This window comes from Tatumella terrea, from assembly GCF_039523755.1.
Lineage (GTDB): Bacteria > Pseudomonadota > Gammaproteobacteria > Enterobacterales > Enterobacteriaceae > Tatumella > Tatumella terrea.
Window position 1 is genome coordinate 57,672 of sequence record NZ_BAAAFX010000011.1, and the last position, 115,343, is coordinate 173,014.

The following is a 115,343-nucleotide window of genomic DNA, read 5'->3' on the forward strand; positions in this document are numbered from 1 at the left end:
CTGTCGCATTCAGGCAGGGGGGATTTCTCCGTTTATCTCCTCCCCCCTGTTACCACATGATGCATCTGCTGACTCTGCTGACATGATGATGCCATTGACCAGGTGAAGGCTTCACGAACGAAAAATAGCTATCCTGCGGCTCATCCTTTTAACGGGCTACCCGGGCGCTGCCTGAGGTTCGGACCTTTTGCTGCCTCAGAGCGTCGTCCTTGCGTCAGCTGTTCAGAAAGATGGCAGTGTTTTTCACAGGGACCGGGCGGGCGAACAGGGTTCAGAATAACGCCGGTGAGTTGTCATGGGGCGCACAAGGTAACTGAGTTTTTATCGCGTACCGGAGACTGATTTTTTGAATGCAAAAGTGCCTGATGCCCCGTGGCGGGGAAGCTAAAGCCACGGGGCGCAGTCTTACTGAGAAACCCAGAAGGTGCCGGAGGTCTTCAGGCCCATATAGTTCTGATGAATATTTTCCAGGTCTGCCTGCGGATCAATATCTTTAAATAACTGCGGATGCAGGAATTTCGCGATGGCTTCTACCGCGACCACATTGGAAGGCAGATCATAAAACTGATGGTAAATGGCCAGCACATGATGATTCTGTGTGGCCTGCAGGACGTTAAAGCCGGTCCGGTTCATCAGCGCAGCCAGCTTCTCTTTAGCTGTACTGGCCGGGAGTCCGTAGCCCAGAGGGATTGATGCCGATGCCTTACGATTTCCCTGCCAGTCAGCCCCGGTCAGCAGATAAAAGTCCGGATTAAGCGTGATAATCTTTTCCAGGGTGACATCGCCGCCCATTCCGTCAAACAGTTTACCGCCCAGGTTAATGCCACCGGCCGCCTGGACGAATTCGCCCATGCTGCCCTGACCAAAGGTGCTGCAACAGAAATCACCGAGAATGCCGGCACTACGCTCGATAAACACTGTCGGGCGCTGCTGCGGACTGAGGGTTGCGACCCGTTGCTCAATCAGCGACATTCTTTGACGATAGAAGTCCAGATAGCGCGTTGCATTTTTCTGCTGATGGAAAACGTCACCCAATAACTCAATACTTTTTGCGCTGTTCTGTAACGGTTTCTGCCGGAAATCGATAAAAATATACGGGATATGCAGGCTGTTAAGCTTATCCATTACCCCTTCATCTTTCAGTTTACTGACCAGACCGATATCAAAAATGACCAGATCCGTTTTCCGGGCAACAGCATTCTCGACGTCAAAGGTGGTGGTGTAAGGGTTACCAAATGTAGGGATGGTCTTCAGAGCAGGAAAGTTGGCCGCAAATGCCGCCATAATGTCCGGAGATTTCTTCTTTAAGGAGTCATCCCAGGCAGCGATACCGGAGGAAGGATCGCCGTTAAAGATGATGCTCATCGCCTCAATCGCGCGGGCATCTGCCAGCATAATATGATGAGGGACGGCCGGAATATCAACTTGCCGGTTAAGCAGGTCGGTCACTGTCTCCGCCAGGGTCGGCGCGACCGGCATCACCATCATGGCTAAGGTAAAAATGATTTTTTTTGCAAATTTCATTTCAATTGTTTGCCTGTCTGTTAGCTAAGGGATCCCGTCATCCCGGGAGGGGGGATAATTTAACAGAGGTAATGGCAGAAAGGGACCCGCAATTCGTCAGACGGAGCGTCAGTAAGCGGGCTCCGGAGACACTGTTCACCCCCTTTACGGGAGTGAACAGTGTGGGAGGGAGACCGAACTGATTATTTACCGTTCAGGGTGTTATGCATCTTTTGTTCGTCCAGTTCACCCACGCGCTTAGCCACAAAAATAGTCGCTACGCCGTTACCAATCAGGTTGGTCAGAGCACGGGCTTCAGACATAAAGCGGTCAATACCCAGAATCAGAGCCAGACCGGCGACCGGGAGTGTGCCTACGGCAGATAAGGTGGCCGCCAGAACGATGAAGCCACTGCCGGTCACGCCTGCCGCCCCTTTTGATGATAACAACAGGATCACCAGCAAGGTTATCTGATGGAAAATATCCATATGTGTATTGGTGGCCTGGGCAATAAAGACCGCCGCCATCGTCAGATAAATCGAGGTACCGTCCAGATTAAACGAGTATCCGGTCGGGATCACCAGACCCACCACCGACTTCTTACATCCCAGAGCCTCCATCTTATCCAGCATACGCGGCAGGACGGATTCTGAGGACGATGTTCCCAGAACGATCAGCAGTTCATCTTTGATGTAGCCGATGAATTTAAAAATATTGAAACCTGTGTAGCGTGCGATCGCCCCTAGGACGATAACGACAAACAGAATACAGGTAATGTAGAAGCAGATAATCAACTGGCCCAGTTGTAACAGGGAACCGATGCCGTATTTCCCGATAGTGAATGCCATTGCCCCGAAAGCACCGATCGGTGCCAGACGCATGATCATATTGATGATGCCAAATATCACCTTAGAAAAGTGTTCAATAACATTGAAGACTAACTGACCGGTATTGCCCAGGCGATGCAGGGAAAATCCGAACAAAATGGCGAACATCAGGATCTGCAGAATATTACCACTGGCAAAGGCCCCGATGACACTGTTTGGAATGATATCAAGCAGGAAAGGAACGACCCCCTGACTCTTTGCCTGTTCGGCATAAGTGGCAATGGCCGAGACATCCAGGCTGGCGGGATTAATATTCATGCCGCCGCCAGGATTCGCAATATTGACAATAATCAGCCCGATAATCAGCGCCAGGGTACTGACAATTTCGAAATAGAGCAGTGCAATCGCCCCTGTCCGGCCGACGGCTTTCATACTCTCCATGCCGGCAATGCCTGTCACGACAGTACAGAAAATCACCGGCGCTATCACCATTTTAATCAGTTTGATAAAGCCATCCCCGAAAGGCTTCATCTGTGTTCCGATTTCCGGATAAAAATGACCCAATGAAATACCCAATGCAATGGCGATGATCACCTGGATATAGAGGCTGCTGAACAGCGTTTTTTTCATAATGATTCCAGTCTTATAAGTATGACGTTTATTTTTATAGTCGCTATCAACTACGCGCTAAAAAGTAACAGCATGTTAATTAAAAGCAAATAAGATCACTATGTTAAAGTAAAAATTGGTAGTTTTATGAACTGACTCGCTTCAGTGTGTTCATTCGGGAATTATACCGTTTACCGGTATCTATAATCCGCAATGGGGATGAAACGGGAATTTTCTGTCTGTGGCATATTATTAAAACAGCACAGATGCTTATAACGGGAATTTTTGCACCGGAAGCGATTATCAGTCATGGTGTGTGCACGGCAGAGCGCCTGTACCGCGTGACAGAACCATTTTTACGTTTATTCACCTGATCAGGAAAACATATGAGCCATATTCAATCGAAAAAAATCGTTTATCGCGACAACAGCACTGACTTAGAAGGGATCCTGGTATTTGATGCCAGCAGCAAAGTTGCGGCACCAGGCTTAGTCATGGCCCCTAACTGGATGGGTGTCACCGATGCTTCCGTGTCACTGGCAGAGAAAGCGGTTGCTCAGGGGTATGTTGTGCTGATTGCCGACCTGTACGGGCAGGGCAGGCGTCCGTCTTCCGCAGAAGAAGCCGGTGAAATTATGATGACGGTTAAAAACACCCCGCAGGAAGTCGGGCGTATGGCGCTGGCCATTGATGCCCTGAAAGCACAGACCGATGCGCCTGTGATTGCAGAGAAAATTGCGGCCTATGGTTTCTGTTTAGGTGGACATAATGTCCTGGAACTGGCCCGTAGCGGAGCCGATATCAAAGCAGCCGTCTCTTTCCACGGCGGACTGGATACCTGCGGTCAGTATGATGCGAAGAAGATCCAGGGGTCGGTCCTGGTGCTGGACGGGTCCGGCGATCCGCTGGTACCACGCGAACAACTTCCTGCCTTTGCGCAGGAAATGCTGTCGGCTAACGTCGACTGGAAACTGAACAGCTATAAAGGTGCCGTTCACTCCTTCACGGATGTGAACGCGAATGTTGAAGGCGTTGCCGAATACAATGCTGATGTCAGTGACCGTGCTTTTAAAGCGATGTTTGCGTTATTAGCCGAAGTCTTCTGATACACCTCCCCCGCAGGCATCATCGCCTGCGGGGGAGAGTCAAAGACCTCTTGCTGCCTGAGGCTTACAGTTTCACTGAAGCCTGCAGGTAGAATGTACGCGGTTCCCCGGCATACAGCCCTTTATTGTTATCGTCATAAGAACGGACAAAATACGGTTGATCGAACATATTTTTAACCCCGAAGCCCACCTTCAGATTGGAATAACGCGGTCCAAAATCATATCCGACACGCGCGCCCCACAGCATATATCCGGCAATACGCCCGGTACTCCCATCGGCACTTTCTGCCACGGTATTGGCGTTATCGGCGAATTGTGACGACTGATACTCACCGTTCAGAGTAAAGTGCCATTGTCCCGGTGTGTAATCGAGTCCCACCACACCTTTATGCTTCGGAGAGAAGGGCACCTGATTACCGTAAGTCTCTCCATGTTCACGGATCACAGCGTTTACATAGGCGTAGCTGGCGTAGACCGACAGATCCTCCAGTGCCGGAGACAGCGCTGACATATCATAACGGACCTGAGATTCCAGCCCGCTGTGTCGGGTTTTGCCGCGGGCCGTGACAGAGTCAGTGATCTGGTCTGAGTCATACTGATTATTGAAATTAATCAGGAAGATCCCGGCTTCGGCACTCAGATAACCATCATCGTATCGGGTTCCGGTTTCCCAGGTCCGTGCTTTTTCCGGCCCGATATTCCCGCTGCTGACCGCTTTACCAATCTGACTGTATTGCACAGTCCCGAACGAGCCTTCGGTATTGGCATACAGGTTCCAGCTATCGGTCAGATGATAGAGTACGCTCAGGGCCGGTAACGGTGCGTTATAGCTGATTTGCTGATGTGTATGAGTCAGAGCATTATTCTGGAACGACTCGATATGCTCAAAGCGCATCCCCGGGGTTACCGTCCAGTTTCCAATATCGATACGGTCATCGGCATAGAACGCATGGGCTTCCGTGCCTGAACGCGTATCCCGGTCATACGGGCTATAGGCGGTCGGCAGAATACCGCCGGCCGTCGATGTGTAGTAACGCATTTCATGACTGGATTCGCTGATATAGCGGTAACCGACACTGACTTCCTGGGCGACACCATCAGAAAGGAAACTCTGGCTGTAGCGTGGCTCTATCCCTCTGACCCAGTACTCCCGCGGGGAGAGGGTGAGCTTCTTGCCCTGTTCAAGATAGCCGCTTCGCAGTGTATGGGTGAGGAACCCCTGCACATTAAATTTATGCTGTGTATCCGGCTGGTACTGATAGCCGAGGCTGGCAAGTTCTCTGCGTCCCCAGAACTGGTCGTAAGGGCGGGTAGACTGCCAGCGATTAGCCTGGTAGTCAGCCCGGCTGAGGCCTCCCGGCATGTCGGCCCGGCCATCGTAATATTGCAGCAGGCTGTTAAACGTATTCACACCGTCAGGCGCGTAGCGGCTCTTGAGCATAATATCATCGATACGGGTAGCACTATGCTGGCGCCAGTCGCTGCCCCGGGTCCCGGAATAGAGCAATGCACTGCCGAAACCGTTATCAGCGGTTCCGCCGACCATCAGGTTATGGGTCTCTTTCGGGCTGTTCTGTGATGAGGTCGGGCTGAGCATACCCTCGACCCCGGCTTCGATGCCGAAGGTTTTCGGGATAGCCCGGGTCACGTAGTTGACGACCCCGCCGACGCTCTGTGGGCCGTACCGCACGGCACCGCCATCCCGTACCACATCGACTGCATCCATGTTTCCCAGAGATACCGGTGCCAGAGACAGTTGCGGTTGCCCGTATGGGGCGTAGGGCACAGGGATGCCATCCATCAATATGGTTGAACGTGTTGCGAGACGCGGATTTAACCCGCGAATACCGAAATTCATTGCCAGATCATCGCTACCGGTCCCGTTATTATCAGGCGCATTGACACCCGGGATACGGTTCATAATATCGCGTATCGTGGTTGCCCCGGTTTTAGCAAAATCCTGGCGGCGGATGACATCGCGGGCTCCGGGATGTTCAAAAACATCACTTTCCCGGGCTTCCCCGAGCCAGTCACCCACCACGGTCATTGAGTTACCCTGCACGGTGGGGACCGGCTCCAGTGTCCAGCTGTCGGGACCCAGAGCTTTAGCCTGTAACTGGCTTCCGGTCAGCAGTGCCTGCAGGCCGTCTGCTACCGTGTAGTCACCCTTCAGACCACGGCTTTGCTTGCCGCGGGTGAGTCCTGCATCCATCGATAACGTAATTCCGCTCTGTGCGGCATACTGGTTCAGCGTGTTATCCAGAGAACCCGCCGCAAGCTGATAGTGATGCGTTTGCGGCAGAGAAGCGGCGAAGCTCCCGGTAGTGAAAAGGCCCATCCCGGCCAACAGGCTCATACGTAGCCAAAGGGCCAGAGAAGGCGATTGCCGCGATCTTCTTACGGATACGTTGTCTGAAGTGGTCATACTTTCTCCATCATAATTTTTTTAGTATTCACTGATGAAGTCGTATGAGAATGGGAAAAGTACAAAAAGGAATGATAATTTTTATTATTATCGTTCACCTTTTGTTGCTGATGACGATAACGTACTGTGTCAGGGTATGGATTGTCACCGGCAGTGTTGCGGAAATAGCCGTCAGGGTGGCTTTAAGGTTAAATATCGGAAAGGTGCCGCTCAGACGGAATTCCCCTGCGGTCCCTGTACAGCGAATCAGTCCACGGTGATAACGGGATAGCGTTGCCACTACCTCACTCAGCGGCTGGTCACTGAAACTGAGGATCCCCCGTTGCCATCCGGTTTCCTGAGGGTCTGCCGGTTGAATCGCCGAAAAAGCGTGACGGGTAAAGCGCAGACTTTCCCCTGCACGCACCAGCCTGAACTGACCGGGGGCATCCGGTACCCCGACCTTTACCGCATGTTCACTGACCGTGAGTAATGTACTCTCCTCGTCCTGTCTGACAGAAAAAACAGTCCCGAGCGCCGTCATCACTCCCTGGCGGGTCTGCACCCGAAATGGACGGTGCAGGCTGTCTTTGCCGGTAGTGATTGCAATATCACCGTAAAGCAGCCGGACCAGACGTTGCTGCGGGTCAAAACGGATATTGACGGCAGTTCCGGTATTCAGCGCCAGGGAGGAGCCGTCAGCCAGTTGCTGCTGCATCATCTGCCCTTTCGCCGTATGGTAATCGGCCCGCAGACCTTCAGCTATGTCGGAGTGCCATACCGGCCAGCCGGTAGCGGCGCCACCGAATAGCAGTAGCAGTCCTTTCAGTACCGAACGGCGTGTTGCCGCAGAGTCCTTCAGTAAACACCGGCCGGAGCCGGCAGGCAGGTCTGTGATCTGCTGACGCAGGGCTTCAACCTGTTGCCATGCCCACTGATTATCGGTATTTCCGCTCATCCATTGCTGCCACTGCCTGGTCTGTAGCGGTGTCACCTGCGGATCATTGAGCTGTGCATACCACCAGGATGCCGAGCGTAGTGCGCGCCGTCTGGCGTCTGTCAGCGAACCCTGCATCACAGTCCGTTCTCCAGCCGGAAGAGCAGACAATGCTCCGTGGCTTTAGCGATATATTTTTTCACCGAGCTGACTGATACGCCCAGGGCTTCTGCAATATCGCGATATTGCATTCCGTCCAGCTGAGAAAACAGAAAAGCCTTGCGGGTTTTTTCACTGAGAGTGTCCAGCATGCGATCGACCTGTTGCAGGGTTTCCAGCTGGATCTGTCGGGTTTCTTCTGACGGGCGCTGTGCTTCCGGCAGAGATGCCAGCATCTGCAAATAACTTTTTTCCAGTGCCTGACGGCGGAACAGATCGACCATGACCCGGTTCGCTACCGTACACAGAAAAGATTTCGGGTCGCGGATGGTCTGTGTCGTGTCTTTCCCGAGGAGCCTTAAAAAAGTGTCCTGGGCCACGTCTTCGGCATCAAAAGAGGAGTGTAATTTCCGCGTAAGCCATACCGTTAACCAGCCATGATGTGAATGATAAAGCTTATCAAGCGTCAGGCCGGAGGAGGGAAGGACGGAATCAGTCATGGCAGCAGGCGTCACATGTTAAGGTCAGACTGCATATTAATATGAGAATAGTTATCATTTCAATGCCGGGCGTATTTATCGCATCGGATAACGGGTCAGGTGATTTGCGTTGATCATTAAATTGTCATACTGTCGGGATACTATGCCCGGAAATTTTCTGAGAGAGCCAACGTGATGAAAAGTCAGTTAAAAATCCTGCCCCTCATTCTGCTCCCGCTGGTCAGCTTTGCATCGCGAAGTGCTGATGTCCCTGCAGTCTGTGCCCCGAAAACCTATGAAATGGCTCTGCGTTATCAGCAGAAATCTGCAGAGATTATGGCCCTGCAGCTGCAGACCTACAAATTTGCACAGCAGACCTTTCAGGCAAAAGTTGCCCGACTGGCGGAGCCGGAAAAAGCGGCAGTGGTGTTGGACCTGGATGAAACTGTACTGGACAACACGCCGTTAATGGTCAGGGATATCGAAAATTGCCACGATTTCACCCGTTGGGATACGTGGGATGAATGGGAGAAATCGGGACATCCCGGGCTTATCCCTGGTGCGAAAGCGTTTCTGCAGGCCGTGAATGCGAAGAAGGTGCATATTTTTTATGTCTCCGACCGCAGTCAGGCGAATAAAGCACAGACTCTGGCATTACTCCGTTCGCTGGGGTTACCTCAGGTATCAGAAGACAATGTTTTGCTGGATACCGCCTCTAAGCAGGCCAGACGCGCCACCATCCGTCAGCACTACTCCATCATCATGTTATTCGGAGACAGTCTGCCGGATCTCTCGGCGCAGTTTAAGAATAAAAAAACCACCGATCAGCAGCGCCAGTTAGTCGCAGAGAACGAAGCGCATTTTGCTGATGACTGGATTGTGTTACCGAACGCCGCCTATGGTTCCTGGACGGATGCCACCCTGACGCCATGGAAGCACTGAGGAGTTAAGGTCGGGAAGTGACTTCTCACCGACTGACCGGCCTGGTCCTCTGAACAGTGAAACGTCCGGGGGACGACCGGCAGTCGATATATTTTCCTGCCGGCTTTTGGTAACGTCTGCCCGCTTATCCTGCCCCTTTGGCCTGCTTTCCGTGAGAGGGGGCAGGCTGGCATGATCACCGGTCAACGGGGAGTTACATTAACTGATTCAGGGCCGCGTACTGCAGCAGCATAATGGTTTTCCCGTCATTGATGGTGCCGTTGTTCATGGCCTGCATGGCTTCGGTAAAGGGCATTTCAAGCACTTCCAAATCTTCGCCTTCTTCTGACAGTCCGCCTCCGCGGGAAACCCGATCTTCAGGATGATATTCCGCGACAAACAGATGTAACTTTTCGGTGACCGATCCTGGACTCATCCAGGCCTCAAAGACTTTTCTGACGTGGCTTATCCGGTAGCCGGTTTCCTCTTCGGCCTCCTGACGCACCCGGGTCTCAGGGTCTTCTGCTTCCAGTAACCCGGCCGCGACTTCAATCAGCATACCTTCGCCACCATTAACAAAGGCGGGCAGCCTGAATTGCCGGGTCAGGATCACCGTCCTTTTCTCCCGGTTAAAAAGTAATACCGCCGCACCGTCACCGTGATCATAGGCCTCACGGTTTAACCGCTGCCACGAGCCGTCATGGCGCTGAAAATCAAAGGTATATTTCTCCAGCAGATACCAGTCATCAGAAAGTGTTCTGACATCGACTATCCGGATTCTGTCATTCGGTGATTTCACGGTATGGTCTCCATCGGGTGGGCCGTCGGGAAGATAATCCCGTCATTCTTCTGTACCTTAACAGGCAATCAGTGTCGGGGGGAGGGGGCTATACCATAAAAAAAGACAATCCAGGCTACCTTTTCACCGGGCGCGTAGCTCAGAAGCTAACGTTCGCGCTCAGGTCCTGACAGAGGCGCTCATATTGTCACTGGGCGATGACGAGTCGGTATCCGGCCCGGCTCTGGCGGTACCCTGTTAGCGGTCATCGGGGGAAAAACCTCCCCCTCTTTTTCCGTCGGGTTTGTGTTCCTCCACGATCACCGGACATCCGGAAGGGCTACCCTCCGGGGCATCGGCCGCTGAACCGATTGACGTTTATGCTGATGTGCCGGCAATACCAGACTGAATATCGCTGTATTGTGAAAGCGTCTGCGCATTGTGCTGCTTTCATGACAATAATTCGTAAAAAGAAGGGTATTTACTTTATGAGAGTGATTATTTTTTGGGATATTGTGCCCAGGAAAAAGTCCTCACTTAAAATCCAGAGAGGATGGATAAATATAAATAAAAAGCTGATTCGTTTATCTATATCTGCGGGTGACGGAGGCGGTATCCATATTATGTTTTACAGGCGACGGCGAGTGAAAGCCTGCTATCGGTTGCGATGTCTGCCGCTGAAGGCGGAGTTGCTATGCCGTAAAAATGCGTGCGTTAATTAATTGTTTATATATTTGGTGCTGAATGTTTTGTAAATGATGTGTGATGTTGTATTTCCTGAAAGGAAAAGAGCTCATATTTTCATAAAAAGCAGATACGCACTATTTCCGGGTGTTTTCATAAAGCCCTTAATTTTCAGGCTGTTGTTGTTTATGGTCGCCCGCCATTTACCAGGAAGAGGCATGGAGAAACGCGATAAATCACGAATAAGAAATGAAAATATACGGTAAAAAGAAGAAATATTCTCTTTTTCCACGGAATAAGTTTTTATTATGCCGGATGGCCCGGGTCATTTTTTTATTTTATATTTACTGATGAATAAAGCGCCGAAACTATTAAAAAAAGAGCAAGAAAGTGCTTTATCGGGTCCGGAAAATCAGGTACATTTTCAGACGTAGGGTACAGAGGTAAGATGTTCTATCTTTCAGACCTTTTACTTCACGTAATCGGATTTGGCTGAATATTAGCCGCCCCGGTCATTTCGGTGACCGGGGCGTTTTTTATGGGAAACAGGGCGAGGGTACCGGCAGGAAACCCGGTGCAGGAATTAAACGTCGGCGTTATCTCCGGCACTGACGGAATAAGTACTGAACCACTCGTCCAGTTTATTTTTTAATTTATCAACGCCAATTTTCTTCAGTGAAGAAAACATTTCTACCTGAACGTCGCCTTCAAACGATTGGCTGTGCTCACGTACCAGGTTCAGTTGTTTTTTCCGGGCACCGGAGGCCAGTTTATCGGCTTTGGTCAGTAACACCAGTACAGGAATATGGCTGTTAACGGCCCATTGCACCATCTGCTGATCGAGGTCTTTCATCGGATGGCGGATGTCCATCAGAATGACCAGTCCTTTTAATGAATCCCGCTTTTGCAGATATTCCGCCAGCGCGCGTTGCCACTTCAGTTTCATCTCTTCCGGGACTTCTGCGTAACCATAACCCGGTAAATCCACCAGACGATAGCCGTCAGCGACTTCAAACAGGTTAATCAGCTGGGTCCTGCCGGGGGTTTTACTGGTACGGGCCAGCGACTTCTGATTGGTTAACGTATTTAACGCACTGGATTTACCTGCATTAGAACGTCCGGCAAAAGCCACTTCCACACCACTATCGACAGGCAGATGGCGAATGTCCGGGGCACTGGTAACAAAGTGGGTAACGTGATAATTCCATCCAGACAAGGTCAAACTCCGCATAATAAGGTCAGGGTAATAACGGCAGTATACCTGTTATGGCGGCAAAGTGCCTGTATACAATGTGATCCGCGACCGATTTGATTGCCGGTGATACCCGGCGGGAACGTTCGTCGGTGACCGGTGATGCGCGCTGTTCAGCCTCCGTCATATCACCGGTCTGAGATCAGACGCACACTGGTGTGTTATCCCCTGACCCGCGGGTTTTCCTGCTATTGTTACACAGACAGGTTAACCGCCCGGCGGTTGACTCAGGGCTGATCTGCGGGGGGAGAAATACCGGTTGCCGGGCCACATAACGGGCTTCGCGGAGCTGCAACAGGCCTCCGGGTTCTGATAAATGCGCGATACCCGCAGCTGTCGCTTTTTTATTGTGCTGGTTTCTGCTAGATTCCGCCGCAATTCTATACTAAAGAAAAACCATTGAGACTGAACACCATGAAACAACCTGCCAAAGCACCGCGCGGTAAATCCGCACCTCAGCGTAAAACGCGCGCCGAACTGAATATGGAAGGCCGTGACCGTCAGCGGCAGAAAAGACATAAAGGCCTGACGGCCGGTAGCCGAGCAAACCCGGCCAATGCTCAGGGCAATGGTAAAGGTAAAGACAAAGCGCTGAACGACCCGCGTCTGGGCAGTAAAAAACCTGTGCCTCTGGTTGCCGAAGGCGCAGTGGCCGCAAAACCCGTGGTTAAGCCCCGCGAAGTGGCTCCTGCGCTCAGCGCCCGTGAAGAACTGGCCGCGCTGGAAAGCAATGAGCGTCTGGATACTTTGCTGGATCAACTGGAAAATGGCGTGAAGTTGTCTGCAGAAGAGCAGACCTGGCTGGATACGACGCTGGACCGTATCGAAGTCCTGATGGAAAAACTGGGTATTGATCTGGATGAAGACAGCGAAACGCAGGATGCTGAAGCAGAAGAAGATATGTACCGGTTACTTAAGGGTAACTAATCAGTTTTCCGGGGTGCAGAGTAAATTTTGTACCCTTCACTGAGAATAGTTAACCATGCTTTGGCCAGGATCAATATTAGCGCTGTTGTATGCGTGTTTTCTCCTGTTCTTCTTAGGTAAACTACGGCGTCTGTCACGATTGAAATCGCGGTTGCGTCGCCGATACCGGCCCCCTTCTTCCGGAGTTGCGCGATCTGCTTTCAGAGCCCGCCACCGGAAGGAGTGAGTATGTCTGTACCTCAGATTGAATGGGACCAGCCGTTAATCGAAAAATATAATTATTCCGGGCCGCGCTATACCTCGTATCCCACCGCCCTTGAGTTCGATCAACGCTACACCGAACAGGACTTTTTGCAGGCGACCGGTCGCTATCCGCAACGTCCGCTTTCCCTCTATCTCCATATCCCGTTTTGTCATCGCTTATGTTATTTCTGTGGGTGCAATAAACAAATCACCCGGCAGGGGCATAAAGCGGACCAGTATCTGGATACGCTGGAAGCGGAGATCCTGAAGCGTGCCCCTCTTTTTCGTGACCGGACAGTGACGCAGATGCACTGGGGCGGGGGAACGCCGACATTTCTTAGTGCCGCTCAGGTCTCACGTCTGACGGCCTGCCTGAAGGCAAACTTCCGTTTTGCTCCGGACGCCGAAATTTCTCTCGAACTGGACCCGCGCGAAATTGAGCTGGAGATGCTCGATCACCTGAAACAGGAGGGTTTTAACCGGCTGAGCATGGGCGTTCAGGACTTCAATAAGCAGGTCCAGAAACTGGTTAACCGCGAGCAGGATGAAGACTTTATTTTTGCCCTGATGGCACGGGCGAAAGCATTGGGTTTTGTGTCCGGAAACATTGACTTAATTTATGGATTGCCGAAACAAACCCCGGAAAGTTTTGCCTATACGCTACAAAAGGTTCTGGAATTACGCCCGGATCGCCTGAGTGTGTTTAATTATGCCCACATGCCGGAGCTGTTTGCCGCTCAGCGCAAGATAAAAACGGCTGATCTCCCTGATGCCGCCCGGAAACTGGCTATTCTGCAGCAGAGCATTACTACCCTGACGGAAGGCGGCTATCAGTTTATCGGTATGGATCACTTTGCCTTACCGGAGGATGAGCTGGCGATAGCGCAGCGGGAGGGGGTATTACACCGGAACTTCCAGGGATACACGACACAGGGAAATACCGATTTACTGGGGCTGGGGGTATCGGCCATCAGTATGATTGGGGATACCTATGCGCAGAATCATAAGGTCCTTAATCAGTGGCACCAGAGTGTGTCTGAAAAGGGGACCGGGCTCTGGCGCGGAGTCAGCCTGGATAGCGATGATTGTCTGCGTCGGGAAGTGATTAAAGCCCTTATTTGCCAGTTCTCACTGGATATTCGCCGGACGGAGCAGCAGTGGGGTATCGATTTCAGTGACTATTTCTCAGAGGATTTGCAGTTATTAAGCCCGTTTATCCGTGATGGTATGGTCATCCGGGAAGGGGACTGCCTGCGGGTGACGGCCCGGGGACGGCTGTTGATCCGCAATATCTGCATGTGTTTTGACCGGTATCTGCGTACTACCGTACGTCAGCAACACTTCTCACGCGTTATCTGAAATAACCGGCAGTCTGGCTGCCGGTTCTCAGGAGTGGAGGTTATTCCATTCCCAGTTCTTTCAGTTTCCGGGTCAGAGTGTTCCTTCCCCAGCCCAACAGGCGGGCCGCTTCCTGCTTGTGCCCTTGGGTAAAGCGCAGAGCGGTCGTCAGCAATGTTCTTTCCATTTCCGGTTGTGCATCGGATAACAGGTTTTGATGACCGGAACGTAACGCCCGGTCAGCCCATTGTGCCAGCAGGGTCGCCCAGCTGTCCGGTGACGACTGTGTCGGGGTTTCTGCCGGCGTCGTTTCAAACAGTTCCGGAGGCAGATCCTGAATCAGTACTTCCTGTCCGGCAGCCATGACGGTCAGCCAGCGGCAGGTATTCTCCAGTTGCCTGACGTTCCCCGACCAGTGCAGGCGGGTCAGGGCTGCTTCGGTTTCCGGATGGAGGATTTTGGTTTCCACGCCCAGTTCCCGGGCTGCGACCTGCAGGAAGTAGTGGGCCAGGCGGGGAATATCCTCTCTGCGTTCACGCAGCGGCGGCAGATGAATGCGGATCACGTTCAGACGGTGGAACAAATCTTCACGGAACCTGCCTTCCTGAACCCGTAACTCCAGGTTCTGGTGAGTTGCGGCAATGATCCGGACATCCACTTTAACCGGGGCATATCCTCCGACCCGGTAAAACTGACCATCGGCGAGCACGCGTAATAACCGGGTCTGTACATCCAGTGGCATATCGCCAATTTCATCCAGAAACAGCGTTCCGCCGTCCGCCTGCTCGAAGCGCCCCTGGCGGACCTGATTCGCTCCGGTAAATGCGCCTTTCTCGTGGCCAAACAGCTCTGATTCAATCAGATCTTTCGGGATGGCGGCCATATTCAGTGCGATGAACGGTGATTTTGCCCGCGGACTATGGCGATGTAAGGCATGCGCCACCAGTTCTTTCCCCGTACCGGATTCCCCGTTGATCAGCACACTGATCGATGACCGTGACAGACGACCGATAATACGGAAAACGTCCTGCATGGCGGGGGCTTCACCGATAATATCGGTGGTGGGGCCGCTGTCAGGATGGTTTCTGGGTTGTTGTTGTTCCTGATAATGGCTAATCGCCCGTTCGACGAGCGCGACGGCCTCGTCGATATCAAAAGGCTTTGGCAGGTAATCAAAAGCCCCTTGCTGATAGGCACTGACTGCAGCATCAAGATCAGAATGTGCCGTCATAATGATGACCGGCAGCATAGGATGACGTTTCTTAATTTGCTTGAGTAATTCAAGGCCATCCATACCCGGCATGCGGATATCTGACAATAATACGTCAGGTGTCTTACTGGCGAGTGCATTCAGTACGTCGTTTCCGTTCTCGAAAGCCGTACAGCTGACACCGGCTCCAGTGAGCGCACGTTCAAGCACCCAGCGGATGGAGCTATCGTCATCGACGATCCAGACTATCCCTCGTTGCATGGTAACCTCACTGGCGAATAGGCAGGAAAACCGAGAATTCGGTATGTCCTGGCCAACTGTTAAATTCTATTTTTCCTGAGTGCTGGTCAATCAGGCTTCGGGCAATGGATAATCCAAGACCGGTCCCCCCCTCTCGTCCACTCACCATGGGATAAAACAATGTATCCTGCAGTTGCTGGGGGATGCCCGGGCCATCATCTTCTATATCGATACGGGCAACCAGACGATAACGTACCCCGTGCAAGGTGAGCTGAAATGCGGTACGGGTACGCAGGGTGATGGTTCCTCCCGCCTCTCCCAATGCCTGCAGGGCATTTCGTACCACGTTCAGTAACACCTGTTCTATCTGATCCGGATCGTGGGCCAGTTCCGGCAGACTGGGGTCATAATCCCTCACCAGAGAGACATTTTCCGGCAACTCCATCGAGACCAGATTGACAATACGCTCGGCCACCTGGTGAATACTCTGAGTGACGTGCATCCCTGGCTGCTGCGGGCCCAGTAACCGGTCGACCAGATTACGTAAACGGTCGGCCTGCTCAATAATGACTTTGGTATATTCATTGAGCGACGGGTCCGGAAGTGCTCTTGAAAGCAGCTGAGCCGCTCCGCGTAATCCCCCCAGCGGGTTTTTGATTTCATGGGCCAGTCCACGGACTAAGTCTCTGGCGGCCACCTGTTGTGCATGCTGAATCTGTTCCTGGCTCAGACGGCGCTGGTTATCCATCGGGGCCATTTCCAGCAGGATTTTCTGGTCAGGGAACGTCTGTGCGGTCAGGGACATAATATGTGCCCTGCCATCCACCACTATCGTCACTTCGCTGTCAGTAAATCCCAGGCCTGATTTCAGGCTTTCCTGCATCACCTCGATATTCAGAGAAAAATATCCGGTAAGTTCCGGTAACGGTGTACCAAAAATTTTACGTGAACTTTGTGCCAGTAATTGCAATGCCGCCGGGTTCGCATAATGGATGACCAGTTGATCATCGACTACTAACACACTGTTGATGAGAGAGTTGAGTATCTGCACTGCATCGGATTGTGTGTTGGTTATCATTTTTTCCATCTCCGCGTTACCAGATAAAGCCCGTCAAAGGTGTCTTCCGGAGTTAAACATCAGTGTGATACGGACTGTTGTCTGCCTGACCATCAATGAAAGGCGGTTAACTGGCAGTATAACCAGCATAAAAAATTATTACACATTGAAATTACTGAGAAAAAAGCCCATCCGGAGATGGGCTGAATTTTTCCACGCCAACAACTCTGCAACAGAGATTAAACGCTGTAGTAAAGCTCGAACTCTACCGGATGCGGAGTCATGCGCACACGGTCGTTATCTTCTTTACGCAGGGCGATATAGGCATCGATAGTATCATCGGTGAATACGCCACCACGGGTCAGGAAGCTACGGTCTTCGTTCAGTGCGTCCAGTGCTTCTTCCAGAGAACCTGCAACTTTTGGAATCTCTGCTTCTTCTTCAGGAGGCAGGTCATACAGGTTCTTATCCATCGCATCGCCAGGATGGATTTTGTTGATAATACCGTCCAGACCCGCCATCAGCAGTGCTGAGAACGCCAGGTATGGGTTAGCCGCCGGGTCCGGGAAACGCGCTTCGATACGGCGAGCTTTCGGGCTGGCGACAACCGGGATACGGATTGAGGCTGAGCGGTTACGGGCTGAGTAAGCCAGCATGACCGGCGCTTCATAACCCGGAACCAGACGCTTGTAAGAGTTAGTGGTCGGGTTAGTCAGGGCATTGATCGCTTTTGCGTGTTTGATAATACCGCCGATGTAGAACAGTGCCGTTTCAGACAGGCCGCCGTATTTGTCACCGGAGAACAGGTTATTACCGTCTTTAGCCAGTGACATATGGCAGTGCATACCTGAACCGTTATCGCCAAACATAGGTTTTGGCATAAAGGTCGCTGTTTTACCGTAAGCATGTGCCACGTTGTGTACCACATACTTATAAATCTGGATTTCGTCGGCTTTTTTCACCATGGTGTTAAAGCGGGTCGCGACTTCGTTCTGACCTGCAGTAGCCACTTCGTGGTGATGAGCTTCAACAACCAGGCCCATCTGCTCCATCGTCAGACACATGGCAGAACGCAGGTCCTGTGATGAATCGACCGGAGGTACCGGGAAGTAACCGCCTTTCACACCAGGACGGTGGCCTTTGTTACCGCCTTCATAGGCTTTACCGGTGTTCCATGCCGCTTCGATATCATCGATAGCCACGTGAGAACCCGACATGGTTGAACCGAAACGTACATCGTCAAACAGGAAGAACTCGGGTTCCGGTCCGAACAGTACGGTATCAGCGATACCGGAAGTGCGCAGGAAGTCTTCAGCACGTTTCGCGATAGAACGCGGGTCACGGTCATAGCCTTGCAGCGTGCCTGGCTCCAGGATATCACAACGGATGATCAGGGTCGGGTCTTCGAAAAACGGGTCCAGTACCGCGGTGGTCGCATCCGGCATCAGCACCATGTCTGATTCGTTAATACCTTTCCAGCCGCCGATGGATGAGCCATCGAACATCTTTCCTTCTTCAAAGAAGTCTTCGTTGACCTGGTGAGCAGGGATGGTGACGTGCTGCTCTTTACCTTTACTGTCGGTAAAACGGAGATCAACAAACTTAACTTCGTGTTCGTTCATCAATGAGAGAACGTGTTCAACGGACATACTAACTCTCCTGAAATAATCATTGTTGTCGTGGATAGAGAACTGAACCGATGATGACTCACGAGGCGCTGTGAATTCCCGGTTTAAAGTTCCCGACAAGCGTTTCAAACGTTGTGAAACTGGCGTTTTTGCTTATCACTGGTTAAGCGAAAACTGTGCCAACTTTTTATTTCGCCGGAAAACAGGGGCCGGACGGCAATCGGGGTCAAACAGCGAAGGCACTATACTGGCGCAATGCACCAAAATGGGGAATTATAGTGAACCGTGATGCACCAGTATAGTGCAATGCTGTTTTGGTCGCCATGCATTGCACTAAAAATGTACGTAATCTGCTGCGGATACAGGCCAGTAAAAAAAGTCGTGAGAAAGTTACACGGAATACTGTGATCATGTTCAGTCTTTCGCCTAATCCGTGTACAATAGCGCGCTATTTCTAATGCCTGAGGCAAAGCTGTGATCGAAAATTTGCGTAATATCGCCATCATCGCGCACGTTGACCATGGAAAAACGACCCTGGTTGATAAGCTGTTACAACAGTCCGGTACTTTTGATGCCCGTACCGAAGCAACTGAACGTGTGATGGACTCCAACGATTTGGAGAAAGAGCGTGGGATTACTATCCTCGCGAAAAACACCGCGATTAAGTGGAACGATTATCGAATCAATATCGTCGATACTCCGGGACACGCCGACTTCGGTGGTGAAGTGGAACGTGTGATGTCGATGGTAGACTCTGTGCTGCTGGTTGTTGATGCTATCGACGGCCCGATGCCACAGACGCGCTTCGTAACCAAGAAAGCATTTGCTCATGGTCTGAAGCCAATCGTCGTTATCAACAAAATTGACCGTCCGGGCGCACGTCCTGACTGGGTTGTCGATCAGGTCTTTGACCTGTTTGTTAACCTGGACGCGACCGACGAACAGCTGGATTTCCCGATCATCTATGCATCGGCTATCCAGGGGATTGCCGGTGATGATCATGCGGCAATGGCGGAAGACATGACGCCACTGTACGAAGCTATCGTTAAGCACGTCCCTGCGCCTAACGTTGATCTGGATGGTTCTCTGCAGATGCAGATTTCCCAGCTGGATTACAACAACTACCTGGGTGTTATCGGGATCGGTCGTATCAAGCGTGGTAAGGTAAAACCTAACCAGCAAGTGACTGTTATCGATAGCGAAGGTAAAACCCGTAACGGTAAAGTCGGTAAAGTCCTGGGCCACCTGGGTCTGGAACGTATCGACAGCGACCTGGCGGAAGCCGGAGACATCATCGCAATTACCGGTCTGGGCGAGCTGAACATTTCTGACACTATCTGTGACCCACAGAATGTTGAAGCACTGCCGGCACTGACCGTTGATGAACCGACCGTCAGCATGTACTTCTGCGTAAACACCTCACCATTCTGTGGTAAAGAAGGTAAATACGTCACTTCACGTCAGATCCTGGATCGTCTGAAGAAAGAACTGGTACATAACGTTGCTCTGCGCGTTGAAGAAACCGAAGACGCTGATGCATTCCGTGTATCTGGTCGTGGTGAACTTCACCTGTCGGTACTGATCGAAAACATGCGTCGTGAAGGTTTCGAACTGGCGGTATCCCGTCCGAAAGTTATCTTCCGCGAAGTTGACGGCCGTAAGCAGGAACCTTACGAGAACGTCACCCTGGACATCGAAGAACAGCACCAGGGTGCTGTGATGCAGGCGATGGGTGAGCGTAAAGGTGACATGAAGAACATGGATCCGGATGGAAAAGGCCGTGTGCGTCTTGACTATGAAATCCCGAGCCGTGGTCTGATTGGCTTCCGTAACGAATTCATGACCATGACTTCAGGTACCGGTCTGCTGTATTCGACCTTCAGCCATTATGGTGATCTGCGTCCGGGTGAAGTCGGTCAGCGTCAGAACGGCGTACTGATTTCTAATGGCCAGGGTAAAGCGGTTGCGTTCGCACTGTACAGCCTGCAGGACCGCGGTAAGCTGTTCCTGGGTCACGGTGCTGAAGTTTACGAAGGCCAGATTATCGGTATTCACTCACGTTCAAACGACCTGACCGTGAACTGCCTGACCGGTAAAAAACTGACCAACATGCGTGCTTCCGGTACGGATGAAGCAACCACTCTGGTTCCTGCTATCAAGATGTCTCTGGAACAGGCGCTGGAATTCATCGATGACGATGAACTGGTTGAAGTGACTCCGACCTCTGTACGTATCCGTAAACGCCATCTGACTGAGAATGAGCGTAAACGTGCTTCACGTGGCGGCAAAGACTCTTAACTGAGCGTGCTGTAACGCAAAACCCCGGCTCGCCGGGGTTTTTTTATGTCTGCAGAAAGGCTCGTTAAAGCGCGGGCCTGTCTCCGCACCCCACGGTTGTCGCTTTTCAGCCTCTGCTGCCGGAGGGCGCTTTACCTTTCTCCGGATTTTTCTCTACCGGCCTCTCTGTTAACCGGGGCTATTTGCCGCTAAAGTGAAAAGACCGGTAACCAGCAGGGAGACGACTATGCTCTATATCTTTGATTTAGGAAATGTCATCGTTGATATCGATTTCAAACGGGCGCTGGGTGTCTGGAGCCATCTCAGTGGCGTACCGCTCGCATTATTACAGCACCGTTTTACATTCGACGAAGCCTTTGAACAGCATGAACGCGGGGAACTGACCGATCAGCAGTTTGCTGCCTCTCTTTGTAAGATGCTGGAAATTAACCTCAGCTATGCGCAGTTTGCGGCTGGCTGGGAGGCCGTTTTTGTGGATGTCCGGAACGAGGTGGTCGCACAAATGAATGCACTACGGGCACAAGGTCACCGGGTGGTCATCCTGTCTAATACCAATAACCTGCACTGCGAGTTCTGGCCAAAACACTATCCGCAGGTCACTGACGCGGCCGATGCTATTTATCTCTCACAGCAAATGCAGATGCGTAAACCTGAAGCGCAGATCTATGAGGCCGTACTGAGGAAAGAAGGGGTGACGGCACAGGAGGCGGTCTTCTTTGATGATAATCCGCAGAATATCGAGGCTGCTCAGCGCCTCGGCATCAACAGTGTGTTGGTCACCGGTCCTGAAACCCTCAGAGAGTGGTTTTCTGACCGTGCCGCGGCTCACTAGCCGGCAGGTCTCCGGTACTTTCATTTCACTGGCAGGGAGCTCAACGACATGATGGCGCGGATAAAATTTTTGCTGAGCTGGGGGGCGCTGCTCTGGCGGCGTATTGACGAAGATAATATGACCGTCCATGCCGGGAACCTGACATTTGTCTCGTTACTGGCACTGGTTCCCCTGGCAACGGTGGTCTTCGCCTTGTTTGCTGCCTTCCCGGTGTTTTCGGACATCAGTATCCAGTTGCGGCATTTTATTTTTGATAACTTTGTCCCGGCCGCGGGCACGGTGGTGGAAGATTACCTCGAACGTTTCGTTTCCAATGTCAACCGGATGACGGCGGTCGGTGCCATCGGGCTTATCGTCACAGCGTTGCTGCTGATACATTCGATTGACAGTGCGCTGAACACCATCTGGCGAAGTACGAAAAAGCGGCCGCTGGTTTTTTCTTTTGCCGTCTACTGGATGGTGCTTACCCTCGGGCCATTGCTGGCCGGGGCAAGCCTTGCCATGAGCTCATACCTTCTTTCTGTGCAATGGCTCAATGATACCGGGGTCACTCATCTGCTGGATCCTGTCCTGCGCTTATTACCCTTGCTGCTTTCTGTGCTGGCCTTCTGGTTGTTGTATAGTATTGTGCCTACACGTGAGGTGCCTTCACGGGATGCGTTTATCGGTGCATTGTTTGCCGGCATTCTGTTCGAACTGGGGAAAAAGGCATTTTCGCTGTATGTCACCATGTTCCCGTCATATCAGTTGATCTACGGGGTTCTGGCGGTGATACCGATCCTGATCCTCTGGATGTACTGGACCTGGTGTATCGTGTTACTGGGGGCGGAGATCACGGTCTCGATCGGGCATTACCGGCAGCTGAAACAATCCAAAAAAGAAGAGCCGGAAACAGCATGATTGCATTAATACAACGCGTTACTCAGGCCAGTGTCACCGTCGGGGAGAAAACCGTCGGCCGGATAGGCGCAGGCCTGCTGGTATTACTGGCGGTAGAAAAAGAGGACGATGAGAAAAAAGCTCAGCGACTGGCTGAACGTGTACTGGGTTATCGTGTGTTCAGCGACGAGCAGGGAAAAATGAATCTGAATTTACAGCAGGCTGAAGGCAGTCTGTTGGTGGTCTCACAATTTACCCTGGCGGCAGATACCGGTAAAGGGATGAGACCGTCATTTTCCGGGGGCGCAGCGCCGGAGAAAGCACAGGCACTTTATCAGTATTTCAGTGAATGTTGCCGTCAGCAGGGGGTCACCACCGAAAACGGCCAGTTCGCCGCAGATATGCAGGTCAGTCTGGTGAATGATGGCCCGGTCACCTTCTGGCTACAGGTGTCATAAGACAAATACCGGCCCCCTTGCCGGTGTATGGATCGGTCAGCAGGGAGAATTCTTCTATGTATCACCTTCGTGTTCCCGGGACGCCGGAAGAGCTGGAGGCATATTTTCAGTTCCGCTGGGAAATGTTACGCAAACCCTTAAATCAGCCGGCCGGTTCCGAACGCGAAGCGTGGGATGCCACCGCGCATCACCAGATGGTCGTCGATGAAGATAACCATCCGGTAGCCGTCGGACGCCTGTATATTAATGCCGATAATGAGGCTTCGATCCGCTTTATCGCGGTAGACCCTGCTCTGCGTGGAAAAGGGCTGGGCACACTGCTGATTATGACGCTGGAATCCGTCGCCCGTCAGGAAGGCGTAAAGCGAATCACCTGTAGTGCCCGTGAAGATGCTATCGAATTTTTCGTCAAACTGGGCTACATCAACCAGGGAGAAATTCTTGCGGCACAGACCTCACCGGTTCGCCATTTTCTGATGATAAAACCCAGTGTCAGCATGGATGATATTCTGCACCGGGCGGACTGGTGTGAGCAACTGCAACAGGCCTGGTATCAGCATATTCCCCTGAGTGAAAAAATGGGGGTCCGTATTCAGCAATACACCGGGCATCAGTTCAGTACCACGATGCCGGAAACCGGAAATCAGAACCCCCATCATACGCTGTTTGCGGGGAGTCTCTTTTCGCTGGCGACCTTAACCGGCTGGGGGTTGATCTGGTTATTGCTGCGGGAGCGTCATCTTGGGGGAACCATCGTACTGGCCGATGCCCATATCCGTTACCACAGCGCCATTACCGGCCGGCCGGGAGCGGTGGCTGAATTAGGGTCGCTGCGCGGAGACCTGGACAGGCTGGCCCGGGGGCGGAAAGCCCGGGTCCGGCTGGATGTACAACTGCAGGGTGATGAAAAAACCGGTGCGGTATTTGAGGGGGTCTATATTGTACTGCCCGCCGATCCGCTGCGGTCACTGGAGGAAGGTGGCTCAGGGATAAACTGAGTCACTCCAGGCCAGACGGGCGCCCGCCGCGGCGCCCGTGGAGAGTTAACGAATCACACCCGCCTGCATGGACTGCTGATGTACCCCTGCCGGGGTGCTCTGGTCTAACGTACCATTCACGGTCGGACGAAGCGGCTGATCCGCCTGCAGCTTACCGGTCAGATTGAGCGTAACATTGCCTTTGCCACCTGCAGAAGTCGCCGGCCAGCCCCAGTGCGTAAAGAGGTCGGTCGGCACCGACTGCCCTTGTAAGCTGAGGCTGAACTCGCGGGAAGGTTGCTGCGAGATGGTAGCACTGCCAATCAGCGGGCCATTATCGACCAGCATCTTCAGATCACTGATATTGATTTGCCGATCATCGGCATGTAATTTCAGCCACGGTGCGTTAATGTCCCGGCGGTTAAACGTGGCTTCGGTCGCTTTCCATTCACTGTCCCCGGACCAGATCCCCCACTGATGATTTCTGGCCAGTAACAGTTCCTGACCGGTGCCATGCAAGGCGGTCATCTGGAACGGAAACGCGGGATTAATATCGATAACCAGTGAGTTACTCACCGCCAGCTGATGAACGATCACCGAGTCCAGCCAGTCCGGCAGCGGCGCCATCCACCACTGACGCCAGTCCTGCGGCAGGGTATATTCCAGCCCGGTGAAGGTCAGGTTATTCAGTGCCAGTTGCCGGTTAGCACGCTGCCACTCACCACTGGCGCTCACGGTACCGTTTTTCCAGTGTGTACTGATGCTGTCTATCCGCAGTCCCTCCGGGGTGGCTTCGGCTTCGGCTTGCGGCGACACAAAATCATTATTGCCATAGACCAGTTCACTGGCCTGGAATTTCAGCGTGCCCCCCTGAGTCAGCAGATCCGTGGCCGGTAATTGCGGATTGGCCAGCTGCATATTGAGATCGGTGACTGCCCAGTCCGGCCCGACGATAGTGGCATGACTGACATTGATTTGCCCTGGGCGAATATTATGGCGGACCAGTGGCGCCAGAAAATCAGGTAAGTTTTTGTCGGTCTGGAAGCGGATATCCTGCAGGGAGAGTTGTTGTACCTGCCAGTGACCCCGGGCATCCCGCGTCAGGGACCCGGAGAAACTTCCGCGTTCAGCCTGCCCGTCCAGACTCTCCAGGGTCAGTTGTTGTGAATTCACCTGGCCCTCGGCGTGAATATTTGACAGCGATTGTGCGTTCAGCTGTAGCTGTCCGATACCCATCCGGAAGTGGTACTGTTCGCCCTGCAGACTGTTGGTATCCGGCTTCCAGGGAGCAATATCTGCCATTATCTGACGGGCGGTAAACCCGGAACCGGTGCCCGGTTCAACGATGCTGATATTGTTCAGACGGAGATGGTTAGCCTGTAGCGGGATAGCGGTCCCGGGGCGAATGTTCGCCAGATTAATTTCACCGTTAGTCAGGGTAATCGCATCGAAGTGAGAAGGGGAGCTGAACTGAAGCAGAGACAGATCCAGTGTCACATCCTCGGCGACGACCAGTGCCGGCTGACCATCATGGCCAAAGCTGAAGTCGTCTAAGGTGACTTCCAGCGGTGCACTGAATGAATGGTGTAACCTGCCGATAGAGAGATGGTAGGCCGTATCATCGCTGATCCAGCGACTAAGTGTGGCTGCTCCCCAGGCGCTTTTCAGCAAAAAATAGCCAGTAATAAGCACAAGTAAAAGGATTAGCAGCAGTATCAGGAAAAATTTTCCAATAAATTTCATGGTGTCGGTCCTGAGTCCTGAGGGTAAGCGAAGGTCAGTTATGCCTGAATTTGTGTCAGACCTCAACGGTGATCACGGGGGAGTACACCGTAAGGCGAAAAAAATTCCGTTCCGGTCGGTGGAAAGGCAGGGCTGCCCTGTCTGAGCAGCCCTGGGGCGCGGTCTTAAGGTTTCTGCAGATCCGCAGGAAAAATCAGATTCAGGATAATCGCAGTGATCCCCCCGGCGGCAATACCGGAAGATAACAGTGTTTTTACCCCGTCTGGAGCAAACTGCAGGATCTGCGGTTGCTGGGAGACACCCAGGCCGACCGCCAGTGAAATGGCAATAATCAGGATAGCCCGTCGATCAATTGCCTCTCTGGAAACAATACGCACTCCGGAGGCCGCAATCGTGCCGAACATCACCAGCGTGGCACCGCCCAGCACCGGTTCAGGGATATGCTGTACGGCGTCACTGACCGCCGGGAAAAGCCCCAGCACTATCAGCATTAATGCCACCAGAAACCCGACATAACGGCTGGCGACTCCGGTCAGTTGGATAACACCGTTGTTCTGCCCGAAGCAGGAGTTAGGGAAGGTATTAAATAGCGCGGAAACACAGGAGTTAACGCCGTTTGCCAGCACGCCACCCTTCAGGCGTTTCATATACACAGGGCCACTGACCGGTTGTTCAGAGACATCTGAGGTCGCGGTAATATCGCCGATGGTTTCCAGTGAGGTCACCATAAAGACCAGCATCAGGGGCAGTAATAAATCCCAGTCAATACCGAGGCCGTAGTAAAAAGGGCGGGGCACAGCGATCAGTGGGGCGTCCGGGTCCGCGGCGGTTACCGGCAGCATATTCAGGCACCACGCCAGCAGATAGCCTACAGCCATAGCGATCACCAGCGAGGCAATACGCAGATACGGGTTTTTCTGACGGTTAAGCAGGATGATCGTCAGTAAAACGACCCCGGCCAGCAGCAGATTATCAGGCGCCCCGAAGGTGTGGTTACTCATGGCGCTGAAGCCACCCCCGATAGAGGTCAATCCGACCTGAATCAATGACAGACCGATGATCATCACGACAATCCCGGAGACAAGGGGAGTAATCACCTTACGGGCATACGGCAGGATGCGGGATAACAGCATTTCTGTGCAGGAGGCCAGCATAAGGGTACCGAACAGGGCGGCCATCATGGTGGGGACATCGGCACCGCCATGTTTCAGCGCCAGGCCGCCCATGATCAGCGGGGAGACAAAGTTAAAGCTGGTGCCCTGAATGGAGAGCAGCCCCGAACCTACCGGACCCCAGGTGCGGATTTGCAGCACCGAGGCGATACCGGACGCGAATAACGACATACTGATAATATGCCGGGTGTCCTGTGCCGGTAAGCCGAGCGCATGACAGATAAGTAATGCCGGTGTGATCACAGCCACAAACATCGCCAGCAAATGCTGTAATGCCGCGAACAGGGCCTGGGGTAAAGGCGGTTTGTCTTCCAGACGGTAAACCAGATCACTGTGTGAAGAACCGGAAGGTTGTCGGTCAAACGGGGCATGGGCAGACATCAAGGCATCCTGAACGAGATAAAAGAAAGCGATTTTAATTATCCGCCGGATAAAAGCAAACGTTTGCCAACGGGGCGAAGAAAATCAGGCGTGGGAAAAACGTTCTGTGGCGGGCAGCCAGCGTTCAATCAGCGCTGCGGACTGTGCCGGATACTGTTCATGAAGATGACGGGCGATGCGCTGTATGGCCGGGATCATCGCCTGATCGCGGAGCAGATCGGCGACCCTGAATTCTGCATTACCGGTCTGGCGGGTACCCAGTAATTCTCCCGGGCCACGGATTTCCAGATCATGCTGGGCGATGACAAACCCGTCGTTACTGTCGCGTAACACCTGTAAACGCTTCCGGGCTGTTTTACTGAGCGGCGATTTATACAATAAAACACAGTGAGAGGCGACGGCCCCGCGCCCGACGCGCCCGCGTAACTGGTGCAGCTGGGCCAGCCCGAGTCGTTCAGGGTTTTCGATGATCATCAGACTGGCATTCGGCACATCGACACCGACTTCAATGACCGTGGTGGCCACCAGCAGGTCTAACTGATTATCTTTAAACTGCTGCATGATGGCCTGCTTGTCGGCAGGTTTCATCCGCCCGTGCACCAGACCGATCTTCATATCGGTGAGCGCAAGTTGCAGTTCCTGACAGGTAGCTTCGGCGGCCTGGGCCTCCAGCTGGTCAGACTCTTCGATCAGGGTGCAGACCCAGTAGGCCTGACGCCCTTGCCGGCAGGCCTGCTCGACCCGCTGAATGATTTCTTCACGCCGGGTATCCGGAATAGCCACCGTCGCGACCGGCGTACGGCCCGGAGGCAGTTCATCAATCGTGGAGGTTTCCAGATCGGCGTACGCTGTCATGGCAAGCGTACGCGGGATCGGGGTGGCGGTCATAATTAACTGGTGAGGATGGAACCCCTGCTGCTCTCCCTTTTCCCACAGCGACAGGCGCTGGTGGACCCCGAACCGGTGCTGTTCATCAATAATGACCAGTGCCAGCCCGTTAAATTTTACCTGTTCCTGAAATAACGCATGGGTGCCGACAACCATCGGGACCTGACCGCTGGCAATGGCTTCCTGCTGAGCCTGACGGGCTTTGCCTTTTTGCTTACCGGCCAGCCAGCCCACCTCAATACCCAAGGGTGCCAGCCACTGGCGGAAATTAGTGGCATGTTGTTCCGCCAACAGTTCCGTCGGGGCCATTAGCGCAACCTGGTAGCCCCGGGCAATGACATTTAATGCCGCTAACGCGGCGACCAGGGTTTTTCCGGACCCCACATCGCCCTGAACCAGGCGCAGCATCGGGTAGTCATGAGCCATATCCTGCTCTATCTCTTTGACCACCCGCACCTGTGCTGCGGTCGGGGAAAATGGCAGCGAGGCCAGGAATTGCCGGCTCAGGCGGTGGTCTGCCGGCATGGGCCGGGCATGATGGCGTTGCGCGCCCGCCCGTACCGCCAGCATACTCAGGTTATGGGCCAGTAATTCTTCGGTGATCAGACGCTGCTGTGCCGGATGTTTTCCTTGCTCCAGATCACTGAGCAGTAATCCCGGCGGGGGCCGGTGCAGTGTTTTCAGGGCATCGGCAAGTGACATCATTCCGCCCCGCAGTTCAGCGGGCAGCAATTCATCGATCGGACAGCTGTCCAGTAATTGCAGGGCCTGGTCGGTCAGTTTACGCAGCGTCGCCTGACGGATCCCTTCGGTCGCAGGGTACACCGGGGTCAGGGTTTCCTGTAATTCGGTCACCTGCTGTTGCCCGGTAATACGGTATTCGGGATGAATAATTTCTGCTCCCCGTTGTCCGCGCTTGATCTCACCGTAAGCAACCACATGGCTGCCTTTTGCCAGCGCATTTTTCATGCCGGCATTGAAGTTGAAGAAACGGAGAGTGACGATGCCACTGCCATCGCTGATCTGGCAGACCATCATTCTGCGGCGCCCGAAAGAGACTTCGGTCGACAGGACCTCACCTTCTACGGTGGCCCAGAGGCCGGGCAGTAAATCATTGATCCGGTACAGGCGGGTACGGTCTTCGTAGCGAACGGGAAGGTGCAGTAAGAGATCCTGCAAAGTATGCAGCCCAAGCTTTGCCAGTTTTTCCGCCTGGCTGGCGCCTACGCCGGTCAGGGTCGTCAGCGAAATAGCGTCGAGCAGGCGGCCTTTCATTTTTTACGTTTTCGGCTGTGGCCGGTCGCCTGCATGGCAGACCACCAGTGCTCATCGGCTTCTACCTCACCCTGGTCGTTGATCCGGGGATAAGGTAGCCCTTTTTGTCGCGCGACCCGCGCCAGCACCGGATAGCCGCCTTCGAATAACAGGCGTTGCTGTTCAGCGTCGTCGAGCAGACAGTGGTCACGCTGGTACATTCCGGCGATTTGTCGCTGACGTTGGGCTTCATACAGGATCAGTGCACAGGCGACCGAAACATTCAGTGACTGCACCATCCCGAGCATCGGAATAATAATATCCTGATCAGCGAGGTCCAGGGCTTCCCGGGTGATGCCCGTTTTCTCCTGACCCATCAGAATACAGGTGGGCCGGGTATAATCGATATCACGGAAATCCACAGCCTTCCCGGAAAGATGGGTGGCCAGAACCTGCATACCTGCCGATTTGACCGTACTGACCGCTTCCCCGATGGTCCGGTGCGTAATGACATTGACCCAACTGTTGCTGCCGGCGGAAGAGGACACTGCGGTACGCATACGATCCCCGGGCCAGACGGCGTGCACATTATGGATACCGACAGCATCAGCCGTGCGGATCACCGCGGAAACGTTATGGGGCTTATGCACCTGTTCCATGCATACCGTCAGGTCATGCTGGCGGCGGGCCAGCATTTCCGATATCCGGGAAAAACGTTGGTCATTCATGTGATCAGTTACGGTTCCGGTGTACTTTAATCACATCCGGCATCACACGGATTTTGCGCATGATATCCGCCAGATGAATACGGTCATGGACCGTGAGACGCATAAAGGCAGTATATACACGGCCATCACGCTCCTCGGTATTCAGGCTCTGAATATTGGAATGACAGGTATTGATCGCGGCGGTCAGGTTCGCCAGGGCGCCCTGATGATTGAGCATATCCACTTTAATTTCTGTCACAAAGTCCTGCCCGGTCTCTTTATCCCATTCGACCGGCATAAACTTCTCTGCTTCTTTCTGGTAACCCCGGATATTACGGCAGGATTCATGATGCACCACCAGCCCCTTTCCGGGACTGACATGCGCCACAATCGGGTCACCAGGGATCGGCCGGCAACATTTTGCGAAGGTGATCAGCACACCGTCAGCCCCTTTAATCGGCAGCTTATGTTTCTTGCTGGTCGCCTGAGGCAGATGTTCTGTCGGCTCACCCGGCAGTAAATTCTTCGCCACTACCACGCTCATCGCATTACCCAGGCCAATTTCTGCCAGCAGATCATCCAGAGACGCCAGTTTCATCCGTTCCAGTTCATGGCGGATATTTTCCTGCGGAACTTCGGCCAGCTTTTTACTGCCGCCCAGCGCATGGCTAAGCAGACGGCGGCCGAGACTGACGGACTCTTCGCGTTTCAGGTTTTTCAGTAACTGGCGGATTTTAGCCCTGGCTTTCGAGCTGACCACAAAGTTGAGCCAGGCGGCATTCGGCCGGGCACCGGGGGCGGTAATGATTTCGATGGTCTGTCCGCTGGACAGGGACTGCGATAACGGATAAGGCTGTCGGTCCACCCTGGCACCCACACAGGCATGGCCGATATCCGTATGGACGGCATAGGCGAAATCGACCGGTGTCGCGCCAGCCGGCAGTTCGACAATACGGCCTTCCGGCGTAAATACGTAGATTTCGTCAGGAAACAGATCGGATTTCACGCTTTCGATGAATTCGAAGGAGTTCCCTGCACTTTGCTGCAGTTCAAGCAGACTTTGTAACCAACGCTGGGCACGAACCTGGGCGGTGGTGGACCCACTCTCGCCATGTTCCTTATAGGCCCAGTGTGCGGCAACCCCCATCTCTGCCATCTGATCCATATCTTCGGTACGGATCTGTACTTCCACAGGGACACCGTGTGGCCCAATCATGGACGTATGGAGAGACTGATAGCCGTTGGCTTTGGGGATCGCAATATAATCTTTTACCCTGCCCGGGCGAGGCTTATACAGGCTGTGCATTTGCCCGAGAACACGGTAGCAGGTATCGACATCCTTCACGATCACGCGGAAGGCATAGATATCCATAATTGAGTGAAAACGCTGCTCTTTGAGATGCATTTTCTGATAGATAGAGTAGAGATGTTTCTCACGGCCGCTGACACGGCAGGGGATCCCGGACTCCTGCAACCGGCCATCGATTTCGGCCAGTATTTTCTGGATCATCTCTTTACGGTTACCGCGGGCCGCTTTCACCACCTCTTTGATCACCCGGTAACGGTTAGGATAGAGCGCTTCAAACCCCAGCTCTTCCAGTTCCGTTTTCAGATGATGGATACCCAGCCGGTGGGCCAGGGGGCTATAGATTTCCAGCGTTTCCAGCGCGATACGCCGCCGCTTGTCCGGACGAAGCGAACCGAGGGTTCGCATATTGTGTGTCCGGTCTGCCAGCTTGATTAATATGACCCTGATATCCTGTACCATGGCCATAATCATCTTACGGAAGTTTTCTGCCTGAGCCTCTTTCTTATCGCGGAATTTCAGCTTATCCAGCTTGGATACGCCTTCGACAAGTTCTGCGACACTCTGACCAAACAGTTGCTCCATATCCTGGTAAGTTGCCGGGGTATCCTCAATCACATCGTGCAATAACGCGGCCATGAGTGTTTCATGGTCGAGTCGCATTTCAGCCAGAATACAGGCAACAGCGACCGGATGTGTAATGTAAGGTTCACCGCTGGAACGCGTCTGACCCTCATGAGCATCACGGGCAACAAGATAGGCTTGCCTGAGGCGTTTAATCTGATCCTCAGGCAAATATTTTTCAATCAGTTGATTAAGACTTTCAAACAGATACAAGGGCGGCCTGCAACAGTCAGATTAACGACGACCTTCAGCAATCGCGGTCACAGCCTGAAGTTCGGCCGTTTCCTGCTCATGCTGTTCCTGACGATCACGGACATCCAGAATCTGGTTGGTGATCAGCCCTTCTTCGATTTCGCGCAGAGCGATAACCGTGGTTTTATCGTTTTCTTCCGGAACCAGGGCGTCTTTGCCCCCTACCTGCATCTGACGTGCACGACGTGCAGCGACCAATACCAGGTCAAAACGGTTTCCAACTTTTTCTACTGCGTCCTGAACGGTTACGCGTGCCATAAGTGTGCTACTCCACAGATGAAGAAATGACTGGGCATCATACTGAAACCCGGTTCAGTGTGCCAATAATTTGCTGATTAATGCATCATGTCGTGCCGTCTGACGGCGAATACGCAGTCGTTCTGCACGGATAATGGTCTTCAGGTCAGAAAGAGCCAGATCAAAGTCATCATTAACGATCAGATAATCGTACTCTGCGTAATGACTCATTTCATCGACAGCCTTTGCCATGCGCTTTTCGATAATCTCTTCACTGTCCTGACCACGGCCTCTCAGACGCCTGTCCAGCTCGTCTTTTGACGGTGGCAGAACAAAGATGCTGCGGGACTCCGGCATCTGACGGCGGATCTGCTGAGCGCCTTGCCAGTCGATATCGAGAAAGACATCCACGCCGGTCGACAGCACCTGCTCAATCGCTTTACGGGACGTTCCGTAATAGTTACCAAAGACCTCGGCATACTCCAGAAATGCGTTTTCTGCAATCATGGCGCGGAATTCGTCTTTAGAGACGAAATAATAGTGCTCGCCTGCGACTTCGCCCGGTCGGATATCCCGGGTGGTGTGCGAAACGGAGACCTGAGTATCATACAGTGGCTGCGTTTTCAGCAACGCCTGTATCAGGCTGGATTTTCCTGCACCGCTAGGGGCGGAGACAATATAAAGCGTACCTTGGGCCATGGTTATCTTGAATTGAGTAAAGAGCGGGGACAATATTTTCATGATTATACACGCCCCGGCGCTCTGGCGCAGCGTTTGCTTGCATTTAGCCACAGATTTATTTGCGGGGCCGCCGGGTACTCCGTTGTCTGCAGACGGATAACCGGTGGCTTCTTTGTGATAAATCTCCGGTAATACAAGATGTTCTGTGGCACCTCCGTACCAAAAGCGGCATACCAGAAGCCGGAGGTGGGCTTGTGCTCAGGATCATACTTATTATTTGCGGGTTAACGGGGTTATCAGTGATGGCGGCGGACTGCCCGTCATGGACCGCCGCACGGGCGTTAACTGAAGTGACCCGTCTTCAGCAACAGCTCAGACAGTGGGATGATGCTTATTACCGGCAGGGACTGTCACCGGTCAGTGACAGCGACTATGACCGGCTGTCGGAAAAATTGCTGGCCTGGCAGACATGTGCCGGATTACCGCCCTCGCGCGTTATCCCTCGTTGGGCAGCCGGTGGGCGCCAGCCGCATCCCATCGCGCATACCGGCGTTCGTAAGCTGAAAGATAAGCAGGCAGTTTCCCGCTGGATGCAGGGTAAACAATCACTCATAGTACAACCTAAAATAGACGGCGTGGCGGTCACGCTGGTGTACCGGTACGGTAAGTTATCTGCCGTGACCAGTCGCGGGGATGGTATGCAGGGCGAACCCTGGCTTTCCAGAGCGTTAGCGGTTACCTCGGTTCCGCCGGCGATCCCGGCAGAGGCGGAAATCATCGTCCTGCAGGGGGAGATTTTCTTACCCCGCCACCGGCACCGGCGGGCGGTGGAAGGCGGGCTGGGAGACAGAGCCCGGGTTGCGGGACTGATGCGCAGTCAGGAAACCCTTCCTGAGGGACAGCGGCTGGGGATCTTTATCTGGGCCTGGCCGGACGGGCCGCCTTCATTACCGGCCCGCCTTGCACAGCTGTCGCGCTGGGGATTTCCCCTGACGGCGATATGGAGCCGGGAAGTGGCAACGGCAGAGGAGGTCGAACTGTGGCGTGATCGCTGGTTTCGCGGCGAATTACCCTTTACCACGGACGGTATTGTGATCCATTCCCTTCCTGCGGTGTCGCCGCAATGGCGGCCCGGTCATAACCTCTGGTCAGCGGCCTGGAAATATCCGCCCCCTGAAATCAGTACCGCGGTCAGGGAGATCCGTTTTACGGTCGGACGGACAGGCAAGGTGTCCGTCATTGCGGCTCTGCAGCCGGTAATGCTGGACGATAAACTCATCAGCCGCGTCAGCGCGGGGAGTGTCGCGACCTGGCGACGCAGGGATATTCTTGCCGGGGATGAAGTGATTATCGGGCTGGCCGGGCAGGGGGTTCCTGCAATCCGCCGGGTCGTGTGGCGGGTGGCTGAGCGCCATTATCCATCCCCGCCATCAGAGACCACTTTTCATGAGTTTAGCTGTTTCCGGCTGACGGCCGTGTGTCGTGAGCAATTTCTTTCCAGACTGAGCGGGCTGAGTGGTCGTCAGGGGCTGGACCTTCAGGGGATCAGCCGTGGCAGCTGGAAACAGATGCTGTCAGTACCGGCATTCAGTCACCTTTTATCATGGATGTCGTTCACCCCGGCGCAGCTCAGGCAGGCCGGGTTCAGCCCTGAGCGGGCGGCAGCTATTGTCCGCCAATTCCGTCAGACCCGCCAACGGCCGGCGATCCGCTGGCTGCAGGCGCTGGGGGTTCCGGTTCCCCGTCAGGCCGCCGTGCGTTTACATAATGAAGCGCTGTCCGTCCTGTCAGATCGTTCTTTGACCGACTGGCAGTCTCTGCCCGGTATCGGCAGACAGCGGGCCAGGAGGATCACCACACAGCTGCAGGATACCCGGTTCCGCGCGTTACTCACCTTCTTACAGCAGCAGACGGTACCGGTAACGCAGGTAACGTCCGCCGGACCCCCGATGGGCGATGGCTGACGGGCATCCGCCATTTTTTTGTATTCAGGTGTGACAACCCCGGATTTACCGCCGTTTGACGTTTGCGGTCAGGGGGGCCTTCTTTCGGTGGCGCGAAGGGCGTTACAGGACACCTGCCGGGCGTATCGTCCGGGAGCCGGGGCCGCCAACCCCCTGATATCAGCGGTGCGTTACCGTAAAAAAGGGACCGTTGCTGCCTGAAGACGTGTCCGTTTTATTCGTTTCGCCGCCGGCGCTGTGCCGTCCGGTAGCCCTGCGCCGGTCAAAGAGGGGAGGGTTGTCATAAAACTGTCATAATTCGGACATTTTAATGTCATTAAACTGTCCTATTTTGCCTCCTGCAGCATGATTAACCCGTTTAAACTGGCATTGAGCCTGAAAATACACTCCCCCGGAGGGAATATGACACTGATGCATAAGACTGTTGCCCGGGTACTGGCAGCGACATTGTCTCTGAGCGCTGTTTCTGCATTTGCAGCTACCGACTTAACCGGCGCGGGCGGGACATTTCCGGCCCCGGTATATGCCCGCTGGGCTGCAGATTACCAGAAAGCGAATGGTAGTCAGGTGAACTATCAGGGGATTGGTTCTTCCGGTGGTGTGAATCAAATCATTGCCAGAACCGTTGATTTCGGTGCTTCTGACGCACCACTTTCAGATACTGATCTGCAAAAACACGGTCTGTTCCAGTTCCCGACAGTGATCGGGGGTGTGGTTCTGGCGGTCAATCTGCCGGGCGTTAAATCCGGTGAGCTGACGCTGAACGGTGAAACTGTCGGTGATATCTATCTCGGAAAAATCAAAAAATGGAATGACCCGGCTATCGCGAAACTGAACCCGGGCATTCAGTTACCTTCTTCGAATATTAACGTCGTTCGCCGTGCAGACGGGTCAGGGACATCGTTTGTCTTCACAAGCTTCCTGTCCAAAGTAAACAGCGAGTGGAAAGATAAAATCGGTAAAGGGAACACCGTCAACTGGCCGGTCGGACTGGGCGGTAAAGGGAATGATGGCGTTGCCGCTTTCGTCCAGCGTCTGCCGGGGTCCATTGGTTATGTTGAGTATGCGTATGCAAAACAGAATAACCTGACCTATACCAAACTGGTGGATGCAGACGGCAAGGCTATTCTGCCTTCAGAGAAGAGTTTCAGCAACGCGGCGAAAGGCGCTGACTGGAAACAGACGTTTGCTCAGGACCTGACGTATCAGAAAGGCGATGATGCCTGGCCGATTTCATCGACCACCTTTATCCTGGTCTATAAAAAGCAGTCTGACGCCACTAAAGGGTCAGAAGTGTTAAAATTCTTTGACTGGGCCTATAACCACGGGAATAAAACCGCAGAAAGCCTGGATTACGCTACGTTACCGGCCTCTGTTATCGCAGAAATCCGTAGTGCGTGGAAAACCAATATCACTGATGCTAACGGAAAAGCGCTGTACCAGTAAGGCTTAATCCCGTTAACTCATGTGACCCCATGGGCGGCTGATGCCGCCCTGTTAATAGTGAAGCAGAGACTCTTATGGCGGAAAGAAAGCCGACATTTAAAGCCCCCGGGAAACAAGGTGACATTCTCTTCAGCGCACTGGTCAGGCTGGCCGCGCTGGTCGTGTTATTACTCCTGGGCGGTATTATCGTTTCCCTGATCATCTCCTCCTGGCCCAGCATCCACAAATTCGGATTTGCCTTCCTCTGGAATAAAACCTGGGATGCCCCGAACGAGCAGTTCGGTGCGCTGGTACCTATTTACGGGACGGTGGTCACGTCAATAATTGCTCTGCTGATTGCAGTACCGGTCAGTTTCGGTATTGCCCTGTTTCTGACGGAACTGTCCCCGGGCTGGTTGCGCCGTCCTCTGGGCACCGCTATCGAGCTACTGGCGGCGATCCCGAGTATTGTTTACGGCATGTGGGGATTATTTGTTTTTGCCCCTCTGTTTGCCGAATATTTTCAGACGCCGGTCGGTGACCTGTTGTCTTCTGTCCCCTTTATCGGCCAGCTCTTCTCAGGGCCTGCGTTCGGCATCGGCATCCTGGCGGCGGGGGTGATTCTGGCGATTATGATCATCCCTTACATCGCCTCGGTGATGCGTGATGTCTTCGAACAAACCCCGGTGATGATGAAAGAGTCAGCGTATGGACTCGGCTGTACAACCTGGGAAGTGATCTGGAATATCGTACTGCCGTTTACCCGCAACGGGGTGATCGGGGGAGTGATGCTCGGACTCGGACGCGCATTGGGTGAAACCATGGCCGTTACCTTTATTATCGGCAATACCTACCAGCTGGACAGTGCCTCGCTCTATATGCCGGGTAACAGCATTACTTCTGCGCTGGCGAATGAGTTCGCGGAAGCCTCCTCCGGCTTGCATGTGGCCGCATTGATGGAGCTTGGATTGATTCTGTTCTTCATTACTTTTGTGGTGCTGGCGATTTCCAAACTGATGATACTTCGCCTGGCGAAAAGTGAAGGAGGCCGTTCATGACGACGTTGGATTCCGGCGCCCGGGCCGCGCTGGCGGTATCCCGCCGTAAAATGCAGTCACGCCGCAGCCTGAAAAATAAGGTAGCGATCTTTTTTTCACTGCTCACCATGGTTTTTGGTCTGTTCTGGCTGGTATGGATCCTCTGGACGACGGTGTCTCGCGGCGTGGGCGGGCTGTCGCTGGATCTGTTTACCCAGTCGACGCCTCCGCCGAATACTGATGGCGGCGGGCTGGCGAATGCGCTGGCTGGCAGTGGCCTGCTTATCCTGTGGGCGACGGTGATCGGTACCCCGCTGGGGATTCTGGCAGGGATCTATCTGGCCGAATATGGGCGCAAATCACTGCTGGCAGAGGTTATCCGTTTTATCAACGATATCCTGCTGTCAGCGCCTTCCATAGTGATTGGTTTGTTTGTTTACACGCTGGTTGTTGCCCGGATGCATCATTTCTCCGGCTGGGCGGGTGTGCTGGCGCTGGCATTGTTACAGGTGCCGATTGTTATCCGTACCACAGAAAACATGATGAAGCTGGTGCCGGATACGATGCGTGAGGCCGCTTACGCCCTGGGGACGCCGAAGTGGCGGATGATCCTGGCCATTACCCTGAAAGCCTCCGTCTCAGGAATTATCACCGGGGTATTGCTGGCGATAGCCCGTATTGCCGGCGAAACAGCGCCCTTACTGTTTACCGCGCTGTCAAACCAGTTCTGGAGCACCGACATGATGCAGCCTCTGGCTAACCTGCCGGTGACCATTTATAAATTTGCGATGAGCCCTTTTTCTCAATGGCAGAGTCTGGCCTGGGCGGGCGTGCTGATTATTACCCTGTGTGTCTTACTGCTGAACATCGTGGCACGGGTCATTTTTTCTAAGCGTAAACACTAATTTTTACGGCGTGGCTCAGGCGGCGCCGGGATAAGAGAGACCAAGCATGAATATGGCACAAATGAATGCAGCGGCAGCAAAAATTCAGGTTCGTGATCTGAACTTCCATTACGGTAAGTTCCACGCGCTGAAAAATATTAATCTGGATATTGCACGTAATGAAGTGACTGCCTTTATCGGGCCTTCCGGTTGCGGCAAATCAACGCTGCTGCGTACGCTGAACAAAATGTATCAGCTCTATCCGGAACAGCGTGCCGAAGGACAAATCCTGCTGGACGGTGAAAATATTCTCGAAAATAGCCAGGATATCGCGCTGTTACGTGCCCGTGTCGGTATGGTGTTTCAGAAACCGACGCCTTTCCCGATGTCTATCTACGATAATATCGCGTTCGGGGTTCGTTTATTTGAAAAGCTGTCCCGCGCCGAAATGGACGAGCGTGTGCAATGGGCGCTGACCAAAGCTGCATTGTGGACGGAAACCAAAGATAAGCTGAATCAGAGCGGCTATAGCCTGTCCGGGGGACAGCAGCAACGTCTGTGTATCGCCCGTGGTATCGCTATCCGCCCGGAGGTTCTGTTACTGGATGAACCCTGCTCGGCCCTGGATCCGATTTCTACCGGACGTATCGAAGAGCTGATCAGTGAATTAAAACAGGATTACACCGTTGTGATTGTTACCCACAATATGCAACAGGCAGCGCGGTGTTCTGACCATACCGCCTTTATGTATATGGGCGAACTGATCGAATTCAGTGATACCGATACGTTGTTTACGAAACCGGCCCGGAAACAGACGGAAGACTATATTACAGGCCGCTATGGCTGAGCCCCGGCTCTGCGGCCCCGACCCTTTGCCACCCTCTGTGTGACAGAGAGCGATTGCGATACTGGAGAACACCATGGATAGTCTGAATTTAAATAAACACATTTCCGGGCAGTTTAATGCTGAGCTGGAGCATATCCGGACCCAGGTCATGATTATGGGGGGGCTGGTTGAACAGCAACTGACCGATGCGATCACGGCCATGCAAAATATGGACGGTGAACTGGCACAACGGGTCATTAATGACGACCAGAAAGTGAATATGATGGAAGTCGATATTGATGATCATTGTGTCCGGATCATTGCTAAACGTCAGCCGACGGCCAGCGATTTACGGATGGTGATGGCCATCATTAAGACAATTTCCGAGCTGGAACGGATTGGCGATGTGGCCGAAAAAATCAGCCGTACGGCGCTGGAGAAATTCGGTCAGAATCACCAGCCGCTGCTGGTCAGCCTGGAGTCTCTTGGTCGTCATGCGGTACAGATGCTGCACGATGTGCTGGATGCGTTTACCCGTATGGATCTTAACGCCGCCGTACAGATTTATCGCGAAGATAAAAAAGTGGATAAAGAGTATGAAGGGATTATCCGCCAGCTGATGACCTATATGATGGAAGATCCACGGACCATCCCGAGCGTACTGACGGCGCTATTCTGTGCCCGGGCTATCGAACGTATTGGTGATCGTTGCCAGAATATCTGCGAAATCATTTTCTACTTTGTCAAAGGTCAGGATTTCCGTCACCTGGGGGGTGACAAGCTGGACCAGTTATTAGCCGGGGATGATCTCCCGGAATAAGCCGTCGTATCCCGCGGCTGTCCGCCCGGGCAGCCGCGGGGGTCTTTTTAATCTATCCATAGCTTGTCGACGTCATCCTTTTTATACTTCCCTCACCTGAATGCCTCCCCTGAAGATGGATACACACGTGCGTATGAAAAAAAGAGTGACGCCAGCGAAAGCAATGCTTGCGGCGATCAGTGGTTATGCGATGGATGGGTTCGACCTGCTCATCCTCGGCTTTATGTTACCGGCGATCAGCCTATCGTTATCGCTCAATTATTCACAGGCCGGGTCTCTGGTGACCTGGACTCTGATAGGCGCGGTGCTGGGCGGGATCCTGTTTGGTCATCTGAGTGACCGTTTCGGCCGGATAAAAATATTGTCACTCACTATTCTGATGTTCTCGGTATTTACCGGGTTATGTGCTGTCGCCAGAGGTTATCCGGATTTACTGGTCTACCGGACACTGGCGGGGGTCGGACTCGGGGGTGAGTTCGGGATAGGCATGGCGCTTATTGCTGAGGTCTGGCCGGCCAGCAAACGTAACCGCGCTTCGGCCTGGGTCGGCATTGGCTGGCAGGCAGGTGTACTGATGGCTGCGGTGCTGACGCCATTGCTACTGCCTCATATTGGCTGGCGTGGCATGTTTCTGGTGGGATTGATTCCGGCACTTTTTTCTTTCGCTCTCCGTCATGGATTAGGTGAACCTGATGCATTTACCCGTCAGGAGGTCGCTCCCACGCCGCTCGCGTTTACGTCTCGTCTGAAACTACTCTTTAAAGATAGCAGGACGGCAAAAGCCAGCATCGGCATCTTTATTCTTTGCTCCGTACAAAACTTTGGTTACTACGGACTGATGATCTGGATGCCGGGTTATCTCTCGGCAAATTTTGGTTTCACGCTGACAAAGTCGGGGATCTGGACAGCCGTCACCGTCATAGGTATGACACTGGGCATCGGAGTATTTGGTGTGCTGGCCGACCGCTTTTCCTGCTGGAAAATTTTTATCGTCTATCAGCTGGGGGCGGTGATCATGGTCGTGGTATATGCCAGGCTCACCGATCCCACGCTGATGCTGCTGGCCGGCGCGGTCATGGGGATGTTCGTGAACGGAATGATTGGCGGGTATGGGGCACTGATCTCTGATACGTATCCGGTGGCCGCCCGGGCCACAGCGCAGAATGTCTTATTTAACGCCGGCCGTGCGGTCGGGGGCCTGGGGCCATTGGTCATTGGTTCGCTCGCCTCAGAATGGTCTTTCACGGCGGCGATTACTCTGCTGGCACTGATCTATGTGGTGGATGTTCTGGCAACCCTGTTTTTATTACCGCGGAGCCAGGGGAAAGATGACGCCCTGGGGGCCATAGGCTGACACAGTGGCGGGTCTGGCGGGGAATGCCGTCAGGCCCGCGCGCCGCAGCGAGCGTTGTGGGTATGATTCCGGATATCCGTTGAATCATATCACTCCGGGTGAAATATTCTGATAATTAACGGCCAGAGAATTTCTAATTACGGATATTATCGGTTTTAATGAAATAATCATGCCGTTTATTTTCTTTCTATGACAATATTTAATCATCTTTCCTTTTTTTTGTTTCCGTATAATTCTTAATTATCCGCTAAATATATTTGTTGCTTTCCTTATGAATCTTAAGAGGAATATTGCATTAAAATCCTCCTCAGGTATATTTCCTGTGCGCAAGTGATCACAGGGCGGCCGGTTGATAATTTACGGTGTCGTATATCCTTGCGTATTTCATATCTTAGGGATTTTTATAAAAAGGAATAATCTATGAAAGAACTAACACATGTTGAAGTGGAGTGCGTTTCCGGTGCTGGTGCTCTGGCAGACTCCCTGGGTAATATCGGTTCGACTCTCGGGGGGGCAATGAAGTTACTGGGTCTGAAGAATTCGGTAGAAAACGCCTCTGCCGTAGGAAGTAGCCTCGGACTGACTATCGAATCTGCCTACAGCTTTATTACCTCAGCGATTAAATTATTACGCGATAAATAGTCACTGACTATACCCAAAGGTGCCAGGGAGCTGGCACCTTTTTTAAGGGAAGGTGAAAAGGTCCGGGCATCCTCAGGGAATGACTCCGTCAGTGCTTAAGGTGATAGTGGAACCCATGGAAGGAAATTCGATTTTCAGGGAGGAGGCTCTCCGTCATCTGAGAACACAGTGGCTCGGTAAGGCATTGCTTATTTCAGCGTGTCCGGCCTGGCTGGTAATGCTTTTTTCTGTCTTCTTTTTTTCTGTCATTATCGGCGGGGTGTTATTGGGTGAATATACCCGCAGAGTCAATGTAACGGGCGAAATCATCTCTCAGAAACAGGCTATCACGATCTATGCTCCCTGGCAGGGCGTGATTTCCGGTAAATATTTTAATACCGGGCAACGTGTCAGGAAAGGACAGCCTTTATATGAGATCGATGTCAGTAAAACTACCCTGAATGGTAATGTCAGCCTGCGTGGCGTGGAAGCCATTAAACAACAGTTGGTACTGATTGATGAAATTATAAAAACCATTAACCGTAATAAAATTTCCGCCAGGGAAAACCTTGAGCAACAGCTTAAGAAATATAAACAAGCCCATAAAGACTCTCTGGAATTAATGAGCAGTTCAACCCGCGGGCTGCAGGATATGAAAAAAAGCATGGGTAACTATGATGATTATCTGAAGCGGGGATTAATTAATAAAGAGCAGTTTAATAACCAGCGCTATTTATTCTACCAGCAGCAATCGGCATGGCAGAGTCTGAATACGCAGGCTATCCAGGAGAGTTTGCAGATCATCAATCTGGAAACAGACATCGCTATGAAAGCGGCCGATTTTGATAATCAGTCAGCGGAGTATGCTTTGAAGCGCAGTGAGCTTGAACGCCAGCTGGCCGAGGTAAACGCCAGTGGCACCTTAATTATTAATGCCCCGGAAGACGGGACTATCGAAAACATGGTGTATACCGTGGGGCAGATGGTTTCAGGCGGGGACAGCCTGGCGCAGGTGATGCCGGCCGGAGACCCTGAATTTTCACTGATCCTCTGGCTGACGGACAGCAGCCTGCCGTATGTCTCTCCGGGGGATAGCGTGAATCTTCGTTTTGAAGCCTATCCTTTTGAAAAATTCGGGCAGTTCCCCGGAAAAATCAGGTCAGTCTCACAAATACCGGCCGGACAGAAAGAGCTGGCGATGTATAGCAGCAGCGTGCCCGGTGCCAGCCAGGGGATCACCCGGTCCTATTACAAGACGGTGGTGGCGCTTGAAAGCGGAGACTTCAGGTTTCAGGGAAAACCCATGAGCTGGTCTAACGGGATGAAAGCAGAGACCACGTTGTTCCTGGAAAGCCGGCCATTATATCAATGGATCCTGGCACCTTATTACGATATCAGGCGGAGTCTGAGCGGGCCTTTACATGAATAATGAATTATTTAATGACATCATCCGGCGGATCCAGCTTTCCCCCTGGCGACGGGTCCCCCGGGTCCTGCAAACGGAGGCTTCTGAATGCGGGCTGGCGTGTCTGGTCATGGTGTGTCGTTACTTCGGGATGGACATCGACCTGCTCAATATGCGTCGTCGCTTTGGTATCTCTTCGCATGGTGCCACCCTCGCCACGATCATTCATATCGCCGGGCAACTGTCCTTAAAAACGCGTCCTCTGTCGCTGGATATTGATGAAATCGGCCAGTTGAAAAGGCCCTGCCTGCTGCACTGGGATATGAGCCATTTTGTGGTGCTGGTGGCGGTGAGAAGGGGGCGTTTTATTATTCATGACCCGGCTTTCGGTCGCAGAGTTGTCGGCCTGACCGAAGTCTCCCGGCATTTCTCCGGGGTGGCGCTGGAAGTCTGGCCGGATAGTGAGTTTATTCCGGTCAAAGCCCGCTCAAAACTGAGCCTGCGATCACTGATGAAAAATATCAGCGGATTACCGGGTTTTCTGATCCGGATCTTCTGTTTATCGTTGCTGGTCGAAGCCGTCAATATACTGATCCCGATGGGCACTCAGCTGGTGATGGATCATGTCATTATTGCCCGGGATCATGATCTGCTCGGTCTGATCTGTCTCGGCCTGCTGACATTCATCCTGTTCCGTACCTTTATCAGCATGCTGCGGGCCTGGACATCGCTGGTCATGCAGTCACTGATTGATATTCAGTGGAAAACCGGACTGATGGACCACTTACTCCGGCTGCCGCTGGCTTACTTTGAAAAACGTAAACTCGGTGATATTCAGTCCCGGTTTTCATCGCTGGATATTATCCGCTCTACCCTGACCAGTAGCCTGGTGAGCGGGACTATTGATGTTATCGTGTCCGTCGGTGTGTTCGTGATGATGCTGCTGTACGGTGGCTGGCTAATTTTTGTCGTGCTCGGTTTTACGCTGATCTATATGGTATTACGTCTGTCGACTTATCAGCGCTATCGTCAGGCTCAGGAAGAGCATATTGTCAAAGAGGCCCGTGCCGGGTCGCATTTTATGGAGACGCTCTACGGGATCAGTACATTAAAGGTGCTGGGACTCACAGAAATGCGTTCCAGATTCTGGCTTAACCTGAATATTGATACGACAAACGCCGGTATCCGCATGACCCGTCTTGATATGTTATTCGGCGGAGTTAACGCGCTGATCTCGACCCTCGATCAGGTGATTATCCTGTGGCTGGGAGCATCAATGGTGATTGACGGGCAGATGACGCTGGGCATGTTTGTGGCCTTTAATGCCTATCGCGGACAGTTTTCCGAACGGGCTTCGGCGCTGATAGACATGTTGTTGCAGTTAAGAATGCTGGCGTTACATAACGACAGGATTGCCGATATTGTCCTGCATGATACCGAGGTGTTTCAGCCTGCCAGAAGGCTCTGCCCGCCAGAAGAAGCGGCCAGCCTGCAGGTAAGGGATCTGGGCTACCAGTATGACAAACTGAGCCGGCCTGTGTTCTCTGGTGTCAGCTTTCTGGTCACCGCCGGGGAAAGTGTTGCCATCACGGGGCCTTCCGGTTCGGGTAAAACCACACTGATGAAAGTGATGAGCGGGTTACTGTCATCCGACACCGGCAGTGTCCTTTTTAACGGAATCGATATCAGCGGTGCCGGGCTGAATAATTATCGTGATTGCATTGCCTGTGTGTTGCAGGAAGATAAATTATTCGCCGGGTCCATTGCCGAAAATATTTCCAGCTTCAGTGAGCAGAGAGACCCGGATCGCATCATCTCCTGTGCGCAAAGCAGCCATATTCATGATGAAATTATGCAGATGCCGATGGGGTACGAAACACTGGTCAGTGAACTGGGAGGCAGTCTGTCCGGGGGCCAGAAACAACGTTTACTGATTGCCAGGGCCCTCTATCGCCGTCCGGCGATACTGTTCCTCGACGAAGCGACCAGCCATCTCGATCTCGACAATGAAGCCAGGGTCAATGCCTCTATCCGTGAATTAAAAATTACCCGTATTTTTATTGCCCATCGCCCGTCAACCATCGCCAGTGCTGACCGGGTGATTGAGTTGTCACGCGCCGCCTCCTGAATCTCCGGGGTCTGTAAACGGCCCTGTCCCTCATAATTTACGATGAGTTATGAATTCTGCGTTTTTTTCAGGCAAGATAACGCCAGCAGTCGCAGGCCTATCGCTGCGCTGAACCGGGTCGCGGATATCACAGGATCCGGTATTTTCAGCAGGGGGAGATATGGAAATAACCACAATATTCTGGTTCTGGGTAGCCATCGCCGCGATTTTTTCGCTGGCCGAACTGATGACGGTGACCTTCTTTGGTCTCTGGATGGCCATTGCCGCGATGGTGCCGGCGCTGATCGTGCTAATCGTTCCGGGGATATCCCTGGCGGGGCAGTTACTTATCTGGGTGGTGGCGTCATTGCTTTGTGCCTGGATCTGGGTTCGCTGGATCCGTAGTCCGCCCGAGAAGTACCTCGCGGAACCACTGGTGGGGCAGCAGGGGATTCTGGCGTCGGCATTGGTGCCGGGAGAAACCGGAAAACTGCTACTGAGTAAACCGGTTCAGGGACGTCAGGAGTGGCCCTGTATCAGTGATGAAGCTTTACCCCGTCAGGCACGTGTGCAGGTGGTCGCGATGGCCGGCGAAGGACAGGTAAAGGTCGCAGTTATCTAAGTTACTACATGAGGGAGGGGGCGCTATGTCACCGGGACTGATTGCATCGGGTTTAATCATTATTTTACTGGCGATTACGTTATTTAAATGCGTACGTATAGTTCCGCAGGCAGATCAGTGGATTGTGGAACGCCTGGGGAAATACCACAGTACCCTTAATCCGGGGCTGAATATCCTGATCCCCTTTCTGGATGTCGTCGCCTATAAAATGTCGGCGAAAGATCAGATGTTTGAAGTAAAAGGTATCGAAGGGATCACCAAAGATAATGCGACGGTGGGGGTCAATGCCATTTGCTTTATCCGTATTGCAGACCCGAATAAAGCCGCCTACGGCGTCGACAGTTACAGTGCTGCCGTGCAGAACCTGGTAATGACCACCATCCGTAATGCGGTCGGGGGAATGAATCTGGACGATACGTTATCTAACCGTGATCAGCTGGCTATTACCTTGCGGGCGAATATGGAAGAGCAGATGAATGACTGGGGGCTGATCCTGAGGACCGTTGATATTCAGGACATTACACCGTCAGATTCGATGCGTAAATCGATGGAACAACAGGCTGCCGCAGAGCGGGAGCGTAAAGCGACGGAAACCCGGGCCGAAGGGAATAAGAATGCGGCGATACGTGAAGCTGAAGGGAAAAAGCAGGCGATGATCCTGGATGCCGAAGCGAAGCTTGAAGCCTCCCGACGGGAAGCTGAGGCGATTGAAACGCTGGCTGCCGGACAGAAAAAAGCCACGGAACAACTGGCAAACGCGCTGAATGCCGCCGGAGGGCATGAGGCGATGTCATTCCAGCTGGCAAACAATTATGTGGCGACGCTTGGGGATCTTTCAAAAAGTAATAATACGAAGGTTGTCGCCATGCCAGCGGATCTGGCACAAGCCGTAGGGGGATTACTGAATGCCGGTGCGCTGATGTCCGTCGGTGCCGAAGCGGCGGCAGATACCCCGTCACGGAACCGACCCTCTTCCTGAAAACACACCGGCCCTTCAGGGCCGGTGTCGGGTTTATTTACCGATACAGAAGCTGGAGAAAATCCGGCCTAGCAGATCATCCGCAGTAAACTCTCCGGTAATTTCACTCAGCGCCAGTTGCGCCAGGCGTAATTCTTCGGCCAGCAGCTCTCCGGCCCGGGCATCCAGCAACTGCCCTCTGCCCTGCAGAAGGTGGGTCCCGGCCAGCTCCAGCGCCTCCAGGTGACGTCGTCTGGCAATAAAGCCGCCTTCCATATTGCCGGAAAAGCCCATGCTCTGTTTCAGATGCTCGCGCAGCGTATCGATCCCTCCTCCGGTCCTTGCCGACAAGCGGATTAACATATGGCCGGCCTCCGGTTCTGCCCCGGGAGACTCACCGGTGATATCGGCTTTGTTACGGATCACGGTCACCGGCAATGCTTCCGGCAGACGAGAGATAAAGTCCGGCCAGATATGCCGGGGATCGGTATCGGTGGTGGTGGTACCGTCAACCATAAACAGGACATGGTCGGCCTGTTCAATCTCCTGCCATGCGCGCTCGATACCGATACGTTCCACTTCGTCGCTGGCTTCCCGCAACCCGGCCGTATCGATGATATGCAGCGGCATACCATCAATGTGAATATGTTCACGTAACACATCGCGGGTGGTGCCGGCAATATCGGTCACAATCGCCGCTTCACGGCCCGCCAGCGCATTGAGCAGGCTGGATTTACCGGCATTCGGACGTCCGGCGATCACGACCTTCATTCCTTCGCGCAGCAGGCTTCCCTGGCGGGCTTCACTCCGTACTGCCTCCAGATCATCAATTACCCGGGCTAACTGCGCCTCAATTTTACCGTCAGAGAGAAAATCGATTTCTTCATCCGGGAAGTCGATAGCGGCTTCCACGTAAATACGCAGATGGGTCAGCGCTTCTACCAGCAGGTTCACCCGGGTAGAAAAGACGCCCTGTAACGAGTTCACCGCGGAGCGGGCCGCCTGTTCCGAACTGGCATCGATTAAATCGGCAATCGCTTCCGCCTGGGCAAGGTCCAGCTTATCGTTCAGGAACGCACGCTCGGAGAACTCACCGGGTCTTGCAATACGCACCCCCGGCAGTCCGGCAATGCGCTTCAGTAACAGATCCAGGATGACCGGGCCGCCGTGTCCCTGCAGTTCCAGAACATCTTCACCGGTGAAGGAATGGGGGCCGGGAAACCACAACGCAATGCCCTGATCCAGAACAGCACCCTCTGTGTCCAGGAAGGGGCGGTAATCTGCATAGCGGGGTTTCGGAAGTTTCCCCAGAATCTGTTGTGCGATGCCGGCGGCATGCGGGCCGGAAACTCGTAATATACCGACGCCTCCGCGGCCCGGGGGCGTTGCCTGGGCGACGATAGTATCGCTGTGGCTCATAGCTGTTCTCTCTTTACCAATAAAAAAAGGCGGTCAGATGACCGCCTTATCATATCCTGAGTTATCGGGATTTTCACGCAGCCAGGCTACGTGATAGCCATCAGGCTTTTTTCTTACGACTGTGCAGACCGCGTTTTTCCAGACCACGATAAATCAGCTGCTGCTGGAGTATCGTCACCAGGTTACTCACGATGTAGTACAGCACCAGGCCTGACGGGAACCACAGGAAGAAGACCGTAAAGATGACCGGCATAAAGGTCATGATCTTCTGCTGCATCGGGTCAGTGACCGTCGTCGGCGACATCTTCTGGATGAAGAACATGGTCAGACCCATTAATACCGGCAGGATATAGTACGGATCCTGCGCGGACAGGTCGTGGATCCACAGAATGAACGGCGCGTGACGCAGTTCAATGGAACCCATCAGCATATAATACAGCGCCAGGAAGATAGGCATCTGGATAACCAGTGGCAGACACCCTCCCAGAGGGTTCACTTTCTCTTCTTTGTACAGCGCCATCATTTCCTGACTGATACGCTGCTTATCATCACCCAGGCGCTCACGCATGGCCTGAATTTTGGGTTGCAGCATGCGCATTTTCGCCATTGAGGTGTATTGCGCACGAGTCAGCGGGTACATGATACCACGGACAATAAAGGTGATAACGATAATGGAGAAGCCCCAGTTACCGATAAAGCTGTGGATAAATTTCAGCAGTTTGAACAGCGGCTGAGAAATAAACCATAACCACCCGTAATCCACGGTTAAGTCCAGGTGAGGAGAGATGGCTGCCATCTCATCCTGCAGTTCCGGTCCGACCCACAGGGTCGCATTCAGGTCCTGCTGTGCACCTGCAGCGATAGTGACTGGCGCAGATTTGTATCCTACCGCAGCCAGGCCGTTAGCCGGAGCGCTGGTATACAGGGTATTACTGCCGGTAGTCCGCGGAACCCAGGCCGTCGCAAAGTACTGTTGTAACATGGCTACCCAGCCATTATCAGTATTGACGTTCAGGTTCTCGTTATCAGCAATGGTATCGAACTTATATTTCTCATACTTTTCATTGCTGGTGGAGTACGCCGCGCCACGGAAGGTATGCAACGCGAAGTTGTTGCTTCCGGTCTGGCGATCTTTTGGCAGCGCGATAGTCTGTTTCAGCTGACCAAACATGGAAACTTCCAGTGGCTGTGCTGACGTATTATCGATGTGATAATCCACATCGACCGAGTAACCACCACGCTTGAAGACGAAGGTTTTGGTGTAAACCACGCCATTTTCACCGGTCCAGGTCAGAGGAACGCGCAGTTCGGTCTGGCCATCGGCTAACTGGTAGCTTTGCTGAGTCGCGGTGTATAAAGGACGGGCACCATTGGCAGGATTATCCGGACCGTTACGGCCGGTTAAACCACTTTGTGCCTGATACAGGAAGTCAGGAGACGTTTCCAGCAACTGGAAAGGCTTGGAAGAGCCCAGTTTGTCAGAGTAAGCCAGTAATTGTGCCTGCTCTACATCACCGCCACGGGTATTAATCTCAACAGACAAGACGTCTGTCTTAACTGTAATCGTTTTGCCTTCACCACTGGCGGGGACGCCCTGGTTTGCAGCATCACCTGCGGTGCTGTTCGTATTCTGAGTGGTCTGAGTTTGCTGTGGCTGTGGATTGTGGTCCGTCTGCCAGGCTTGCCAGATCATAAAAGACACAAACAGAAAAGCGATGAAAAAAAGATTGCGTTGCGAATCCATCGTTAGTTTTCTCTGGTATCAGTGTTTTTTTGGCGGCACAGGATCGTCACCACCCGCGTGTAAAGGATGGCATTTTAATACGCGTTTCACCGTCAACCAACTGCCTTTTACCACCCCGAAACGACGTAAGGCTTGTATCCCGTAATGGGAACAGGTTGGATTGAAACGGCAATGAGGCCCCAGAAGAGGACTTATTGCCCGTTGGTAAACGCGGATAAGGACAATCAGGAGCCGCGCGCCAGGCGACAATGACGACGCCATAGTTTCTCCAACACTTCCGTCAGTGTGTGGTTATCCAGGTCAGCTATCCCTTTTTTGGCAACGATGACAAAATCCATAGCCGGAAGCTCGTGCTGGCGCAAACGAAAACTTTCCCGGGTTAAACGTTTAATCCGGTTACGTTCGTGTGCCCGTTTCACGTGTTTCTTAGCGACGGTGAGACCGATGCGGGGATGCCCCAGCGAATTCTGGCGGCCGAGAATGGTCAATTGCGGCGTGCCAGCTCGTTGTGGCTGCTGGAAGACGAAAGTGAAATGATTGGGAGTTAACAAACGTAACTCCCTGGGAAATGCGAGCTTACCCACCAGGGTTAGCTTTATTACTTAGAAACGGTCAGACGAGCACGGCCTTTAGCACGACGACGTGCCAGAACCTGACGACCATTTTTAGTAGCCATACGAGCACGGAAGCCGTGAGAACGGTTGCGCTTCAGTACAGACGGTTGAAAAGTGCGTTTCATGGCGATTTCTACCTAAACTTGAGAATGTTCACTTGGTGACGCGTAGCAGAGTCAGTAAACCGACCGACGCCTCAGTGTATTTTATTTAAAGAGGCGGGATTGTAATAACTGTACAGTCCTGAGTCAATTTACTTCCGCTAATAATGACACCTTTATGCCCCGATAAAAGTCTGTCTGCAATTCTTTCGGTGACGCCAGGCGCTACTTCGGGATGCAAACAGGGTGAGAATTATACGGGCTTCCTTATAAAGAGCAAGGATCGTTCAGGATCATCGGTCGATCTGTCGCCATAAAATGACCGTCCTCCGGCCGGTAAGGTGGAAAAATCTGCAATCCGGCCGGTTTTTTCTTTTATCCCGGAGCGTGACTTGCCCGGTGTCATTCTGAAATCCTGTGGATAAAATGGGAGAAATCGGTGTAGAAAAGGAAGATCTCTTGCCCGCTTTGCGTTATGATCCGTCGTTCCGCTGGCGATCCTTCCGGACGCACCGCGGGGATGAATTGCAGATCGTTGCAGCAGGCGATTTCTCCGTCTGCATCAATAACCAGTTTTTTCAAAAGATTAGCACCATTTCTTGTCTTACTTTTTTGTACCAGTGGAGTCCGCCGTGTCACTAACGCTTTGGCAACAGTGCCTTACCCGTTTGCAGGATGAATTACCTGCCACTGAATTCAGTATGTGGATCCGTCCTTTACAGGCTGAATTGAACGACAACACTCTGGCTCTGTACGCACCAAACCGCTTTGTACTCGACTGGGTGCGGGATAAATACATTAATAGTATTAATGGCCTGCTGAATGAGTTTTGTGGATCGGATATTCCGGTATTACGTTTTGAAGTGGGTGCACGGCCTGCAGCGGCAGCACCGGCGGTGCCTGCTGCGAGTACGGTTGCCGTTCAGAATATTTCGCAGCCGATCCCTCCGGTACGTCAGCCTTCGGCACAGAGTCATGATGGTCGCCCCAGCTGGGATAACGTCCCTGCCCCTGTGGAAGTGGCTTATCGCTCAAATGTGAATAGCCGGCATAACTTTGATAACTTTGTCGAAGGTAAGTCAAACCAGCTGGCCCGCGCGGCCGCGCGGCAGGTCGCTGAGAACCCGGGCGGCGCCTATAATCCGCTATTTCTGTATGGTGGTACGGGCCTGGGGAAAACCCACCTGTTACATGCTGTCGGTAACGGTATTATCGCCAGAAAACCGAATGCAAAAATTGTCTATATGCACTCGGAACGCTTTGTGCAGGATATGGTAAAGGCATTGCAGAACAATGCCATTGAAGAATTTAAGCGCTATTACCGGTCGGTGGATGCGCTGCTTATCGATGATATTCAGTTTTTTGCGAATAAAGAGCGTTCGCAGGAAGAGTTTTTTCATACCTTCAACGCGTTGCTGGAAGGTAACCAGCAAATTATCCTGACCTCCGATCGGTATCCGAAAGAGATCAATGGGGTCGAAGATCGCCTGAAGTCGCGTTTTGGCTGGGGCCTGACGGTGGCTATCGAACCGCCCGAGCTTGAGACTCGCGTCGCCATTCTTATGAAAAAAGCTGACGAAAATAAAATCCGTCTGCCCGGCGAAGTCGCGTTTTTTATTGCCAAACGCCTGCGCTCCAATGTCCGTGAGCTGGAAGGGGCACTGAACCGTGTCATCGCGAATGCGAACTTTACCGGCAGGGCGATCACCATCGACTTTGTTCGTGAAGCACTGCGTGATCTTCTGGCGTTGCAGGAAAAGCTGGTCACTATCGATAATATTCAGAAAACCGTCGCAGAATACTATAAAATTAAAGTGGCGGACTTATTATCGAAACGCCGCTCGCGCTCGGTGGCCAGACCGCGTCAGATGGCAATGGCGATGGCGAAAGAACTGACGAACCATAGTCTGCCGGAAATCGGTGATGCTTTTGGCGGGCGGGACCATACCACCGTACTCCACGCCTGCCGGAAAATAGAGCAGTTACGTGAAGAAAGTCACGATATCAAAGAAGATTTCTCCAATTTAATCAGAACATTATCTTCCTGACGCTATGAAATTTATTGTTGAAAGAGAGCAATTGCTCAAACCCTTACAGCAAGTGAGCGGCCCCCTGGGGGGACGTCCGACACTTCCAATCCTCGGCAACCTGTTACTGCAGGTGAGCGAGGGTGCATTATCGCTGACCGGAACGGATCTCGAAATGGAGATGGTTGCCCGGGTATCGCTCAGTCAGCCCCATGAATCAGGGGCGACGACCGTGCCTGCGCGTAAATTCCTGGATATCTGCCGGGGATTACCGGAAGGCGCAGAGATCCACGTCATCCTGGAAGGTGACCGGATTCTGGTACGTTCAGGACGCAGTCGTTTCTCGTTATCCACGCTGCCGGCCAGTGATTTTCCGAATCTCGATGACTGGCAGAGTGAGGTCGAATTCACACTGCCTCAGGCAACGCTGAAACGCCTGATTGAGGCCACGCAGTTTTCCATGGCCCATCAGGATGTTCGCTACTACCTGAACGGAATGCTGTTTGAAACCGAAGGGGAAGAGCTGCGGACTGTCTCCACCGACGGACACCGCCTGGCGGTATGTTCGATGCCGGTTGGCCAGTCGTTACCTGACCATTCAGTCATTGTTCCGCGCAAAGGTGTGGTTGAACTGGTCCGGCTACTGGATGGCGGAGATACGCCTCTGCAGGTGCAGATCGGCAGCAGTAATATTCGTGCACATGTGGGGGATTTTATCTTTACCTCCAAACTGGTGGACGGACGTTTTCCTGACTATCGCCGGGTTCTGCCTAAAAATCCGGATAAGACGCTGGAAGCCGGTTGTGATCTCTTACGCCAGGCCTTTGCGCGTGCGGCGATCCTTTCCAATGAAAAGTTCCGGGGAGTGCGTCTTTTCATTACCGAGAATCAGTTGCGTATTACCGCGAATAACCCGGAGCAGGAAGAAGCTGAAGAGATCCTGGACGTGAACTATCAGGGCAGTGATCTCGAGATTGGGTTTAACGTCAGTTATGTACTGGATGTGCTGAATGCCCTGAAATGTGAAAATGTCCGCTTACTGCTGACAGACTCTGTTTCAAGCGTGCAGATTGAAGACGTCGCCAGTCCGCATGCTGCGTATGTCGTGATGCCGATGCGCTTATAGTCCTCTACCCGGCTCCCCATTCCCTGCAGGACTTCTGCAGGGGATCGGCTTTTATGTAATGCGTTTTTCTCGCCCCCGGACTGATGTATGGCCCTGACCCGTCTTATCATTAAAGACTTTCGTAATATTCCGCAGGCCGATCTCTCGCTGTCTGAAGGGGTAAATTTCCTTATCGGTCCTAACGGCAGCGGTAAAACCAGTGTGCTGGAGGCGATTTATACGCTGGGGCACGGGCGCGCATTCCGCAGTCTGCAAACCGGGCGGGTGATAAGACATGATCAGCCCGCGTTTGTTCTGCATGGCAGGATCACTGATGCCAGCCAGCAACACAGTATCGGGCTCAGTAAAGATCGTGCCGGGGAGAGCAAGGTGCGTATCGACGGCAGTGACGGACATAAAATTGCCGGTCTTGCTCAACTTTTGCCGATGCAATTGATCACCCCGGAAGGGTTCACCCTGCTGACCGGCGGGCCGAAATTCCGCAGAGCCTATATTGACTGGGGGTGCTTTCATAACTTCCCTGGTTTTTTTGCGGCCTGGAATGACCTTCGCCGCCTGATGAAGCAGCGGAATGCTGCGTTGCGTCAGGCCGGAAGTTATCGACAGATACGGCCCTGGGATCAGGAACTGGCACCGCTGGCGCATAAAATCAGTGAGTGGCGGCAGTCTTACAGCGAGGATATTACGCTGGAAATTAAGGCCACCTGCCAGCAATTCCTGCCGGAATATGATCTGACATTTTCCTGTCAGCGTGGATGGGATAAAGAGAGTGATTACGCGGAGTTACTGGAGCGTAATTTTGAACGGGACCGTGCTCTGACCTATACCGCCAGTGGACCGCATAAAGCCGATTTTCGTATCCGGGCTGACGGAACTCCGGTAGAGGATTTGTTATCGCGCGGACAACTTAAATTATTAATGTGTGCCCTGCGCCTGGCGCAGGGGGAATACCTGACACGTCAAAGTGGCAGACGTTGTATTTACCTGATCGATGATTTTGCCTCTGAACTGGATGACACGCGCCGGCAGATCCTTGCCGACCGCCTGAAAGCCACAAAAGCGCAGGTTTTTGTGAGCGCCATCAGTGTTGATCATGTTATCGACATGAATGACGAAAAGGGCAAGATGTTCAGCGTAGAAAAAGGTAAAATAGCAGTTCAACCCGAAGATTAAATGAGCGAGAAACGTTGATGTCGAATTCTTATGACTCCTCCAGTATCAAAGTTCTGAAAGGACTTGATGCGGTACGCAAACGCCCCGGTATGTACATCGGTGACACGGATGACGGTACCGGTCTGCATCACATGGTATTCGAGGTTGTGGACAACGCCATCGACGAAGCACTCGCAGGCCACTGTAAAGAAATCACCGTCACCATCCACTCCGATAACTCCGTCTCGGTTCAGGATGATGGTCGTGGTATCCCGACCGGGATCCACCCTGAAGAGGGTGTCTCGGCGGCAGAAGTGATTATGACAGTACTGCACGCCGGCGGTAAGTTTGATGATAACTCTTATAAAGTCTCCGGTGGTTTGCATGGTGTCGGTGTTTCTGTCGTCAATGCCTTGTCTGAAAAGCTGGAACTGACTATCCGCCGTGACGGTAAAGTCCATCAGCAAATTTATCAGCACGGTGTACCGACCGCTCCGCTGACTGTGATCGGCGAAACAGAGGTGACCGGGACGGCGGTACGTTTCTGGGCCAGTCATCAGACATTCACGAATGTCACCGATTTCGAATACGACATTCTGGCCAAACGCCTGCGCGAACTCTCTTTCCTGAATTCCGGCGTGTCTATCCGCCTGATCGACAAGCGCACCGATAAGAGTGATCACTACCACTATGAAGGTGGTATCCGCGCGTTTGTTGAATATCTGAATAAAAATAAAACGCCTATCCATCCGAATGTCTTCTATTTCAGTACTGAAAAAGACGGTGTCGGTGTGGAAGTTGCGCTGCAGTGGAACGACAGCTTCCAGGAAAATATCTACTGCTTTACCAACAACATTCCGCAGAGAGATGGCGGGACACACCTTGCCGGTTTCCGTGCCTCGATGACCCGTACACTGAACGCGTACATGGATAAAGAAGGCTACAGTAAAAAGGCGAAGGTCAGTGCCACCGGTGATGATGCCCGTGAAGGCCTGATCGCGGTTGTGTCGGTGAAAGTGCCGGATCCGAAATTCTCTTCCCAGACCAAAGACAAGCTGGTGTCTTCGGAAGTGAAATCGGCCGTGGAATCGCAGATGAATGAACTGTTATCTGAATATCTGCTGGAAAATCCGTCCGATGCCAAGATCGTCGTGGGTAAAATTATCGATGCTGCCCGTGCGCGTGAAGCGGCGCGCCGTGCCCGTGAAATGACCCGTCGTAAAGGGGCACTGGACCTGGCCGGATTACCGGGCAAACTGGCAGATTGCCAGGAACGTGACCCTGCGCTGTCAGAAGTTTATCTGGTGGAAGGGGACTCCGCGGGCGGCTCTGCAAAGCAGGGACGTAACCGCAAGAATCAGGCTATTTTACCTCTGAAAGGTAAGATCCTGAACGTTGAGAAAGCCCGTTTTGACAAGATGCTGTCTTCTCAGGAAGTGGCAACACTGATCACGGCGCTGGGTTGTGGTATCGGCCGCGATGAGTACAACCCGGATAAATTACGTTATCACAGCATCATCATCATGACGGATGCGGACGTCGATGGCTCGCATATCCGTACTTTGCTGCTGACGTTCTTCTACCGTCAGATGCCAGAAATCATTGAACGCGGCCATGTGTTTATCGCACAGCCACCGCTGTACAAAGTGAAAAAAGGTAAGCAGGAACAGTACATCAAAGATGATGATGCGATGGATCAGTACCAGATAGCGATTGCGCTGGACGGCGCGACCCTGCATACCAATGCCAGCGCTCCGGCACTGAGTGGGGCATCGCTGGAAAATCTGGTGTCGATGTACAACAGTACAGAGAAGATGATTAAGCGGATGACCCGTCGTTACCCGGCGGCCATGCTGAGAGGGCTGGTGTATCACCCGACGCTGAATGATTTGTCTGACCAGACGGCCGTACAGGCGTGGATGGATGCTCTGGTTGCCAAACTGGAAGAACGCGAACAGCACGGCAGCAGCTATACCGGTATTGTCCGTGAAGACCGTGAACATCAGCGTTTTGAGCCGGTACTGCGTATTCGTACACATGGTGTGGATACCGATTATCCTCTGGATTCGGAATTCATTTACGGACCGGAATACCAGCGAATCAATACACTGGGTGAGCAACTTCGTGGCCTTATCGAAGAAGATGCCTTTATTGAACGCGGGGAACGTCGTCAGCCGGTAGCCAGCTTCGAGCAGGCCGTAGAATGGCTGGTGAAAGAGTCCAGACGTGGACTGTCAGTCCAGCGTTATAAAGGTCTGGGTGAGATGAACCCGGAACAGCTCTGGGAAACCACGATGGATCCGGAAAGCCGCCGCATGATGCGTGTGACGATTAAAGATGCCATTGCCGCCGATCAGCTATTTACCACGCTGATGGGGGATGCGGTTGAACCGCGTCGCGCCTTTATCGAAGAAAATGCCCTGAAAGCCGCGAATATCGATATCTGATCGTTCGCCGCTGAAATAACAAACCTCTCTGGTCACAGAGAGGTTTTTTTTTGCCTGCTGTCAGTGAGGGGCGGACGGCCTTATTGTTTTCTCCGGGAACCGCCACCGGCGGTAACGGCAGAAATTCATGCCAGCCCGAAACAGAGTGCCACAGAGAACGGATGTTGCCGCAGGCGCTTCCCCGGGGTGAGTGCAGACTTCTGGCGGTCATACGGTTTTGCTTCGCAGAGCGTGGTGCCGGGGGGCTCAGGCTGAGACGGCATTCTGCAAAGGGCGGCGACAAGCTGCTGGCGCTTAAGGAGAGCAGACAGCCGCGGGTAACAGAAAGGAGAGGTACTGGTACGTCCGCAGGTACGGACAATGCGAGGATCGCGCTGCATTAAGGCAGCTGACGGTGACAGTGAGGAAACCGCAACATACTGTCACTGCCGTACCTTCATGCTAACTCTGTGATACGGATTGGTCGTGAGCATAGAAACAGTAGTCAGTATTCGGTGAAAAAGAGTAGCATCGGGGGACTCTTTATTATTTCCGGGGACATTATGGCAATCAGACTGATAGCAATTGATATGGATGGGACTCTGCTGACGCCGGAGCATCAGATTAGTCCCGCCGTAAAATCGGCGATCCACAAGGCACAGGAGCGGGGGATCACTGTCGTACTGGCATCGGGCAGGCCTTATATTGGCATGCAGCAGTATGTTGCAGAGCTGGGCCTGGATAAGCCCGGACAGTTTTGTATCAGTTATAACGGGGCATTGGTTCAGCGTGCCGAAGATGGCAGCTGTGTTGCCGAAGTGGCCCTGGGACATGATGATTATCTGCGGTTTGCACAGCTCGCGGGGGAGCTGGGAGTTCACTTCCAGGCGCTGGATAAAACACATCTTTATACTCCCGACAAAGATATCAGCAAATATACGGTACATGAGGTTTCTCTGACGGGAATACCGTTACGTTACCGTGCCGTGGAAGAGATGGAGCCTGAATTACGTTTTCCGAAACTGATGATGGTCGATGAACCGGAGATCCTCGATGAAGCGATTACCCGGTTACCGGCAGAGATCGTGAAAAACTATACCATCCTGAAGAGCTCGCCGTTCTACCTCGAAATTCTTAACAAACAGGTCAATAAGGGGGAGGGTGTTCGTAAGCTGGCAGAGTTACTCGGTATTTCAGCGGATGAAGTGATGGCTATTGGTGATCATGAAAATGATCTGGCGATGGTGACTTACGCCGGTAGCGGAGTCGCCATGGGGAATGCGATTGATATCGTCAAAAAACATGCCCGTTACCAGACACTGTCTAATGCTGAAGACGGTGTTGCCCTCGCCATTGAAAAATGGGCCCTTTCTGAATAAATCCTGAGATCTGACAGGCACCTCACGGGGTGCCTTTTTTCTGCCAGCGGCCTTCCGCTTTTCCCCTTCTGTTCCTGCAGCTATCCGGTACTTACCGGACAGGTCGTTTTTTTCCGTCACTGTGTCCTTCAGGAATCCTAATGTAATTAATACGTTGCAATTATTTAAAATAAAATCGCGACATAAAGGGGGTTTGCGTGATCAGGATCGCATTTTCTGTTAACCAACTAATAATAACTATAGGTATTATTACATCAACGCATTACATATCAGCTTTTAACTATTCAGGAGTTAACAATGAAAACGCTATCTGCCTTACTGACCGTCGCTGCTTTATCTGCCTTATCTTTTGGGGCTTCAGCCGAAATGATTTCTGCCACTGGCAGCACCCTTGATAGTGCACAGTCTCAGATTGCAGCTCAGGCGAAAGCTGCCGGCGCATCGTCTTACACTATTACCAGTGCCCGTACACACAATGGTGTCTATATGACAGCAGAAATTAACAACAAATAATGCCCCGGGAACGGCTCAGTCCTAAAACAGAGCCAGTATCACCGGTGCCAGGTGCCCGTTGAGCCTGCAGATAATCCTCAGGTCCGGTGAGCACGAACAACAGATAACCAGAGAAGGAATTTGATGATGAAACTATTAACTACTTTAGCCACCGCCGCTGTTTTTTCTGCACTCTCTTTCGGTGCATCAGCTGAGATGATCTCCGCCACCGGCAGCACCCTGGATAGCGCACAGTCTCATATTGCAGCTCAGGCAAAAGCTGCAGGCGCGTCCTCTTACACCATCACCAGTGCCAGAACTCATAACGGCGTTTATATGACAGCGGAATTAGATAAATAAGCACCGTCGCACAGTTCATGCAATCGTCGGAAAACTGCCTTTGGCAGTTTTTCCGCTTTCTGCCGTCAGAAAACGGGTTTTATGGCTGGTGAAGGGGCACAGAATATTGCATATTCCCTCCACTTACTGAATACCGTGGACCCGGGTGAATGCAGGAAAAACAACTTACCTTCGACAACCGTCATCATCAGTTAACGAATGATCAGGTCTGGACGCCTGACAGCCAGTGGCTGGTCTTTGATTTGCGTCCCCCGGAAGCCAGCTTTACCAGCCAGACGGTTGAGCGGGTGAATGTTCACTCGGGTGTCACGGAAATTATTTACCGTGCGACAGAAGGGGCCTGTGTGGGGGTGATCACCTGCAGCCCTCAGTACCCGGAACGCTATGTCTGCATCCACGGCCCGGAAAATCCCGATGAGGCGTGGCATTATGACCTCCATCACCGGCGGGGCGTGATTATTCAGCAAGGCCTGGCGGTCACCCTGGATGCCTGCGATATTACCCCGCCCTTTACTCCGGGGGCATTACGTGGCGGTAGTCATGTCCATATGTATGATGCGGATGGGGATTACCTGAGCTTCACCTATAACGACCATGTGATGCATGAACGTTCCCTGGCGGAAGATTTACGAAATGTCGGCGTTGCAGTTCCTCTCCGCTCTGTGAGTGTTCCGCAGCGGCATCCGCGGGAATATAATGGCAGCCATTTCTGTGTGCTCATCAGTACCACCACGCCCGCACCTGTGCCCGGCAGTGACGAAATCAGCCGTGCCTATGAGGAAGGCTGGGTGGGTCACCGGGGTTACCGTAAAAAAAATGGTGAGTGGCAGCGGCGGGCGCTGGTATTTATTGGCGATACCATTGCGGCGGACGGTAAAAAGATTCCGGAAATCTTCATCGCGGATTTGCCGGAAGCCGCCGCAGACTACGCATTACCCGGTGCTTATCCGCTACAGGGAACCCATGACCGGATGCCCTCACCGCCGGCAGGCATTGTCCAGCGCAGACTAACGTTTTCCCGCGGTGTTGCCCTGCAACCGCGCCACTGGTTACGTACCTCGCCGGATGGCAGCAGGATCAGTTTTCTGATGGCAGATGATGAAGGGATCATTCAGTTATGGACGCTTTCACCCCAGGGGGGGGAGCCGGTACAGATCACGTCGCTTAAGCACAGCATAACGTCGGTGGTTAACTGGCATCCGTCCGGCGATTACCTGGCGTTTATTAGTGACAATAGTGTCATGACCTGTGAGGTAGTGACCGGTCATTGCCGTCGGGTGACAGCCCGTAGCGCACGTTCTCCTGACGGAGAGGCTGTCGTCTGGTCACCTGATGGCCTGAGTATCGCCTTTTCACGCATCATCGATGGCTGGCGGCAATTATTTATTGTGACGGGGGAGTTGTTACCAGAGCCGCCGTTTGCGGGGTAGTTGTTTTTGCCAGGCTGTCACTCTGTTCGACTCTGGCACGTAATGAAAGCCCGTCACCATGATCATGGCGATAATAATCCCAGGGAAGCAGCAGTGTATCCATGACGGCCGAAAAAGGATAATCCAGAGCCGCCATGGTCTTCACCGGCCAGCGGGTATGGCTGTCGCTCAGGATCTCAGTATTGGCTCGGGTTCCCGGATAATAGCCCTGTTCCGGACCGGTATGAGACATAACACTGGAACATCCTGTGGAAGAAAAAGCACACCAGACAATAACGCCGGCAGTCGGGATCCTGTTTTTCATTTTCATCATTATCGTTCCTTCCTTACCCTCTGTTTTATCTTTTTTCAGGTCGTCAGCGATTGGCAACCGGAAATATGACAGTCTGTTACTACAGTCATATGATAATCCCTCATTCTGAGTGTATGTCAATTCGTCTGAATTCGCGCAAAAAATCTATTTTCTGCTTGAAAAAAACACATTTAGCCGTTCCTGTTTTAGCATAACCGGGAAGTGCGGCCAGAGGCTACTGGCTTTTATGACCGGTGCCGAAAGATGGTTAGTCTCAGTAGTGGTTATTTTCTGGTTTTTTATGTGGAGTATTTTATGATAATCGATATATCGTTACGGATGAGGCGGGTTTTTACGTTAATCTGCCGGTATTTGCTTCAGCCTGCTGACGGAAGAATACACGGGGAATAGGCATCCGTGACATATTACAATCGTAGCCCCCGGCTGACCCATCATCGCTCACGAGTATCTGTGATGTTCGTTTTACTGAGCAGGGGAAAAGACACTGCCGGAGTAATAAAGCGCGGACGCCGGAGTCCCCGTTTCAGCGTAAATATTTTCCTGCGGCGCGGGCGGTCTGGCTGGCGAAAGGCTTACCCGGTATTACCCTGCATGGGGTATCCTGGGAAAAACGCCAGGCGGTGGCGTGTTGAGATTACCTGTTCGGCAGGATGGCCGGTCCGGCAGATAAGTCAACAATGCCGCGGGTTCACGGCATTTTTACCGGCGGAGCTCCGGTCAGTGACGGGGACGAAGCTTTTTTAATCTGCCCGCAAAGGTGGTGATCAGTAAGCCTGCGATGATCACCATAATCCCGAGCATCTGGCAGGGACTGATGGTTTCATGCAGGAAAAATGAGGCACTAAGGATCCCGGCCACCGGTACCAGTAACGCCATCGGTGCTACCCGCGATGTTTCATAACGCCCCAGTAAAGCCCCCCAAAGCCCATAGCCGACAATTGTCGAGAGCAGCGACAGGTAAACGACGGAGAATATGCCGGTGACGGAAAAATGCGTCAGGCTGTATAGCACGTTCCCGGCACCCTCAAATATGAGGCTGCACAGTATAAATGGCACGACAGGAATAAATGCACTCCAGACGACCAGCGACATTGCCGGTACCGGATGGTCACGCATGATTATTTTACTGCTGATGTTACCGAGCCCCCAACAGAGCGCGGCAGCCAGCGTTAGCAACAGGCTGGTCAGTGACATCGCATCGCTGACGCCTGGCGTCAGACTCTGTTCTGCCAGGAAGACCATCCCGATAATAGCTACCAGTAACCCGGCAAAATTATACCAGTGCAGTTTCTCCCGCAGGAAAAAGGCACCGAACAGTAAGGTAAAGAATACCTGTGCCTGCAGTATCAGTGAGGCCAGCCCGGCAGGCATCCCCAGTTTGATGGCCAGAAACAGAAAAGCAAATTGACCGAAACTGATGGTCAGGCCATACACCAGCAGCCATTTAAAAGGGACTGCAGGCCGTCTGATAAACAGACACGCGGGAAAAGCGACCAGCAGAAAGCGCAGTGCTGCCAGTAAAAAGGGGGGGATACCTTCAAGGCCCACTTTGATAACAACGAAATTAATACCCCAGATAATCACAACACACAAAGCCAGAAGCAGGTCTTTAAGGCGCATAGTTGACTCTTACATAGTCAGTTAATCGATAAGAATCAACGACAGATCTGTTCCAGTTCATCGGCCAGAATAATCATTGCACGTTCGATTTCTTTATTCTCAGGAACATAGTTCATCCGCATACACTGATGCCCATGAGGCCACTCTTCCTGAAGTCCCGGGAAGAAGAAATGTCCGGGGACCATCAATACACCACGCACTTTCAGACGGTGGTAAAGTTCCTCTGTCGTCACCGGCAGATCACGGAACCATAACCAGAGGAAAATAGCCCCTTCCGGCTTATGGATCAGACAGCGCTCTTCCGGAAGATAGCGGCGAATAATCGCAATGGTTTCTGTCACCTTCTGACGATAATAAGGCCGGATCACCTCTGCAGACAGACGCAGAAGATCCTTACGACAGAGCATTTCGTTGGCGATCGCCGGGCCGATACTGCCGGGGGCCAGACTGATAATCCCGTTCATATTTCCCAGCGCGTTAATGGTGTCTTCGCCGGCAATAATGATACCGCAGCGTGCACCGGGCAGACCGAGCTTGGACAGACTCATGCACAGAATAATATTCGGATTCCACAGGGCACTGGCTTCGGTGAAGATGATCCCGGGGAAAGGTAAACCGTAGGCGTTATCGATCAGTAGCGGAATATCGTGCTGCCTGGCCAGCGTATCGAGACTGGCTAACTCTGCGTCGGTAATCACATTACCGGTCGGGTTGGTGGGCCGGGAAACACAAATCAGGCCAATATCATCCCCGACAGTCAGATTATCCATATCAATATGATATTTGAACAGTCCTTCAGGCAGCAGGGTCAGCGTTGGTCTGGCGGAAACAAACAGATCTTCTTCGAGACCGGCATCCGCATATCCCAGATATTCCGGTGTCAGAGGAAAGAGAACCTTACGTTTCTGACCGTCCTCTCGTGTACCGGCAAACAGATTAAACAGGTAGAAAAAAGCGCTCTGACTGCCATTTGTCAGGGCGATATTTTTTGCGGTGATATCCCAGCCGTGGTGTTCTTTCAGTTCTGCGGCAAGGCTTTCCAGTAATACGCTCTTACCCCGCGGGCCATCGTAGTTACATAGGGCTTCTGTTAACTGACCGCTCTGCTGCATATCGGCCAGCAACGCTTCAATATAACCTTCCATTTCCGGAATTTTGGCAGGATTCCCGCCCCCCAGCATGACTGTACCGGGAGTGCGTAAGCCTGTCCCCATATCTTCCATTAAACGGGTAATACCATTCTGACGGGTAAATTTGTGACCGAACTGAGAAAAATTCATCGCTGAAATATAAAGTTAGCCGAAGGTATCTCCACCATAACGCCCGCTATCAGCGGGCGCAATGGTAATGTGTTTTAATCTCTCCTGCGCCGTCTCTTACTTTTTGAGGGCGGAGGAATTGACACAATTTTTGTCGGTTTGGCCGGACAAAGCGGCAAGCAGATTCTCCACGCCATCCTTTTTCATGGCATATCGTGTCTCATGGGTGGCGGAACCCACATGCGGCAGGGTCACCACATTCGGCAGGGTCAGCAGTTCAGCCTGTGCCGGAACAGGTTCCTGTTCAAACACATCCAGACCGGCACCGTAAATTGCTTTCTCTTTAAGTGCACGTGTAAGGGCCTGTTCATCCACCACCGGGCCACGACCGGCATTAATCAGGATCGCGCTGGATTTCATTAGTGCCAGTTGTCCGGCGCCAATCATATGCCGTGTCTGATCGGTCAGCGGCAGAATAATGCAGACAAAATCACTCTTTTTCAGTAACTCATCCAGTTCGCAACGGGTGGCTGAGAAGCGCTCTTCAGCATCCTTATGCGCCGAACGGGCGCTATACAGTATTTCCATATCAAAACCGAAACGGGCACGTTGTGCGACGGCTTTACCGATACGGCCCATACCGACGATACCGAGGGTTTTATGGTGTACATCGATACTGAACTGTTCCGGGCCAATATTTTTGGTCCATTTGCCGGCTTTCACCCAACTGTCGAGTTCAGTCACACGGCGCGCGCTGGCCAGTACCAGAGCCATAATCGTATCCGCTACTGTGTCTGTCAGCACCGTCGGGGTGTGCATCAGTGCGATATTGCGCGCGCTTAACGCATCAACATCGAACAGATCATAACCGACTGAAATGGTAGAGCAGGCTTTCAGGGCGGGCATACTGTCGAGCAGGGTTTGATCAACTTTTCCGCCGGAACCGAGCAGTCCGACTGCCTGACGAAAGACATCGGCATGTTCAGCCACCGTCTCAGCATTCAGCGCACTGATTTCAGTGACCTGATACTGTTCGTTCAGGCGGGAGAGCAGGTCTGCGGGGAGTGACTCATAAAGTATGACAGAGGGTTTCATTCCGGTTTATCTCCATGGTGAAGTTGTAGGGTATGACTGCATACTCCGGTTCCGGCATGACAGCCATGCAGGGCCGGTATAACACGACAGGTGACCTGTCTGACGGGACGGAAGTTCAGGCAGACGGATAACCTTAAACAGGGTCAGACATGACGAAACAGGTCCACATACTGCCGGGTGACGGCCACCAGGTCGTCTCCGGTTAACGGGAATTCGATCCCCCGCGGCACATTCGCCGGGAGAGCGGTAAGCAGTGTTTGCCAGTGCTCATCGTCCGGGTCCGGGGGGACAGCGCGGAAACCGTGCTTATCTTTCCGGACAGCTTTCAGATGAATATAACTGACACAGGCTGACAGTTCCCGGCAGGCCTGGTGAGGTGACTCGCCGGTCCAGTACCAGTTTCCGGTATCAAAGGTCATTCCGGCGATGGCCTGAACCCGGCCGAAACGGGAAAAGAATTCACGCATGGCGGCAAGGGTTCCACCGTCAGTCTGATCATTTTCGACCGTGACGGGGACAGGGCTTGCCGCCAGTTTTTCTGCCAGCTGCTCCGCCGGGAGATTGCCAGCCGGATATCCGACCGAAAATTTCAGCAGGCGGGCATTCAGGGTCCCGGCCTCCGCGAAAAAGACCGGAAGATTCGGGTTAATCGTCCCGGCGGTCGTGAAAAGTGGCTCCGGAACAGAATAATAAGCCGTTAGCCCGTGTTGTTTTATCGCGGCCGACAATGCAGGTAATTGTGACAACTCCGGGGCTGAAAACAGCTCCCTGCGGATTTCAACACCGCTGGCACCGGATTGTTCAATCACCGGTAGCAGAGCTTGTTGCCCGCCTGCAGCCGCGACCTGTTGCCTGCCATAGGCTCCGGTGACTACGATAATCCCGGTACTCATCACTCCCTCCTGACATCAGTGCCCGGCAGTTTCAGCGCTTATCTGATCAGGATGGTACTGGTTCCATAACCGGCCGGTAAAGCGCTAATTTTTTCATCTCCGTAACAAAAAATGATTAACCGGACATCAGAGCCGCAGACTCACAGGGGATGGCTGGAACCGCGTACCACTAATTCACCGCTAAAAAACTGGTCGGCCGGGGCGGTATCGTTCTGTTTTATCATACTGATAACACTCTGCAGCGCACTGTAGCCTATCTGGTGGGTCGGCTGTTTCAGCGTTGTAATACCGGGCCCCGCCAGCGCAGACCAGCTCATCTCATCAAAACCGGCCAGGCCAATATCTTTACCACACTCCAGTCCTTCGGCCCGTAACGCTTTCACAACTTCGAGCGTCATTGAACCGTTAGCAGCAATGATGGCGCAGTGTTCAGGTGAGTGCCTGCGCAGAAATTCCCGCAGACATTCACCTAATTTTCCCGGCTGATTCAGGCTTATTTCTGCATTTTCGCCGCAAATATCCGGATGTTCCGCGACTGTCTGGCGGAAGGCCTCCAGCCTCTCCCGGCGGGTGTTGACACTGGCAATCGGCTCACTGAGGAACAATAATGATTTAAATCCGTTACCGGCCAGATGCCGGGTAAGCTGCTGTGCAGCCTCATGGTTTTTCAGACCAATGACATTACACTCGAAGTTATCGATTTTACGGTCTATCAATGTCATCGGTAGTCTGGACTGTAGCAACTGATTAAGTTCTTCTTCGCGCATCCCTACCGCATTAATAATCAGTCCTTCAACCTGATAACTGCTCAGTAACTGAATATAGTATTGTTCCAGTGCTACCTCATTATTGGTATTACACATTAACAATGTGAATCCGTAATCACGGCATGCAGCTTCAATACCGCACATGACCTCCACGGAGTAGGCATTAGTAATATCAGCAATGATGAGCCCGATTAACCGTGTACGGCCACGTTTCAGGCTGCGTGCCATCTGACTTGGCCGGTAATTGAGTTCGGAAATAGCCTGTTCTATCCGGGCCTTAAGGGCCGGGGATAACAGCTGTTGTTCACCATTCAGGTAGCGGGAGACACTGGTTTTCCCGGTTCCTGCGGCTTTGGCAACATCGCTTATCGTGGCGCGTGGTGGCCTGCTAGTCATTACGTCTCCTGTTTACGCTGCCTCTCACCGGCATGAGGCGCTGATTATGCCTGTCTGTCGGTATATATTCGACCCTGCCGGCCGCTTATCCGTTATCTGAAACGGCCTCCGGCGACGGTTTGTCACGGTTATCCGGATGGCAGAAGCAGTCAGTCTGATGATCGATAACCATCCCTGTTGCCTGCATAAAAGCATGGCATATGGTCGGGCCTGTAAACCTGAACCCCCGCTTTTTCAATTCCTTAGCCAGCCTGACCGATGCAGGGGTAAAGGTCGGCGCATCCTCATACCGAAGATAACGGGTGATGATGGGCTGGTGGTTAACGAAGCTCCAGACAAAATCAGAAAAACACTCACCCTGTTGTTCCATTGCCAGTAAGGCATTTGCATTACTGACCAGAGCCTCTATTTTACCGCGGTGTCGAATAATCGCAGGATTCTGTTGTAACAAATCGATATCGGCCGAAGTAAGAGCGGCCATCGCCGGTGCCGAAAATCCGCTAAAAATCTGGCGATAGGCTTGCCGTTTCTTCAGTACGGTGATCCAGGAGAGCCCCGCCTGCTGACCTTCGAGGCAGAGCATTTCAAATAATATCTGAGGGTCTTTTTGCGGGATCCCCCATTCATGATCATGGTAGTCAATATATAACGGGTCGTGAGTGACCCAACGGCAGCGTTGAATTTTCATAGCAAGGATCCTGGGTTTCCTGACAGAGATGTCATACTGACCGGCAGAAGTCACCGGGAGAAGAACAATTACATGATGTTTTTGCGATCCATGACGACAAACTTGGTACACTATAGGTATAGTCGCCCCGAGGCACCCGGGGGGGTCGGGGCCGGATAATTCTACAGAGTCAGGTTTCATCATGCCGGTTAAACTTTTATCCTCAACGATCATTGGGTTGAACGAGTTCAGCCAGGATCCGCTTTCTGCACTGCAAGGCGCCGAACGGGGAACGCTTGCGGTTTTCAATAATAATGCCCCGGTCATGTATGCACTCACGGCCGGGCGGCTGGCGGAGTTATTAGCGGCGGAGGCTGCCTTAACGCATCCGACAGATGTCGCACTGGATGACCAGTTTTTTGAGCCTTCTGCGGCGGCTATGCCGGTTTTTCGCGCACCGGCCGGCAAATTCCCTATGTATCACGGCTGGCAACCCGACGCAGATTTTCTGCGCCAGGCGGCGCTCTGGGGTATCGCGCTGAGTGAGCCAGTCAGCGATGAAGAGCTTGCGGCCTTTACCGCCTACTGGCAGGCCGAAGGCCGGGTTTTCCATCATATTCAGTGGCAGCAGAAGCTGGCGCGATCTCTGCAGACCGGCCGGGTGAATAAATTCAGCCAGACCCGCCGTGATTTGACGGAAGTGGCTGAACCGGATCGTCAGACACCAAATGGCTTCAGGGGTGAATAATGAAAACACCGGAAAATCTTTTTAGCCGATTACAACGTTTAATGCCTGATGGGGTAAAACCTAAGTTCACCCGGGGGGAAGATTTGCTGGCCTGGAACCAGGAGCAAGGCCGCCTGCGTTCAGAAGCCGTCTTTCGCGAAAACCGGGCGATGAAAATGCAGCGTATCATGGGGCGTTCCGGTATCCGTGAATTGCATATGAACTGTTCCTTTGATAATTACCGTGTGGAAAGTGAAGGACAGCGTAAAGCCCTGGCGATGGCGCGTCAGTATGCCGCGGAATTTGAACACAGTATTGCCAGTTTTGTTTTTTCCGGCCGTCCCGGCACCGGCAAAAACCATCTGGCGGCGGCTATTGGTAATGATCTTATCCTGCGCGGTAAGAGTGTTCTGATCGTGACGGTCGCTGACCTGATGTCTAACATGAAAGGGACATTTAGCGGGGGGAGCACGCTGACGGAAGAACGCTTAATTCATGACCTGAGCAGTGTTGACCTGCTGGTGATCGATGAAATTGGTATGCAGACCGAATCCCGCTACGAAAAAGTCATTATTAACCAGATTGTTGACCGCCGCTCGTCCTCCAAACGACCGACAGGCATGCTCTCTAACCTGAACCATGAAGGGATGAATGCGTTATTAGGCGACAGGGTGATGGACAGGATGCGACTGGGGAACAGTATGTGGGTGCGTTTTGACTGGGACAGCTACCGTGACCGCGTTCGCGGTGATGAATATTAATACCTCTCCCGACTTCGCCTGCCCGTCGCGGCAGGCATGATAATTTTTCTTTCTTCGCAAAATTTCCGGTGTCATTATCTGAACGACAGCCCGCCAGGGTCTTATCTGACAGAAGGATAACCGATGCCGCACATTGAAATTAAATCATTTCCCCGTGAACTGACGCCGGAGCAAACGAAAGAATTCGCCGATGCGATAACACAGCTCATGCAGCAGTATCTGGAGTGCCGTGACGGTGCCGTCAGTATTGCGCTGAAATATGTTCCCCGGGAAGAATGGAAATCGTCGGTCTGGGAGACGCAAATCGCACCCGAAATGGCACAACTGATCAAAGCCCCGGACTACCAGCTCTGAGAGCCTGCGTGCCGTCGCCGGATATCCCCGGGTATTCCGGGGGTAAGCAAAAACCGGCAATAGCTTTGCCGGATATATTATTTTTCCTGTCTGCCTCTCTCTGCCATTATTCGCTTAAATTTTCCTGCGGGTGACAGCACATTGAGAAGGGGAAAAAGATGCGGGTGATCACTCTGGCCGGGAGTCCCCGGTTTCCATCACGCTCCACGTCTTTACTGACATACAGCCAGCATATTCTGGAATCGCACGGGGTTGAGGTGATCCCGTGGAATATTCAGCATTTTGAGCCGGATGACCTGATTCAGGCACGGTTTGATGCGCCGGCAATGACGCTGTTCAAAGAAGATCTGGCCAGCGCCAGCGGTATTATTATCGCCACGCCAGTGTATAAGGCGTCTTATTCCGGTGTTCTGAAGACGGTACTGGATTTGCTACCGGAACGTGCCCTGGAGAATAAAGTGGTACTTCCTCTGGCCACCGCGGGCAGCCAGGCACATATGCTGGCGATTGATTACGCCCTGAAACCGGTACTGAGTACATTGAAAGCACGGGATATCTTGCAGGGCGTCTTTGCCGATGACAGTCAGGTCATCCAGGACGGGCCTCAGGCACGGATAGCTGACATGATTACCGGGCGACTTAATAAAGAACTGGAGACTTTCCTGCAGGCTATCCGCCGGCTAAAGGCCCCGGTGCCGGCGGCACTGGTCAGCTGATCATTCTGCCGGACGATGATAAAATACCGTCCGGCATTCTGTTACCTCCGTCTCCCACCCCGGTGTCACCTGAAATGATGGCCCGTTTTTTCATTCATTTGTGTAAAAATGGCGATTCAGATACAGCGGACTGGCGTATTGAACAGAATCCGATAACAATATGCTGTACACTTTGCATCCGGGTCTGTCCCGGATGCTGCATTTTCGCTGTTGCTACGTTTTGGAAATCTGAGTATGTCTGACGCTTTCGAAAGAAAACCACTGCCGCTGCCGGGTGGTCATAATAAAGTTTTACTGCACTCCTGCTGTGCGCCATGTTCAGGGGAAGTGATGGAAGCCATGCTGGCTTCGGGAATTGAGTACACCATCTTTTTCTACAATCCGAATATTCATCCGCTGAAAGAGTATGAACTGCGTAAAGAAGAAAATATTCGTTTTGCAGAGAAGTTCGGCGTACCTTTTGTCGATGCTGACTATGATCGCGACAACTGGTTTGAGCGGGCGAAAGGCATGGAATGGTCTCCGGAGCGCGGAGAGCGTTGCACTATGTGCTTTGATATGCGCTTTGAACGTACGGCGCTGTATGCCCATGAAAATGGCTTTCCGGTGATCACTTCGTCACTGGGCATTTCCCGCTGGAAAGACATGAAACAGATTAATGATTGTGGCGTTCGTGCTGCCGCGAATTATCCTGAAATGATGTATTGGGAATTCAACTGGCGTAAAGGCGGCGGTTCCGCGCGGATGATCGAGATAAGCAAGCGTGAGCGCTTTTACCAGCAGGAATATTGCGGCTGTATCTACTCGTTACGTGATACCAACCGCCATCGGGTCGCGACAGGCCGTGAACGTATTACGATTGGTGTACAGTATTACGAACCCGAAGATAATAAATAATCACGGGTTACCCCTGCAAAAAAGGCGTCCAAAGGACGCCTTTTTACCTGAGAAGCGTAGCCAGTCTCCCCGGATGTGTAACGTTAGCGGGTCAGAATTTTTTTCTCGGCCAAATCCAGCGCAAAATAGCTCAGGATAATATCTGCACCGGCACGTTTGATGGCACCCAGACTCTCCAGTACCACATTCTGTTCATCAATGGCGCCCGCCTGAGCCGCGAATTTGATCATCGCATATTCACCACTGACCTGATAAGCCGCCAGAGGCAGGTCTGTGCGTTCACGGATATCCCGGATGACGTCCAGATAAGGGCCTGCCGGTTTTACCATCAACGCGTCTGCACCTTCTGCCTCATCCAGTAAGGATTCACGGATAGCTTCGCGACGGTTCATCGGGTTCATCTGATAGGTTTTACGATCGCCTTTCAGCGCGGTACCGGCGGCTTCACGGAACGGACCATAGAAGGAGGACGCAAATTTTGTCGAATAAGACATAATCGCGGTGTCCGTAAATCCGGCCGCATCCAGTGCCAGCCGAATCGCTTTCACCTGTCCGTCCATTGCCGCGGAGGGTGCGATAAAATCAGCCCCGGCACGGGCAGCGGCCACGGCCTGCTTACCAAGATTGTGAAGCGTCTGATCATTGTGTACCGCTCCGTCGCAGATCACACCGCAGTGACCATGGGAGGTGTACTCACAGAAACAGGTATCTGACATGACGATCATTTCCGGCACCGTCTCTTTACAGATCCGGGACATCCGTGAGACCAGCCCGTTTTCGGCCCAACTGTCGCTCCCGGTATCATCCAGATGGTGTGAGATACCGAAAGTCATTACTGAACGGATACCCGCGTTAGCGATACGTTCAATTTCGTAAGCCAGTCGTTTTTCAGGGATACGTACCACACCAGGCATTGCGTTGATTGCCTGATAGTCATCCAGCCCTTCCTCAACGAAGATAGGCAGGACAAGATCATTCAGGCTCAGGGAAGTTTCTTTGAATAGTTCACGGACGGAGGCGTTTTTACGCAGTCTTCTCGGACGCTGTACAATAGAAAAGTCGGACATTTTTCACTCTGCACTGATTAGAAATGTTGATTCAGTGTACTCCTTTTATCACGGCGGGACGATGCTCTGTGTGCCAATTGCTTGGCAAACCTCCCCTCAGCACACTGCCGGGGGAGGAAATATACATTATTCGTTAATATCCGGATGCTGCTGAACCAGATTTTTACGTTTGGCCTCCAGACGTGCGATTTCTTCGTCGATATCTTCGATTTTATGCTCGATATTATCGTGGTGCTCCTGAAGAATTTCCCGCGCCTCTTCCAGGTCAGAGGCGGCCGGGGTGGCGCCGCTTAGCGGTTTGTTTGCCGTTTCTTTCATAAAGATCCCGGTGAATAATCCGATCACGGCAATGACCATCAGATAGTAAGCCGGCATCATCAGGTTATTACTCGCCTCGACCAGCCAGGCGGCGAGGGTGGGCGTCAGACCGGCAATTAATATAGAAATATTAAAAGCGCTTGCCAGAGCACTGTAACGGATTTGGGTCGGGAACATCGCCGGCAGGGTGGAAGCCATGACCCCGGTAAAGGCGTTGAGGATCACCGCCAGTATCAGTAAACCCGCAAAAATCAGGCCCAGAACATTACTGGTGATCAGCATAAATGCCGGGATGGCGCAGATGAACAGCGCAATACTGCCAATAATCACGAACGGACGACGTCCGAAACGGTCACTGAGCATACCCATCACGGGCTGAACAAACAGCATACCGATCATAATCGCAATAATAATCAGCACACCGTGGTCTTCGGAATAGTGCAGATTATGTGACAGGTAGCTCGGCATGTAGGTCAGCAACATGTAATAGGTCACATTTGTGGATATGACCAGTCCTACGCAGGCGAGCAGACTTTTCCAGTGCCGGACCGCAATAGACTTAAAGGAAACCTTAGGACCATCACGCAGGCCTTCACGGTCTCCCTGTTCCAGTTTTTCCACATGCTGGCGGAATGCCGGCGTCTCTTCCAGGGCATGGCGCAGATATAACCCGATAACCCCCAGCGGCAGCGCCAGAAAGAAAGGCAAACGCCAGCCCCATTCTGTGAATCGCTCGTCACCGATAATGGCAGAAATTAATACCACGACACCGGCCCCGAGGATAAACCCGATGATAGAACCGAAATCCAGCCAGCTCCCCATAAAGCCACGCTTACGATCCGGGGAGTATTCTGCAACAAAGATAGAGGCACCGGTGTATTCACCCCCGACAGAGAAGCCCTGCGCCATTTTTGCCAGCAGCAGCAGGATGGGTGCCCAGATCCCTATCGAGGCATAAGAGGGGATCAGACCGATACAGAAGGTACTGACAGACATGATAACAATGGTCACTGACAGAATTTTTTGCCGGCCAAACTTATCTCCCAGCATACCGAAAAATAATCCCCCTAACGGGCGGATAAGGAATGGTACCGAGAACGTGGCGAGAGCTGCAATCATCTGAATGCCGGGTGATGCGGAAGGGAAAAAGACTTTTCCTAAGGCATAGGCGACGAATCCGTAAACCCCGAAATCGAACCACTCCATAGCATTCCCCAGCGATGCAGCCGTAATTGCTTTACGTAGCCGGGTGTCATCAATAATGGTGACGTCATCAATCCCGATGGGTTTTATACGCTTCCTACGTAATTTCATATGCATACCTGTATTTTGTTCATAAACGGTCAGGAAGGTCGCCCGGCGATGAGTGTAAGTAAATATTACCGGGGCAGTAAGCATAATGGCTACTCAGCATTTCGGCGCATCCTGGCGGACAATAAAACCGCAGAGCGGTTATTGTCATGCGGCCATAAGTATAACTTTAATTTATGGCGGAAGTCATGGGTGGTCAGAAAACAGGCAGCACGTGTCTGACGGATTCCGGCACCGGACGCACGAAAGACTTTCTTTATTTTATGATTAATAAGGTTTTATTTTTTTATGCAGGCGGGGTGGGGCGGGGAGTTTAGCGATAGTCCGACAGGGTTAAGGGTGTTTATCACGCTTTGCCATAAGAAAACGTGATAAACACGGGGAAGGATCAGTTAAGGGTGATGGTCTTAACAATATCCTCAGCCGTCGTCTGCGACTGTGCCTGATTATCGGCCGGTAATGAAATCTGCAGAGTCACCAGTTGACCGCCGACTTTAGTCATGACGACCGTAGACCAGTTAGTCTGATTTTTCGCAGAAATTACCGTATCGAGTTGCTGTGCCGGCTGACCACTCAGAGTGATCGCTTTATCAGACACCACCTGTAACTGTGGATCGCGGTTACGTTGCTGCTCTTCCAGGCGCTGTGTCAGTACGTCCAGTCCGTCACTGGTTTGGGAACCGACGATCACGATAACCGCCTGCTGGCCATTACTGTTGGCATACACGTGCATATTGTTGGTCGTTGTACCCAGCTTACCTGTCTGATCTGTCATACCTGACGGCAGGGTAAAACTGAGTTTGCCTGCTGGCAGAGTAATGGTTTGTGCTGCCTGCTGTGAAGCTGCCGCACTATGATTGTCAGAGGTATCGTCTTTCTTCTGGTCACAGGCGGCCAGGCCGATGACCAGCAATCCGACACTGAGATATCTGATAAATTTACGCATCTGAATTCCTTTTAATAGTCCACATCAGTGATCACAACGAAAACGGAAAAGAAAATCAATCTGTTGTTTGTCACCAAATCTTAGCTGCTCTTATGACCAGGGTCATTCAGCATCGGCTGAATCATGCCGTTTTGCCTTGCATATTTCCGGAAAGCTTTTTTAGCAGGGTATTCAATAGGATACCATAGGCAGGCAGGAAGAATACCATACAAATCAGTATCTTATAGCTATAGTCGGCCAACGCGATTTCGACCCAGTGTTGAGCCATAAACAGATCGCTGCTGTGGTAAAAGGCGATAGAGAAAAAAGCGAAGGTATCGCTGATATTACCGAAAAACATCGCAGCCGCCGGGGCCAGCCACCAGCGGGAAAGCCGACGCAGACGGTCGAACACATGAATATCCAGCAACTGACCCAGGACATAAGCCATAAAGCTGGCCAGGGCTATGCGGGCAACGACGATATTCAGATGTTGCAGCGCATCACAGCCCTGCCAGCTTCCCTGATAAAACAGGCAAGAGATCAGGTAGGAAATCAGCAGTGAGGGCAGCATTGCCAGGAAAATAATGCGCCTGGCCAACGGAGCACCGAAGATCCTTACCGTCAGATCGGTGGCAAGAAAGATAAACGGAAAACTGAACGCTCCCCAGGTGGTATGAAACCCGAAGATATTTACAGGCAACTGCACCAGGTAATTACTGGAAGTAATAATGAGTAAATGAAAAACCGATAATACAATGCGCGCACGCAGACGCTGGCGGGAATTAAACGCAATCATGTCAGACCTTTTTAAGTGGGGGTGAGGGAACCCATTAATTCAATGATGAGTGTACCGATGAACGATCGCTCATGGAACCGTGGCGGTGCCACAAGGCGGCGCATATTACCTGCTTAACCGGGTAATGCAAGGGGAAGGGGCGTCGGGAATTGTCTGTCCCTGTGACCGGAGGTAGAATAGTCCTCCGTAATAATAATCAGAGAACCCCATGAGTGAGCTTTTTAGTCAGGCCAACCATACCCTGGATACGCTGGGTCTGCGCTGCCCCGAGCCGGTGATGCTGGTGCGTAAAACTATCCGTCATATGCAGGAAGGCGAAACCCTGCTCATCGTGGCGGATGATCCCGCGACCACACGCGATATCCCGGGGTTCTGCCGCTTTATGGAGCATACGTTACTGGCGCAGGATACCGCGCAGTCACCGTTTCGCTATCTGCTCCGCAAGGGCGTCTAATCACCCGGCTGACCGGAAGCTAAAAGACCCACAGCGAGCGGACTATCATAAAATGTCCGATAATAAATAATGCCTCGCAGATGGCGCGGTCTCCGGCGAAACGGCGACGGAAAAGGCTGACCAGTCCGCAAATATGTGCCAGTAACAGTAAATCTGCGCCCGCCATCAGAGATAACGTTTCATCGGTCTGATGGCTGAAATATTGCAATGACGCAGCCCAGCACATCACCAGTGTCATCGTCAGCATTGTACATACCGGCCAGCGCAACTCTTCCAGCCGGCTCCAGATAATCCCCAATACGACGAGGCCGATGACCAGTAACGTCAGCGGTACCGGCCAGCAGACACCGAAAGAAATCCCGCGGGTCAGGTTAAGGGTATACAGCAAAGAAGAAAGGAACATCGCGCCAAAGGCATATAACAGTTGCCGGCGGGAAAGCATGGACAGCAGGCTGCCGGCCATCGCCGCGATCAACCCGGCGGGAATAAAGTAATCGACCACCGAACGGGTCGGTGCCTGCCAGGCCCAGGCCAGCATCAGTAAAAACGTCACCGGTTTGAACAACCAGCGTTGCCAGCGGGGCCCCCGGTAGGAAGCATCAATATAAAGCCAGCCGGAAAACAGCACTGCAAAAAATGACCAAAGCATATTTTCTTCCTTAATCCTCTTTAAATCTGGCCGGGAGCGGAGAATACTGTGATGACTACGGCTCCGTTTCGCCACTGACATTGCTCAACGATTATTACTGTGATCGGCAAAAAATGCAGGCAAATGATGCGGATTTTTCAAAAAGCGATTTTGTAAGGATGACCGGATGACCAGACCGCCGCTGATTTTTATTATTGTCATTGTTGCCATTGCGTTGCTGGCCGGGCATCAGTTTTTCAGACAACGGGATGAAACCGCTAAAAATGATGCCTCCCCGGTCGTGACTCAGCAGGCGGTTATTGTCAGTAAGCGCGAATACCCTTCTCCGGACCGGCATTCCCGGCAACGTGAGGTGATCGCCGGCGAAACCCTCCGCTATGAGATCACCTTCCGTCGCGAGCCGGTAGGCGAAACCTTTACCGTGCCGGTGAACGAAGCGCAATATAATGACTGCATTCCCGGCACTACCGGGGCTTTACGTATGCAGGGAACGCGCTTTATCAGCTTCACGCCGGGGACGCATTAATCCCCGACCGATCCTTAATGCACTTATTTACCGGGGTAGTTTTTCTTCTGCCAGGAAAGCAGTTCGAATACCCCGAAAAAGAAGATTTTTAGCTGGGTATATCCGCTAAGTGCCGGGGCATCTTTGGTCTGTGTGGCACGCAGCAATACCAGCTGCAGGCCATGCATGACCACCATAAAAAATAATGCCACATCAATGAAATACTTCAGAGGCTTCGGTGCGGGATGAACAATATTCATCAGCAAAAAAAGCCAGACGAAAACCATCAGGATACGTCCGCCAATGACCCACATATTTATTCTCCTTGCCTGTCAGAAACGCAACGTTGATATAGCCGGTAAGCCACCTGCCCTGCGACTTTTTCACGGTGCAGTCGCCAGCTGGCAGGCACCTCAGGGGGCGCATGTTCGGTCTCGCATTCGATATAAATCATGGCTTCTGCGGACAGCCAGCCTTTACTTTCCAGCAGAGTGAGGGTGTCACTCAGCAGGCCCTTACGGAAGGGCGGATCCACGAAGACGATATCGTACGGCTCTCCGGGGCTGTTCAGCCATTGTAATGTATTGCCCTGAACCACATGACCCTGTGTCGTTTTAAGGGTCTGCAGATTGGAGGTTAGCTGTCGGGCGACGGCAGGATCCAGTTCCAGCAATGTGACGTGGCTGGCATAACGGGAGAGGGCTTCAATACCCAGAGCGCCACTGCCTGCAAAACAATCCAGACAACGTGCCTGTGCCATCTCCGGGGCCAGCCAGTTAAACAGTGTCTCCCGAACCCGATCGGTCGTCGGGCGAAGCCCGGCACTGACCCGCACCGGCAGTTTTCTGCCGCGCCATTGTCCGCCAATAATGCGTACCTGTCCGGCACTTGCCGGCCCCCGGGAATGTTTATTCATATTCATCACAACTCTTCATAATTTGTGGCTTAGTTTAGCGGGCACTGGCGTGATAAGAAACGGTAAAAAAGGGTGCTGTAATGCAATGCCTGGAAAATGATAGACTATCAGACCATGCGTTCGCGATACCTGACGGCAGCATAAAACTGGCAGGTATTTGATAAATTAAACAGAAGTCCCGAATATCTCTGTACGGAAGGGGTTCATCTTCCTGGTTCGGGCCGAAAGGAGTGTTGCTGCATAATGGCAAAAGAAAAAAAACGGGGCTTTTTCTCCTGGCTGGGCTTTGGTCGTGATGAAGAGAAAAATGCAGAGCCTGAAGAACAACAAAAAGAAACAGCGGATGTGACCGCTGAACCAGGCGTCCCTGCAGAACCTGAACACGTACCGGACCTCCCGGCAAAGGAAGAGGCAGCCGGGGAGGATGAGAGCACACCGAAACCTGTGGCCGGGGAGCCTGCGGAGGCAACGCTTTCCCTGCCTGAGGCGGTAGACGAGCCCCGGGTGCATGACGCAGCGCCTGATGAGACTAAGGCCGTTCACGAGACAGAACCTGACAGGGCAGAGGTGCCGGAAAGCAAACCGCTGATCTCTGACGCCGATAAAGCGGCACTGTCTGAGCCGGTAGAACCGGAATTACCGGGTACCATTATTGAACAACCGCAGTCGGTAGCGCCGGTCACTCAGAGTATTACCACTCCGGCGATTGAACGCGTGGAAGCCGAACAGCCGACCCCGGAAGCCGCCCCTGACATTCCGCCGGCGACGGAAACTAACGACGGGCAACTCGTTGAACAGCCGGAACTGATCGAAGACGTGCCGGAAACCCCGGCGGAATCGTCTAAGATTAGTCCGGAAGAGAGTGAAGAGACCGTTGCAGAAACAGGCATTATTACCGAGCAGGAACGACCTGCCCGTGAAGGTTTCTTTGCCCGTTTAAAACGCAGTCTGGTCAAAACACGACAGAACCTCGGTACCGGTTTTATCGGGTTGTTCCGCGGAAAAAAAATCGACGACGACCTGTTCGAAGAGCTTGAAGAACAACTACTTATCGCCGACGTTGGCGTTGATACTACCCGTAAAATTATCAGTAACCTCACCGCTCAGGCAAGCCGTAAACAGCTGCGCGATGCTGAAGCGCTGTATGGCATTCTGAAGCAGGAAATGTCTGCTATTCTGGATAAGGTCGAGCAACCGCTGGATATTGAAGGAAAAACACCGTTTGTTATTCTGATGGTCGGTGTCAATGGTGTGGGTAAAACTACCACTATCGGTAAGCTGGCTCGTCAGTATCAGTCGGAAGGAAAATCGGTCATGCTGGCCGCCGGGGATACTTTCCGTGCCGCCGCGGTAGAGCAGCTGGAAGTCTGGGGACAGCGTAACAACATTCCGGTCGTATCCCAGCATACCGGTGCGGATTCAGCATCGGTGATTTTTGATGCCATTCAGGCCGCTAAATCCCGTGGTATTGATGTCCTGATTGCGGATACCGCAGGCCGGTTACAGAATAAATCGCACCTGATGGAAGAGCTGAAAAAGATCACTCGTGTGATGAGTAAACTGGATGACAGTGCTCCGCATGAAGTGATGCTGACCATTGATGCCAGCACAGGGCAGAACGCCGTCAGCCAGACTAAGTTATTCCATGAAGCGGTAGGCCTGACCGGTATTACACTGACTAAGCTGGACGGTACAGCGAAAGGGGGAGTGATCTTCTCTGTGGCAGACCAGTTCGGTATTCCTATCCGATTCATCGGTGTCGGAGAAAGCATCGATGATTTACGGCCATTTAAGGCCGGCGATTTTATAGAGGCATTGTTTGCCCGAGAGGACTAATTTGGATGATTCGCTTTGAAGAGGTCAGTAAAGCATATCTGGGAGGACGCCAGGCGCTTCAGGGCGTAGATTTTCATCTGCGTCAGGGAGAAATGGCGTTTCTGACCGGTCATTCCGGGGCAGGTAAGAGTACCTTACTCAAGCTTATCTGCGGGATCGAGCGCCCCAGTGCCGGACAAATCTGGTTTAGCGGACATAATATAACGCGTTTACGCAACAGCGAGGTGCCGTTTCTGCGCCGTCAGATTGGCATGATCTTCCAGGATCACCATCTGCTAATGGACAGAACCGTGTATGACAACATTGCTATCCCGTTAATTATCTCCGGTGCCAGCGGTGAAGATATTCGCCGCAGGGTCTCTGCGGCTCTGGATAAAGTTGGCCTGCTTGATAAAGCGAAGAGTTTCCCGATTCAGCTCTCCGGGGGTGAACAACAACGTGTCGGTATTGCCAGAGCCGTTGTCAATAAACCGGCATTATTGCTGGCGGATGAACCGACCGGTAACCTCGATCACGCATTATCGGAAGATATACTGCGCTTATTTGAAGAATTTAATCGCGTCGGTGTCACTGTCCTGATGGCAACTCATGATATGTCTCTTATTTCCCGTAGGAATTATCGTGTTATGACCCTCAGTCAGGGACGATTACATGGGGGAGTGGCATGAAGTTTGGCAAGGGTAATCAGGTAAACCGCCGGGTTAAAAAAGCACCGGCCGCGGCCGCCCGGCCCCGGGCGAAGCCAAAACCTAAACGGGTGTCGAAAGAGAAAGCACTGCGCGGTGGCTGGCAGGAACAATGGCACTATGCCTGGCGCGGAATGTTGTCCGATATGTTACGCCAGCCATTGGCCACCCTGTTGACGGTCACGGTTATTGCTATCTCACTGACGCTGCCGAGTGTGTGTTATATCGTGTGGAAGAACGTCGACCAGGCGGCGAACGAATGGTACCCGGCGCCGCAGCTGACGGTCTATTTGTCGAAAACACTGGATGATGATGCTGCGCAGAATGTGATTAATCAGCTGAAACAGACCGACGGTGTGGAACATGTTGATTATCTGAGTCGCGAAGAAGCCCTGAACGAGTTCCGTAACTGGTCCGGATTCGGCGGCGCAATGGATATGCTGGAGCAGAACCCCCTGCCGGCGGTGGCGATCATTACGCCAAAACTCAACTTCCAGAATTCAGACACCATGAATACATTGCGTGATCGGGTGGCGAAAGTGAGTGGTATTGACCAGGTACGTATGGATGATAGCTGGTTTGCCAGATTATCCGCCTTAACGGGTCTGGTCGGTCAGGTGGCACTGATGATTGGGTTACTGATGGTGGTGGCGGTGTTCCTCGTCATCGGTAATAGCGTCAGGCTCAGTATCTTTGCCCGCAGAGATACCATCAACGTACAGAAACTTCTCGGTGCGACGGATGGTTTTATCTTACGACCCTTTGTTTATGGCGGTGCCATGCTGGGCTTGTCCGGCGCCGTTGTTTCGCTGATCCTCTCCGAGATCCTGGTGTTCCGCCTTGAATCGGTTGTGTCTCATGTGGCGAGTGTCTTCAGTACGTCCTTTGATTTGAAAGGATTTTCATTCGACGAGGCCCTGCTGCTGCTGCTGGTGTCGGCCATTGTCGGCTGGATTGCCGCCTGGCTTGCGACGGCACAACATTTACGCCGTTTTACACCCCAGTAATCCGGAGAAATGTTTTTTTGCTATACTTATCCTCTGTTGCCATGTGTCGGGGAGCAGAGGATAATTTCCCCGCTGTACCTCCGGTGTCCCGTCAGAACTATTCACATTAAAGAATGAACCTGTGGATAACTTTAGTGTCTTACTGATTAATAGCACGCATTGCTTTCGATCTTTAGACATGGCTGACATAATAAAGACGCCGGTTGTGGTAAGGATCAGGCAATATTTTTCAATAATTCTGAGAGGGTTTGAATGACCAAAGAAATGCATGCTTTAGCTATTGCTCCTCTGGGTAATCTGGATGCATATATCCGGGCCGCGAACGGCTGCCCGATGCTGACAGCCGACGAGGAAAAAGCGCTGGCTGAACGGCTGCATTACCAGGGCGATCTGGATGCAGCGAAAAAGCTGATCCTGTCACATCTGCGCTTTGTGGTTCATATTGCTCGTAATTATGCAGGTTATGGCCTGCCTCAGGCGGATCTTATTCAGGAAGGTAATATCGGCCTGATGAAAGCGGTACGCCGTTTTAATCCGGAAGTGGGTGTGCGTCTGGTTTCCTTCGCAGTCCACTGGATCAAAGCAGAAATCCACGAATACGTGCTGCGCAACTGGCGTATCGTGAAAGTGGCCACCACGAAAGCTCAGCGTAAACTGTTCTTTAACCTGCGTAAGACTAAACAGCGCCTCGGCTGGTTTAATCAGGATGAAGTCGAAATGGTTGCCCGTGAACTGGGCGTCAGCAGCAAAGATGTCCGTGAAATGGAATCACGGATGGCTGCCCAGGATATGACATTTGATCCGACGCCGGATGACGAAAGCAGCGAAGGGAAATCGATGGCCCCTATGCTGTATCTGCAGGATAAAGCGTCTGACTTTGCTGACGGCATTGAAGAAGATAACTGGGAAGCGCATGCGGCTGATAAGTTGAGCGATGCGATGCAGGGTCTGGATGAGCGTAGCCAGAATATCATCCGTGCCCGCTGGCTGGATGAAGACAGCAAAACAACGTTGCAGGAACTGGCCGATCAGTATGGTGTTTCCGCAGAGCGTGTTCGCCAGCTGGAAAAGAATGCCATGAAAAAATTGCGGGTGGCTATCGAAGCCTGATCCGGATAATTTTACAGAAGGGTGGCCTGGTGGCCGCCCTTTTTTATTGTCTGGTAGCCGGGGCAGCGCAATTGATCGAGCCTGATGTTTAACAGATTCCCCGTTCTGCCGGGAGTCCTGTCATTCTTTAGTCATATAACTGACATCTTTAATTAATTTTTCTGTCATTTTCCCGTGTCATTTTAGCTCGCGAATCTCTTAGCGGACAGTTAATGCCACAGGATAAAACTATGTCAGCAATAAAAATACGTCACTATGCAGCAGGGTTGTTACTGGCCTCCGGCCTGAGTAGTAATGCATTTGCAGTCACTGAAATACCTTTCTGGCACTCCATGGACGGCGGGCTGGGGACAGAAGTCAACTCCCTGGCTCAGCGTTTTAACCAGCAACATCCTGACTATAAAATTGTCCCTGTCTATAAAGGGAATTATGAACAAAGTCTGGCGGCAGGCATTGCGGCCGTGCGTGGCGGAAATGCGCCGGCCATATTACAGGTGTATGAAGTCGGCACCGCAACCATGATGGCCTCCCACGCCATTAAACCGGTTTATCAGGTGTTCAAAGATGCCGGGATCCCGTTTGACGAAAAGCAGTTTGTACCGACCATTGCCGGCTATTATTCCGAGGCGAAAACCGGGCAACTCCTCTCGGAACCGTTCAACAGTTCAACCCCGGTGCTCTATTACAACAAAGATGCTTTCAAAAAAGCGGGTCTGGATCCTGAAAAGCCGCCGGTGACCTGGCAGGAACTGGAAACAGATGCAGCGGCATTACGTAAGTCCGGAATGAATTGTGGCTATGCGAGTGGATGGCAGGGCTGGATCCAGCTTGAAGAGTTCAGCGCCTGGCACGGTCTGCCTTTCGCTACAGAGAATAATGGCTTTGATGGCACCGACGCAAAACTGGTGTTTAACGGACCGGAGCAGATCCGTCATATTGAAATGCTGGAACAGATGAATAAAGCCGGGACGTTCACCTATTACGGTCGTAAGGATGAATCTACCGCGAAATTCTATAGTGGTGAATGTGGTATGACGACCGCTTCGTCTGCCTCTCTGGCCGATATTCGCCAGTACGCCAAATTTAACTTTGGTGTCGGCATGCTGCCTTACGATGCAACAGACAAAAAAGCCCCGCAGAATGCCATGATCGGCGGAGCCAGCCTGTGGGTGATGCGCGGTCAGAGCGCTCAGACGTATAAGGGCGTGGCCGAATTCATGAAGTTCCTGGCCGAGCCTGCGATTGCGGCAGAATGGCATCAGAAAACCGGTTATCTGCCCGCCACAGAGGCGGCTTATGACCTGACCCGCCAGCAGGGATTCTATAAACAGAATCCGGGCGAAGATATTGCCATGAAACAGATGCTGAATAAGCCGCCTCTGCCTTTCACTAAAGGCTTACGTCTTGGCAATATGCCGCAAATCCGTACGGTCATTGATGAAGAGCTGGAAAGCGTCTGGACGGGCAAAGAAACCCCGAAAGTTGCGCTGGATAACGCGGTTAAACGTGGAAATCTGCTGCTGGAACGTTTCCGCCAGCAGGTTCAGTAACCCCGGTATCAGCGATACCCTCTCAGGCCTCACCGTCAGGCGGGCCCGGGAGGGTAGCTTTTATCGTCTTACCGCCTGAGGTCTTCGATTATGTCATCTTCCCGCCCCGTATTTCATCAGCGCGTTCTGCCTTACCTGTTGCTGCTGCCACAGCTGGCGGTCACGCTGATTTTCTTCATCTGGCCGGCCAGTGAAGCGCTATGGTATTCACTTGAAAATCTGGATCCCTTCGGATTTTCTTCCCGCTTTGTCGGGCTTGAAAACTTTTATGAACTGTTCCGGGATCCGTATTACCTGGACTCCTTCCGTACGACGATCATTTTCAGCGGTCTGGTGACGGGGATAGGCCTGGTCATTTCACTGCTATTTGCAGCGCTGGTAGATCATGTTCTGCGCCTGAAGAAGTTTTATCAGATGTTACTGCTGCTGCCCTATGCCGTCTCGCCGGCGATAGCGGCCGTACTCTGGATGTTCCTGTTTAACCCCGGCATGGGGGTGCTAAGCCATGCGCTGCAATGGATGGGCTATAACTGGAATCATGCACAAAATAGTGGTCAGGCGATGGTTCTGGTTGTCCTGGCATCAGTCTGGCAGCAGTTAAGCTATAACTTTCTGTTTTTCTTCGCAGCATTACAGGCGATTCCCCGTTCTTTAGTCGAAGCCGCAGCGCTGGACGGCGCCGGGCCGGTACGCCGGTTTATCAATCTTTCTTTGCCATTGATCACCCCGGTAAGTTTCTTCCTGCTGGTCGTCAATCTGGTCTATGCCTTCTTTGATACTTTCCCGGTGATTGATGCGGCGACCCAGGGCGGTCCGGTGCAGTCCACCACGACCCTGATTTATAAAATTTATCGTGAAGGTTTCACGGGGCTGGACCTGAGTGCCTCGGCGGCTCAGTCGGTGGTGTTAATGGTGATTGTCATTCTGCTGACGGTCGTTCAGTTCCGGTATATTGAACGTAAGGTGCGCTACCAATGATAGAAAATCGTCGTGGTCTCGATATCTTCAGTCACATCATGTTATGGCTGGGTATTCTGACCATTCTGTTCCCTGTTTATATCGCGGTGGTTGCTGCCAGCCTGGATAACCATGAGGTCTTCCAATCCCCGATATCGTTGCTGCCCGGCAGCCATCTCTGGCAAAACATTCACACCATCTGGACGCAGGGCGTCAGTTCCGGTAGCCCGCCTATTGGCCATATGTTACTCAACAGTATGATTATGGCGTTAGGTATCACGGTCGGTAAAATTTCCATTTCGATCATCTCTGCGTTTGCGCTGGTCTGGTTTCGTTTTCCGCTGCGTCAGTTCTTTTTCTGGATGATCTTTATCACGCTGATGTTACCTGTCGAAGTCCGCATCTTCCCGACCGTGGAAGTGGTGTCACAGCTGCATATGCTCAACAGCTATAACGGGTTGATATTGCCGATGATGGCATCGGCCACGGCCACGTTTTTGTTCCGGCAGTTCTTTCTGTCCTTACCGAATGAGCTGATTGAGGCTGCCCGTATTGATGGCGCCAGCCCGATGCGCTTCTTTTTTGACATTGTATTGCCATTATCCAAAACCAATCTGGCAGCCCTGTTCGTGATTACCTTTATCTATGGCTGGAACCAGTATCTCTGGCCCTTGCTCATTACCAGTGATTCACGGATGAGCACCGCTGTTGCAGGTATACGCGGAATGATTTCGCTGGGGGATGGCGTGACACAGTGGAACCTGGTGATGGCAGCGATGCTGCTGACCCTTATTCCGCCGTTGCTCGTCGTGATTATTATGCAGCGTGCCTTTGTGAAAGGCCTGGTAGAAAGTGAGAAATAAGTTATGGCAAGTGTACATTTTCAGGCAGTAACAAAATCGTATGATGGCAAAAACCGGATCATTCAGCCGCTGAATATTACGATTGAAGAAGGCGAATTTATGGTGATGGTCGGCCCTTCCGGCTGCGGAAAGTCGACCTTACTGAGAATGGTGGCTGGCCTCGAAACGGTCAGCTCCGGCGATATTTATATTGATAATCAGTGTGTCACTACCCTGGAGCCGAAAGATCGCGGTATTGCGATGGTGTTTCAGAATTATGCGTTATACCCGCATATGACGGTTGAGCAGAATATGGGGTACGGACTCCGTATCCGGGGGATGGCTAAAGAACAGATCCGCCAGAAGGTCCTGCAGGCAGCCCGTAGCCTGGAACTGGATACCTTACTGACCCGCCATCCCCGTGAATTATCGGGAGGGCAGCGTCAGCGGGTTGCGATGGGACGGGCCATTGTGCGCGAGCCATCGGTGTTCCTGTTTGATGAACCTCTTTCTAACCTGGATGCCCGCTTACGGGTACAAATGCGGCTGGAGTTGCAGCAACTCCATCAACGGCTGAGAACAACCAGTCTTTATGTGACCCATGACCAGGTAGAAGCCATGACACTGGCCCAGCGTGTCATGGTGATGAATAAAGGCATTGTTGAGCAGGTCGGAACGCCGGTCGAAGTCTATGAAAAACCGGCAACGACCTTTGTTGCGGCCTTTATCGGTTCACCGGCCATGAACCTGCTGCCAGGGAAAATCAGCGCTGATGGCCGGGACATTATCCTCGACCCGCAGTGCCATCTTCCCCTCAGCCAGCAGCAGCCCGGTCTGGCCAACCGGCAGATAACCTTAGGGGTCCGCCCGGAACATATTAAACTCCGTTCCCGGGAAGAGGGCGGAGTGCCGATGCAGGTTGAAACGCTGGAAATCCTCGGGGCTGATAACTTAGTCCATGGTAAAATCGGGGAACATCGTCTGGTGGTCCGTTTACCTCATGAGCAACGTCCGCAGCCCCGGTCATTGCTATGGCTGGAGTTTCCGCTGACTGCCCGGCACTATTTTGACACCACTACAGGACAACGTCTGGAATGAAAACTCAGCCCTGGCCTTACCCGCCCATCGTGGCTCATCGCGGTGGCGGAAAACTGGCACCGGAAAATACCCTGGCGGCTATCGATGTCGGGCACCGTTACGGGCATACCATGATCGAATTTGATGCAAAACTCTCAAAAGATCATCAGGTCTTTTTGCTGCACGATGACACCCTGGAACGGACAACCAGTGGTCAGGGGATTGCCGGACAACAGGACTGGGCAGCATTATCGACGCTGGATGCGGGGCGCTGGTTCAGCGATAGCTTCAGAAATGAACCCCCGGCGCTGCTGGCACAGGTCGCTGAACGCTGCCGGCAGTATGGGATGAAGGCTAATATTGAAATAAAACCCACCACCGGGCAGGACGAGCTGACCGGTCGTGAAGTTGCTCTGGCAGCCAGAACACTCTGGCAGGGGCAGGTCGCTCCCTTACTGTCGTCATTTTCACCTCAGGCCCTGGCGGCTGCCCGGGATGCGGTACCGGAACTGCCCCGGGGGTTGTTACTGGATGAGTGGCAGGACGACTGGCAGGCTCAGACGGATGAGCTGGGTTGTGTCGCCCTCCACCTCAATCACCGGTTACTGGATGAAGTGCGCACCCGACAGATTAAAGCCGCCGGGTTACGTATTCTGGTGTACACGGTGAATGACCCGCAGCGAGCCCGGGAGCTTCTGCGGTGGGGTGTCGATATGATCTGTACCGATTGTATTGATGTTATTGGCCCCGGTTTCAGCGCATAAAACGCCAGCGGGCGGGCGGCTCTCCGCGGCCTCAGGGTTGGGTACTGCTGAGTCGCTGTCTCGCCTGTGCCTGCTGCTGGCTGATAGTTTGCTGAATTTTTTGTGATTGTTGCTGCTGTTCGTTCTGCAGTTTCAACTGTTCCGTTTTTTGCTGCATTTCCATCTGGTCCTGCATCCTTTTCTGTGACGGATTATATACGGCCCCGGGTTGAGTAGGGTTTAACGGGTTACTGCTGATATCAGCGAAACTACTCAGCGGCAGAGCGAAGATCGTGATTAATAGCAGAGGCTTGAGCATGATGTTCTCCCTTCGGATAGCACATCGGAAAAGTATAGGTCTGCTTGTGCTATCGGGCAACGAACCGGCAGCGCGGGAGTGCGTTGGAGCGGCGGATTCCGTTAGGCCGTCGGTGTTTTTCAGCATAGTCTGATGAGACATAGAGATAAAAAGCAGAGATCCGGCTTTACAAATAGTAATGATAATGATTATTATTACCACATCTTCACCGGTCATCCTTTACGGACTTCCGGTGGAGAGACGACATTGCTCACATTGCTTCCGGTATTAATTTGCCAGCCTTCGGGGCTGGCTTTTTTTTTACCGCCATCCCGTCCCTCCGTCGCGGAATATCATTCACTTTTTTTGAACAGAGGCGTGAACTTTTTCAGCTATTTTTTCTGCGTGATCGGCGTCAGACTATAAAAAATTAAGGAGTCTGAGATGATTTATTTACGTAAAGCAGAAGATCGTGGTCACGCACACCATGGCTGGCTGAAGAGCTGGCATACCTTTTCTTTCGCCAACTATTATGACCCTGATTTTATGGGCTTTTCGGCCTTACGGGTCATTAATGAAGACATTATTGCCCCCGGTCAGGGATTCGGGACACATCCCCATAAAGATATGGAAATCCTGACCTATGTTCTTTCCGGAACGGTAGAACACCAGGACAGCATGGGCAATAAGGAGCAGATCCCGGCAGGGGAGTTCCAGATCATGAGTGCAGGTACGGGGGTCCGTCATTCGGAATATAATCCGAGCGCGACGGAGCCGTTACATCTTTATCAGATCTGGATTATGCCTCAGCGGGCCGGTGTTGAGCCGCGTTACGAGCAGAAACGTTTTGACGATCCCCGGGGCCGGCAATGGGTATTAACCCCGGATGGCCGGGAAGACTCATTAAAAGTCTGGCAGGATATGACCTTATCCCGCCAGGTCATCCCGGCTGGGGAGACACAGCATATTTCCCTGGAGAGCGGGCGAAATTACTGGGTTCAGGTGGTGAAAGGTAAACTTGCCATCAATGACCAGTCGCTGAAAGCCAGTGACGCACTTGCGCTGACAGAAGAGTCTGCTCTGACACTGCAGGCGGAAGAGGATACTGAAGTCCTTATCTTCGATTTGCCGCCGGTCTGATAAATCCCGATAAAAAGTTATGCCCTGTGAGCTGGATCGCTTACGGGGCATTTTTGTACCGGTGTTTAATGGTAAACTCAGCCTACTCCAGACGGGAATGAGTTCCTATGACCATGAAGAAAAAAAGGCCGGTACTTCAGGATGTTGCAGACAGACTGGGCGTCACTAAAATGACGGTCAGCCGCTTTTTACGTAATCCGGAACAAGTCTCTGAAGCATTAGGCCAGCGCATTGCTGTTGTGCTGGATGAGTTAGGGTATATCCCTAACCGGGTTCCGGAGATACTGTCGAATGCCACCAGCAAAGCGATTGCTGTATTACTTCCCTCACTGACCAATCATGTTTTTGCGGATGTCCTGAAAGGGATAGAAACCGTCAACGATGCCGCCGGTTATCAGACCCTGGTGGCTCATTTTGGTTACCAGGCCGAAAAAGAAGAACGACAGCTGCGTTCCCTGCTGGGCTGGAATGTCGATGGGGTGATCCTGACAGAAAGAACCCATACACCTGCCACTTTGCGAATGCTGGAAACGGCAGGGATTCCGGTGGTGGAAATTATGGACTCTGTGTCGCCCTGTCTGGATATGGCGGTGGGTTTTGATAACACAGAAGCCGCGCGGCAGATGGCAGAGACGCTCATCCGCCGTGGATACCGCTCAACGGTTTATCTGGGGGCCAGGCTCGATGAGCGCACTCTTCAGAAACAACAGGGATATCAGCGGGCGATGCAGGAAGCCGGCCTTGAACCACTTTCTGTTATGAGTGCAACACCTTCCTCGTTTACCACCGGGGCCATGTTACTGAAAGAAGCGCTGCAGAGATTTCCGCAGATGGATAGCCTGTGTTGTACCAATGATGATCTGGCGGTCGGGGCGATGTTTGAATGCCAGAGACTGGGGCTGAATGTACCAGAGCAGATTGCGATCACTGGTTTTCATGGGCATGACATTACCCGCGTGGTCTCGCCGGTACTGGCCACAGTCGTCACTCCGCGTAAGCAAATCGGAGAGGAAGCTTCAGCTATGATATTGCGACGACTCAGGGGAGAGGAGATCACTGAGCCTGTCCGTGATCTTGGTTTTAGGATTGAGACCGGGCGCAGTATTTAACCTGTTTTTATGATTCAGTTCACAGTTTGATGTTTTTAACACTTAATCTGTTGCCAGAAAATGAACGACTCATGACAATGTTTTGATTAATTGTTATCGGTAACATTAATCGGAGCGAACAATGTCTACACCCTCTTCAAAACATTATGTCTTTATTCTGATGGGCGTCTCAGGTAGCGGGAAATCGGTTGTTGCCAACAGGGTTGCACAAGAGTTGCAGACCGCCTTTCTGGATGGTGATTTTCTGCATCCCCGTGCCAATATACTGAAAATGGCTGATGGTCACCCGTTAGATGACAAGGACCGTCAGCCCTGGTTGCAGGCCATTAATGATGCAGCTTTTGCCATGCAACGGACTCAGGCTGTATCGTTAATAGTATGCTCCTCCCTGAAAAAAAGTTACCGGGATATCCTTCGTAAAGGTAACAGCAATCTGAAATTCATTTACCTGAAAGGGGACTTCGATACCATTGAATCCCGCCTCAAAGCCCGTAAGGGACATTTCTTTAAACCCTCTATGCTGGTGACCCAGTTCTCGACGCTGGAAGAACCTGGTGCGGAAGAGACCGATGTTGTGGCGGTGGATATCCGGCAGTCCATTGATGAGGTGGTTTCGGCGACCGTCGGAGCGATTAAAGACGCCATTAACTAAGGACTGGTAATGATGAGTACCGCAACACTTGTTCTTACGGCGGTGGGGTCAGTTCTTCTGTTGTTGCTGCTGGTGATGAAAGCACGTTTACATGCGTTTGTTGCCCTGATGCTGGTCTCGGTCGGCGCCGGGATCCTGTCGGGGATGCCGCTGGAAAAAATTACTGAAACTATGCAGCAGGGAATGGGCGGCACGTTAGGCTTTCTGGCTATTGTCGTGGCGCTGGGGGCCATGTTTGGCAAAATACTGCATGAAACCGGTGCTGTCGATCAGATAGCGATGCGTATGCTGAAAACCTTCGGTGAACAGCGTGCACACTATGCGATGGGCATTGCCGGGTTTATTTGCGCACTGCCATTGTTCTTTGAAGTGGCCGTCGTCCTGCTGATAAGTATTGCCTTTGCAGTGGGCAGGCGTACCGGCGGAAACCTGGTCAGACTGGTGATACCGTTGTTTGCAGGTGTTGCCGCAGCCGCAGCGTTTGTACTGCCAGGGCCAGCCCCGATGTTACTGGCAGCGCAGATGCATGCCGATTTTGGCTGGATGATCCTGTTGGGTCTCTGTGCGGCGATCCCGGGGATGCTGATTGCAGGCCCCTTGTTTGGCAGCGTTATTGCCCGTCATGTGCATTTTAGCTTGCCGGAAGAGAGTGCCCCGGCACCGGCAGATCAGCACACGTTGCCGTCATTTGGTTTCAGCCTGTCGCTGATCCTCTTCCCGCTGGTCCTGGTGGGCCTGAAAACGATCGGAACCCATTTTGTGGAGCCGGACTCCCGTCTTTATCACGTGCTGGAATTCGTTGGCCATCCCTTTATCGCAATTTTACTGGCGTGTCTGATCACTATTTACGGACTGGCGCGGCGTCAGGGAATGGATAAGTCCCGTGTGATGCAGATTTGTGGTGAAGCGCTGCAACCGGCGGGAATTATTCTGTTGGTGATCGGTGCCGGAGGGGTCTTTAAGCAGGTACTGGTGGATTCCGGGGTAGGCCCTGCGTTGGGTCATGCCATTGCCGGGGCTGGTATGCCGGTGGCTCTGGCTTGCTTTATTCTTGCCGGCGCGGTGCGGATTATTCAGGGGTCGGCAACGGTGGCCTGTCTGACCGCGGTGGGGTTGATTATGCCGGTGATCGGTCCTTTACATTACAACGGCGCACAACTGGCTGCGCTGTCCATCTGTATCGGGGGCGGGTCCATTATCTGCAGTCATGTAAATGATGCCGGATTCTGGCTGTTTGGTCGTTTTACCGGTGCCACCGAAGCAGAAACACTGAAGACCTGGACGCTGATGGAAACTATCCTGGGCACCACCGGGGGAATTATCGGCATGATAGCGTTTACGCTGTTAAGCTGATCAGGCGAGTGACGAATGAAGGCGCAGCAGTGCAGACTGCTGCGCCCGATATCTAGAGCTTAAGATAGGCCCGCACACCATCAAGAAACATCTGTGTGGCCAGCATAATCAGGATTAACCCCATCAGCCGTTCCAGCGCATTCACCCCTTTATCGCCCAGCAACCTCAGGAACACCCCCGAAAGTAATAAAATGGTCGAGGTAATCGCCCAGGCAAGCAGCAGAGACAGGACCAGCATCCCCAGAGATCCCGGGTATTGATGAGACATCAGCATCAAGGTGGCCAGTAATGAGGGGCCGGCGACCAGAGGGATCGCCAGGGGGACCAGAAAAGGTTCTTCACCCGCAGGTAATCCGTTACCGGATCCACTTTGCTCAGGTCCGGGGAAAATCATTTTTATCGCGATCAGAAATAAAATAACCCCCCCGGAAATCGACACGGTTTCTGTCCGCAGATTCAGGAAGGCCAGAATTTTTTCCCCGGTAAATAAAAACAGCAGCATGATAACCAAAGCGATTAACAGTTCGCGGATCATCACGACCCGCCGCCGGCGCGGCTCGAGATGTCGGAGTACTGACATGAAAATGGGTAAATTACCCAGCGGATCCATGATCAATAAAAGGAGTACGGTAACGGAAATCATCTCTGTCATGAGGGCAGTCTTATCCTTTGGTCAGCGCTGATATTAGTTCAATGATTAAAAAAGCCTGGCGTATCGAATTTATTTACTTGCCAGCGCGTGTGCATTTTGTAGAGTTGGGGGTCATAGGTAAATCTGATTATTACATGCAGGCCGGCTGAGGTGATGGAAAAGATTTATTTCATCAGAGATCAGTTCCGGAGCGGGATATTATTTCTGCAGATCGTATAATCTCACGATCGGTTGTCAAGGTTCCTGACAATGCGGCGTAAAAGAACTCAGAATACAGGATAAGCAGGCACAAGATGAAAAATGTAGGTTTTATTGGCTGGCGCGGCATGGTGGGTTCCGTACTGATGTCCAGAATGAGTGAAGAGCGTGATTTTGATGCGATCAATCCGGTCTTCTTTTCTACCTCTCAGCATGGGCAACCGGCACCGGCTTTCGGTGATCGTCAGAATGGCGTACTTCAGGATGCCAGTGATATTGAAGCGCTGCGTGCGCTGGATATTATTATTACCTGTCAGGGCGGCGATTATACCAGCGATATCTATCCGAAGCTGCGGGCATCAGGCTGGCAGGGGTACTGGATTGATGCAGCGTCCACCTTACGTATGGAAGACGATGCCATCATTATTCTCGACCCGGTGAACCAGCATGTCATCCAGCGTGGATTAGAAAACGGTATCAAGACCTTTGTCGGCGGGAACTGTACCGTCAGTCTGATGCTGATGTCACTGGGCGGGCTGTTCGCCCATGATCTGGTTGAGTGGGCCTCTGTGGCGACTTATCAGGCAGCTTCCGGCGGCGGTGCCCGTCATATGCGTGAATTGCTCACTCAGATGGGCATGCTGCATGACCATGTTGCCAAAGAACTGCAAAACCCGGCGTCCGCCATTCTGGATATTGAGCGTAAAGTTACTGAGCTGACGCGTTCAGGCACCTTACCCAGCGATAACTTCGGTGTTCCTCTGGCCGGCAGCCTGATCCCCTGGATCGATAAACAACTGGACAACGGTCAAAGCCGTGAAGAGTGGAAGGGGCAGGCAGAGACTAATAAAATTCTGTCGACATCCGCGACGATCCCGGTTGACGGGCTTTGTGTCCGTGTCGGTGCACTGCGTTGCCATAGCCAGGCATTCACCCTGAAAATGAAGAAAGATATTTCTCTGCCGGAGATCGAATCATTGCTGGCCAGTCATAATGAGTGGGTGAAGGTGGTTCCTAATGATCGTGAATTGTCTATGCGTGAACTGACACCGGCAGCGGTCACCGGGACGCTGACCACGCCGGTCGGGCGGTTACGTAAACTGAATATGGGGCCGGAATATCTGTCGGCCTTTACCGTGGGTGACCAGTTACTCTGGGGCGCGGCCGAGCCTCTCAGAAGAATGTTGCGTCAGTTAGCAGGCTAAGAAAGAGTGGCTCTCTGACAGAGCGCAGGAAAAAAGAAGGCGACCACCAGGCCGCCTTCTTTTGTTTTCTGTCTGAAGATTACAGCCCGGCCACCGGTAACGATGCGGGAAGTACAGAAGAGACGTTATACCGGGTCTTCAGCCACTCAGCGACCCGGGCCTGTTGTTCCTCTGTCAGCCACATTCCCTGTTTTGTCCGGCGCCAGAGCGCATCCTGTGCCTCGTGAACCCATTCGTGGTCGGCAAGATAGCGCAGTTCTGCCTCATAAAATTCATGACCGAAGTTTTCACCCAAATCCTCCAGGCGTTGTGCATCACCCAGAACCTTTTCCGTATTACTGCCATAGGTCCGGGCATAGTGCATAGCCATATTCGCGGTGATAAACGGATAGCGGCGGCGCAGGCTGGCGGCAAAGTCTTCACGGCTGCCGGAAAAATGCCCGCCGGGCAGCACACTTTCTTTGGTCCAGGCCGGTCCGGCCTTCGGATAATATTTCGCCAGCTTTTCCATCGCATGCTCAGCCAGTTTGCGGTATGTTGTCAGCTTGCCACCAAACACCGACAATAAGGGTGCCTTGCCATGCTCATCATGCACATCCAGCGTGTAATCGCGGGTGATTGCCTGAGGGGAGTCTGACTCATCGTCACATAACGGCCGGACACCGGAATAGGTCCAGACAATATCCTCGCGCGTCAGGTTATGGCGGAAATGGTCATTGAAGACCTTAAGCAGGTAATCCGTTTCGTTATCATCAATTTTCACATCTTTCGGATCGCCATGATATTCGACGTCGGTCGTGCCGATAATCGAAAACTCATTCATCCACGGGATCACGAACACGATGCGGTGATCCTCATTTTGCAGGATATAGGCTTCTTTCCCCTGGTGGACCCGGGGGACCACGATATGACTGCCCTTGATTAACCGGATCCCGTAAGGCGATTTGAGCGCCAGACCGTTATCGAAGAATTCTTTCACCCATGGACCGGCAGCATTCACCAGACCTTTTGCCTGCCAGCGGAAGTGTTCCCCGCTGTCACTGTCCACGGCTTCGACGATCCATAAACCGTTTTCACGCCATGCGCGGGTCACCCGGGTACGGGTTCTGACTTCTCCCCCGTGGCTGACGACAGCCTGGGCATTCGCGACGACCATACGGGCATCATCCACCCAACAGTCTGAGTATTCAAAGCCACGATTAATTTCCGGTTTCAGTACCGAGTCTGCCCCGAAAGTGATCCCTTTACTGGCCGGCAGACTGGTCCGTTTCCCCAGATGATCATACAGAAATAATCCCGTACGGATCATCCACGCCGGGCGAAGGTGCGGGCGGTGCGGCAGACGGAAACGCATAGGAAAGGCGAGGTGGGGAGCCATTTTGAGTAAGACTTCCCGTTCGGCCAGCGCTTCACTGACCAGACGGAATTCATAATGTTCCAGATAGCGTAAACCACCATGAATGAGTTTCGAACTTGCAGAGGACGTCGCACAGGCAAAGTCCCGGGCTTCCAGTATCAGTACTGATAAGCCACGTCCCGCAGCATCTGCCGCAATTCCGGCACCATTGATGCCACCACCGATGACGATCAGATCTTTGGTTTCCACGTGCTTTCCTCCGGTGTTCGGAATAATCAGTCAATGTTCGTTTGCGAACATTATCATAGGCGAAAACAAACATTGATGCCAATATTTAACCTTATGAAAACATTTTAGCGTGATACAGATAACAAAACCGGATGACAATACAGCTGAAGCACGTGATTTATCGGATTATCGGGAGAACAAAGATCAGGTTACAATGTGCGGCTGTAAGCTGATTGATTAGAGAGAGTGATATGGAAACCTACGAGTGCATTAACGTTCTGCAGGCAATGGAGAAGTTACAACAGGGCGCTATCCTGGTTGATATTCGCGACCCGCAAAGTTTTGAAGCGGCACATGTTGCTGAGGCTTTCCATCTGACCAACGGAACTCTCAACAATTTTATGACAGAAGCGGAGTTTGACCAGCCGGTATTGGTACTTTGCTATCACGGCAACAGCAGTAAAGGTGCGGCTCAATATCTTATTAATCAGGGGTTTGATCAGGTCTATAGTGTTGACGGCGGGTTTGATGCCTGGCGGACGGCGTTTCCTGCGCAAATCCGCACCGATAACAGTCAGGGATAATGTCCGGTACCGGGGATAGGTCATGAAATGTATTACGCAGTTTACGAACCCGCGAATGGCCCAGGCGTTTGTGGATTATATGGCAACCCGCGGCGTCAGGTTGCATATTGAACAGCAGCAAAACAGTTACCAGCTCTGGCTGGACGATGAAGATCAGCTGACATTAACGGAAAGTGAACTCAGTCAGTTTATGCGCGATCCCAATCATCCCCGCTATCAGGCCGCGAGCTGGAAAAGCGGGACGACACGGCTACGTATGGAATACCCGCGGGGGCAGTTTCTGACCAACCTCCGTGAACGGGCCGGTCCGCTGACGATGAGTGTGATGATGATCTGCATCGTCGTGTTTGTTCTGATGCAGATTGTCGGTGATGAAACGGTCTTAAGCTGGCTGTCCTGGCCTGACGGGTCGGGGCAATATTTCCAGGTCTGGCGCTGGGTCAGCCATATATTCCTTCACTTTTCTTTGCTGCACATCGTCTTTAACCTGCTCTGGTGGTGGTATCTGGGCGGCGCGGTTGAGAAACGGCTGGGTAGCGGAAAATTGTTTGTGATCACCGTAATTTCAGCCTTACTGAGTGGCTGGATGCAAGCCAAATTCAGCGGGATCTGGTTCGGCGGTCTCTCCGGTGTGGTCTATGCACTGATGGGATATTGCTGGTTACGGGGCGAAAGAGACCCGCAGAGCGGAGTGTATCTGGAACGCGGATTAATTGTGTTCTCTATAGTGTGGCTGGTTGTCGGGTATTATGGGCTGTTCGGGATGGATATCGCCAATATGGCGCACTTCACGGGATTACTGGTGGGGCTGGCGATGGCGTTTGCCGATACTCAGTCCGCCAGAAAGCAGCGTTGATGATGAAGACAGAGGTCAGGGAAATCCTGCACAGGAGGGTAGAGTGAAGCAGACTCAGCGGCACGATGTCATTATTGAACTGGTCAAACGACAGGGATATGTCAGCACTGAAGAGCTGGTGGAACATTTCTCGGTCAGCCCGCAGACAATCCGACGGGATCTGAATGATCTTGCAGAACAGAACCAGATCCAGCGACATCACGGTGGCGCGGCTTTACCCTCCAGCGCCGAGAATACGGCATGGCATGATCGCCGGATGATGTATTCCGAAGAAAAAGCCAGTATTGCCCGCAGTGTTGCCGCGCAGATCCCCGAAGGGTCGACGCTGTTTATCGATATCGGTACCACGCCTGAAGCGGTGGCTCATGCGTTACTGAACCACAAGCATCTGCAGGTTGTGACCAATAACCTGAATGTGGCGATGTTGCTGATGGCAAAACCGGAGTTCAGAGTCATTGTGGCCGGCGGAGATGTCCGTACTCGGGATGGCGGGATCATCGGTGAAGCAACGATGGACTTTATCTCTCAGTTCCGGCTGGACTATGGCATTCTGGGGATCAGCGGTATTGATATGGATGGAACGTTACTGGAATTCGATTACCATGAGGTCAGGACGAAGCGTGCGATCATTGAAAATTCACGGAATGTCATCCTGGTCACCGACCATTCAAAATTTGGCCGGAATGCGATGGTGAATCTGGGGAATATCAGTATGCTGGACAGCCTGTACACGGACCGTAAGCCGCCGGAAGAACTACTCAGTGTTATCCGGCAGCATGATGTGCAGCTGGTGCTGTGCTGAGCGATTGAAATATCCACCGTTACCAAACGGTGGATAACACTTATCAGTAGTAAGAGTGTTCGCCTGGCTGGTGCTCGGTAAGGTCACGCACCCCTTTCAGTTCCGGGAAAGCGGCCAGCATCTCTTTTTCGATCCCTTCTTTCAGGGTGACATCTACCATGGAGCAGCCGTTGCATCCGCCACCGAACTGCAAAATCGCATAGCCGTCTTCGGTAATTTCCATCAGAGAGACTTTACCGCCGTGGCTGGCAAGCTGCGGGTTAATCTGTGCCTGTAACAGATACTCAACCCGATCAATCAACGGAGCATCATCTGCGACTTTACGCATTTTGGCATTTGGCGCTTTCAGCGTGAGCTGTGAACCCAGGTTATCTGTCACGAAGTCGATTTCAGCATCCTCAAGATAAGGTGCACTCAGTTCATCGACATACGCGGTCAGGCGCTCATAGTTAAGCTCTGTATCGGTACTTTCCACCGCATCGGGTGGGCAATAGGAAACACCACACTCTGCACTGGGCGTCCCCGGATTGATCACGAAAACACGAATCTGGGTGCCTTCTTCCTGTTTAGCGAGCAGTTTCGAAAAATGCTCCTGGGCAGTGTCAGTAATACGGATCATAGTATGGCTCAATAGTTGACTGAAACAGTGGGTAATAATACGCCCATCACCGTGACTCTACAAGGTGCGGCACAGGCACCAGACCTGCACACTGGCTGCCCCTGCACGGGTGAGCAATTGTGATATTTCACCTGCCGTGCTACCGGTGGTGACAACATCATCCACCAGCGCCACATGCTGTCCGGAAAAGCTGAATTCCGTGGCAAAGGCATGGCGCAGATTACGCTTTCTTTGCTGAATACTTAGCCGGTGTTGTAATGCCGTTTTCCGGGTACGGGTCAGTGCTTCCGGTGCATAATCGCAGGATAGCCAATGGGCTAAAGGTTGCGCGAGCAAGGCGGACTGATTAAATCCCCGTTGCCACCGCCGGTGCTTATTCAACGGCGAGCACACCACAATGTCCGGCTTTCTCAGACCACAGCTTCTGTGCTGCTGTAACCAGCTTAGCAAAATCAGTCTGGCAAACATCACCTGCAGTGCGGTACACCCTGAAAATTTAAACTTATGCAGTAACCGGCTGAGCGGCGGAAGATAATCACTGACACAGACCAGCCGGTGCCACGGCGGGGGATTGAGTAAACAGCGACCACAGGCGCCCGTATCCGGTGCCGCAGGCAAACCGCAGCGGTAGCACAGCGACGGGAGTGCGGGCAACCGGCGCTGGCAGGGACTGCAAATCCCGCGTTCCGGCGAGCACACGGGCAACTGGCATAGCCAGCAATTACCTTTTAATGTGAACATGTTAACCTCTCACTTTTAACCGGAGTACTTCATCATGTCGCTTTACTGGCACCGTTGCGGAGAAGGAAAAACGGATCTTGTGTTATTGCACGGCTGGGGTTTGAATGCCGAAGTATGGTCTGGTATCACAGAGAGATTAAGGCCCCATTTCCGTTTACATCTCGTCGACCTGCCTGGCTATGGTCGCAGTCAGGGTTATTCTGCGATGACGCTGGAGGAGATGGCCGGGGTATTACGGCCACATTTACCCGAAGATGCGATTATTGCTGGCTGGTCATTAGGTGGCCTGGTGGCGACCCGGCTGGTACAGACAGCACGACAGAAAGTGCGCGGGTTGATAACCCTCGCTTCCTCACCCTGTTTCAGTGAACGGGAGCAGTGGCCGGGGATTAAACCGACCGTGCTTGAGGGCTTCAGACAGCAACTCAGTCAGCATTTTGAAAAAACGGTCGAACGGTTTATGGCGCTACAGACGTTGGGAACCGGTACAGCCAGACAGGATGCCCGGCAACTCCGAGACGTCATTCTTTCGCAGCCGTTACCGCAAGCCGATGTGCTTAACGGAGGGCTGTCTATTCTGCAATCCGCAGACCTGCGTGGCGAACTGTCCGCACTGAAGGTGCCGGTGCTGCGCATTTACGGGGCACTGGATGCGCTGGTGCCGGTAGCGATAGTGCCTGAGGTGGACCAGTATACCGGACACGGACAGTCACTGATCATTCCTAAGGCCGGACACGCACCTTTCATTTCTCATCCTGACCTCTTTTGCCAGCAGGTGCTGGATTTTTCATCTGATTTGTAAAAATTTGACCTTGTGCATTGCCTGTTTTTTAAACATTCGCGCATACTTTGGTCGGACAACATCCTTACCTCTGTTGTCGGACGGCCCCTGACATTTTCTCCCGTGTCAGGGGTTGCCTGTTTTTACGCATTTTATAAAATCATAAAATAAGAGGCTTACCCTATGAATATGTTGAAGTTTGCAGTAACTGCGTTCGTCGCGGGTACCGTGTCTTTTTCTGCATTGGCGGCAGAAGAGGTTACGAAAGCGGAAGTCAGCCGCCAGCATCTGGAAAAAATAGGCACGGTGACCACCACCTCGAAAGCCACTGCTCCGATAGATGCCAAAGCTGAGCTGTCCAGACTGGCTGATGAAAAGGGAGGGCGCTACTTCAGGGTGATTGCCGGACGTGAGCATGGCCGTATCAGTGCCACGGCAGAAGTCTATAAGTAATCTGTTTTGCACAGGCTGCCTTCGGGCGGTCTGTGCTGCACCATTTATCTTCTGATGCGGACAGGCTGGCCTCAGGGTGTATTTTTCCTGCCTGCAGTTGCATACTTTCAGACAGATTCAATGTCTGCCGGCCGTTTGCCGGGATCCCGTATTAACCATCAGAAGGTCAGATATGAGCCAGGTCATAACAGTTATTGCATCAATTACCGCAACACCAGGTGAAGAGAAAGTGGTTGCTGAAGCCTTAAAAACGGCTGAGAGAGAAGTGCAGGGTGAGCCCGGGTGTGAATCTTATGTACTCCATCAAAATATCAGTCAGCCGCAGCAATTTATTATGCTCGAGCGCTGGAGCTCACGTCAGCACCTGGATGAACATGAGAAAGCCCCGGCATTTCAGAAGCTGGCAGCAGCGCTGAATAACCGTGCCTCGCTGGACGTTGTTCTTTCGCAGGAAGTCAGTGCGGACTGAATTGCGGAAAAAAGCTCCCGGGACGGGAGCTTTTCAGATTAGCGTTTTTTGCCAAACGCAGCGGCCAGAGCATCTTCCATTGCGCTGTTGCCTGTGGCTTTAGGTCGTGTTTTACCGGCATTCTGGCGGGCTGCAGGGCGTGGCTGACCGGCGGGTGCGGCACTGCCTCCCGGTCTGCGTGTTTCGCCTGCTTGCTCATCCAGACGCATTGTCAGGGCGATACGCTTACGTTGCAGGTCGATATCTATGACCTTAACCTTGACGATATCTCCGGCCTTCACGACCTTGTGCGGGTCGTCGACAAATTTATCCGACAGGGACGAGATATGTACCAGACCGTCCTGGTGAACGCCGATATCCACAAAAGCCCCGAAGTTAGTCACATTCGTGACCGAGCCTTCCAGTACCATCCCCGGCAGTAAGTCTGCCATCGTATCGATACCTTCGGCAAAAGTCGCTGTTTTGAATTCAGGACGGGGATCCCGGCCCGGTTTTTCAAGCTCTTTCAGGATATCGTTGACGGTCGGTAACCCGAAGCGCTCATCGGTAAACTCTGAAGGTTTCAGGGCATGAACCGCCTGGCTGTTACCCATTAATTCTTGCAGGCTCTGTGCGGTTGCCTGCAAAATGCGCTCAACCACCGGATAGGCTTCCGGGTGAACGGTGGAGGCATCCAGCGCGTTTTCACCCTGGCTGATCCGCAAAAATCCGGCACACTGTTCAAAGGCTTTTGGCCCCAGACGGCTGACTTTCAGTAACTGCTTACGGTTTATGAAACGACCATTTTCATCCCGCCAGTCGACAATATTCTGTGCCATCATCCGGCTCAGCCCGGCAACCCGGGTTAGCAGGGGAACGGATGCCGTATTCAGGTCAACACCGACGGCGTTAACACAGTCTTCTACCACAGCATCCAGTTTTTTCGCCAGCTGACTCTGACTGACATCATGCTGATACTGCCCGACCCCGATGGATTTAGGCTCAATCTTCACCAGCTCAGCTAACGGGTCCTGTAAGCGGCGGGCAATGGAAACCGCGCCACGCAGCGACACATCCAGATCAGGGAACTCAAGGGCGGCCAGTTCAGAAGCAGAGTACACTGAAGCGCCTGCTTCGCTGACGATCACCTTCTGAGCCGTAACCTGCGGATACTGTTTCTGCAGTTCGAGGAAGAATCGTTCGGTCTCGCGGGAGGCAGTACCATTACCTATCGCGACCAGTTCAACCTGATAGCGGGTACATAACGCGGCCACACTGGCTGCGGCTTTGGCCGCCTGACCGGTGTGCGGATAGACCGTATCGGTCGCGACCAGTTTACCGGTGGCATCGACAACGGCGACTTTTACGCCGGTACGCAGGCCGGGATCGAGACCCATGGTCGGGCGCATACCCGCCGGTGCGGCCATCAGCAGATCATTCAGGTTACGGGCAAAGACATTGATCGCTTCATCTTCAGCGCGCTCTCTGAGTGTTCCCATCAGTTCGGTTTCCAGATGCAGCAGGATTTTGATCCGCCATGTCCAGCTGATGACGGCTTTTCTCCAGCGGTCCGCTGCCGCATTATTGAAAATGACCTGCAGATGTTCTGCTATCAGTGTCTCGCCATAACTTTCCCGCGGTGGTTCATCGCTTTGCGGATCCGGGTTCAGAGAAAGCTGCAGGATACCTTCGTTACGCCCGCGGAACATAGCCAGCGCGCGGTGAGAAGGGATTGATGACAACAGTTCGTGGTGACCAAAGTAGTCGCGAAATTTCGCGCCTTCTTCTTCCTTGCCTTCCACGACTTTTGACACCAGATGAGCATTCTTAGACAGATAATGACGTACTTTCGCCAGCAGAACGGCATCTTCCGCAAACTTTTCCATCAGTATATAACGGGCGCCGTCCAGCGCTGCGCGGGTATCCGCGATACCTTTATCTGCATCAACATAAGACTGCGCCGCACTCTCAGGGTCCTGATCCGGCTGCTGCCATAACAGGGTCGCGAGGGGTTCCAGACCGGCTTCAATGGCTATCTGTCCACGGGTGCGGCGCTTCGGTTTATAAGGGAGATAGAGATCTTCGAGTTCCGTCTTACTCAGGGTGGTGTTCAGCGCATCGGAAAGCTCCGGTGTCAGCTTACCCTGTTCCTCAATGGAGCGGAGAATGGTCTGGCGGCGATCTTCGAGCTCACGGAGATAACTCAGCCTGGATTCTAACTGGCGTAGCTGTGTATCATCCAGCCCGCCCGTGACTTCTTTACGATAGCGTGCAATAAATGGCACGGTATTCCCTTCGTCCAACAGATGCACAGCAGAATTGACCTGCTCTGCACGCACCTGAAGTTCACCGGCAATAATTTGGCTTAGCGAATTTTTCATCTTTAGCATCAGATTTCTGCGAGGTTGGTTTCCAGCGGACAGTTATACGGACTGAGCCGTTAAAATGCCAGTAGCGCCGCTGCCTTTGGGCTATATTCCTAATCTGCGTCCGGGTACAGGATCTCGTTAATATACCAGGTGGCAATTCCGGCCGGTGTTTCTACCTGTGCGGCATCGCCGGCCTCTTTTTTAAGCAAGGCTCTGGCCATCGGAGAGTCGATCGAAATATAGTCTTTACGGCCAAAAATCTCGTCATAGCCCACAATGCGAAAAGATTTAATCTCACCGCGATCATTTTCGACCTCAACCTGTGCGCCAAAGAAGACTTTTCCCTGTTGCTGCGGGGAGTAATCGACAATACGTAACGCTTCCAGGCTTTTTCTCAGATACCGGACTCTGCGATCAATCTCTCTGAGCCGCTTTTTGTTATACTGATAATCGGCATTTTCACTGCGATCACCCAGGCTGGCAGCCCAGGTCACCTTTTTGGTGACTTCCGGACGTTCCTCGCGCCAAAGGTAGTCAAGTTCCTGTTTTAATTTGTTATAGCCTTCGCGTGTAATCAGTGGCGTTCTCATTCCGCTTCCCGTAACAGTCAATAAATGTCAGTCATTGTCAGTGTATGTCGCTTATACGGGTGTAAAAGTCCGGTTTATAGATTGGATAACCCGAAATTCACCGTACTGCGCGTAAAACAGCCATTATCATCCGTGATGAAATCCGGAAGAAAAGGTTGAGGAATTTCAACAGACTCCACGGGCATAGGGCGATAAAAACGGAGTTAACTTGCTGTTTAATATGCTTTGTAACAATTTCGGCTAGAATATAAACCATTATAAACTGTCACTGTAATATATCTTTTTTAACAATACAGCATCAGGCAATTGTGCCTTTGGGAGTGAAGAAATGCAGGAAAATTACAAAGTTCTGGTCGTTGATGATGATATGCGACTGCGCGCATTGCTGGAAAGATATCTGACCGAGCAGGGTTTCCAGGTTCGCAGCGTAGCGAATGCCGAACAGATGGATCGTTTACTGACCCGTGAATCCTTCCACCTGATGGTACTTGATTTGATGCTGCCGGGCGAAGATGGCCTTTCTATCTGTCGCCGTTTACGTAGCCAAAGTAACCCGATGCCTATCATTATGGTGACGGCCAAAGGTGAAGAAGTGGATCGTATTGTCGGGCTGGAAATCGGTGCTGACGATTATATCCCTAAACCGTTTAACCCGCGTGAACTGCTGGCCCGTATCCGCGCTGTATTGCGTCGCCAGGCGAATGAACTGCCGGGCGCACCGTCGCAGGAAGAAGCCGTTATCGCCTTTGGTAAGTTTAAACTGAACCTCGGCACCCGCGAAATGTTCCGTGAAGATGAACCTATGCCATTAACCAGTGGTGAGTTCGCGGTACTGAAAGCGCTGGTCAGCCACCCGCGTGAGCCGTTATCCCGCGACAAGCTGATGAATCTGGCCCGTGGCCGTGAATACAGTGCGATGGAACGTTCTATTGATGTTCAGATTTCACGTCTGCGTCGTATGGTAGAAGAAGACCCGGCACACCCGCGGTATATTCAGACCGTCTGGGGCCTGGGGTATGTGTTTGTGCCGGATGGCAGTAAAGCATGAAGCGATTCCGCTTCTCGCCACGGAGCTCCTTTGCCCGTACGCTGCTATTGATCGTGACTTTACTGTTTGTCAGTCTGGTCACGACGTATCTGGTGGTGCTGAATTTTGCGATTTTGCCGAGTCTTCAGCAGTTTAATAAGGTTCTGGCGTATGAAGTCAGAATGCTGATGACCGATAAGCTGCAGCTGGAAGATGGCACGCAGTTAGAAGTTCCGCCGGCTTTTCGTCGGGAAATCTATCGGGAATTAGGTATTTCACTGTATACCAATGCAGCGGCAGAGGAAGGCGGGTTACGCTGGGCACAGCATTATGAATTTCTGAGTGATCAGATGGCGCAGCAACTGGGCGGGCCGACCGATGTCCGGGTGGAGGTCAATAAGAACTCTCCTGTGGTCTGGCTGAAGACCTGGTTATCTCCCGATATCTGGGTGCGTGTCCCTTTGACGGAAATTCATCAGGGAGATTTCTCCCCGCTGTTCCGCTATACCCTGGCCATTATGCTGCTGGCGATTTGCGGAGCCTGGTTATTTATCCGTATGCAGAACCGGCCACTGGTGGAGCTGGAAAATGCTGCTCTGCAGGTGGGACAGGGGATTATACCGCCGCCGTTAAGAGAATATGGCGCATCGGAAGTACGCTCGGTGACCCGGGCGTTTAATCAGATGGCTGCCGGGATTAAACAACTGGCCGATGACCGTACTTTGCTCATGGCAGGAGTCAGCCATGACCTCCGGACACCGCTGACACGTATTCGTCTGGCGACGGAGATGATGGGCGAAGAAGAAAAGTATCTTTCCGAATCCATCAACAAAGATATTGAAGAATGTAATGCCATTATCGAACAGTTTATCGATTATCTGCGTACCGGGCAGGAAATGCAGACAGAACGTGTCGATCTGAATACGGTACTCGGAGAAGTGGTCGCTGCCGAAAGCGGTTATGAGCGCGAGATAGAGAATGCCGTGATGGACAGTGAACTTCTGCTGGATATCAATCCGCTGTCTGTTAAACGCGCTGTGGCGAATATGGTGGTGAATGCTGCCCGCTATGGTAATGGCTGGATCAAAGTCAGTAGCGGTCGTGAGCTGAACCGGGCCTGGTTTCAGGTAGAAGATAATGGTCCCGGGATTGAACCGGAGCAAATTGAACATCTGCTTCAGCCTTTTGTCCGCGGTGACAGTGCCCGCAGTACCAGCGGAACAGGATTAGGGCTGGCTATCGTCCAGCGGATTATCGATGCGCACCGGGGGGAGCTGGAAATCGGCAGAAGTGAACAGGGCGGGCTGCGTATCCGGGCCTGGTTACCGGTGCCGGTTACAGAACCGCCGGTGGTGAATACCGCCACTCATTAAGTGTACGAAACAGACAGGGTGGGTCACCCTGTCTGTGACGGCGAATTAATCGGGCACCGGACCGGCATGTACCAGTGCCTGACCGGTGGCCGTATCCGTATATTGTACGAAATTATCAATAAACTTCTGTGCCAGTACCCCGGCCTGGGTTCGCCATTCGCTCTCTGATGCCCAGCTATTCCTCGGGTCAAGTAGTGAACTCTCCACATTTTTCAGCCTCAGAGGCATCTGCAGGTTAAATACCGGCAATACCTGCATCGGAGCTTGCCGTAATTCATCGTTAAGAATGGCATTGATCAACGTCCGCGTGTTTTTCAGCGATATACGCTGACCCTGACCATTCCAGCCGGTATTGACCAGATAGGCTTCTGCGCCTGCGGCCTGCATTCGCTTCAGAAGCACTTCTGCATAACGGGTCGGATGCAGGGTAAGAAAGGCCGCCCCGAAGCAGGCCGAGAACGTGGGGAGCGGTCTGACAATTCCCCGTTCTGTCCCGGCGAGTTTGGCCGTGAAGCCGGATAAAAAATGATACTGGGTTTGCTCCGGTGTCAGCCGTGATACCGGGGGTAAAATCCCGAAGGCATCGGCAGTGAGAAAAATAACCTTACGGGCATGCCCGGCTTTGGAAAGCGGGGTCACGATATTCTCAATATGGCTGAGAGGATAAGAGACCCGGGTATTTTCAGTTTTCGAGGCATCGGCAAAATCAATGCGGCCATCGGCGAGGACAACGACGTTCTCCAGCAGAGCATCACGGCGGATAGCCTGGTAGATTTCCGGCTCGGCCTGCGGACAAAGATTAATGGTTTTTGCATAGCACCCGCCTTCAAAGTTGAAGACGCCTTCATCATCCCAGCCGTGTTCATCATCACCGATCAACTGTCGGGCCGGATCGGTTGAGAGAGTGGTTTTCCCGGTACCGGACAGGCCGAAGAATACGGCCACATCGCCCTGTTTACCCACATTAGCGGAGCAGTGCATAGAGGCAATATTCTTCAATGGCAGTAAATAATTCATGACGGCAAACAAGCCTTTCTTCATCTCGCCGCCATACCAGGTGCCCCCGATAAGCTGAATACGCTCGGTCAGATTAAATGCCACAAAATTTTCAGAATTCAGCCCCTGAGACTGCCAGTGCGGATTGGAACATTTTGACGCATTCAGGACCACAAAGTCCGGGGTAAACTGTGCCAGTTCTTCCTCGTCCGGTTGGATAAACATATTTTTGACGAAGTGAGCCTGCCATGCCACTTCTGTCACAAAGCGTACACTGAGGCGGCTGTTGGCATTGGCGCCGCAGAAGGCATCTGTCACGAACAGACGTTTACCGGAAAGCTGATCGGTCACGCAACGTTTTAGTGTCTGCCAGGTGTCCACGCTGAGCGGCTGATTGCCGCTGCTGCCCTGTGCAGTGTCACTCCACCAGAGATTATCGCGGGTTGTCTCATCGCGGACGATGTATTTATCTTTCGGAGAGCGGCCGGTAAAAATACCGGTATCTACCGCAACGGCACCGTTACTGGTCAGTATCCCCCGCTCAAAGCCCTGTAATTCCGGGCGGAGTTCTTCGTTAAACAGGGTTGTGTAGTCCGGGTTATAAATAATGCAGGGGGTATGCTGAATACCTAACGATGAGAGATCGGGCAACTTCCCATTACTGGAAGACATGTGTCTGCTCCTTTCGAACCTGGGTCTGCAAGTGGATATGCCGCGGCCAGAGGCAACGATAATCATTCCGGAAGAATATCAGCCTGAGAGTTACGGGCAGTGTACACAGCGGATCATCAAGGCAGGAAGGAGGTCCGGGGAAAAGTGTGAAGCGGGTTATACTTCGCTGTAATGACTACCCTTTCTTTCAACAGAAAAGGTAGCCCTGCAGCGATACCGGTGACGCCGGCCTCAGCAGATAAGGCCGGCGTTTCGTGATCAGTGGACGGAGTTGTTACCTGCGAGTGCATTAGTGCGGATGTTTTCCACATCGACCGCATCATAAATGTAATGAGTGCCACAGTAGTCACAATGCATATCGATCTTGCCATCTTCGGCAAGGATCTCATCGATCTCATTAGCCGCCACGGTTTTCAGTACATCGCCACAACGCTCACGTGAACAGGTACATTTGAATTCAACCGAAACCGGGTCAAAGACTGACACCTCTTCCTGGTGATAAAGACGCCATAACACGTCGGTAGCCGATAATGAGGTCAGCTCTTCTGCCTTGATGGTCTCAGCCAGCGTCACCAGGTGTTCAAACTCCTCGTTACCGGCACCGTGGGACGGCAGAACCTGAAGCAGGATACCGCCGGCCCCCCGGGCGTCCTGGCGGATAATAAGCCGGGTAGGTAATTGCTCTGAACGGGCAAAGTAGTCTTCCAGGCACTCAGCAATCGTCTCACCTTCCAGCCCGACCACGCCCTGATAACGTTCGCCTTTCGCCGGAGTGATGGTAATGATCAGATACCCATTCCCGGCCATCTCTTTCAGTGTTGCGCCGTCAGCAATATCACCACGCATACGGGCAACACCGCGAAGCTGCTGATGATTGTTACCATTGACCACCGCCATCGACAGAGGACCGTCTCCCTGCAACTGAACAGTGATGTCGCCTTCAAATTTCAGTGTCGCGGTCATCAGACTGGTCGCGACCAGCAACTCGCCCAGTAACGCCTGCACCGGCTGCGGGTAGTCATGACCCTGCAGGATATCCTGCAGAGTCTGTGAAACGTTCACGAGCTCGCCGCGAACCTCGGCATTGTTAAAAATGAAGCGATGAAGCTGATCGTGTACAGGCATAAGTGTCTCTCTTTGGGGACGGGAGATTATTCATCGCCCGTTAATTTAAATTTTATCAGATGGCGGCGTTCTTTTTTATCCGGCCGTCTGTCAGGGTGAGGCATCGTCAATGCATGGAGTTTCCGTGCAACGGCCTGAGCCTCACGTTTTTCGATACTTTCCGGCGTTTCGCGATAAAGAAGACTGGCATCCGTCGCGCTGCCTCGTTGCCCGGCGATGCCGGTGATCACCACGGTACGCAGGTCATTTCCCTGACGTAATACCAGCTCAGCATTGAGCTCGACATGTTTGCCGGGTTTAGTGCGTTGTCCGTTGTAATGGACTTTTCCGCCTTCAATCATTTCTCTGGCGATGGCCCGGGTCTTATAAAAACGGGCTGCCCATAGCCATTTATCCAGCCTGACCTCCTGCGGGGGCATTTTTGGTTTCATGCTGGCTCCTGTTATCAGAATCACCGGCGACCTGTGCCTGGCCGAGTGCCATTAATGTGGGTGACCGCCCTGTGCCGGAATTGAGTAGATATGGGTGAATACAGATAATTCAAGGCAGAAGGGGGACGCTACAGATGACAGTATCTTCCGTGCAGCACAAACCAGTGAGGTATTATTATAACGTACTTCCGGCCGGAAGTATTGCGTCGCCAGTACCCGGAAATGCTGTAGTAACGGTCATGTCATGGCTCCCGGGGGAGATGACCGTTAACTCCATAGAAATGGCTGAAGCGGCTATCCGGGGTCAGAAAAGCGACCGGGGCTCATGTCCGCTGCCCAGGGTCGGATTAAAGCATTTATCGTAATACTGCTGAATGGCTATCTTTCGCTGGTGGTCTTTACGCATTCCACGGAAGGCAAGAACTGCGTTCACCAGCAGGCAGAGCACCAATACTACCAGGAAGAGCGATGTCCCGAGATAACGCCAGAGAGAGATCCCGCCCGGCTCTTCATGTAACGAGACATGGGTCGTGCCGTTAGCATCGACAGAGAGTGCAGTAATGATACCGGACGCGGTAAAAGGGGTATGGAGTAACATCGCGGAAATGCGCTGTAGCTCATTCCATTGTTCGGGTGCACTGAGATCAAATAAAGAGACATCCGGCTGCGGCTGCCTGACCAGTTGCCGGCCCTGGTCACTGATCAACAGGTAGCCCCCCGGCGGCGGGCTGTTCAGGGTTTCTATGGCTTTACGTGTTTCACTGGTAAAAAACGTTGCCGCAGCGCTGTTGACCAGATTCTCCAGCATGCCGGCACTGACCGGACGCAACAGGACATTGACCCCATTCAGCTGACCGGATTTCGCACGGGTTACCAGGGATGACCAGTCTTTTGCATTGCCCAGATTGACCAGCGCATTTTTCAGACGGACGCAGTCCATCGCCTGACCACAGAGCTGGTGGGTTTTCAGTACAATATCGGCGAAGTCATCCAGCAGGATCATCCCCGATTTCTGAATCGCTAATGCCAGCTGGGGATTAATTTTTAAATCGTCGATGGAGTCAGGATGCAGTTGCCGTTGGACGGTATCCAGCAGTGCCATGGTTTCATCAATGATCTCAGATTGCGGCAATGGAAGAGGGGAGGCGTTATTCCAGTATATGGCCGAGCAGTCAAAGGGCATATAGCCATAACTACGGTTCCCCTGGTAACTGCCCGGGACCGAGCACATTCCGTCGCCTTTGACATCCAGTAAATCTCCCACCTGTAATTTCATGGCAGACAACTGCTTCAGGGAGGTCACTTCAATTCGCTGAGTCCCCTGCAACCAGGCCATACTGAGTTTGAAAGGCATCCCCAGCGGGACCCAGCTCGCCATCATGAGCAATACCAGTAATGCGCCGCCGGCCAGAACAGCATTTTTACGCCAGCGTTGGATCGGAAATTCGCGGCATTCGTCGTGCAATGACAGAAATCTGCCCTGTCGGATCACCCGGCGTTCGGTATCGATATCGATTTCGGTCACTTTCCCCAGGTCGTGCTGAATATAGGGCATCCAGTAGTCGGGATAGTGCAGATCGATAACGCCCAGCGAAATATTACTTTGTTCCTGATTCGACTCCCCGAAAAGCCCCCAGCGTTTGGGCAACCCACGCATACAGTGGATTTCTTTAAAATCACTGAGTCTGGCAGGGCGGAACATACTCCACAGGCATCCGGAGATGACTAACAGTGACGGTACGACCAGCCATAACAGCAGCCCCGGGGGCACAAGCTGACTCAGGAACAGGATCAGTAGTGCCAGACAGATAATAAAGGCTTCCGGGGTTCCGTCGGGCCTGGAAAGCTGGTGTTCTTCCGGTGTTTCTCTGCGTATCTGCAGCAGCTCAATATTACTGCTTTTCTCTTTACGGATAGAGGCCGGGGAGTTCAGTGGCAGATGAGGGAGGCTCTCGGAGGTCTCCTGAAAATAGTCAGCCAGCTGATGCCCGTTAAGTGCAATGACCAGTAAAATATTCCCGGCGGGGATCAGTTCTATGGTGTTTTCTGCCGTAATGAATTGTTCCCACAAGGGCGGCAGATGGATCTCAATGGTATCGAGATAATATCGCCATTGCTGGGGGGAACTGGTGGACAGCCCGTAGCGTGTTATCGGATAAGTGAGGGAGTAGACCTTATGGCTGCGTAACGTAAAAACCGGTTCTTTACTGACAGTGGGGCGATTGAACAGCGCGAGAATAGGATGGCGTGATGATGATATAGCTGACAGGTACGCAACCGCGGCTTGCTTTTCTTCTGAAGAGAGAGGACGTTTGGTTGCAGGGATCAATAAAGTCAGCCTCTCCGGAAAGAAGCGGTACCTTCTGAAATAAATCATTGAAGCACCAGCTAATAATATTGCTAATGCTAAAATCGTAATCATCATACCCATGTAATGTTCAGCCTGGCTACAGAGAACTCCGCGGAAGTTATTTACTCCGGAAAAGATAATAAAATATGATTCTCAGTTGCACCGGGTACCGGCCCGGTGTGCACGACTACAGCCGCGAATGATGACCTTTTTCACCTTCTTCTTAGTGCTGCTGAGTCATTGATTAAAGTCAGAATTCGCTCGTCACTATTCTACTGCGCGCCGCACAATAAGGGTATCGGTCTAATCTTAATATTCATATCTTATATGATCTGCCGGCGGGGGAGATAATGCCTGACCCTGCCACTCCTGTGAAGGACTGAACCGGGTATTTGAGCTACAGGGTGAGCTGTGGTTCAATACGATCAGTTAGTCTGCAGGTTCATTAGCGCTGCTCATTCCAACGTACTGTTCGAGGTTATCGATGGGTTCCCTGAAAAAACCAGAAATTCTGAATATCAAAGAGGTTGCCCGTTCCCGGCTATTTACTATCCAGCAGGTCGACCTGGAATTCAGTAACGGAGAGCGGCGGGCGTATGAGCGTATGAAACCTTCATCGAGGGAAGCCGTGATGATCCTCGCACTGGACGGTGATTCGGTGCTACTGATCGAAGAGTATGCGGTCGGGCTGGAGAGTTATGAACTGGGGTTTCCTAAAGGACTGATAGACCCGGGCGAAACTCCCCCGGAGGCGGCACAACGTGAACTGAAAGAAGAAGCCGGTTTTGGCGCACGGAATACCGAATTACTGGCCAGTCTGACGATGGCTCCTTCTTATTTCTCCAGCCGCATGAATATTATTGTTGCGCAGGATCTTTATCCGGAAAAACTGGAAGGTGATGAACCTGAACCCCTGGTCGTGCACCGCTGGCCGCTTAATAATCTGACTGGCTTGCTGGAAAAGCCCCAATTCAGTGAGGCCAGAAATATCAGTGCGCTGTTCCTGCTACGGGAATGGTTGATAAAGCACAATAAACTGCCAGGCTGATCATAACAAAAAGCCGGCAGTGCCGGCTTTTTTATCCCCTGAGCAGGGTCAATCAACAGGGCCCGGGCAGCGATAAACAGCGCCGGGCAACGACCATAAATGTCGCGGACCGAAGGTCTTATTGCTCCCGGTCCCTCCAGTCCCCCGTCCCGGGGGATCTTGCTTAAGGAATGTCAGAACAGGTCGTGACTCTGGCCGTTATTGATGATTTCAGGGCTGGTATCCTGCACTGAATATTCGGTCGGTTCTGTGCCGGTAATAAAGTATTCCTGACGCGAATTAGCCCCGCCTTTAGACAGTTTTCCGGTGGTACGGTCAATAGTCACCGTGGTAATGCCTTCCGGTGGGACCAGTGGCTGCAGTGGTACACCCTCCAGAGCGACTTTCATATAGTCATCCCAGGCTGGCTGGGCGGTTTTAGCACCGCCTTCATACCCGGCGGCCTGATCTTTAATGGCTCCGGAATAAGTACTGCGGCCTAAATCTCTGCGGGCATCATCAAAGCCTATCCAGACCGAAGTGGCGATATCCGGGCCGAATCCGGAAAACCATGCATCTTTCGAATTGTTGGTAGTACCTGTTTTACCACCGATATCATTTCGTTTCAGGTCCCTGCCGGCACGCCAGCCTGTCCCTTGCCAGCCCGGTTCCCCGAAGACATTCGAGTTCAGAGCGCTCTTAATCAGGAAGGAGAGCTGAGTACTGATGACATGGGGCGCATATTGCTGATCTGTCACCGGCGGCACCAGGGGGTGTTCCAGATCCGTTTGTGGTGCAGAGGCATTCGCCGGGGCAACCGTGCCAGATTGCGCGACGTTTTCAATACTTTCTTCGTTCAGTGCCGCTGATTTCGGGGTCTCGCCATAGATCACCGGAATATTGCATTGCGGACAGGCGATTTTCGGTTGTTCTTCAAAAACGGTATCCCCGCCATCATTGACAATCTTCTGAATAAACCATGGGTCAACCAGGAAACCGCCATTCGTCAGGGTGGCATAACCTCTGACAACCTGTAACGGCGTGAATGACGCCGCCCCCAGAGCCAGGGACTCCGTATGGACAATATTCTGCTCCGGAAAGCCCAGTCGTTGCAGGTACTTCACGGCATAATCCACACCCATCGCCCGCATCGCCCTGACCATCACCACGTTTTTAGACAACCCTAATCCCTGACGTAAACGGATAGGGCCGTCGTAAGTATTCGGTGAGTTATGAGGACGCCAGTCTGTACCGGCACCGGCATCCCAGCGGGAGATAGGCACATCATTCAGCAGAGTCGCTAATGTCAGACCTTTATCCATGGCTGCGGTGTACAACAGTGGTTTGATGTTTGACCCGACCTGCCGTAAGGCCTGGGTGGCCCGGTTAAACATGCTCTGGTTAAA

The 115,343-nt window shown here is 52.5% G+C and carries 110 protein-coding genes (1 of these 110 only partly in view); 60 read left to right on the forward strand and 50 right to left on the reverse strand.

Annotation, left to right across the window (positions count from 1 at the left end):
- Window positions 1-405: 405 nt before the first annotated feature.
- Window positions 406-1,524 (reverse strand): ABC transporter substrate-binding protein, encoded by a 1,119-nt coding sequence (locus ABD035_RS06955; RefSeq protein ID WP_343868841.1) that lies wholly within the window; start codon window positions 1,522-1,524, stop codon window positions 406-408.
- 182 nt (window positions 1,525-1,706) lie between these two features.
- Window positions 1,707-2,960 carry a dicarboxylate/amino acid:cation symporter gene (locus ABD035_RS06960; protein ID WP_343868843.1) on the reverse strand — a complete coding sequence of 418 codons (1,254 nt, stop codon included), beginning with the start codon at window positions 2,958-2,960 and terminating at the stop codon, window positions 1,707-1,709.
- A gap of 365 nt (window positions 2,961-3,325) precedes the next feature.
- Here ABD035_RS06960 and ABD035_RS06965 point away from each other — a divergent pair, with 365 nt between their 5' ends.
- Window positions 3,326-4,045, forward strand: coding sequence for a dienelactone hydrolase family protein (locus tag ABD035_RS06965; RefSeq protein WP_343868845.1), 720 nt, complete (start codon window positions 3,326-3,328; stop codon window positions 4,043-4,045).
- Between the two features lie 64 nt (window positions 4,046-4,109).
- Here the strand turns inward: ABD035_RS06965 and fecA are convergent, their stop codons facing one another.
- The 3 genes from fecA to fecI form a co-directional block, all read right to left on the reverse strand.
- A complete protein-coding gene (fecA, locus tag ABD035_RS06970; RefSeq protein WP_343868847.1) occupies window positions 4,110-6,470 on the reverse strand; it encodes a TonB-dependent Fe(3+) dicitrate receptor FecA in 2,361 nt (786 codons plus the stop codon).
- A gap of 94 nt (window positions 6,471-6,564) precedes the next feature.
- Window positions 6,565-7,524, reverse strand: a complete 960-nt coding sequence (gene fecR / locus ABD035_RS06975) for a ferric citrate uptake sigma factor regulator FecR (protein ID WP_212713667.1) — start codon at window positions 7,522-7,524, stop codon at window positions 6,565-6,567.
- On the reverse strand, window positions 7,524-8,045 hold the full coding sequence (fecI, locus tag ABD035_RS06980; protein ID WP_212713608.1) for a ferric citrate uptake sigma factor FecI: 522 nt from the start codon (window positions 8,043-8,045) through the stop codon (window positions 7,524-7,526). The genes fecR and fecI overlap by 1 nt, the downstream gene beginning before the upstream one ends.
- 174 nt (window positions 8,046-8,219) lie before the next feature.
- Between fecI and ABD035_RS06985 the strand changes: the two genes are divergently transcribed.
- Entirely contained in the window at window positions 8,220-8,966 is a 747-nt protein-coding gene (locus ABD035_RS06985) for a 5'-nucleotidase, lipoprotein e(P4) family (RefSeq protein WP_343868850.1), read from the forward strand.
- A 193-nt stretch (window positions 8,967-9,159) separates the two neighbouring features.
- On the opposite strand, the gene ABD035_RS06990 is transcribed toward ABD035_RS06985, so the two are convergent.
- Complete coding sequence (locus ABD035_RS06990; protein WP_343868852.1) at window positions 9,160-9,744, reverse strand: NUDIX domain-containing protein; 585 nt, start codon at window positions 9,742-9,744, stop codon at window positions 9,160-9,162.
- A 1,111-nt stretch (window positions 9,745-10,855) separates the two neighbouring features.
- Between ABD035_RS06990 and spfP the strand changes: the two genes are divergently transcribed.
- Window positions 10,856-10,903, forward strand: coding sequence for a small protein SpfP (spfP, locus tag ABD035_RS17695; RefSeq protein WP_071892919.1), 48 nt, complete (start codon window positions 10,856-10,858; stop codon window positions 10,901-10,903).
- 87 nt (window positions 10,904-10,990) lie between these two features.
- On the opposite strand, the gene yihA is transcribed toward spfP, so the two are convergent.
- On the reverse strand, window positions 10,991-11,623 hold the full coding sequence (gene yihA / locus ABD035_RS06995; RefSeq protein WP_212713605.1) for a ribosome biogenesis GTP-binding protein YihA/YsxC: 633 nt from the start codon (window positions 11,621-11,623) through the stop codon (window positions 10,991-10,993).
- A gap of 450 nt (window positions 11,624-12,073) precedes the next feature.
- Here yihA and yihI point away from each other — a divergent pair, with 450 nt between their 5' ends.
- Both yihI and hemN read left to right on the forward strand, forming a co-directional pair.
- A complete protein-coding gene (gene yihI, locus ABD035_RS07000; RefSeq protein WP_212713604.1) occupies window positions 12,074-12,586 on the forward strand; it encodes a Der GTPase-activating protein YihI in 513 nt (170 codons plus the stop codon).
- A gap of 228 nt (window positions 12,587-12,814) precedes the next feature.
- Complete coding sequence (hemN, locus tag ABD035_RS07005; RefSeq protein ID WP_343868855.1) at window positions 12,815-14,188, forward strand: oxygen-independent coproporphyrinogen III oxidase; 1,374 nt, start codon at window positions 12,815-12,817, stop codon at window positions 14,186-14,188.
- Between the two features lie 40 nt (window positions 14,189-14,228).
- Here the strand turns inward: hemN and glnG are convergent, their stop codons facing one another.
- From glnG to glnA, 3 genes are all read right to left on the reverse strand, one after another.
- The gene (glnG, locus tag ABD035_RS07010) at window positions 14,229-15,638 is read right to left on the reverse strand and encodes a nitrogen regulation protein NR(I) (RefSeq protein WP_343868857.1); all 1,410 of its coding nucleotides are present in this window, start codon (window positions 15,636-15,638) and stop codon (window positions 14,229-14,231) included.
- A 7-nt stretch (window positions 15,639-15,645) separates the two neighbouring features.
- The gene (gene glnL / locus ABD035_RS07015) at window positions 15,646-16,695 is read right to left on the reverse strand and encodes a nitrogen regulation protein NR(II) (protein ID WP_343869006.1); all 1,050 of its coding nucleotides are present in this window, start codon (window positions 16,693-16,695) and stop codon (window positions 15,646-15,648) included.
- A 218-nt stretch (window positions 16,696-16,913) separates the two neighbouring features.
- The gene (gene glnA, locus ABD035_RS07020; RefSeq protein ID WP_212713601.1) at window positions 16,914-18,323 is read right to left on the reverse strand and encodes a glutamate--ammonia ligase; all 1,410 of its coding nucleotides are present in this window, start codon (window positions 18,321-18,323) and stop codon (window positions 16,914-16,916) included.
- Between the two features lie 453 nt (window positions 18,324-18,776).
- Between glnA and typA the strand changes: the two genes are divergently transcribed.
- The 5 genes from typA (at window position 18,777) to fabY (ending at window position 23,767) form a co-directional block, all read left to right on the forward strand.
- A complete protein-coding gene (gene typA / locus ABD035_RS07025; RefSeq protein WP_212713600.1) occupies window positions 18,777-20,600 on the forward strand; it encodes a ribosome-dependent GTPase TypA in 1,824 nt (607 codons plus the stop codon).
- A gap of 226 nt (window positions 20,601-20,826) precedes the next feature.
- Window positions 20,827-21,432: a glucose-1-phosphatase gene (gene yihX, locus ABD035_RS07030; RefSeq protein ID WP_343868860.1), complete on the forward strand. Its 606-nt coding sequence runs from the start codon at window positions 20,827-20,829 to the stop codon at window positions 21,430-21,432.
- Between the two features lie 48 nt (window positions 21,433-21,480).
- Complete coding sequence (locus ABD035_RS07035; protein ID WP_212713598.1) at window positions 21,481-22,332, forward strand: virulence factor BrkB family protein; 852 nt, start codon at window positions 21,481-21,483, stop codon at window positions 22,330-22,332.
- Window positions 22,329-22,769, forward strand: coding sequence for a D-aminoacyl-tRNA deacylase (gene dtd / locus ABD035_RS07040; RefSeq protein ID WP_343868863.1), 441 nt, complete (start codon window positions 22,329-22,331; stop codon window positions 22,767-22,769). The genes ABD035_RS07035 and dtd overlap by 4 nt, the downstream gene beginning before the upstream one ends.
- 56 nt (window positions 22,770-22,825) lie before the next feature.
- Complete coding sequence (fabY, locus tag ABD035_RS07045) at window positions 22,826-23,767, forward strand: fatty acid biosynthesis protein FabY (protein WP_343868866.1); 942 nt, start codon at window positions 22,826-22,828, stop codon at window positions 23,765-23,767.
- 45 nt (window positions 23,768-23,812) lie between these two features.
- Here fabY and ABD035_RS07050 read toward each other — a convergent pair whose 3' ends face one another.
- The 7 genes from ABD035_RS07050 to gmk form a co-directional block, all read right to left on the reverse strand.
- On the reverse strand, window positions 23,813-25,489 hold the full coding sequence (locus tag ABD035_RS07050) for an AsmA family protein (protein ID WP_343868868.1): 1,677 nt from the start codon (window positions 25,487-25,489) through the stop codon (window positions 23,813-23,815).
- 164 nt (window positions 25,490-25,653) lie between these two features.
- Window positions 25,654-27,042 (reverse strand): nucleobase:cation symporter-2 family protein, encoded by a 1,389-nt coding sequence (locus tag ABD035_RS07055; protein WP_343868869.1) that lies wholly within the window; start codon window positions 27,040-27,042, stop codon window positions 25,654-25,656.
- A gap of 84 nt (window positions 27,043-27,126) precedes the next feature.
- Complete coding sequence (gene recG / locus ABD035_RS07060; protein WP_343868871.1) at window positions 27,127-29,205, reverse strand: ATP-dependent DNA helicase RecG; 2,079 nt, start codon at window positions 29,203-29,205, stop codon at window positions 27,127-27,129.
- Window positions 29,202-29,912: a tRNA (guanosine(18)-2'-O)-methyltransferase TrmH gene (trmH, locus tag ABD035_RS07065; protein ID WP_212713592.1), complete on the reverse strand. Its 711-nt coding sequence runs from the start codon at window positions 29,910-29,912 to the stop codon at window positions 29,202-29,204. Before trmH ends, recG begins: the two co-directional genes overlap by 4 nt.
- 4 nt (window positions 29,913-29,916) lie before the next feature.
- Window positions 29,917-32,034: a bifunctional GTP diphosphokinase/guanosine-3',5'-bis pyrophosphate 3'-pyrophosphohydrolase gene (gene spoT, locus ABD035_RS07070; RefSeq protein ID WP_212713591.1), complete on the reverse strand. Its 2,118-nt coding sequence runs from the start codon at window positions 32,032-32,034 to the stop codon at window positions 29,917-29,919.
- Between the two features lie 21 nt (window positions 32,035-32,055).
- On the reverse strand, window positions 32,056-32,331 hold the full coding sequence (gene rpoZ, locus ABD035_RS07075) for a DNA-directed RNA polymerase subunit omega (protein ID WP_343868874.1): 276 nt from the start codon (window positions 32,329-32,331) through the stop codon (window positions 32,056-32,058).
- A gap of 54 nt (window positions 32,332-32,385) precedes the next feature.
- Window positions 32,386-33,009 (reverse strand): guanylate kinase, encoded by a 624-nt coding sequence (gmk, locus tag ABD035_RS07080; protein WP_212713590.1) that lies wholly within the window; start codon window positions 33,007-33,009, stop codon window positions 32,386-32,388.
- A gap of 236 nt (window positions 33,010-33,245) precedes the next feature.
- On the opposite strand from gmk, the gene ligB reads away from it, so the two are divergent.
- The 12 genes from ligB to ABD035_RS07140 all read left to right on the forward strand — a co-directional run bounded on the left by ligB (window position 33,246) and on the right by ABD035_RS07140 (window position 47,035).
- Entirely contained in the window at window positions 33,246-34,955 is a 1,710-nt protein-coding gene (gene ligB, locus ABD035_RS07085; protein WP_343868876.1) for an NAD-dependent DNA ligase LigB, read from the forward strand.
- Between the two features lie 402 nt (window positions 34,956-35,357).
- A complete protein-coding gene (pstS, locus tag ABD035_RS07090; RefSeq protein WP_343868878.1) occupies window positions 35,358-36,401 on the forward strand; it encodes a phosphate ABC transporter substrate-binding protein PstS in 1,044 nt (347 codons plus the stop codon).
- A gap of 74 nt (window positions 36,402-36,475) precedes the next feature.
- Window positions 36,476-37,438 (forward strand): phosphate ABC transporter permease PstC, encoded by a 963-nt coding sequence (pstC, locus tag ABD035_RS07095; RefSeq protein ID WP_212713587.1) that lies wholly within the window; start codon window positions 36,476-36,478, stop codon window positions 37,436-37,438.
- On the forward strand, window positions 37,435-38,322 hold the full coding sequence (gene pstA, locus ABD035_RS07100; RefSeq protein ID WP_343868880.1) for a phosphate ABC transporter permease PstA: 888 nt from the start codon (window positions 37,435-37,437) through the stop codon (window positions 38,320-38,322). The genes pstC and pstA overlap by 4 nt, the downstream gene beginning before the upstream one ends.
- Before the next feature lie 52 nt (window positions 38,323-38,374).
- Window positions 38,375-39,148, forward strand: coding sequence for a phosphate ABC transporter ATP-binding protein PstB (gene pstB / locus ABD035_RS07105; protein WP_212713665.1), 774 nt, complete (start codon window positions 38,375-38,377; stop codon window positions 39,146-39,148).
- Window positions 39,149-39,221: 73 nt separating this feature from the next.
- On the forward strand, window positions 39,222-39,947 hold the full coding sequence (gene phoU / locus ABD035_RS07110; RefSeq protein WP_212713585.1) for a phosphate signaling complex protein PhoU: 726 nt from the start codon (window positions 39,222-39,224) through the stop codon (window positions 39,945-39,947).
- A 133-nt stretch (window positions 39,948-40,080) separates the two neighbouring features.
- Window positions 40,081-41,301 (forward strand): MFS transporter, encoded by a 1,221-nt coding sequence (locus ABD035_RS07115; protein ID WP_343869008.1) that lies wholly within the window; start codon window positions 40,081-40,083, stop codon window positions 41,299-41,301.
- Window positions 41,302-41,721: 420 nt separating this feature from the next.
- Entirely contained in the window at window positions 41,722-41,943 is a 222-nt protein-coding gene (locus ABD035_RS07120) for a hypothetical protein (protein ID WP_212713583.1), read from the forward strand.
- Window positions 41,944-42,058: 115 nt separating this feature from the next.
- A complete protein-coding gene (locus ABD035_RS07125; protein ID WP_343868883.1) occupies window positions 42,059-43,351 on the forward strand; it encodes an HlyD family secretion protein in 1,293 nt (430 codons plus the stop codon).
- Window positions 43,344-45,455 carry a peptidase domain-containing ABC transporter gene (locus tag ABD035_RS07130; protein WP_343868885.1) on the forward strand — a complete coding sequence of 704 codons (2,112 nt, stop codon included), beginning with the start codon at window positions 43,344-43,346 and terminating at the stop codon, window positions 45,453-45,455. Before ABD035_RS07125 ends, ABD035_RS07130 begins: the two co-directional genes overlap by 8 nt.
- Window positions 45,456-45,615: 160 nt before the next feature.
- Window positions 45,616-46,056 (forward strand): NfeD family protein, encoded by a 441-nt coding sequence (locus tag ABD035_RS07135; protein ID WP_212713580.1) that lies wholly within the window; start codon window positions 45,616-45,618, stop codon window positions 46,054-46,056.
- A 25-nt stretch (window positions 46,057-46,081) separates the two neighbouring features.
- On the forward strand, window positions 46,082-47,035 hold the full coding sequence (locus tag ABD035_RS07140; protein WP_212713579.1) for an SPFH domain-containing protein: 954 nt from the start codon (window positions 46,082-46,084) through the stop codon (window positions 47,033-47,035).
- 33 nt (window positions 47,036-47,068) lie between these two features.
- On the opposite strand, the gene mnmE is transcribed toward ABD035_RS07140, so the two are convergent.
- The 6 genes from mnmE to ABD035_RS07170 form a co-directional block, all read right to left on the reverse strand.
- Complete coding sequence (mnmE, locus tag ABD035_RS07145) at window positions 47,069-48,433, reverse strand: tRNA uridine-5-carboxymethylaminomethyl(34) synthesis GTPase MnmE (RefSeq protein ID WP_343868888.1); 1,365 nt, start codon at window positions 48,431-48,433, stop codon at window positions 47,069-47,071.
- A 100-nt stretch (window positions 48,434-48,533) separates the two neighbouring features.
- The gene (gene yidC / locus ABD035_RS07150; protein ID WP_212713577.1) at window positions 48,534-50,177 is read right to left on the reverse strand and encodes a membrane protein insertase YidC; all 1,644 of its coding nucleotides are present in this window, start codon (window positions 50,175-50,177) and stop codon (window positions 48,534-48,536) included.
- 18 nt (window positions 50,178-50,195) lie between these two features.
- Complete coding sequence (gene yidD / locus ABD035_RS07155; protein WP_212713576.1) at window positions 50,196-50,438, reverse strand: membrane protein insertion efficiency factor YidD; 243 nt, start codon at window positions 50,436-50,438, stop codon at window positions 50,196-50,198.
- The gene (gene rnpA / locus ABD035_RS07160; protein WP_212707319.1) at window positions 50,402-50,761 is read right to left on the reverse strand and encodes a ribonuclease P protein component; all 360 of its coding nucleotides are present in this window, start codon (window positions 50,759-50,761) and stop codon (window positions 50,402-50,404) included. Before rnpA ends, yidD begins: the two co-directional genes overlap by 37 nt.
- A 14-nt stretch (window positions 50,762-50,775) precedes the next feature.
- Complete coding sequence (rpmH, locus tag ABD035_RS07165) at window positions 50,776-50,916, reverse strand: 50S ribosomal protein L34 (protein WP_000831330.1); 141 nt, start codon at window positions 50,914-50,916, stop codon at window positions 50,776-50,778.
- Between the two features lie 378 nt (window positions 50,917-51,294).
- Window positions 51,295-51,474, reverse strand: coding sequence for a hypothetical protein (locus tag ABD035_RS07170; RefSeq protein ID WP_212713575.1), 180 nt, complete (start codon window positions 51,472-51,474; stop codon window positions 51,295-51,297).
- A gap of 50 nt (window positions 51,475-51,524) precedes the next feature.
- Between ABD035_RS07170 and dnaA the strand changes: the two genes are divergently transcribed.
- The 4 genes from dnaA (at window position 51,525) to gyrB (ending at window position 57,644) form a co-directional block, all read left to right on the forward strand.
- A complete protein-coding gene (gene dnaA / locus ABD035_RS07175) occupies window positions 51,525-52,940 on the forward strand; it encodes a chromosomal replication initiator protein DnaA (protein WP_343868903.1) in 1,416 nt (471 codons plus the stop codon).
- A 4-nt stretch (window positions 52,941-52,944) separates the two neighbouring features.
- Window positions 52,945-54,045, forward strand: coding sequence for a DNA polymerase III subunit beta (gene dnaN, locus ABD035_RS07180; protein WP_212713573.1), 1,101 nt, complete (start codon window positions 52,945-52,947; stop codon window positions 54,043-54,045).
- A gap of 87 nt (window positions 54,046-54,132) precedes the next feature.
- Window positions 54,133-55,218 (forward strand): DNA replication/repair protein RecF, encoded by a 1,086-nt coding sequence (gene recF, locus ABD035_RS07185; RefSeq protein ID WP_212713572.1) that lies wholly within the window; start codon window positions 54,133-54,135, stop codon window positions 55,216-55,218.
- A 17-nt stretch (window positions 55,219-55,235) separates the two neighbouring features.
- A complete protein-coding gene (gyrB, locus tag ABD035_RS07190) occupies window positions 55,236-57,644 on the forward strand; it encodes a DNA topoisomerase (ATP-hydrolyzing) subunit B (RefSeq protein ID WP_343868906.1) in 2,409 nt (802 codons plus the stop codon).
- 125 nt (window positions 57,645-57,769) lie between these two features.
- On the opposite strand, the gene ABD035_RS07195 is transcribed toward gyrB, so the two are convergent.
- A complete protein-coding gene (locus tag ABD035_RS07195) occupies window positions 57,770-58,024 on the reverse strand; it encodes a hypothetical protein (protein WP_343868908.1) in 255 nt (84 codons plus the stop codon).
- 162 nt (window positions 58,025-58,186) lie between these two features.
- Between ABD035_RS07195 and yidA the strand changes: the two genes are divergently transcribed.
- The 4 genes from yidA (at window position 58,187) to ABD035_RS07215 (ending at window position 61,284) form a co-directional block, all read left to right on the forward strand.
- Window positions 58,187-59,002 (forward strand): sugar-phosphatase, encoded by an 816-nt coding sequence (gene yidA / locus ABD035_RS07200; protein WP_343868910.1) that lies wholly within the window; start codon window positions 58,187-58,189, stop codon window positions 59,000-59,002.
- A gap of 297 nt (window positions 59,003-59,299) precedes the next feature.
- Window positions 59,300-59,515, forward strand: coding sequence for a YdgH/BhsA/McbA-like domain containing protein (locus ABD035_RS07205; RefSeq protein WP_212713569.1), 216 nt, complete (start codon window positions 59,300-59,302; stop codon window positions 59,513-59,515).
- A 123-nt stretch (window positions 59,516-59,638) separates the two neighbouring features.
- Window positions 59,639-59,854, forward strand: coding sequence for a YdgH/BhsA/McbA-like domain containing protein (locus ABD035_RS07210; RefSeq protein ID WP_371813081.1), 216 nt, complete (start codon window positions 59,639-59,641; stop codon window positions 59,852-59,854).
- 149 nt (window positions 59,855-60,003) lie between these two features.
- Entirely contained in the window at window positions 60,004-61,284 is a 1,281-nt protein-coding gene (locus ABD035_RS07215; RefSeq protein WP_343868913.1) for a YidR family protein, read from the forward strand.
- On the opposite strand, the gene ABD035_RS07220 is transcribed toward ABD035_RS07215, so the two are convergent.
- The 7 genes from ABD035_RS07220 to ABD035_RS07250 all read right to left on the reverse strand — a co-directional run bounded on the left by ABD035_RS07220 (window position 61,238) and on the right by ABD035_RS07250 (window position 68,309).
- Entirely contained in the window at window positions 61,238-61,588 is a 351-nt protein-coding gene (locus ABD035_RS07220) for a YceK/YidQ family lipoprotein (protein WP_371813084.1), read from the reverse strand. The genes ABD035_RS07215 and ABD035_RS07220 overlap by 47 nt on opposite strands.
- 726 nt (window positions 61,589-62,314) lie before the next feature.
- Window positions 62,315-63,217: an EamA family transporter gene (locus tag ABD035_RS07225; protein WP_343868915.1), complete on the reverse strand. Its 903-nt coding sequence runs from the start codon at window positions 63,215-63,217 to the stop codon at window positions 62,315-62,317.
- A gap of 35 nt (window positions 63,218-63,252) precedes the next feature.
- The gene (locus ABD035_RS07230) at window positions 63,253-64,497 is read right to left on the reverse strand and encodes a valine--pyruvate transaminase (protein WP_343868917.1); all 1,245 of its coding nucleotides are present in this window, start codon (window positions 64,495-64,497) and stop codon (window positions 63,253-63,255) included.
- A 96-nt stretch (window positions 64,498-64,593) separates the two neighbouring features.
- A complete protein-coding gene (ghrB, locus tag ABD035_RS07235) occupies window positions 64,594-65,571 on the reverse strand; it encodes a glyoxylate/hydroxypyruvate reductase GhrB (RefSeq protein ID WP_343868919.1) in 978 nt (325 codons plus the stop codon).
- 143 nt (window positions 65,572-65,714) lie between these two features.
- The gene (locus ABD035_RS07240; protein WP_343868921.1) at window positions 65,715-66,464 is read right to left on the reverse strand and encodes a sugar phosphate isomerase/epimerase family protein; all 750 of its coding nucleotides are present in this window, start codon (window positions 66,462-66,464) and stop codon (window positions 65,715-65,717) included.
- A 140-nt stretch (window positions 66,465-66,604) separates the two neighbouring features.
- A complete protein-coding gene (locus ABD035_RS07245; RefSeq protein ID WP_343868923.1) occupies window positions 66,605-67,627 on the reverse strand; it encodes a LacI family DNA-binding transcriptional regulator in 1,023 nt (340 codons plus the stop codon).
- 85 nt (window positions 67,628-67,712) lie between these two features.
- Window positions 67,713-68,309: a DNA-3-methyladenine glycosylase I gene (locus tag ABD035_RS07250; RefSeq protein ID WP_343869011.1), complete on the reverse strand. Its 597-nt coding sequence runs from the start codon at window positions 68,307-68,309 to the stop codon at window positions 67,713-67,715.
- A gap of 187 nt (window positions 68,310-68,496) precedes the next feature.
- On the opposite strand from ABD035_RS07250, the gene dnaT reads away from it, so the two are divergent.
- The 5 genes from dnaT to ABD035_RS07275 all read left to right on the forward strand — a co-directional run bounded on the left by dnaT (window position 68,497) and on the right by ABD035_RS07275 (window position 71,749).
- A complete protein-coding gene (gene dnaT, locus ABD035_RS07255; protein WP_212713562.1) occupies window positions 68,497-69,042 on the forward strand; it encodes a primosomal protein DnaT in 546 nt (181 codons plus the stop codon).
- The gene (dnaC, locus tag ABD035_RS07260) at window positions 69,042-69,782 is read left to right on the forward strand and encodes a replicative helicase loader DnaC (protein ID WP_212713561.1); all 741 of its coding nucleotides are present in this window, start codon (window positions 69,042-69,044) and stop codon (window positions 69,780-69,782) included. Before dnaT ends, dnaC begins: the two co-directional genes overlap by 1 nt.
- Window positions 69,783-69,905: 123 nt before the next feature.
- Complete coding sequence (pptA, locus tag ABD035_RS07265; protein ID WP_212713560.1) at window positions 69,906-70,136, forward strand: tautomerase PptA; 231 nt, start codon at window positions 69,906-69,908, stop codon at window positions 70,134-70,136.
- 158 nt (window positions 70,137-70,294) lie between these two features.
- Entirely contained in the window at window positions 70,295-70,852 is a 558-nt protein-coding gene (gene ssuE, locus ABD035_RS07270; protein ID WP_343868926.1) for an NADPH-dependent FMN reductase, read from the forward strand.
- A gap of 234 nt (window positions 70,853-71,086) precedes the next feature.
- Window positions 71,087-71,749 (forward strand): epoxyqueuosine reductase QueH, encoded by a 663-nt coding sequence (locus ABD035_RS07275; RefSeq protein WP_343868928.1) that lies wholly within the window; start codon window positions 71,087-71,089, stop codon window positions 71,747-71,749.
- Window positions 71,750-71,832: 83 nt separating this feature from the next.
- On the opposite strand, the gene hemB is transcribed toward ABD035_RS07275, so the two are convergent.
- The 4 genes from hemB to ABD035_RS07295 form a co-directional block, all read right to left on the reverse strand.
- Window positions 71,833-72,816: a porphobilinogen synthase gene (gene hemB, locus ABD035_RS07280; protein WP_212713557.1), complete on the reverse strand. Its 984-nt coding sequence runs from the start codon at window positions 72,814-72,816 to the stop codon at window positions 71,833-71,835.
- Window positions 72,817-72,942: 126 nt separating this feature from the next.
- Complete coding sequence (gene proP, locus ABD035_RS07285; protein WP_343868930.1) at window positions 72,943-74,448, reverse strand: glycine betaine/L-proline transporter ProP; 1,506 nt, start codon at window positions 74,446-74,448, stop codon at window positions 72,943-72,945.
- Between the two features lie 385 nt (window positions 74,449-74,833).
- Window positions 74,834-75,391 carry a DcrB family lipoprotein gene (locus tag ABD035_RS07290; RefSeq protein ID WP_212713555.1) on the reverse strand — a complete coding sequence of 186 codons (558 nt, stop codon included), beginning with the start codon at window positions 75,389-75,391 and terminating at the stop codon, window positions 74,834-74,836.
- Between the two features lie 121 nt (window positions 75,392-75,512).
- A complete protein-coding gene (locus tag ABD035_RS07295) occupies window positions 75,513-76,169 on the reverse strand; it encodes a 7-cyano-7-deazaguanine/7-aminomethyl-7-deazaguanine transporter (protein ID WP_343868932.1) in 657 nt (218 codons plus the stop codon).
- 208 nt (window positions 76,170-76,377) lie between these two features.
- Between ABD035_RS07295 and tusA the strand changes: the two genes are divergently transcribed.
- Entirely contained in the window at window positions 76,378-76,623 is a 246-nt protein-coding gene (gene tusA / locus ABD035_RS07300) for a sulfurtransferase TusA (protein ID WP_212713553.1), read from the forward strand.
- A 19-nt stretch (window positions 76,624-76,642) separates the two neighbouring features.
- Here the strand turns inward: tusA and ABD035_RS07305 are convergent, their stop codons facing one another.
- Window positions 76,643-77,272, reverse strand: coding sequence for a lysoplasmalogenase (locus ABD035_RS07305; protein ID WP_343868935.1), 630 nt, complete (start codon window positions 77,270-77,272; stop codon window positions 76,643-76,645).
- Window positions 77,273-77,438: 166 nt separating this feature from the next.
- On the opposite strand from ABD035_RS07305, the gene ABD035_RS07310 reads away from it, so the two are divergent.
- A complete protein-coding gene (locus ABD035_RS07310) occupies window positions 77,439-77,798 on the forward strand; it encodes a DUF2500 domain-containing protein (protein ID WP_343868937.1) in 360 nt (119 codons plus the stop codon).
- Window positions 77,799-77,821: 23 nt separating this feature from the next.
- On the opposite strand, the gene ABD035_RS07315 is transcribed toward ABD035_RS07310, so the two are convergent.
- Entirely contained in the window at window positions 77,822-78,091 is a 270-nt protein-coding gene (locus tag ABD035_RS07315; RefSeq protein ID WP_343868940.1) for a DUF1145 family protein, read from the reverse strand.
- A 2-nt stretch (window positions 78,092-78,093) separates the two neighbouring features.
- Window positions 78,094-78,693, reverse strand: a complete 600-nt coding sequence (gene rsmD / locus ABD035_RS07320) for a 16S rRNA (guanine(966)-N(2))-methyltransferase (protein ID WP_343869013.1) — start codon at window positions 78,691-78,693, stop codon at window positions 78,094-78,096.
- Window positions 78,694-78,936: 243 nt separating this feature from the next.
- Here rsmD and ftsY point away from each other — a divergent pair, with 243 nt between their 5' ends.
- From ftsY to ugpQ, 9 genes are all read left to right on the forward strand, one after another.
- Complete coding sequence (gene ftsY / locus ABD035_RS07325; protein WP_343868942.1) at window positions 78,937-80,529, forward strand: signal recognition particle-docking protein FtsY; 1,593 nt, start codon at window positions 78,937-78,939, stop codon at window positions 80,527-80,529.
- Window positions 80,530-80,534: 5 nt separating this feature from the next.
- Window positions 80,535-81,197, forward strand: a complete 663-nt coding sequence (ftsE, locus tag ABD035_RS07330) for a cell division ATP-binding protein FtsE (protein WP_025901527.1) — start codon at window positions 80,535-80,537, stop codon at window positions 81,195-81,197.
- A complete protein-coding gene (gene ftsX / locus ABD035_RS07335) occupies window positions 81,194-82,222 on the forward strand; it encodes a permease-like cell division protein FtsX (protein ID WP_212713548.1) in 1,029 nt (342 codons plus the stop codon). The genes ftsE and ftsX overlap by 4 nt, the downstream gene beginning before the upstream one ends.
- A 252-nt stretch (window positions 82,223-82,474) precedes the next feature.
- Window positions 82,475-83,332: an RNA polymerase sigma factor RpoH gene (rpoH, locus tag ABD035_RS07340; protein WP_212713547.1), complete on the forward strand. Its 858-nt coding sequence runs from the start codon at window positions 82,475-82,477 to the stop codon at window positions 83,330-83,332.
- A 230-nt stretch (window positions 83,333-83,562) separates the two neighbouring features.
- Window positions 83,563-84,882 (forward strand): sn-glycerol-3-phosphate ABC transporter substrate-binding protein UgpB, encoded by a 1,320-nt coding sequence (gene ugpB, locus ABD035_RS07345; RefSeq protein WP_343868950.1) that lies wholly within the window; start codon window positions 83,563-83,565, stop codon window positions 84,880-84,882.
- 90 nt (window positions 84,883-84,972) lie between these two features.
- Entirely contained in the window at window positions 84,973-85,860 is an 888-nt protein-coding gene (ugpA, locus tag ABD035_RS07350) for a sn-glycerol-3-phosphate ABC transporter permease UgpA (RefSeq protein WP_212713545.1), read from the forward strand.
- Window positions 85,857-86,702, forward strand: a complete 846-nt coding sequence (gene ugpE / locus ABD035_RS07355) for a sn-glycerol-3-phosphate ABC transporter permease UgpE (RefSeq protein ID WP_343868952.1) — start codon at window positions 85,857-85,859, stop codon at window positions 86,700-86,702. Before ugpA ends, ugpE begins: the two co-directional genes overlap by 4 nt.
- A 3-nt stretch (window positions 86,703-86,705) precedes the next feature.
- The gene (locus tag ABD035_RS07360; protein WP_343868954.1) at window positions 86,706-87,779 is read left to right on the forward strand and encodes a sn-glycerol-3-phosphate import ATP-binding protein UgpC; all 1,074 of its coding nucleotides are present in this window, start codon (window positions 86,706-86,708) and stop codon (window positions 87,777-87,779) included.
- Entirely contained in the window at window positions 87,776-88,522 is a 747-nt protein-coding gene (gene ugpQ / locus ABD035_RS07365) for a glycerophosphodiester phosphodiesterase (protein ID WP_343868956.1), read from the forward strand. The genes ABD035_RS07360 and ugpQ overlap by 4 nt, the downstream gene beginning before the upstream one ends.
- A 31-nt stretch (window positions 88,523-88,553) precedes the next feature.
- Here ugpQ and ABD035_RS07370 read toward each other — a convergent pair whose 3' ends face one another.
- Window positions 88,554-88,820, reverse strand: a complete 267-nt coding sequence (locus ABD035_RS07370) for a DUF2756 domain-containing protein (RefSeq protein ID WP_212713541.1) — start codon at window positions 88,818-88,820, stop codon at window positions 88,554-88,556.
- A gap of 423 nt (window positions 88,821-89,243) precedes the next feature.
- Between ABD035_RS07370 and ABD035_RS07375 the strand changes: the two genes are divergently transcribed.
- From ABD035_RS07375 to gntU, 4 genes are all read left to right on the forward strand, one after another.
- Window positions 89,244-89,939 carry a pirin family protein gene (locus ABD035_RS07375; protein WP_343868959.1) on the forward strand — a complete coding sequence of 232 codons (696 nt, stop codon included), beginning with the start codon at window positions 89,244-89,246 and terminating at the stop codon, window positions 89,937-89,939.
- 113 nt (window positions 89,940-90,052) lie between these two features.
- Complete coding sequence (gene gntR, locus ABD035_RS07380; protein ID WP_343869015.1) at window positions 90,053-91,048, forward strand: gluconate operon transcriptional repressor GntR; 996 nt, start codon at window positions 90,053-90,055, stop codon at window positions 91,046-91,048.
- Between the two features lie 121 nt (window positions 91,049-91,169).
- Window positions 91,170-91,700 (forward strand): gluconokinase, encoded by a 531-nt coding sequence (gntK, locus tag ABD035_RS07385; protein WP_212713539.1) that lies wholly within the window; start codon window positions 91,170-91,172, stop codon window positions 91,698-91,700.
- A 12-nt stretch (window positions 91,701-91,712) separates the two neighbouring features.
- Window positions 91,713-93,053, forward strand: a complete 1,341-nt coding sequence (gene gntU / locus ABD035_RS07390) for a gluconate transporter (RefSeq protein ID WP_343869017.1) — start codon at window positions 91,713-91,715, stop codon at window positions 93,051-93,053.
- 52 nt (window positions 93,054-93,105) lie between these two features.
- Here gntU and ABD035_RS07395 read toward each other — a convergent pair whose 3' ends face one another.
- On the reverse strand, window positions 93,106-93,705 hold the full coding sequence (locus tag ABD035_RS07395; RefSeq protein WP_212713538.1) for a YhgN family NAAT transporter: 600 nt from the start codon (window positions 93,703-93,705) through the stop codon (window positions 93,106-93,108).
- 293 nt (window positions 93,706-93,998) lie between these two features.
- Between ABD035_RS07395 and asd the strand changes: the two genes are divergently transcribed.
- Window positions 93,999-95,108, forward strand: coding sequence for an aspartate-semialdehyde dehydrogenase (gene asd / locus ABD035_RS07400; RefSeq protein WP_343868961.1), 1,110 nt, complete (start codon window positions 93,999-94,001; stop codon window positions 95,106-95,108).
- Window positions 95,109-95,187: 79 nt separating this feature from the next.
- Here the strand turns inward: asd and glpD are convergent, their stop codons facing one another.
- On the reverse strand, window positions 95,188-96,714 hold the full coding sequence (gene glpD / locus ABD035_RS07405) for a glycerol-3-phosphate dehydrogenase (protein ID WP_343868963.1): 1,527 nt from the start codon (window positions 96,712-96,714) through the stop codon (window positions 95,188-95,190).
- A 230-nt stretch (window positions 96,715-96,944) separates the two neighbouring features.
- On the opposite strand from glpD, the gene glpE reads away from it, so the two are divergent.
- Genes glpE through ABD035_RS07420 form a run of 3 tightly spaced genes read left to right on the forward strand, consistent with a single transcriptional unit; the run spans window position 96,945 to window position 98,935 of the window.
- The gene (gene glpE, locus ABD035_RS07410) at window positions 96,945-97,277 is read left to right on the forward strand and encodes a thiosulfate sulfurtransferase GlpE (RefSeq protein ID WP_212713535.1); all 333 of its coding nucleotides are present in this window, start codon (window positions 96,945-96,947) and stop codon (window positions 97,275-97,277) included.
- A gap of 22 nt (window positions 97,278-97,299) precedes the next feature.
- Window positions 97,300-98,133 (forward strand): rhomboid family intramembrane serine protease GlpG, encoded by an 834-nt coding sequence (gene glpG / locus ABD035_RS07415; RefSeq protein WP_212713534.1) that lies wholly within the window; start codon window positions 97,300-97,302, stop codon window positions 98,131-98,133.
- A gap of 43 nt (window positions 98,134-98,176) precedes the next feature.
- Entirely contained in the window at window positions 98,177-98,935 is a 759-nt protein-coding gene (locus tag ABD035_RS07420; protein ID WP_212713533.1) for a DeoR/GlpR family transcriptional regulator, read from the forward strand.
- Window positions 98,936-98,978: 43 nt separating this feature from the next.
- Here the strand turns inward: ABD035_RS07420 and nfuA are convergent, their stop codons facing one another.
- Both nfuA and gntX read right to left on the reverse strand, forming a co-directional pair.
- A complete protein-coding gene (gene nfuA / locus ABD035_RS07425) occupies window positions 98,979-99,554 on the reverse strand; it encodes a Fe-S biogenesis protein NfuA (protein ID WP_025901508.1) in 576 nt (191 codons plus the stop codon).
- A 57-nt stretch (window positions 99,555-99,611) separates the two neighbouring features.
- Window positions 99,612-100,295 (reverse strand): DNA utilization protein GntX, encoded by a 684-nt coding sequence (gntX, locus tag ABD035_RS07430; protein WP_343868966.1) that lies wholly within the window; start codon window positions 100,293-100,295, stop codon window positions 99,612-99,614.
- Between the two features lie 31 nt (window positions 100,296-100,326).
- On the opposite strand from gntX, the gene bioH reads away from it, so the two are divergent.
- The 3 genes from bioH (at window position 100,327) to ABD035_RS07445 (ending at window position 101,998) form a co-directional block, all read left to right on the forward strand.
- Window positions 100,327-101,097 (forward strand): pimeloyl-ACP methyl ester esterase BioH, encoded by a 771-nt coding sequence (gene bioH, locus ABD035_RS07435; protein WP_343869019.1) that lies wholly within the window; start codon window positions 100,327-100,329, stop codon window positions 101,095-101,097.
- 162 nt (window positions 101,098-101,259) lie between these two features.
- Complete coding sequence (locus ABD035_RS07440; RefSeq protein WP_212713531.1) at window positions 101,260-101,529, forward strand: YdgH/BhsA/McbA family protein; 270 nt, start codon at window positions 101,260-101,262, stop codon at window positions 101,527-101,529.
- 172 nt (window positions 101,530-101,701) lie between these two features.
- Window positions 101,702-101,998, forward strand: a complete 297-nt coding sequence (locus ABD035_RS07445; RefSeq protein ID WP_343868969.1) for a putative quinol monooxygenase — start codon at window positions 101,702-101,704, stop codon at window positions 101,996-101,998.
- A 38-nt stretch (window positions 101,999-102,036) separates the two neighbouring features.
- Here ABD035_RS07445 and ABD035_RS07450 read toward each other — a convergent pair whose 3' ends face one another.
- Window positions 102,037-104,358 (reverse strand): Tex family protein, encoded by a 2,322-nt coding sequence (locus ABD035_RS07450; RefSeq protein ID WP_343869021.1) that lies wholly within the window; start codon window positions 104,356-104,358, stop codon window positions 102,037-102,039.
- 98 nt (window positions 104,359-104,456) lie between these two features.
- Window positions 104,457-104,936 (reverse strand): transcription elongation factor GreB, encoded by a 480-nt coding sequence (gene greB, locus ABD035_RS07455; protein WP_212713529.1) that lies wholly within the window; start codon window positions 104,934-104,936, stop codon window positions 104,457-104,459.
- A 328-nt stretch (window positions 104,937-105,264) separates the two neighbouring features.
- Between greB and ompR the strand changes: the two genes are divergently transcribed.
- Entirely contained in the window at window positions 105,265-105,984 is a 720-nt protein-coding gene (gene ompR / locus ABD035_RS07460) for an osmolarity response regulator transcription factor OmpR (protein ID WP_025901501.1), read from the forward strand.
- Entirely contained in the window at window positions 105,981-107,336 is a 1,356-nt protein-coding gene (envZ, locus tag ABD035_RS07465) for a two-component system sensor histidine kinase EnvZ (protein WP_212713528.1), read from the forward strand. Before ompR ends, envZ begins: the two co-directional genes overlap by 4 nt.
- A gap of 45 nt (window positions 107,337-107,381) precedes the next feature.
- Here envZ and pckA read toward each other — a convergent pair whose 3' ends face one another.
- From pckA to ABD035_RS07485, 4 genes are all read right to left on the reverse strand, one after another.
- Window positions 107,382-109,004, reverse strand: coding sequence for a phosphoenolpyruvate carboxykinase (ATP) (gene pckA, locus ABD035_RS07470; protein ID WP_343868973.1), 1,623 nt, complete (start codon window positions 109,002-109,004; stop codon window positions 107,382-107,384).
- A 258-nt stretch (window positions 109,005-109,262) separates the two neighbouring features.
- The gene (gene hslO, locus ABD035_RS07475) at window positions 109,263-110,129 is read right to left on the reverse strand and encodes an Hsp33 family molecular chaperone HslO (protein ID WP_212713526.1); all 867 of its coding nucleotides are present in this window, start codon (window positions 110,127-110,129) and stop codon (window positions 109,263-109,265) included.
- Window positions 110,130-110,155: 26 nt separating this feature from the next.
- Window positions 110,156-110,560, reverse strand: a complete 405-nt coding sequence (gene hslR / locus ABD035_RS07480) for a ribosome-associated heat shock protein Hsp15 (protein WP_212713525.1) — start codon at window positions 110,558-110,560, stop codon at window positions 110,156-110,158.
- 304 nt (window positions 110,561-110,864) lie between these two features.
- Window positions 110,865-112,991: an IgaA/UmoB family intracellular growth attenuator gene (locus ABD035_RS07485; RefSeq protein WP_343868976.1), complete on the reverse strand. Its 2,127-nt coding sequence runs from the start codon at window positions 112,989-112,991 to the stop codon at window positions 110,865-110,867.
- Between the two features lie 403 nt (window positions 112,992-113,394).
- Here ABD035_RS07485 and nudE point away from each other — a divergent pair, with 403 nt between their 5' ends.
- A complete protein-coding gene (gene nudE, locus ABD035_RS07490) occupies window positions 113,395-113,958 on the forward strand; it encodes an ADP compounds hydrolase NudE (protein ID WP_212713523.1) in 564 nt (187 codons plus the stop codon).
- Window positions 113,959-114,131: 173 nt separating this feature from the next.
- On the opposite strand, the gene mrcA is transcribed toward nudE, so the two are convergent.
- Window positions 114,132-115,343: the 3' end of a peptidoglycan glycosyltransferase/peptidoglycan DD-transpeptidase MrcA gene (gene mrcA, locus ABD035_RS07495; RefSeq protein ID WP_343868979.1), read on the reverse strand. It continues 1,341 nt past the right edge of the window; the window shows 1,212 of its 2,553 coding nt (coding positions 1,342-2,553); the start codon falls outside the window, past its right edge — the gene reads right to left on this strand; its stop codon occupies window positions 114,132-114,134.

Bases quoted from the DNA above. Each gene is read 5' to 3' on its own strand.
- ABD035_RS07055 (WP_343868869.1), bottom strand. From the start codon at position 27,042: ATGTCTGCCCATGCCCCGTTTGACCGACAACCTTCCGGTTCTTCACAC.
- ABD035_RS07115 (WP_343869008.1), top strand. From the start codon at position 40,081: ATGAAAAAAAGAGTGACGCCAGCGAAAGCAATGCTTGCGGCGATCAGT.
- phoU (WP_212713585.1), top strand. From the start codon at position 39,222: ATGGATAGTCTGAATTTAAATAAACACATTTCCGGGCAGTTTAATGCT.
- glnL (WP_343869006.1), bottom strand. From the start codon at position 16,695: ATGATAACCAACACACAATCCGATGCAGTGCAGATACTCAACTCTCTC.
- glpE (WP_212713535.1), top strand. From the start codon at position 96,945: ATGGAAACCTACGAGTGCATTAACGTTCTGCAGGCAATGGAGAAGTTA.
- nfuA (WP_025901508.1), bottom strand. From the start codon at position 99,554: ATGATCCGTATTACTGACACTGCCCAGGAGCATTTTTCGAAACTGCTC.
- trmH (WP_212713592.1), bottom strand. From the start codon at position 29,912: ATGAATGACCAACGTTTTTCCCGGATATCGGAAATGCTGGCCCGCCGC.
- ABD035_RS07375 (WP_343868959.1), top strand. From the start codon at position 89,244: ATGATTTATTTACGTAAAGCAGAAGATCGTGGTCACGCACACCATGGC.
- gntU (WP_343869017.1), top strand. From the start codon at position 91,713: ATGAGTACCGCAACACTTGTTCTTACGGCGGTGGGGTCAGTTCTTCTG.
- gntK (WP_212713539.1), top strand. From the start codon at position 91,170: ATGTCTACACCCTCTTCAAAACATTATGTCTTTATTCTGATGGGCGTC.
- ABD035_RS07395 (WP_212713538.1), bottom strand. From the start codon at position 93,705: ATGACAGAGATGATTTCCGTTACCGTACTCCTTTTATTGATCATGGAT.
- rpoZ (WP_343868874.1), bottom strand. From the start codon at position 32,331: ATGGCACGCGTAACCGTTCAGGACGCAGTAGAAAAAGTTGGAAACCGT.
- ftsE (WP_025901527.1), top strand. From the start codon at position 80,535: ATGATTCGCTTTGAAGAGGTCAGTAAAGCATATCTGGGAGGACGCCAG.
- ABD035_RS07245 (WP_343868923.1), bottom strand. From the start codon at position 67,627: ATGACTAGCAGGCCACCACGCGCCACGATAAGCGATGTTGCCAAAGCC.
- gyrB (WP_343868906.1), top strand. From the start codon at position 55,236: ATGTCGAATTCTTATGACTCCTCCAGTATCAAAGTTCTGAAAGGACTT.
- ompR (WP_025901501.1), top strand. From the start codon at position 105,265: ATGCAGGAAAATTACAAAGTTCTGGTCGTTGATGATGATATGCGACTG.
- greB (WP_212713529.1), bottom strand. From the start codon at position 104,936: ATGAGAACGCCACTGATTACACGCGAAGGCTATAACAAATTAAAACAG.
- fecR (WP_212713667.1), bottom strand. From the start codon at position 7,524: ATGCAGGGTTCGCTGACAGACGCCAGACGGCGCGCACTACGCTCGGCA.
- ABD035_RS07295 (WP_343868932.1), bottom strand. From the start codon at position 76,169: ATGATTGCGTTTAATTCCCGCCAGCGTCTGCGTGCGCGCATTGTATTA.
- ABD035_RS07050 (WP_343868868.1), bottom strand. From the start codon at position 25,489: ATGAAATTTATTGGAAAATTTTTCCTGATACTGCTGCTAATCCTTTTA.
- ABD035_RS07140 (WP_212713579.1), top strand. From the start codon at position 46,082: ATGTCACCGGGACTGATTGCATCGGGTTTAATCATTATTTTACTGGCG.
- tusA (WP_212713553.1), top strand. From the start codon at position 76,378: ATGAGTGAGCTTTTTAGTCAGGCCAACCATACCCTGGATACGCTGGGT.
- pptA (WP_212713560.1), top strand. From the start codon at position 69,906: ATGCCGCACATTGAAATTAAATCATTTCCCCGTGAACTGACGCCGGAG.
- ABD035_RS07125 (WP_343868883.1), top strand. From the start codon at position 42,059: ATGGAAGGAAATTCGATTTTCAGGGAGGAGGCTCTCCGTCATCTGAGA.
- dnaN (WP_212713573.1), top strand. From the start codon at position 52,945: ATGAAATTTATTGTTGAAAGAGAGCAATTGCTCAAACCCTTACAGCAA.
- ABD035_RS07225 (WP_343868915.1), bottom strand. From the start codon at position 63,217: ATGCGCCTTAAAGACCTGCTTCTGGCTTTGTGTGTTGTGATTATCTGG.
- yihX (WP_343868860.1), top strand. From the start codon at position 20,827: ATGCTCTATATCTTTGATTTAGGAAATGTCATCGTTGATATCGATTTC.
- dnaT (WP_212713562.1), top strand. From the start codon at position 68,497: ATGCCGGTTAAACTTTTATCCTCAACGATCATTGGGTTGAACGAGTTC.
- ABD035_RS06965 (WP_343868845.1), top strand. From the start codon at position 3,326: ATGAGCCATATTCAATCGAAAAAAATCGTTTATCGCGACAACAGCACT.
- proP (WP_343868930.1), bottom strand. From the start codon at position 74,448: ATGAAATTACGTAGGAAGCGTATAAAACCCATCGGGATTGATGACGTC.
- ABD035_RS07195 (WP_343868908.1), bottom strand. From the start codon at position 58,024: ATGCAGCGCGATCCTCGCATTGTCCGTACCTGCGGACGTACCAGTACC.
- ABD035_RS07360 (WP_343868954.1), top strand. From the start codon at position 86,706: ATGGCAAGTGTACATTTTCAGGCAGTAACAAAATCGTATGATGGCAAA.
- ABD035_RS06955 (WP_343868841.1), bottom strand. From the start codon at position 1,524: ATGAAATTTGCAAAAAAAATCATTTTTACCTTAGCCATGATGGTGATG.
- gntR (WP_343869015.1), top strand. From the start codon at position 90,053: ATGAAGAAAAAAAGGCCGGTACTTCAGGATGTTGCAGACAGACTGGGC.
- ABD035_RS07450 (WP_343869021.1), bottom strand. From the start codon at position 104,358: ATGAAAAATTCGCTAAGCCAAATTATTGCCGGTGAACTTCAGGTGCGT.
- ABD035_RS07215 (WP_343868913.1), top strand. From the start codon at position 60,004: ATGCAGGAAAAACAACTTACCTTCGACAACCGTCATCATCAGTTAACG.
- ABD035_RS06985 (WP_343868850.1), top strand. From the start codon at position 8,220: ATGAAAAGTCAGTTAAAAATCCTGCCCCTCATTCTGCTCCCGCTGGTC.
- ABD035_RS07440 (WP_212713531.1), top strand. From the start codon at position 101,260: ATGAATATGTTGAAGTTTGCAGTAACTGCGTTCGTCGCGGGTACCGTG.
- ABD035_RS07130 (WP_343868885.1), top strand. From the start codon at position 43,344: ATGAATAATGAATTATTTAATGACATCATCCGGCGGATCCAGCTTTCC.
- ABD035_RS06960 (WP_343868843.1), bottom strand. From the start codon at position 2,960: ATGAAAAAAACGCTGTTCAGCAGCCTCTATATCCAGGTGATCATCGCC.
- ABD035_RS07135 (WP_212713580.1), top strand. From the start codon at position 45,616: ATGGAAATAACCACAATATTCTGGTTCTGGGTAGCCATCGCCGCGATT.
- ABD035_RS07205 (WP_212713569.1), top strand. From the start codon at position 59,300: ATGAAAACGCTATCTGCCTTACTGACCGTCGCTGCTTTATCTGCCTTA.
- recF (WP_212713572.1), top strand. From the start codon at position 54,133: ATGGCCCTGACCCGTCTTATCATTAAAGACTTTCGTAATATTCCGCAG.
- dnaC (WP_212713561.1), top strand. From the start codon at position 69,042: ATGAAAACACCGGAAAATCTTTTTAGCCGATTACAACGTTTAATGCCT.
- ABD035_RS07445 (WP_343868969.1), top strand. From the start codon at position 101,702: ATGAGCCAGGTCATAACAGTTATTGCATCAATTACCGCAACACCAGGT.
- glnG (WP_343868857.1), bottom strand. From the start codon at position 15,638: ATGCAACGAGGGATAGTCTGGATCGTCGATGACGATAGCTCCATCCGC.
- ugpA (WP_212713545.1), top strand. From the start codon at position 84,973: ATGTCATCTTCCCGCCCCGTATTTCATCAGCGCGTTCTGCCTTACCTG.
- ABD035_RS07120 (WP_212713583.1), top strand. From the start codon at position 41,722: ATGAAAGAACTAACACATGTTGAAGTGGAGTGCGTTTCCGGTGCTGGT.
- ghrB (WP_343868919.1), bottom strand. From the start codon at position 65,571: ATGAAACCCTCTGTCATACTTTATGAGTCACTCCCCGCAGACCTGCTC.
- glpG (WP_212713534.1), top strand. From the start codon at position 97,300: ATGAAATGTATTACGCAGTTTACGAACCCGCGAATGGCCCAGGCGTTT.
- pstS (WP_343868878.1), top strand. From the start codon at position 35,358: ATGACACTGATGCATAAGACTGTTGCCCGGGTACTGGCAGCGACATTG.
- pstA (WP_343868880.1), top strand. From the start codon at position 37,435: ATGACGACGTTGGATTCCGGCGCCCGGGCCGCGCTGGCGGTATCCCGC.
- yidD (WP_212713576.1), bottom strand. From the start codon at position 50,438: ATGGCGTCGTCATTGTCGCCTGGCGCGCGGCTCCTGATTGTCCTTATC.
- ABD035_RS07210 (WP_371813081.1), top strand. From the start codon at position 59,639: ATGATGAAACTATTAACTACTTTAGCCACCGCCGCTGTTTTTTCTGCA.
- ugpB (WP_343868950.1), top strand. From the start codon at position 83,563: ATGTCAGCAATAAAAATACGTCACTATGCAGCAGGGTTGTTACTGGCC.
- gmk (WP_212713590.1), bottom strand. From the start codon at position 33,009: ATGGCCCAAGGTACGCTTTATATTGTCTCCGCCCCTAGCGGTGCAGGA.
- hemN (WP_343868855.1), top strand. From the start codon at position 12,815: ATGTCTGTACCTCAGATTGAATGGGACCAGCCGTTAATCGAAAAATAT.
- ABD035_RS07035 (WP_212713598.1), top strand. From the start codon at position 21,481: ATGATGGCGCGGATAAAATTTTTGCTGAGCTGGGGGGCGCTGCTCTGG.
- ftsY (WP_343868942.1), top strand. From the start codon at position 78,937: ATGGCAAAAGAAAAAAAACGGGGCTTTTTCTCCTGGCTGGGCTTTGGT.
- recG (WP_343868871.1), bottom strand. From the start codon at position 29,205: ATGAAAGGCCGCCTGCTCGACGCTATTTCGCTGACGACCCTGACCGGC.
- ABD035_RS07275 (WP_343868928.1), top strand. From the start codon at position 71,087: ATGTCTGACGCTTTCGAAAGAAAACCACTGCCGCTGCCGGGTGGTCAT.
- rpmH (WP_000831330.1), bottom strand. From the start codon at position 50,916: ATGAAACGCACTTTTCAACCGTCTGTACTGAAGCGCAACCGTTCTCAC.
- ssuE (WP_343868926.1), top strand. From the start codon at position 70,295: ATGCGGGTGATCACTCTGGCCGGGAGTCCCCGGTTTCCATCACGCTCC.
- envZ (WP_212713528.1), top strand. From the start codon at position 105,981: ATGAAGCGATTCCGCTTCTCGCCACGGAGCTCCTTTGCCCGTACGCTG.
- ugpE (WP_343868952.1), top strand. From the start codon at position 85,857: ATGATAGAAAATCGTCGTGGTCTCGATATCTTCAGTCACATCATGTTA.
- hslO (WP_212713526.1), bottom strand. From the start codon at position 110,129: ATGCCTGTACACGATCAGCTTCATCGCTTCATTTTTAACAATGCCGAG.
- ugpQ (WP_343868956.1), top strand. From the start codon at position 87,776: ATGAAAACTCAGCCCTGGCCTTACCCGCCCATCGTGGCTCATCGCGGT.
- glnA (WP_212713601.1), bottom strand. From the start codon at position 18,323: ATGTCCGTTGAACACGTTCTCTCATTGATGAACGAACACGAAGTTAAG.
- pstB (WP_212713665.1), top strand. From the start codon at position 38,375: ATGGCACAAATGAATGCAGCGGCAGCAAAAATTCAGGTTCGTGATCTG.
- hemB (WP_212713557.1), bottom strand. From the start codon at position 72,816: ATGTCCGACTTTTCTATTGTACAGCGTCCGAGAAGACTGCGTAAAAAC.
- rpoH (WP_212713547.1), top strand. From the start codon at position 82,475: ATGACCAAAGAAATGCATGCTTTAGCTATTGCTCCTCTGGGTAATCTG.
- pstC (WP_212713587.1), top strand. From the start codon at position 36,476: ATGGCGGAAAGAAAGCCGACATTTAAAGCCCCCGGGAAACAAGGTGAC.
- ABD035_RS07310 (WP_343868937.1), top strand. From the start codon at position 77,439: ATGACCAGACCGCCGCTGATTTTTATTATTGTCATTGTTGCCATTGCG.
- fabY (WP_343868866.1), top strand. From the start codon at position 22,826: ATGTATCACCTTCGTGTTCCCGGGACGCCGGAAGAGCTGGAGGCATAT.
- ABD035_RS07315 (WP_343868940.1), bottom strand. From the start codon at position 78,091: ATGTGGGTCATTGGCGGACGTATCCTGATGGTTTTCGTCTGGCTTTTT.
- asd (WP_343868961.1), top strand. From the start codon at position 93,999: ATGAAAAATGTAGGTTTTATTGGCTGGCGCGGCATGGTGGGTTCCGTA.
- rsmD (WP_343869013.1), bottom strand. From the start codon at position 78,693: ATGAATAAACATTCCCGGGGGCCGGCAAGTGCCGGACAGGTACGCATT.
- yidC (WP_212713577.1), bottom strand. From the start codon at position 50,177: ATGGATTCGCAACGCAATCTTTTTTTCATCGCTTTTCTGTTTGTGTCT.
- ABD035_RS07220 (WP_371813084.1), bottom strand. From the start codon at position 61,588: ATGAAAAACAGGATCCCGACTGCCGGCGTTATTGTCTGGTGTGCTTTT.
- fecI (WP_212713608.1), bottom strand. From the start codon at position 8,045: ATGACTGATTCCGTCCTTCCCTCCTCCGGCCTGACGCTTGATAAGCTT.
- ABD035_RS07240 (WP_343868921.1), bottom strand. From the start codon at position 66,464: ATGAGTACCGGGATTATCGTAGTCACCGGAGCCTATGGCAGGCAACAG.
- nudE (WP_212713523.1), top strand. From the start codon at position 113,395: ATGGGTTCCCTGAAAAAACCAGAAATTCTGAATATCAAAGAGGTTGCC.
- ABD035_RS07290 (WP_212713555.1), bottom strand. From the start codon at position 75,391: ATGCGTAAATTTATCAGATATCTCAGTGTCGGATTGCTGGTCATCGGC.
- hslR (WP_212713525.1), bottom strand. From the start codon at position 110,560: ATGAAACCAAAAATGCCCCCGCAGGAGGTCAGGCTGGATAAATGGCTA.
- dtd (WP_343868863.1), top strand. From the start codon at position 22,329: ATGATTGCATTAATACAACGCGTTACTCAGGCCAGTGTCACCGTCGGG.
- mnmE (WP_343868888.1), bottom strand. From the start codon at position 48,433: ATGAGCCACAGCGATACTATCGTCGCCCAGGCAACGCCCCCGGGCCGC.
- ABD035_RS07230 (WP_343868917.1), bottom strand. From the start codon at position 64,497: ATGAATTTTTCTCAGTTCGGTCACAAATTTACCCGTCAGAATGGTATT.
- fecA (WP_343868847.1), bottom strand. From the start codon at position 6,470: ATGACCACTTCAGACAACGTATCCGTAAGAAGATCGCGGCAATCGCCT.
- pckA (WP_343868973.1), bottom strand. From the start codon at position 109,004: ATGTCTTCCAGTAATGGGAAGTTGCCCGATCTCTCATCGTTAGGTATT.
- gntX (WP_343868966.1), bottom strand. From the start codon at position 100,295: ATGTTCACATTAAAAGGTAATTGCTGGCTATGCCAGTTGCCCGTGTGC.
- ABD035_RS07370 (WP_212713541.1), bottom strand. From the start codon at position 88,820: ATGCTCAAGCCTCTGCTATTAATCACGATCTTCGCTCTGCCGCTGAGT.
- ftsX (WP_212713548.1), top strand. From the start codon at position 81,194: ATGAAGTTTGGCAAGGGTAATCAGGTAAACCGCCGGGTTAAAAAAGCA.
- ABD035_RS07485 (WP_343868976.1), bottom strand. From the start codon at position 112,991: ATGGGTATGATGATTACGATTTTAGCATTAGCAATATTATTAGCTGGT.
- ABD035_RS07305 (WP_343868935.1), bottom strand. From the start codon at position 77,272: ATGCTTTGGTCATTTTTTGCAGTGCTGTTTTCCGGCTGGCTTTATATT.
- yidA (WP_343868910.1), top strand. From the start codon at position 58,187: ATGGCAATCAGACTGATAGCAATTGATATGGATGGGACTCTGCTGACG.
- yihI (WP_212713604.1), top strand. From the start codon at position 12,074: ATGAAACAACCTGCCAAAGCACCGCGCGGTAAATCCGCACCTCAGCGT.